Genomic DNA, 115,343 nt, shown 5'->3' with positions numbered 1-115,343 from the left:
ATGTGCATTATCAAGATGCTCATCCCCACTACCTCGCCCACCAAAATAATTCAGCAGATGTCCCTTACTATCATAATGCAGGATATACTGCTCTCCATAACCATCAGCAATGAAAATATCCCCATTGGGCGCTATAGTGGTTTCTGTAGGCACAAATTTCTCCGCCTGTGAATATAACTTACTATCCATCGGCGCATCGATTTTAAGCAGTATTTCGCCGCTTAAAGTGGTTTTATAAACCTGGTGCTTCACCGTATCTGTGATATACAAAAATTCAGTCCCGTTTTCATCATGAATGGTCAATCCATGTGCGCCGGGGAATGCATGTCCCCAGGAATTGAGTAACTGTCCTTTCGTATCGTAAATGAGAATATTATTTTTTGTTTCGTTCGTAAGTAAGAAGATGCGGCCTTTTTTATCCTGCACCATTTCATGACAGTCATTCACAGGATATTGCTGTGGATTACATTTACTCCAGGCGGTATCAAGGGTATACTGAACATGATTGTGGCCGTAAACCGGACCTTTATCCCTGGCCAGCAGACCATTGGTCAGCCAAAGGCCACCGAGCGATAAGGATGTATTGCGGATGAATTGTCTGCGCGAGGTATTCGTATTAACTGGTTGTTGCTTCATATTGTGTGGTTGTTGAAGGCGTTTGTTTTAACGATTCCAGGTAGGCACGCTTTACGGTGACAGCGGTTTTATGATCACCTGTATGACTCCATCCCGGAGGCATGAAGATGTAACGGACCTTGTTCAGGATGCCGGGGGCCTTCCATACATCCAGTGCCAGGTAATAGAATTCGCCGAAATAGACATCGAAGAAATTGCGGTTGTTCACATTGCGTGTTACCCCATATTGAACCGGTTCTTTAGGATCCTCGTGTTGATAGGTGCCAAAGACCCTGTCCCAGATGTTTAGCAGGTTGCAGAAGTTGGTATCCATGTATAATGGATTCTTTGCATGATGCACACGATGGTGAGAGGGAGTCAGGATCCATTTATTGAGGAAGCCTAATCTTCCATTTTTAAGCACATTTTCTCCGACGTGTATAAACCCGCCCCAAAAGCCATCGATAAACATAATGAAAAACAGGAGAGGAGGATTTACGCCCATCAGTATACATACTGTGGTGCGGATGATATCAGCATAAGCACCTTCCAGGAAGAAGTGTGCATAGCTGACAGAAAGGTTCATGGTCTGGGGCATGTGATGCGTGGCATGCAGGCACCAGAATAAGCGAACCCTGTGACCCCAGTAATGGTAAAGAAAGTGGCCGAATTCCCAGATGATATAGCCATAGATGAGCCAGTACCAGGTGAAGGTCGTTTTGAAGATGGCATATTTTTCAAATACGCCAATGCAAAACGCAATTGCGGCGATAGAAAGGAAACGGCCGATGACACGGTTAATAATGAAGATAAGAAAAGGCATGCGATAGTCCTCTATCTTGAACCTTTTATAAACGATGGCGCGTGTTATTTCGATCAATAACAGGAAGGGGAGAACCGGGGAAACGGCTCCTAAAATACCGTTTAAAGTCAGCAGAGACTGGTAGTTCCCTGTGTGGTACATGTCTAGCAGGGCATTGAGCCCCAGGAAGCCGATAAGTTCGTCGTACAATGTGTGGAAAAGTGACATACGTGGATATTGGATGGACGATTAAACTACAAAAATTTAAATTGTAGCGAAAGTGTTTTGAAGTTCCTGACAGAAATATGAAAAACTTCAAACATAGGATTGCGGACATACCGGCGAGTATGTATGGTAGGCGATGTGCTTAATTATTAACTTAGCATAAATCTATACCTACATGAACTGGATCATCAGTAAAACCAGGAAGATGAATTATCATACTAATCTCAGGGCTTTGATGCTGCCGGTTTGGGAGGATATAAAGAATTACCAGTGGGTAGTATCCGATTTAGAGTACATGTCATCTGATCCGGTTCCCATCAATTATGAGCAGGATTATTTTATTCTTTCACCGGAGGAGTTTAGCATTCTTGCGAATGCAGATCTCCAGATAATATGGGGGGTAATTTGCGGTATTCCCGCAGATGAAGAAATAGAAATTGATGAAGACAGACTGCCATATGTAGAAGGGAATGATTTGATCTGGGAAAATGGTAATATCCAGTTGGAGCAGGCTGTAATAGAAATTGTATGTTTTGATAGTAGTTATACTATTTTGAAATTTAAGAATGTGGGCTTATCTGAGAAATTTAAATCTATTTTTGAAGAGGCAATTGAATTAGAGAAATTTAAATAAGAAATGCAAAACAAAACAGCAGTTCTGCATACACAGAACTGCTATATTGTTATGTTTTAAATCGTAGTGTAAAGCTATCGGGAATTATTTCACCTCGATCGTTGGATCCCAGAAATAACAGCCATATAGCACCTGGTTTTCAGGATTGTTCGGATCCACTTCATAGAGTGCAAAAGAGATGGTAAAGGCCTCTGTACCTTTATTTTTTACCTTGGACTCAAATGAATAGAACGATACTGATGTATTTGTTCCCGGTACAGGATTCGGCTGTGAAGGCACAATTGCACCGCTTAAAGTTTCCTCATCTGAGCGGAAAGGATTAAACACATTAGGGTTCCCACTGTTAGGTGATATATCATAAATGATAACGGCATCATCTGAATTGTTGGAGATGGTAGTCCCCCAGAAAGCAACGTAGTCCTGTACATTTGCAGAGAAAATGATATTGGCCGGATCGTTTTGCCCGTTAGCCTGGCCTTTATAGTTTGCCTTAGGGCATAACAGGTTGATACCTTCATGGTGATCAAGACCACGGGCATCATTCAGACCTGAATTCGGACCATAGGTGGATTTAATCACATCCGTATCTACCACCATGATTAAATTAACGGTGTTAGCGACTGACCTTCTGGTTGTCCTTGAGCGAATGGGAGCTTGCGCTGTGTTTGACATAAAATTTGGTTTAATATTTTACCTACTCTGTTAAGGCTTTTCGGTATCCGCCATAGCGATTGATATATGTATGAGTAATACATACCAGTTAGTGCATACTACTGATCATCTTCAAAAGAGAGAAACTATGCCGCACAGCAGATAGCTGTGGGTAATATTAAATACCGTTATTTATGTGGGTGTTTTTCACTTTTTATGTGGTGCATTTTTCATTGTTTTTGCTTACTGAGCCTGCGAATGGTGGTTATTTGAGTACGTGAATTTTCACACTGTTAGATAACAGTACTTATTTGATTTTTGTTGGGGATAATTTAAAATATTTTACTACATAAATCTGCACCTATTGCTTACATAGATAGTTCCCCAGGGATTTCAATGCCTGCTTTTGCTGCTGCGTCCGAATGCATTTTTGCCTTATCAATATCTTTAAAGCCTTCTTCAAACAGGTATATCCCTGCCAGCTCTATATGTGCCATATCATAAGCAGCATCCAGCGCTGTTTCAAAGTACGCTATGGCCGCTTTTATATCTTTTGCAGTGCCTGATCCTTTCCGGTAAAGATTCCCCAGATGATAGGCCCCTAATCCTGACTTGTCCTGATTATAATAAGCGAGAGCGGTTTCAAAATCTCCTTTACCTTCATAGAGAAATCCGAGTCCGCTATAATCTGGTTCTCCCAACTTTTCTGCCTGTTGATAATGATATAGTGCCTGCTCCGGATCTGTATCGTACAGTAGAAATCCGAGGTTATTATGTGCCGCTGCCATGCCGTCCTCCGCTGCCTGCAGCAGGAGGTCTATAGCTTTTTCTATATCAGGATGAGTGCCTATGCCGTATTGGTAGCACAGACTTAATCCGAAGAGGGCATTTGTATTGCGGGCGGCAGCTCCCTGCTCATACCAGTAAAAAGCTTTTTGCTCATCTACATATCCATCTATCATGTAATAGATATGCGCCAGGTTATTCATCGCGTAACCATACCCTTTTTCCGCAGCAAGCGTGTAGTGATAGATGGCGGAGGGATAGTCCTGCCTGTTATAGGCATCTACACCTATATTATACAATTCTTCAACCGGGGTGTAGGCATCTGTTGTAGTTGCTTCATCAGCACTTTTTGCATATGCCAGCAGTTTCTGCCGCACTGTGTCATCGTAATAGAAAGAGGAGGCTTCGCTTTCAGCATCCTGTTGTACCAGGGCTTTATTGGCTCTTGAGATGCCATATTTATCGATGAGGTAGACTTTATCCCCTTTGATAGCCCAGGCAAATCCCTGTGGCGGCGCTTTATGCACTATGAGATCGAACTGCTCACCCTCTTCTGCAAGGCTGTAAAAGCCGTCTTTCTGTAGTATGAATACATCATCATGCAAGGGTTCAATCTTTTCATATTTGAAACCTATCAGCACAGTTGCATCTGCTGTCAGTACCCCCCAGCTTCCATTCTTTTGTGCGATGTAGAGACCATGGTGACCGGCCTTAATAAGATTCTCATATATTGGTTCGGCCACCACTTTGCCTGCAGTATTGAGGAGACCTAAATGGCCATTTCGCTGAACGATTGCCCGCCTGGAATAGACAAAATCGTAAGCCTCATCCCATTCCGGAGGCACTATTATTTCACCTGACCTGTGCACATAACCATATTTCTGTGCTTTCATTACTACCGCCAGATCCTGCTCACTGAATGCATAAAATTCATCAAACTGGGGCGACAGCAAGATGTTTCCTGCTGCATTTTTTAATCCCCATAATCCATTTTCGGAGTAAATTTCTTCCTGTTTTTCTTCTTCAAGGATATATCCCCAACCATAAGAAATGTCTTCGAAGTTCAGCAGCTCAGCAAATGAATGAAAAGCCATGCTGACATGCCTGAATTGCTTGTAAGAGAGGAGGCTAATGTCCATGTTATCCATGGCGCTGGTGATCATCGCATTGTTGTATGCAATGTCTGCCAGCCAGATAGCGGCTTGTTGGTCATGTGGTATTTCTTCACTGTTGAATACAGCCCGGGCATCCATGCAAAAGTAAGCATGGTCAAGGCTGTCCAGGTATTGGAAGAGTTTATTGCTGCATTCAGTAAAGCTACTTTTATTGTTGATGAGCGCAGCTGTTATGTCCAGGAACTTATAAAACCTTTTGAGGTTTTCGATGCCGCGTTTGGCATCGTAGTATAGCATATCGTTCTCAATAAACCCGCCACTTATTAACAGTGGTTGTAATAGTAACGGCATCTCATATCCCCATTCCATCATCAGTATTTCATTCCTGTTTATTCCTGATGGGGAGCTGGTATTACTTAAATATACGCTGTGCGACATGCTGCAAAGGTAGTGATTCTTTATGTGTGGGCTTTGATCTTAAGAGACCTAAGAGATCATAAAGATCAGGTCTTCATAATCATGTGCGCCAGCGAACACGGGGATATTGGCCCAGGGAGCTTTTCCTTTATTTTCTTTGACGGTTTGGATCGCGAGTTCATGCAACCGGAGGATCACGAGATATTCCTGGAGTTCGCATGCCTGGCGCAATTGATCATCGCGGTAACCTTCTGTCTGCATGAATTTCCTGTTGGTCTCCTGCAGTGGTTCAAAGCCTGTGATGGTGAGTTTCTTTTGGGCCTCGCCGCTGAAATTCTCCAGCCAGTCGGGATTGTCACGGTTGGCAAGTGTATCGTAAGCCAGTAAATGCAGGAACCATTGATCGTACTGGGTCGTAAAACTGTTCATTTCAAGGTAGAGGGCTTTGACATCCAGTTCTTCGTCTTCCGTCATAATGGTGTAGCAATAGTTGAAGTAAGCTGTCAGGGGGCCTTTAAGGTGCAGAAGGTTTTTGCCGATCACGTATTGGAAGTCGGAAGCTGGTAATTGACCGAGCATGGTTTCTGTTTCCCGGATCGCAGTTTCAATTTGTCCTGATTGGATAAGGTCCTGAATTTGTAGCATGGTGCAAAGAAAGTATATATATAGTTAATGGAGGATTTTTTCTTTGTGCTCAACAAATGAGTAAGAGCCTTGGTCCGGACTTTTCTTTAGGTGCACGGTGAAGACAGGGGGGAACCAGGCTGTCGGGATGATCGACCGCCAATCTCCACAGGTGTCCGGTGCCTAAGTTGACCGGAACGGCACCCGGTTTAGCCTGGTAGTGCAGGTCAAAGAAATGCTCGCTTAAGAAGGATTCAAAACCTTCATCCGGCCCATTGTACAGCGTTCTAAGTTCAGCACGTACTTCGGGGATGAGGATTTTTTGTATCCCTTGTGAATTGGGCAATATATCACTGGCATCGCCATAGTAGGTGCATAGAAATGTACTGGTTGGAATAGGAGAGCGATCTACATGGTAAGAGTAAACATCAGTTGGGAAAAAGGGGAAAGCCTCATCCCGGTCATAATAACTAATGATATTGAGGCTGGGGGAGGCACCATGAGCAGTCAATGCGGCCAGGTCCTGTAAAATAATTTCCCGGGCAAGTTGACCCTGTTCACTCAATTGAAGGGTACAAAGTTCGCCCGGTTCAATTTCTGTTATATTTCCGCTTAGCGCTACATTCTTAACAATCTCAGAAAAATCGCCTGTCAGTTTACGGGTCCAGCATATCGCATTCATGTTCCCCTGAAATGGCGTATTAACCAGGTCCTGAAAATTTGTGACACAGTGAACCTGGTTTTCGGCGTGAGATAAATCTATCATAGTAGGCGCTGTTCTTTGATAAAGATAGGAACAAATGGGGGAATGGTTAATGGTCTTGATGAGGTGGCAAGGATGCCCCCTTGACTAAAAAAGATTTTTTATTGTTGCTTTATTCTCTAATTTAGTAGTCACGACAACTAAATTAGAGATTATGACAAATCCAACACAACTCAGCTTTGTTTCGCTGCAAGTGACTGATCTTGAGGCATCGGGAAAATTTTATACCGAGATTTTAGGTTTTAAGCCGGTTTTGAAATCGCCACCTGATGCGATTGTATTTGAGCAAAAAAATGGTGCAGCCTTCGCTATCAGGAAGCCGATGATCGAACTATCCAAGGCAAATTTGCTGGGTTGGGGAGTGGCTGTATGGTTTGGGATAGGTAATCTGGATACCTTCCTGGAGAAAAATGGAGATAAGATTTCTATTGTAAAGGATATTCATCCGACACCGTTTGGGCGGATCCTGGTAGTAGCTGATCCTGATGGTTATGCAATTACCTTACAGGAAACCAGGGAAGATTAATGGCAACGGGATTTTGGGTGGTGGTCACATCGCGTGATCACGCCCTTGACGGGGCCAGGGAGGGGGTAGTACAGGTAAATCATGGCAAACTTGCCCCGTTAAAGAGAATGGCTGCAGGTGACAAGGTATTGTATTATGCCGGGAAAATGATTTATGGACAGCATGAATTGTGTCAGCGGTTTGTTGCACTTGCGGTGCTGGCTGACGATGGTATATTTCAATATGAAGTGACAGAAAAATTTAAGCCTTACCGGCGGAAAGCGGAATACAAGGATGTAAAGGAGGCCGAGATCAGGCCTTTAATAAACAGCCTTGAATTTATTAAAGACAAGGAAAAGTGGGGATATATTTTTAGAACAGGTTTTTTTGAAATCAACAAACACGATTTTGATTTGATAGAATCGCACATGCAATAAAAACATGGATACACAAAATCAGGTCTTCTCCTATATAGAACCGGAGGAAAATAGCGGGTACCTGCTATGGCAGGTTACGATGCAGTGGCAGCTGAGTATGAACAGGGCACTTGGGAAGATGGAACTTACGCTCACTCAATTTTCTTTGATGGCAGGTCTCTATTGGTTGGGTGAAAAAAAGGGGGCGGTTACGCAGCAGCAGTTGGCCGATTATGCTAATACTGATAAGATGATGACTTCGAAAGTATTGGCAGTATTGGAGAATAAGCAATTAATAGAACGAGTGAAAGATCCCGGGGATAGTCGTGCGAAACAGTTGAAAATGACGGACAAGGGGATAGAGGTACTGCGAGAGGCGTACCGGGTAGTGAAAGCGGTGGATGATGTGTTTTTTAAAGATGTGATGAAGGATAAGGTGGTATTTGATGGTTTATTGATGAGGTTAATAAAGTAGGTCGCTGCGGGATGTGCTAAGCTATGTGTCTGGTATGAAATGTGATTCAACAATTGCTCACAATTTTCATCTAGCTGAAAATTGCTATCTTTAAATAGCTGAATTAATTGTTACACAATAGCTTATGACGTATTTTAAAACCCTGGCCATAAGCCTGCTACTGGCTCTTACACTTTACTGCCGCGCCCAGGAACCAAGCGTTGGTCCGGCACCGGGTATTGATAGCACTGCGATTAATGAAGCCCTGATGGTGAAGGAAGAACAGCAGAAGAGAATAGATTCACTGGTCAAGGCACAGTTAATGCAACAACTTGCTACGGTGTCAGGCAACGCAGAACGCACGAAAGAACTGGAAGCGCAATTGCACAAAATAGCTGTGAATGACTCTTTGCGGAATATTGCGCAGTTAGAGAAACTGAAAGCGATGAAGAAAACAGCAGCCGGTTATCCGGTTACGCTGACACATGATACCTTATTTTACATTTACACACGTACAGGATCTTTCAATGCAAAAGACCGTGCTGTGGCAGTTTCTGCCAAGATAGACAAGTTATACAAAACGCCTTTTTTTGAACCTGACTCTCTTACCATTGTTGAAAATGAGGGTTATTATGATATTATCTATAATAGTACGGAGGTAATTCTGAGTGTAGGAAATCTGGACGGACTTTGGTTTGGCAAGAGTAATGCTGAATTGGCCGGGGAGTACCTGGGTATTATTAAGCAGACTATTGCAAAGGAAAGAGAGGTACATAGTGTGGTAAACCTGCTCAAAAGACTCGGACTGGTAGCAGTGATTATTACCCTGCTTGTAATAATAGTGTGGTTTGTAAACATCATCTTCAGGCGATTCACGCGATTTATTTCGGTTAACAAGGATAAGTATTTAAACTTTTTTCGTCTAAAAAAGACTAAAATAATCACTGCGAATCATCTTGAAACTTTACTGATAAGATTAAGTTTTTTCGCAAAGATCCTTGTCATTATCCTGCTTGTTTACCTGTCACTTCCTTTATTATTCAGCCTTTTTCCGGAGACTGAATCATGGACGAGTACCTTGCTCAGTTGGATTCTTGCCCCTTTGAAATCGACGCTGAAAGCGGTGATAGATTACCTGCCGAATTTATTCAAGGTAGTTGTGATTTATTTTGTTTTTAAATACCTGATAAAAGGGGTGAGGTATTTATTTTATGAAATAAAGCGGGAGAATATTCAGATCAGGGGTTTTCATGCTGAATGGGCGATACCGACTTTTAATATCCTGCGATTTATTCTTTATGCTTTTATGCTGGTGATTGTGTTTCCTTTTCTGCCGGGAAGCAGTTCGCCGGCATTCCAGGGAGTATCGGTTTTTCTTGGGGTACTGATTTCCCTGGGGTCATCCAGTGCGACGAACAATATTGTTGCGGGTTTGGTGATTACATACATGCGCCCATTTAAGGTTGGAGACCGGGTGAAGATTGGAGAAGTGGTGGGAGATGTAACAGAGAAGACGATGCTTGTGACACGGATAAAGACGATTAAGAACGAAGATATTACGGTGCCTAATTCTACTGTGTTGTCCAGTTCTACTATTAATTATTCAAGTCATACCAAAAGTGAAAACCAGGGTTTGATTATACATTATACGGTAACTATCGGTTATGATGTGCCATGGCAGCAGGTGTATGAATTGTTGATTGAAGCCGCATTAAAGACTGCTTATATTATTAAAGAACCCAAACCCTTTGTGCTGCAAACCAGCCTGGATGATTATTTTATTTCTTATCAGATCAATGCGTATACAAAGGAGGCCAACCGGCAGGCAGTGATTTATAGTAGTTTATTAGAAAATATCCAGGACGTGTTTAATCAGCATGGTATTGAGATTATGTCGCCCAGTTACCATGTGGTGAGGGATGGCGGGAAAGAGAAATCAGAATAATTACTTTTTAGTTTCATGCAGGAGCATCCAGGATGTACCGAATTTATCGCGTAGCATGGCGAAGCGGGAGGCGAAAAAAGTTTCTTCCATTTTCATAAAAATCTGTCCGCCATCTGAGAGCAATGCATAAGCCTGTTCTGCTGCCGCCGCAGTGTCGAACCGTAATGTAAGGTAAGCGCTGCGCATGGGTTCTGCGCCTGGAATATCGGCCCCCATCAGGGTTGTATTTCCTATTGCTATACGTGCATGCAGAATGGCGTTTTTCCAGTCTGCCGGCAACATGGAATTTTGATCCGGGGCTTGTGCATGTGTCATCATCATGGTGATTTTCCCGTTCAGGTGTTCTTCATAAAACCTGAAGGCCTCCTGGCAGTTGCCGGGGTAGTTCACATAGATATCGAGTTGGGTATTATTCATGTACAGGTGTTTATCTAAGAAGTACAAATATGCGATATTATGTGAGAGGAGAGAGGGGGTGGATGCGACAGTTTTAGGGTAAGATTACGCCAGGTATTTTGAACTGGAGCGTAAAAGAAGAAGTGGAGTTATAGCTCCACTTCTTCTTTTACCATTGCTTTCTTTCTTAGTTCTTCCTCTACTTCGGCAATCGCCATCACCGTCTTTACCACTGCATCCGGTGTTACCGAGATACTATCAATACCCTGTTCTACAAGAAATTTTGCAAATGCAGGATTGTCCGAAGGGCCCTGTCCGCAGATCCCTACTTTTACATTATGCTTTTTAGCCACCCTGATCAGGTGAGCAATCAACCTCGTCACAGCTGGATTGGTTTCATTGTAAATATTTGCTATCAGCGCGGAGTCCCTGTCTAAACCAAGTGTCAGCTGGGTCAGGTCATTTGAACCAATAGAAAATCCATCAATATGTTCAGCAAATTCATCTGCCATGAGGATATTGGAGGGGATCTCGGCCATGAGATAGACTTCAAGGCCATTATCGCCTCTTTCTAATCCAGCCTCCTTCATCGTAGACAGCACCTGGTGCAGTTCTTCGACGGTACGACAGAAGGGGATCATAACAACCACATTTCCTAATCCCATTTCTGTACGCACCTTTTTAATGGCTTTACATTCCAGCGCAAAGGCAGATTTATATTTTTCGGAGTAATAGCGTGAGGCTCCCCGCCAGCCAATCATTGGATTCTCTTCATGCGGCTCAAAATATTTACCTCCCAGCAGGTTGTAATATTCATTGCTCTTAAAGTCAGAAAACCGGACGATGGTTTTGGACGGGTAGAAAGCAGCGGCTATCTTGGCAATGCCATAGGCAAGTTTGGTAATAAAATATTGTTCCTCGTTGGGATAACCCGTAATCAGCTGCTGGATCTTTACACTGAGTGCTGCGTCTGCCAGTTCTTTATGATGAAGTAAAGCAAGCGGGTGTGCCTGGATATAATTGTTGATGATAAACTCCTCCCGTGCGAGTCCTACTCCGCTATTGGGCAGATAGGAAAACTGGAAGGCCATAGATGGAGACGCTACGTTGAGCATCAGTGGCGTTTTGATGGCAGGCAGGCTTTGCAGGTCAACAGCTTCTTCGCGGTAGCTCCATTTGCCGTCGTATACGACGCCTTCTTCCCCTTCGGCACAGCTCACCGTGATCAGCTGACCAGTATTGAGTTTTTCAGTAGCATCCCCACAACCTACAATAGCAGGTATCCCCATTTCGCGGGCGATAATGGCTGCATGGCAGGTACGTCCTCCTTTATTCGTAACGATGGCGGAAGCTATTTTCATGATAGGTTCCCAATCAGGATCTGTCATATCAGTCACCAACACATCACCCTTCATAAATTCTACACCTTCTGTAATGCGTTTGTCCAGCGAAAAAAGAATGTTCACTTTTCCTGCTGCAATTTTATCACCTACCGCGATGCCTTTCAGGATGCACTTATCTCCAGGTACAGGCTCCATTTTATAGGATACAATGCGGTGCCGGTCTTTATTTGAATGCACGGTTTCTGGTCTGGCCTGTACGATAAAGAGCTGGTTGGAAAGGCCATCCAGTGCCCATTCTACATCCATAGGGCACCATTTCCCTTTAAGGTTGGTATAATAGGTTTCTATTTTTACAACTGCTTCTGCCAGCTGGATGGCCTGTGTTTCCGGAAGGCAAAATTGTTGCTGTTTGTTTTTTTCAACGGGGATTATTTTGGTACGGTCATTACTGCCTTCTCCATACACCATCATCTTATTCTTGTTGCCGGGTTTCTTTTCGATAATGGCCATAGATGGTTTGAATACAATAAACTCATCGGGGGATACTGCGCCCTGAACGACCATTTCACCGAGGCCGTAAGAGCCGTTGATGACAACTACATTTTTAAATCCGGAGTCAGTATCCAGGGAAAAGGCTACACCGGAGGCACCGAGGTCGGAGCGCACCATTTTTTGTACACATACAGAAAGGCCTACCTGGAAGTGGTCATATCCAAAGGTTTCCCGGTAGCTGATGGCCCTGTCTGTGAATAAGGAAGCGAAGCAGTTGCGTACAGCGTCTATCAGTGCAGCAGGACCACGTACATTGAGGAATGTTTCCTGTTGGCCGGCAAAGGAGGCATCCGGAAGGTCTTCAGCAGTGGCAGATGAACGTACGGCAACGTCTGTTTCCTTCTGGTCATATTGCAGGGAGAGGGCTGTGTAGGCCTTGATGATCTCTGCGCTCATGTCATAGGGAAAGCGCTTGTTGCTAATGGCCTGTCGTATTTTCTGGCCGGCGCGGCGGAGGGTGACGAGGTCATTGAAATCGATTGATGCGATCTGTTGACGGATGAAAATTTCCAGGTCATTTTCCCGCAGGAAACGATAATATGCTTCAGTCGTGATGGCAAAGCCGTCGGGTATGTTCACCCCTAGTTTTGCGAGGTTACCGATCATTTCACCCATCGAGGCACATTTGCCACCTACGGTGGCGATGTCTTCCAGGCCTACATCGGAAAGAGGAAGTACAATTGGCGAAACCATAAAAGATTGTTTTGGGAAGATTATAAGTAACGTGGCATGTTTGCTTTGATGCAATAATAGAGTTTGTCGGGATTTATAACTACGAGGTTGATTATTAGACGAAAACAAAACCTTAATTTAGCCAAACGGGCATTTTTTTTTCGGAAATGGTCGTGGTTATTGATAGATTCCACTCAAAAATTCGATATGAGTTTTACCCCAGATAGCGTTGATATTAGTATTTTAGATATACTTCAGGAAGATGCCCGCTTAACGAACAAGGAAATTGCCGCCAGGTTGAATAAGTCTGTTACAACAGTCTTTGAACGTATCAAACGCCTGGAAGCGGAAGGGTATATTGAGCGGTATATTGCTGTGTTGAACAGGAATAAGTTGGGCAAACACCTGGTGGCGTATACCAGTGTGACATTGAAAGAGCAGTCGCATGATTGGTTGGTGGCGTTTGAGGAGAAGATCAATACTTTTCCCGAGGTGATGGAATGTTATAAGATGAATGGGCAATTTGACTATTTGATTAAAGTAGTCGTAACGGATATGGATGCTTATGAAGCTTTTAATTTAAATAAGCTGTCTAAGCTGGATAATATTTATAAGATTAGGAGTTTGTTTGTGCTGGCTGAGGCGAAGAAGGAGGTGGCCTTGAATTTGAGATTTAAATAGTTGGAAAGGGATTGATTTTCAAGGTTAATGGATGGGAGAAGTGAAATGATGGGTACACCATTTCATAGCCTGTGTAAATGAGGTTTTACCTTAATTGTAAACACCATCTACCAGGTTTTATACTTTACTTAATTTTAACAGGTAGCTACTCAATAATAAATTTGTAACCCCTGCCAGGGACATTAATAAATTTAATAGAGTGATCGTCGGTTAATTTCTTGCGTAATTTTGACACCAATACATCAACATTTCTACTGATGACCACCAGGCCTTTGTCTTCCCAAATCTCTTTCATCAGTTTTTCCCTTTCTACGACCTGGTTTATATTTTCTGCGAATATTTTTAGCGCGTTCGTTTCTTTTTCTGAAAGGGCAATACTTTTATCCTCTATTTTCAGCACATTATTATCTGTGTAGAATCTGAAGCTTCCTAATTGCAGGTAATCATTATCATCCGGGATTGATACTTGCTCCTCTTCTTTCCGGGACTTATTTTTTACATAAAATCCAGCAATACCCAAAGGAATAATTAATAGTAACAACCACAAATAATTAAACGTAGTTTTCTTAAAAAATTCAATTTCAATCGCATAACAACCAACCTCAAGTTTACGCCCCCGGCAGGGTGTTAAATTACCGGCCTGGCTATTTATTTCGAATGCAAAGACAGTTTCCTTTGGGATACAATTCTTTAAACTTACTATATAATTATTTGCCAGGCCGCTTTTTTGAAATGTTCGCTGCACTAAATTGATGAGTGTATCCGAGATAAACCCAAAATCATTTTGGAAGGAGATCTGGTAGGTATTTTCATCTATTTGCCTGACCGGCAGCACGCGGGACGAAGAATCTTTAGCTGAGAGCAAAAGCTGATGTCCTATATCCCGTAACACAACTTCTAAATGCTTCTTAGGAATTTCATCTTTTTTATTAAGAGAAGCAATAGCAGAAATTAAAATAAAAATGATTATGATGGACGATCCGAATAGAATAAATGGCTTCATGCGTGCAAAATACACTATTAGCCCCCTGTATTAATGGGCTTTACAAACGTTTTACGCACCTTTTACAACTTTTTACTGCAAAAATTCTTCGAGGTAGTTGAGTCCTGATAGCTTTGCTGTATTGTTTCACAAAATCATTTCCAGTCATGAAGATCGTCTATCATCTTGCTATCCTGCTCCTTTCCCAATGCCTCTTTTCCTGTAATCAGGTGTCTGAAATGGCACGGGCATCCATAACCGGGAATAGTCTCCAAAGTGCCAAAACAAATACTTCCGGAACTGCAAAAATCGTTTTTAAAACTACAGATGGCGGACAAACCTGGCAGGACATCAGCAAAGGGCTGCCTGAAAATTTGCAGGGAGAAAAGATCAGGGGAAATAGCTTCTTTGCAAATGATAAAGGGCTGTTTTTAAGGGTTGGAAACGGACTCTATCACAGTGTACCCAATGCTACAGCTCCTTTTTGGACCAAAGAGATTTCGCCTGACGAACATTCCAGCATGGCTTCCCCTAAGTCCGGGATATTTGGCTTCAATTATTGGGGGATAAATTTGAAAAAAACAAACGGAACGAGTGTATGGTCGCCAATATTCGAAAATTTCCAGGAGCCACGAATACGCAGCGCTTTTGAGACTACCGGAGGTACAATTTTCGTCGGCACCGACAGGGGCTTTTTTAAAACGGCTGACAATGGAGAGACCTGGAAACAGGTTCATACCGGATCCCTGGTAGGGAATATGGCAGAGGCGAATGGCGTACTGTTGGCGATCAGTATGAAAAGGATAATAAGATCCACCGATAATGGTGAAAGCTGGTCGGTGGTGAGCAATGAGGGCAGTGTAGCTTTCGATGTAAAAAAGATCAAGGGAGGATTCGCAGCTATCACTTCCGGTTCAGAGTCTGGTAACCGGGGACTAAGTACATCCTACGACGGCGGTAAAACCTGGCAGCCTATTGAACCCGGTCTTCAGAATAAAGGCCTGGTCGATTCAATATGGCGGACCTGGAATAATCGGCCTCGTGTAAAAGCCTCCATGACTCCAATTATCCAGGTGGGTGAAAACTTCTTTTGTACTCATCCCGATGGCATTTTCAGGTCATCAGACAAGGGGAAAACATGGAAATTATTACTTCCTTCTGTGGAGGATAAGGTCTTTAATTTATATGTTTCAGGCAATGTGATTTATGCCATACCCAGCAGGGGGGGATGTTGAAACCCAGGTTAACATTCATGGATTTTATGTCTGCCCCGGGGGCTTGCCATTGATATTTCGTATAGCTAAATTCTGGCAGTCCCCGGGATGCAGATAGAGAAAACAGTAATTGGAAATATTCCTTTTTAAGGACTTAAATATTTAGTCTTCCGAAAAGCTGCATGAATGAAAACTAAGGCTTCAAGTCCCAACGACTTAAAGCCTTAATTCCCTCTCTCATGGTTTCAATAATATTTTTCCTGCAGGACGCTCTTTTAGCAAGTACTGATGGGCTGCTTCAGCTTCATTAAGCCTGAATATTTTAGCGATTGGGGGAGCTATTTCCCCTTTGGCCAAAAGCGTGATCATCTCTTGTAAGGATGCACGTAGCCCCTTAGTTTTAGAAGTAGTAACGTAGAGTTTCACATGTTTTTTCTGAAAGCTTAATTTAAGCAGCAATAAGGGAAGCATCGCCTTGATTAGTTTCCAGAATGGCCAACCATTTCCATTAAGAGCAGAACCGATACCGAAAGAAACGAGTGTACCACCAGAACGAAGTACTTTAAATGATCCGAAGAGCTGAGACCCTCCAATAGGGTCTAAAACTGCGTCGATATTTGCCTTTTTTTCCCTGATGAATTCAACAAAATCGCTATGTTGGTAATCAATAGCAATGGCCCCTTCCTGCTTTACGGCATTCATTTTTTTAGCTGAAACGGTTCCGTAGGCTTCTATACCCAGATATTTGCAGAGCTGGAGTACTGCCAAGCCTATTCCTCCTCCGGCACCATGGATCAGTACACTATCACCTTTTTTGAGTTTTGCTGTATTTACCAGCAATTGGTAGGCCGTGGTATAATTCAAGACCGATGCAGCAGCATCTTCGGGTTTTACCGGGCTGGGGAGCAGGATCAGATCTTTCACTGGTAGTGTAATGTAAGTCGTATACCCCCCGGTCAATGTTAAGCATGCCACCCTATCCCCCTTTTTGAATTTCACAACACCTTCGCCGGTAGAGATAATGATTCCGACAATGTCGTACCCTGGGACCATGGGAAATTTACCAGGACTGATACCCTTTCTGAACAAAATATCGCCCAGGGCCACACCGCAATATTCAACGCTGATCAGTACCTCTCCGATATTAGGAGCTCGGATCTGTTCTTTTATAATACTTAATTCAGCGTATTCGCCTGGATGTGTTATGGCCACTTGATAATTAACCTGATCACTGATAATATTGGTTGGTGCTGACATAGGGTATATTCTTTATTTTACTCTGTTAAAGGATACAGTTTTTCCTAAAAGCGATATTCCAATATATCCACGTACAAGCATCACGTCCGGGTTCTTCAGTTTAATGGTACAACTGTAGGTTTTACCACTTTTAATGTCATAGATCCTGCCATCAGACCATTCATCTTTATCAAACCTGAAATGCTCAAGTATCGTCAGGTCCTTGAGAAAGCGATCACGTAAATTGACATTGGCATTATTGATGTCTTTTCTTGAAGTCTTACCATCAGCTTCATACATATCTTTCGACCAGACCATCTTGCCGAAGAATGCTCCGTTCTGTTTGTAAACTCTGATCTTCGATTCCCCGGTTTCCATAGTCCAGGTACCAACTATTTCATCACCAGTCCTGGTTTGTCCTGAAGCAATGTTCCATAATAAGCCTAGAAACAGCAGTGCGCCTAAAAAGATTCTTGTTTTCATATTTTATCGTTCGTCCAAAAGTAAATACATTTGGTAATCATAGGTTACCAGTAAACTAAAGGTTACCGGTAACTTTTAGTTTACCAGTATAGTTGAATATGGAAAAATGTTTCAAAAAGTTTGATGAGAAAACAGTAGAAAAGCTGATCCAAACAGTTGGTGATGCACTCTTTGTTCTTGGTGGAAAGTGGACGCTTAGGATAATTATAGCTTTGTATAATGGCAATAAGCGATTTAGTGAGCTCCGTCGGGCAGTCAATGGGATTTCCGCTAGAGTGTTATCTAACGAATTGAAGGATTTGGAAGTGAATGGATTTCTTAAGCGGGTTATCGACAGCGAAGGCTTTTCAGTTACAGTGTCCTATGAATTGACCGAGTACAGTTTTAGCCTGGAGGAGGTTGTTTTAGCCCTAAGTAGTTGGGGAGAAAAGCATCTGGAGACGATAAAAAAATCACTGTAAAGGCAAATTTAAGTCCTGTATAAGAGCAGAAGATACATACTATCCCAGGGGAGTTTCCCCTTTAAATTTGGCAAGAAGGAATTTTCTAAATTCTTTGCATAGGTTTTCCGTAATGTCATCTGGTGAAATGAAATTACGTCCTAAAAATTCTTTGAATTGCTTAAAACTGTTTTTGTAAAGCCTGTTAGCATCGGTCCTGTTTTTATCTACATATTACGCGTAGTGTTCCAGTAAATTCCCCTTAAACTTATGTGGTGGAATATAGGCAGTTCCTATAGATTGCTGTACTATTATTGTCTGGCTTTTCTTAATATCCATTAATTCCAATGCTTGCTTGGTGCCAGGTAGTTTTACTTCAATCGTGCGCTTACAGTTGAAAATATCTTCCGGTTTCTTTTATATTACAGATAGAGGGGCATGATTATAAATGATTATTTTATTCCTAATTATTTCATCCGTCCACTAGTAAATTATTCTTATATTCACATATTGAAGATAAAAACTCTTTACCATTAAATGCCCCTTTACCCTAATTACATATCCAGAATATCCTTTTATTAATCACCTATAATCATTGTTAACCATGAGAAAATTCTATCTGGTATTGCTACTTGCATTACTACCAGCATGCTTATCTGCGCAGGTTATTACCCGTTTCATCAGTGCAGACCAGGTTTCATCCCGGGTACCTGAAAATCCTAATGCGCGAATTGCCGGGTTTTCCCTTAATACCCGTATTAATGTTGATTCGCTGCTCAAAGAAGATGCCTATGATCAGCAACATGATCTGCCTTTCCGTTTTGGTGTTGGGTATGATGTGGACCTCGGTTTAAAGAATGGCAGCTGGACAGACGTTGAAGGAGGCAAAGTATGGCAGCTCCGAATCTCCTCTGTGGGTGCGCATAGCCTGAACTTGCAGTTTAACAATTTCCAGCTGGCAGAAGGTGCGGAGCTTACTATTTACAACGCAGAAAAGACTATGCTGATGGGGCCAATTACTGCTGCACAGAATAACAGTTCCCATTTATTCAATACAGATCTTGTGCAGGGATCTGCTATTGTACTTGAACTCTTCGAACCTGCTGCAGTAGCTGGTCGCAGCCAGCTGCACATTAAAAAAGTAATACACGGTTATAAGCCGGTATACAAAGAGTATGCGGGATATGGTCAATCCTTACCGTGTGAGATTAATGTGAACTGTACGCAAGGAGATGCCTGGAGAACAGAGTCCAATGCTGTGGCAATGATGCTCCTGGAGAATGGTGATCGCTGGTGTTCCGGCTCCATGATCAATAATACCTGTAATGATTTCAGGCCATATTTTCTAAGTGCTTTTCATTGCACTGATGGCCGGAATGTAAGCGGTATGGTATTTCGTTTTAATTATAAAAGTCCTGGATGCACCAGCAGCGATGGCACCTCATTTATATCCTTTAATGGCGCAACGCTTCGGGCTGCCTGGCAGACATCTGATTTTGCACTTATGGAATTAAATACACGCCCGGCGCAGAACAGCGGAATTACTTATGCCGGCTGGTCCAGGAGTACCAATGCTCCTGCCAGTAGCACTGGTATTCATCATCCAAATGGAGATGTGATGAAGATTTCAATAGATAATGATGCGGCCACAGATTTTGCCTCGGATATTAGCTGGGTAGGTGGCACTGTTTCTCCTGCACATACACATTGGCAGGTGATGTATGATCAGGGTGGGATAGAAGGAGGTTCTTCAGGTTCTCCCTTGTTCAATCCCAATCACCAGATTGTCGGACAATTGCATGGTGGTAGAGGTAATTGCCCCGGAGATGCTATCTTTGACAGCTTTTATGGCCGCTTCGATATTTCCTGGATAGGTGGGGGCAGTATAGGCACCCGGCTAAGGGACTGGCTTGATCCTTCCAATACCGGTGCTCAGAACGTAAACACAATTATTACCCCTTCTATTACAGGGCCTGATTTTATTTGTTCCAATGGAAGCGGTGTATATCAGCTAACGGCATTACCAGCAGGCTCCAATGTAACCTGGTCTGCATCCACCACATTCGTTACCCTCACACCAGCAGGAAGTTCTGTTACTGTTACCGATAACGGCACTCATAATTATTTTACCCTTACAGCGACCATTACCAATCCCTGTGGCACATCGTATGCTGCAACAAAGCAGTTTTTTATCGGTGAGCCTGTTGTACAGGGAAGTTTTACTGTAAATGGCACTACACATGTGCTGACTCCCGCCGGCCGTCTTGATCTGAGCTATCCAAATGTGGCCTGCTACGGCTACCAGACGAGCACCAACATGAACATCCAGGGGGCCGGCACTGTAACATGGACAAACGCGGGTATGTCTTCACCTGTTTCATGGTCCCAGGTAGGTAATAACCTCCGCTTTACATTTTCCGAACCGGATCAATGGGCAATTTTCCGTGTTACTGTAACCAATAATTGTGGGACTACGAGCTATACATACCGATTTAAATCTGAAAGCTGCGGTGGGGTACCGCCGGTTAATCCAATTATCCAGCCAAATCCTGCGGCAGAGAATATTCTGATCAGTATTCCGCAAACGAAATATGCAGAAGATGTAAATGCCAGAACTGCTAATCCGGTGAAGAACGGGAATATTACAGAAGTCCGGGTATATGATATGACAGGTAAACTGAGATTAAGACAACGGTTTACCGGCAATAGCAAAAAAGAGCAGATGAATGTTGGCTTATTAAATAACGGTAACTATATCATTGAAGTCTTTATAGATGGACGGAAGAAATCAACTGAAAAACTGTTCATTTACAAATAAATGCTCTTGTGGGTACAATATTTTATCCCGGAAATAAAAAAGGGCATGAGTAAATGAAGCTCCGGATAATCGCTTAAACAAAATTTTCTCCATAAGGCCAAATAAAATGGGCTGTCTCGAAGTTTGAGACAGCCCATTTCCTTCCTTATTCACCTCCGGCGATCTCAGTATCGATGCATACAACAATTCTCCCTGCACCACCGGCCTGCATACACAAGCTCCCGGCAGGATGTATAAGCTCCAATAATTTTCCTTCCTGGCTAAAACGACTGAAGCAATTCCTGGTCTGGTCAGTTTTCAGCAGGAGCATCTTCCATTCAGGTGTTCTTCATAAAATTGGAGGCCTGTTCGCAATTGCCGCGGCAGTCGCGTGGATATTGAGTGCTGCGTTTTTATCTTTACAAAGATGCGATACGATGAGTTGAAAGCGAGGTATGCGAGCACTTGACACGCTACTGCCCCCTAATTTTCCGTTTATGATTTCTGCCCCAACGGATCATCGCATCAATCACTTCCTTCAGCGTTTCCGCATAGGGTGTTGAAGAATACTCTACTGTAACAGGTTTCGTATTACATACCTGCCTTTTTACCAATTGGTTTATTTCCAGTTCCTGCAGTTCTTTGGTTAGGATCCTGGGTGAAATCCCTGACTCTCTCGACAATTCTCCAAACCGCCTGGTACCGCCGTTTACTAAAATTGAAAGGATGACTAATTTCCATTTGCCATTTACCACGTATAAAGTGTCTTGTATAGCAGCATGGACATTCTCACATCCATCATCCTGTTGATCCTTCATATACTTCTCTTTATGTAACTACTTACATTTATGTAACTGGTTACAAATGTATACTATAAATCGCCAAACTTTGTCCTTCAATCAAAAATTATGGATTTATGAAAAAATTAAAAGACAAAGTAGTGATCATGCAATCTAAGTATGTTGCCAGGCTGGTCACTTAGCTGGCAGTCTTTTTTCAACTACGGGGATACAATTTTTATAATCACAAAACAATTAGAATTGGCAACAAATACAAGAAAAATTTTCGTTTGGATATTAAGTGGATTGATTGGCTTGATGCTTTGTGCTTCGGCTATCGACAAAATTATACAAAGCAATCATGCCCTGCAAATGGGGGCATCATTTGGGCTTTCTGGTGCGACCTATTCATTGATGGGAATCATTGAGATCTTATCTGTTATCCTTTTCCTGATTCCCAGAACAGGAATCCTGGGTACATTGCTGTTATCTTCTTATTTAGGGGGTGCTATTGCCACCCATTTACAGCATCAGCAGAATATCGTATTTCCGATGGCAATTGAAGCACTCGTGTGGATTACAGCGGTAGTCCGCTTCCCGGAATTGCTCCTGCGGATAAGGGGGAAAGGAAACCAGGAATAAAAGCCCGTTATCAATGAATTTGGATCTCTTCTTTTGAATGTATGGTTGAAGATTAAGAAAAATTAATCTGGTCTTCATGTAGCCCTCATCCTCTCAGGTCAACTTTACATTCAAAAGTAAGAGTTATGCCTAAACATCATCTGGAAAAAGATTTACAACAAGTAACCGGAAATCCCGAATCGTTCATCAGGCTGCTGATAAAAGATAAAGAAGACCGGGAATTTTCTTTGCACGAGCTTACAACAGGCGGTCCTGCACACAAACAATTATACAGCAATTTGCTGCTGCAACGCATGTACGCCTTGATTAAAGCTGTGGAAAATCATTCAGGAAATAAGTTTGCCGTCAGGAAAGGGAATGTATTGGTGGCTCATAAGGAGGATACTGAAGTGCCAATACCACTTGTGTTAGAAGAAGTCAGTGATGCTCAGAAAGAAGCGGTAACCGGGGTGTTGTCGCATGCTCCTGCCCACGAGATTATTGCATTTAATAGTTTATTACAGGGGATTGAATGGTGTATATCTTCTCTTGAAAGAAACCGCCTGTAATGAGCAATCATGTATTCACACTTAAAAGCTTACACGATGAAAACAAGAACACATTTCACAAAAGCATTTATGATGGTAGCATGTTGCTTGTGCTGCGGAACGATGCTTTATGCACAAGAGCCGGCTACAGCACCAGCTGCAATACCAGGTGTGGCACCTGCTGTGACGACACCTCCACCGCCTATTCCCGGGGGAACTGGATTGCAGGCGCCTCCACCAGCACCAGGCATGCTTCCACCACCACCTCCCGGGGGACCTGGCTTACAAGCACCTCCGCCACCTCCATCAGCACCCGCCATACTTCCCCCTCCGCCTCCAGGGCAGTTGCAGGAAGTACAAACATATACAGGTACCATTGTTAGTCTTGCAGCAAACGATGAATTTATATATGACGGGTATTACCTGGCAGATCATGCCGACACGCTCCTCGTGAAGTTTCCGCCACACCTGGGTGCCACACTCAAAGAAGGCCTGAAATCCGGCGCAAAGGCAACGGTTACAGGAACTATGAACCTTGCTCCTACAGGACAAAAAGAAATCAGCATGTTGTCTGTTTCAACAGGCGGAAAAACTTTCTCTGATACCGGTGTATCGTCGGTAGCACCTGCACAGGAAACATTTATTTCCGGAAGTGGAAAGATCACGAGCCTGCAGCTTAACAGGGAAAATATGTTAGCCGGCTTACTTATCGACAACAATACCGTATTGCGAATCCCGCCATTATCTGCCATGCAGTTAGCCAGCTCATTACAGGTTGGATCAGCGGTCGCATTCACGGGTATGAAGAGAGCCCTCAATGCAGGAGAGGCTTTGCAGGGAAATTATACACTTGTACATTGTCAGACTATAACCGTGAATGGCCACCAGTATCTGGCACAGTAATAGTTGTGAAAGTAGATCCTGAAACGGGGAATGATTCATCTTTGACATCCCCGTTTTCAGGATAATACGGCATCAACTTCTGCATCTGCTTGTAAATAGGAATACGGGTCTAACTTCATCGCTTTATGGTACTATTGGTAAATAGCCAGCAGGCAGAGGTCGCCTAAATCGCCTGAATTTCTTTATAGCAGATTTGCAGGCGGGCGTAGGTCCGTTCCTGGGAATTTTCTTAATAGAACGGGGATGGCAGACATCTATGAACGGCACAGTAATGACAATAGGCGGCATCGCAGGTATAATGATAACGACTCCTGCCGGTGCACCGGTGGATGCTACAAACAAGAAAAGATTGTTTGTGCTGCTACCTGGTATATGTACCTTCTTAGCAGCTGCAATCATTTTGTACTCCCGGCAGTTGTGGGTAGTGGCAGCTTACGGGGCCATGCTACCTCTTTATGTTTGGGCAGCTGCATCTAAAAAGCCGGAGACCCTTCCATGTTTGTAGCTATGACGGTCGCCTTTGCGCAGCTGATCATGGTGTTTACCTCGATGATAGCTAGTGCAGCTTTAAGCCCGTCATTGGGTAAATGGCTAGTACATTTCATAGGCTATAATAGTACCTTTCTGCTGCTGGGTAGTTTTGCGATCGCCTCAATTATATTGTGGACTTCCGGGTATAAGTTTCTACAGGAATCTTCTCAGCCTGCGTGTTGTGTAGTGTGTGGCGGAAAATATAAAATCCACAACTTCGTTATCCTTATACCTGTTTAAACTATCAGCATGAATTTTTTTCGGAGACATATTATATTCATTACAATAGCCCTGTCACTGGTAGGAATCCTGGTGTTCTTCATGCTTCAGAAAAACGATCTTCAGCACGAAGTACCCGCTTCGGCAATTCCTGCTCCGCTTACCCAGCGCATGAGCGGGATGGTGACCAGGTACGGGAGCAACGGGCATGGCGATATTGACAAAATGCTGATGAAAGGGAAGGCAGGACAACTGTGGATCCATTTTCCTCCGCATGCGGCGAGATTTGTTTTACAGGCGACAGACCGGCAGGTAGCTGTTACAATTGAATACACAGCAGATATACATGGAAAAGGTGAAACGAATAATGAATTAAGGACAATCACGGTTCGGCGTAATCATTTAGTGGACCTGAGAAGTATTCCTCCTCCACCACCGAGCCGGGGCGATGAAGTGACTGTGAGCGGCAACAAGTTTTACATCAGAAAAGATGAGGAAGGAAGGATGATAGGATTTGTACTTGCAGGTACCTTAGTAGTATTACCCCCGCATATAGCTGAGAATCTCATGCCAATGATCCTGACTGCTCAGGAGCTAACTGTAAAAGGTCAGCAGCGAAGCGATGAGGATGGTTTCGTAAATGTTTATGGCAAGGTATTACGGCCATCGTCCATCACCGTAGATCATCAAACTTATCTGGTACAATAAATAGTGAACTATGAAAATTCTGATAGTGGAGGATGAACGGAAATTAGCCGGCTATATGGAAAAAGGCTTAAAGCAGGCAGGATACCTGACAACTGTCTGTCATGATGGTGCTGCTGCACTTGAGCAGGCAGCCATTGAAGAGTTTGACCTGATTTTGCTGGACCTGATGCTGCCTTCAACGAATGGATTTGAAGTACTGAAAAACCTGCGTGCATTCAATATAAATGTACCGGTCATCATTGTCAGCGCACTGAGTGATACCCGGCAGATTGTAGAAGGACTGGATCTTGGAGCTGTCGATTATATCAAGAAGCCCTTCGACTGGGAGGAGTTGCTGGCAAGGATCAGAACTGTACAGCGCATTGCAGGAAATACAAAAAATTCCACGCTAATGATTGATGACCTGTGCATCGATTTTGCTGCCCGTAAAGTGCTACGCGGAGATAAAGAAATCAACCTTACCACCAAAGAATATTTATTGCTGGAATGCCTGGCAAAGAATGCCAACCGGGTACTAAGCAAAAATCAATTGCTGGAGAATGCATGGGAAATGAACTTTGACCCGGAGAGTAATATTATCGAAGTATATATGCATCAACTGAGGAAGAAGATTGATAAGGATTTTGATAATCCTATCATAAAAACAGTGGTAGGTGCTGGTTATATGTTAAAAGGCGATAAGAAAAGCATGTGAAGAAACATTCACCATATCCGTTTTATACAAGCATCAGGTTCCGGTTTGGATTACTGTTCAACTGTTTATTGATCCTGTTTTTGTCAGCGATCATTTTTCTCATGTACGGGAAAGTAAAACTAGCGTTTGAGAATAATTTCATCCTTCGTTTATCAACAGGGGCTACAAGCCTGTTACAAAAAACAAGTGTTAACCCGGTTACCCTGGCATTGCCCCAGGCGGATGAAAGGTTCCTGCTCACATACGATAATACTATCCGGACAGATACGCTTTTTAATAACCTTCCATCCGGGAGGGATTTTATGACAGATAGTATTCAAAAAAATAGCAAAGACTGGCGGATCAGGAAAAGTAAAAAACTGGAAACGGGTGGCACGCTTACCATCGTCTATGCATTGCCGGCCGGTAACTATAATACATCTATACAGCAGTTGCAGTCCTTACTGCTTATTTATATTCCGTCTGCAATTATCATTTCAATTATAACAGGGTATTTTTTATCAGGATTCTTTTTACTTCCACTTAAAAAAATAATAAAAAAGGCTAATCATACAGATCTGACGGCAAGTATCCAACTGCTGGAAGAGCCTATTTTTAAAGACGAGCTGCATGAACTGACAGTGGCTTTAAACAGGATGTTGGAAAGGATCGATCACCAGTCTCAATTACAAAATGCTTTTTTTGCCGCAGCATCGCATGAATTGCGAACGCCTTTGAGCAATATGCTGACCGAATTACAGACGACAGCCGCGGCGGAAAGCTCAGCGCAGCTCATTAAAAACCAGGTAGAAGAGGTGCAGCGCCTGAAAAAGCTGGTAGATAATTTTTTATTGATGAGCAGGTTGAAGGCGAAAAATGTTCCGGTGAATAAAACCAGGATTTCCATTGCAGAGTTATGTATGGAGATAATGGAACGCATGCAGAATGAGGCGTATGAACACAAACTCCGGTTTATGTTACATGTATCTCCAACTGATGAAGAGCTATTTGTATCAGCTGATAAGGATCATTTGAGTATCATATTAGGCAACCTGTTTAGTAATTGTATAAAGTATAGTGTAGCGGACACTGTAATCCGTGTTGATCTATTAAAGCAGGATGGAATCGTATTGACTATACAGAATGAAACGGAGCTGGTAATCAGCGATGTTAAATCTTTGCAGGAGCAGTTTACACGTGTTGAAAATTATAAAGAAGGGTTTGGATTGGGATTATGGATTGCTACGCGCCTGGGCGAAATTAATGATATACGGCTTGCACTAAACTACCATGACAGTGTGTTTCGAGCTGTTTTACATATGTGAAAGCGGCTTTAATTGGTAGGTAAGAAAGCCGGAACCCTACCTCCGGCTTTCCCACAAATACAAATATTATTACTTGAATAACAATTGAGCGAACTGATAAAGGTTATTGCGCCATACTGGCCAGGTATGGCCACCGGGGTATTCACTGTAACTATACTTAATCTTCATTTCGTCAAACCTGGCCAGCATATTCTGGCAATTTTTGTAAGCAATATCTTCTTTCCCGCCCATAGCGATCCAGAACTGTTTCAGGTTACTGTTTATTTTACCGGCTGATTGCTGCATAAATTTGTATTGTTTTTCTGCAGCCGTTTGTGTACCGCCAAACCAACCAGAGCTGAACACACCCAAATACGCAAATTGATCAGTATTGTTAATACCTGCATAGAGTGTTTGTAAACCACCCATGGAAAGACCCGCCAACGCCCGTTGTTGTGCAGTTTCTATTGTACGGTAATTATTTTGAATAAATGGAATGACCATCTTCATGAGTTCATTTTCAAATGTCTGTAATGCCTGCTCACCAAAGGTACCTGAAGATACATTGCCGTCCATCATCACTACCAGCATAGGTGTAGCCTGATGGGCTGCAATAAGGTTATCCATGATCAGGTCCGTTTTTCCCTGTGTGCTCCAACCTCTTTCGTCTTCGCCACCACCATGCAAGAGGTAGAGTACAGGGTATCGTTGCTGAATGGCGCTGTCATAACCCGGAGGTGTGTATACCAAACAACGGCGCCAGGAATTGGTGACGGCTGAGAAATAGCGTTTAATACGCACATCGCCATGAGGTACATCTTTAATGGCATAAAAAGCACCATCTGCAAATGGAATTTCAATGCCGGCGGCCATACGTCCCATTCCATAAAAAGTTTCGCTGGCCGGATCAGCTACAGCTACACCGTCAATCAACAGGGAATAATAATGAAATCCTTCGCCGAGGGAGTCTGTTGTACCGGTCCAATATCCTGCAGTATCCTTTGAAAGGTCATATTTTTTTCCAAGGTCGACCTGTACCTTTTGTGCCTGGGGGGCTTTCAGACGGAAGACGACACGGTTGTCAGGCAATACCTGTGGATAGCTGGCCTGGCGTACATTCGTCGCCGCAGGTGTGCCAAGCACGGTATATTGACTGAATGAAGAAGGTTCGAGGTCCTTAAACAGCAACTGTGAAAACATGTATAGGTCATTTTTCCAGACTTTGAAATCATGTTTACCAGGTTCTAAATAATAGATATGTGGAATCTTATGTTCATACAGGTATTCATGTGTTCGTTTACTGAAACCGATCAGGTTATCACTGTCACCGCAGGAAATCCAGAGTAATTTAAGCTGTCTTTTTGTATTTTCAGGGTCAGGCACCAATACCTCAGGACTCCGGGTATTAGGTGCGGAGGAAAAACCGCCCACCCAGGCAAACTTATCAGGATTACCTAAGCCGAAGTTAAGTGACTGGCCTCCTCCCATAGATAAGCCTGCAATGGCACGGTGTTCCCTGTCAGCTAACACAGGGTAGTGCTTTTCAATAAAAGGAATAAGATCTTTGATCAGGTCCTGCTCAAAAGTAGCGAATGCCTGAACTTTATCAGGTGCCATGATATTGCCGGTTGCGCGGTCATCTTTCATCGCTCTTCCATTTGGCATAACAACGATCATGGGCGCTGTTTTTCCTTCAGCATAGAGGTTATCGAGGATAATTTGAGGAGTACCACCGTTGAGCCATTCCTTCTCATCGCCGCCAATGCCATGCAGGAGATACAGTACAGGATATTTATTTTTCTTGGCATAGCCAGGAGGCGTATATACCAGGGCGCTGCGGATGGTGCCCACAGTTGTAGATGGATAGTGGATGGTGTCTATCCTTCCATGTATAATGTTGCTGCGTAAGGAATCAAATCCTTCAGGGGCATGGTTAATTATCGCTTGTGTATAACCGTTTAGATGGGCTATACAAAATAGGGCAATCGCCAGGATCCGACTTTTCATGGTTAATATTTATTTAGTAGTAAAAACGTGGTATGCTTTTTTGGTATAAACATGTAAGGTATATGATTGAAATGGGGTACATCAAAGGGTTTTGTTAGATTAACAATGTCCATTTCATTTATTTAATTTAAATATAAATTGATTATTAGCATGCAGATCATTAAAAGAATTAAATCTGATTATCGGTCTATTTTGAAAGCAAAAATCTACAGGTTATTAACCAAGAGTTTATGGATATATTTGATTTGTATGTTTGTGATTGCGTCGGTATTACCTTTGCCCGCTGTTAACTTCCTGGTTTCGGGACTAATTTATTTCATTTCTTTTTTAGTCCTGGTAATTATTCCTGCTTATCATTTTAGTACTGTTCGCCTTGTTAAGACTTTGCAGTTTGATGCAGATGCAGAATTTAGTGAAACAGGTATTGTATTGAGGCATAGGAATAAGGATGTGGTGGAGACGAAAGGCTGGGAGTGGATTTCAAGGATTATAATTACGGGGGGATCAGTGGTGTTGGAGACGAGGCAGTATCCTGGGTTTATGATTTTTTTGAGTAAGGAGAGGCTGAAAGGGGAGGAGCTAAGTTTTTTTAGGAGGATGGGTGAGCGGGTGCGGCGAAAATCCTCCTAAAATAAGAAAAGGCCGGAGAAAGCCTCCGGCCTTTTCGCCAGGTGCCCGAAGCTGGATCGCTCGCGGACTGAATATTAATTATTTATAGAAATTGCGTGTCAAATAGACAAAATGATTTGAGCCCTTCGCTATTTAAAAATGTTCAATTCCTCATTATAAACAGGACTTTGTATGCCCAAAAAATTTAAAACACTGTGAAATACATAGTCTTGTGACAATGGACTGTCTGGCTTCAGTTGTTTTAAACTGTTATCGGATGTCCAAACTATAAAAGGGATGTCATATTGTTGTTTCGGTGCCAGGCTTAAAGGCAAACCATGCATGTAGAGATTTTTTTCCCCTAAAGATTCCCCATGGTCGGAAACAAAAATCATGGCACTTCTATATTCCTTTAATTGTTTTAAATCTTCAATTACATTGGATAAAATATAGTCGGTATAACAAATCGTATTGTCATAAGCGTTGACCAGTTCTGTATTAGAACATTTTGCTAATTCAACGCTATTACAGACTGGCTTAAAAGTTTCGAACTGAGGCGGATATTTTTTGCTATACTCAGGTCCATGACTAGTACTTGTGTGCAAAACTATCAATACCTTGCTTTTTGTACTTGCTGCTATTTGCTCTTTCAGATTATTCAAAAGAACTTCATCGTAATCACATCCATCTCCTTTACAATCTTTCATCAGCGCCTCTTTGTTCAGGTAATTTTTTATATGAACGGGTGGTTCTCCCCAGTTTGTGGTTCTCCAGACAACCTCTACGCCATTTCTATATAAATAATTGGGCAGAATCTCATACAAATCCCCGGTATTTTTATGTTCTAAAATACACTTTACACCTGCAGTAGTGTAGGTGGCGCAAGAGGTAGCATTAAAATGAAATACATCAGGGGTTTTTGAAAGTAATGGATTTGTATTTTTACTGTACCCGTATAAAGAAAAATTTTCACTTCTGGCGGATTCTCCAATCACTAAGACAACAACTGATTTCCGGTTATCTTTTATGGTAGCATCTGGCAATAATATTTCTTTTTCATTTTCCTGGTGTTTATGTACAAAAAACAGGGAAAGATTAACTGTGTAACTCCATGGCATAGCAAGCCCACCTAATACTTTTGAATTTTTATCAACCCACAGCCAATTGGGGGAATTGGCAAATACTACAGTTAACATAAATAATAAAGTAGCTAAAGCAATGACTGAAAATCGCTTGAATGTTACATTTACTATTTTGGCTTTAATGATAAGAATGGCAGGAATAACACCCAGCAGAATTATATAGAGTAGTAATTTTATGGAAAAAAAACCAGATGCCTCACCATAATTGGTATTGAGCACATTACCCATCATTTCTGCATCTATTATAACGCCGTAAGTATTAATAAAGTAAACTGCAATTGCGCTGGCAATAAAGAAAAATGCCAGGATAACTTTGCCTACAAAGCGTAATAGAAATAATATCAAAAAAAAGGCGAATGCATTTGCAACCACCATTAGGATCACAAAACAAATAATAATGGAGATGCCGTTAATACTTTTACAATCAACATTATTAAAAATAAATTTGAAAAAAGGATAATGAAAGAATAAAAAGTTAAGACAACTAATTAATAGAGAAAAGTGAACAATTTTTATATTATCTTTTAATAACCGCATAAGCCATTTTATAAAACGGAACAATTAATAAAATTAATATAAAATATAATATTGTCAAATTTTTGTTGATTATTTGCTGGTTAATGACGCAAAACAAGCCAGTTTTAATGAATTAAAAATCAGATAGTACTTTTTATTGTTAATCCAGGCCCAGATCTAGGAAATGTTAGGGAGCGGGTTGACTGATGCAGGAAATTGCCTCTCTAAGCTGAAAAACTCCAATGACCGTTTCTATGTCAATCTTAAAAATGAGGAACAGTCCTCAGCACTAAACGATGCTAGAAATTCAAAGCTTATGACTACAAAATGGGCCGAACTATTTATCTTGAAAAATTCGCTTTATTAATGAGAGCAGCGACGAAAAGATTCGGAATCCAGCATAACCACGCAACGGTCAGATAAGAAGAGGCAGGATCTTTTGTAATTTGAATTAACAGCGGATACCACAACCGGAGTGTAACAGCCGCAAATGTACAAGCAAAACTGTATGTCATCAATTGTTGATGGTTGATTACTTTACCCTTTCTAATTTGTATAACTGCTATAACGGTAGTAAGGAACCAGGTCAATCCTAAACAAATAAATCCTATCGCTGAGATTGAATTACCATTAGCGTAAAAACCTATATAGATGCCGCATAAAGAGCTAATGGTTACACATACCACATACACCTTTCCTATTATTTTATGTAGATTCAGGTACTTACTCCGGAATTTATCACCAAACTGCCGCCACCCAATAAAGAGCGAAATTCCTCCAAAAGTAATATGTGCAAAAAAAGCAGTTTTATAAACTATATGTCCTAATATTTCAGGGGATTTAGAATGTAGAAAAGTGTTTTTATGATCTACAAAGACATAAATAAGTGGATAAGCGCCAATAAGAATCGCAAGAATACAAATAATAACAAAAAGCCAAATTTTCATAGTAATGGATTGGGAGCTTTGTAAATGTGAATTAAAAAATGGGTAATCTCTCCGGGAAAAAAAGTTGCCTACTTATTACTAAGAACCATATTGCAAGCACATAATTTGCCCAGGCTTTTTATAATTTCAAAATATCAAAATGGAATAAAAGCAAGCAATGAAAATTTTGGCTTAACAAAATAAGGAGAGAATAAAATCCTATTTTAAAAGTAGGACTAAGATATATTTATTTATTACAAATCTGAAACTTCAGCTGCGATATTTTTAAGTATCAATCAAGTATAGTGATTTTTAGATTGCGGAAATAGCCCTCTGTCCCAACGTCAACAAATAAACCCACAGCTCCGGTCGCATCTGCACCCAGTTTTAGGTCATTCACAATTAAAACAGGTTGATTATTATTGTTCAAAAAGAGCTTTGCCTGAGTTCCATGAATAATAATTTTCAACTTAATCCATTCATTTAAGCCCATATCAGCATATGCTTCATACTTTTCAGGATTTTCTTTTCTTAAACGATCAAATTTATAATCTGGAAAGGAAAAGTATTGAATTGAGTGATTGCGCCTTACCTGATCGTCTGCTCTGCCATTGGTTGGACGTATATAAATAGATTCAAACTTAGAATTCGTATCATCAATCCTGAATGCCAGTCCAATAAATCCCCGGTCCGTTGGAGAAGCTGTAGCAAGGAGTTTACTTAAAACATCTACTTCAATAATACCATTTTTGAAATTAGTATTTTTTATTCGAACAAATGTAGCCTCGTCCGCTTCCTTAATAAGAGAATCTTTTACAACCTGAACAACATTTTCACCTTGAATTTTATTGAATTGCATAGAAACCTTATTCGGTATAAGGTTATCTTTTCCCAATTTTATTTTTTGACCGTAAACAAATTTTGCAGCTAAAAGGCTTAGGCAAATAATAAGGTTTAGTTTTTTCATATGAATTCATTTAGAGGCTCGGAGCTATTTAGCATTCTTTTTAGACCCTGTATTTTTGCACCTTCATCCAATATTATGTCGTAGCCGGTCCAAGGATTAACATATGGTCGTTTTGCTTTTCCCCCAGGCATGTTCCTAACGAAGAATAAAAGATTAAGAACTGTGGTTTTATCATATGCCCTTTTCCTGTGAAATTAGGAACACCCATATCCTTTAAAAAGGTCATTTTGCCTTTAAACTTGTCATTTTATATTTCTCTTTCGGTATTGCCGGGGAGTTGTATTAGTATGTTTTTTGAAGAAGCGGTTAAAATTGGACGGATCTGAAAATCCAAATTCGTAGCAAATCTCTTTTGCGGTTTTATTTTGATATAGTTGTTTCTTTATTTCTGAAATCAGCTTTTGATGGATCATTTGCTGCGCTGATAATCCACTGAACTGCCTGCAGATTTTATTAAAGAATCCCGGGCTTACATTAAGCATTTTAGTATAAGCTTCAACAGTCTGGTTCTCTAAATATTTCTGTTCCAATAAAGATCGGAATCTATAGAAATCCGGATGAACATAGGTATCCCTCTGAATATTATATTCCCCGGCATAATAGCGATTGAGAATGATAAGCAGCTGATATAGAATAGCTCTAATCAAATGATTGCTGTCATTCTGGATCTGCTCGACCTCCCGTTCTATATCATGTAAGAGTTCGAGGCATTTTCCAAATGATGTTTTGCCTATCTGCATTCCCGCAGGATGTGAATACTGATGGAAGTATTGTAACCGGTAGAGAAATAATTCATCCGAAAAAAAAAGATGGAGGAAATCTATTGAAAAAAATAAGGCATAGCCTTTTACCTGCGTCTTAATTTCCCAGCGACGAAGTTGTCCTGGACTGGTGAAAATAATGGTTCGAGGATTTATTGATATTTTATTTTCGTCCAATACAAATGTTCCCGTTCCCGCTGTTATGAAAATAATTTCGTAAAAACTAAGTTGGTGTAATGTATTGTCTAGCACATAATTTTTAAGGGTTTCAATCCGTCCAATATCTAATAGTAGTTCTGGCCCATATTTATCAGGCACGAAATGATATGTAGTAATTTTCGGAATTAACGTCATTTATTTACAATTTCTTGTTAGTATATTGAATTGCATAAAAATACAAATTTTCGTTAACCATCGTGCAAGCATGCATCATTTGCTTTACTTGTATTACAGGCGGCAGTTTATACGTCTATGCATTTAGGAGATTGAATTTTTCCGACCTTAAATCCTTCAATTTTCGTATAATACATTCCTTAAGTTTTAGTTTTTTTATGAAAAATTTATTATTGCTTTTGATATGTTTTACTTTTCTGTTGTTGTTATCCTGCAGCTCATCGCGTCATTTTGAGGATAGATTTATTTCAAAAGGATGTAACATTGACTCTGTCAGGAAGCAAAGTGAGATAGCTTTTAAAAAGCTGGATAAGAAACGTAAAACGCCGGCAGGTTTATATAAAACACAGGTATATGAAAACGATACATCCATCTTTGTATTACGTTTACTTTCAGATGGAAATATCAGAAACGGAGGAGGAATGATTTTTGAGATTTCGAAGAGAACATGTACAATCGTGGATAGCCAATTGTTTCAATAGTTTAGAGCTAAATAAAAGGGGCATGTCAGAGGTTTTGAAGCGTTCTCTTTATTATTTTATTCACTTTTTCAGTACAATTAGGAAAGGGAGGGAAATAGATCGCTTAGAAGAATTCCAGGAGTTTTGTTTTTGCCAATTCCACCAGGGAAAAGTGTGAGAAGTACGACAATTTCTGCTTGTCATGCTGCTTGTCAATTGCTTGTTAATAATAGTGGTAGAATGCGTTAAAACCTGTGATTTATTGACAATCATAAACTAAAAATGGCTCTGCAATCATTGATTACAGAGCCATTACGTGCCCAGTAATGGTATGTGTTCGAACCAAATGCTTCAAATTATTACTAAACATCAGTAATTAATTACTGTTCTAAATTGAGTACTGCAGGTAATGGTATTACCCTTTTATTTGATGAATTTATTGCGGTGATCCCCTGATGTCGCTTAGGAAAATAGAGGGAACCAGAAAATGATTTGCTTCAGGTCTGGGTTCATTGTGAAGCTGATATTTGTGTAACGGGTCTCTTCCCGAGTTTTTACCTCTTTAAACTCTTCATCTTCGTAGTAATCCTCTTCTCCTTCTGATTCATGATCATAGTACTTAAAAATAGCGTTGTATTCTAGTTTAACTAACCCGCTTTTGCCCTCATATTCGGCCCTGGGAACAGTAAAATCCTTCACGGGGGTTACAATCTCATGTTTATGATAACTGGTAAGTTTTTCACATATCTTATCAAAATATTTGTCATCATAAAGAACGAGGACCAGGAATTCGCCAAGATCTAATTCATTTTTTTTGACCATTTCAAATGCATCAACTTCATAATTGGAAATGATTTTTTTAAGATCGTATTTCTGCATATGGACTTTTTTGATAAATATTTGGTAAATATCTGTAACGGGTTATATATTGATATGGTATATAGATTGGGGCTGTTCCGTATTATAGGAGATATGTATATCCGATTATATCGATGCTGCATTTGCGAAATTTAAAGACCAGTCATTTTGCCAATAACAACAGTCTTTTGTTTGTTTCTCTGATACTACATAATTTTTCATCCCATTTTTCTCCAGATACGAGACCAAGCCATTGGATATATTCAGCTTTTTCCGGGTGATTTTTTGTTTTTAATATCTTCACCATTTCGTAATAACCAGACAGTCCACCGACATCTTCCGGCGGACATGCTCCTCCTCCATCGAGGCAATACGGGCCATTCATATCTTTTGCTTCTATTCCCTCCAGGAGAATCTTATGGTTCCATTCATCCCCAAAATCATAGACATAACAATAAGTCTGTCCTTCTTTCTTGAATATCCGACTTACTTTTGTTTTTCTTGCATCAATAGTAGTTATTTCCGGATCGATATCATCTCCCGGGAGACCATAACATATCTTATCCATCAATCCTGTCTGGGAAAACTGAAAAAGATGGTTATTCTCCCAGCCAAATGCAGCCTGTATAGTCATGTGCAATTGGTAGAAGGTATAATCAGCCGGTACAACAATCTGTCTCCAAACTAACGGATCACTTTCTAGTAGTGTTATATGAAATTTATATATCAATTTAAACCAGTTTATCCTTTTTTCTTGAATAGTTATTTTGTAATCCGATTTACCGCAAAAGCGTATCAAGCTATTTGTAAAATAACTTACAAAATGTGCCTGCTATTTTCTGTGGCAATAGGAATACCCATAAAATTACCCATAAATATCCAAATAGGTAAATATAGTGAAGGAGATATGTGTAATCAGTTGTTAGAGGTTTTTGGAGGTTGATCGAAATTTATTTAATCAGATCTATCATCAAATGATATAAAAACAGGAAAGCTGTAGATAATAGCTCCGAACATCGCCAATTAAGTGCCCTGAACTGGAGCGTTTTTAAACCCAATATCATTTATTATTAATAAATTAATCATTTCAAATTCAGTGTTTGATAATTTTACTGAGTTTAACATCGGATTAACTTACCGGAGTCATCAGAGGATTAATTTTACAGGATTCATCCAATTGTTGACTATTTATGAATAAGGAATACCAAGCGTGGCTTTCACAAATTAAATACAAAGTTCAGCAGTCCCAATTAAGAGCTGCCCAAAATTTCAACATTGTTCTGATTGAACTTTACTGGGAGTTAGGGCGTGAAATCGTAGCATGACAGAAAGATTTCAAGTGGGGCGATAACTTTCTTCAACAGCTTCCGATTGACTTAAAATTGAGTTTCCCGCAAATAAATGGGTTTTCCCGTCGGAATTTATATACGATAAGGCAGTGGTATCTATTTTTTTCACAACAATTTGAATTTGTGCCACAGCCTGTGGCACAATTACCTTGGTCATACCAAAGACTATTGATTTCCAAAGTTAAAGATATTGATATTGCCATTATTTATGCAAATGCCAGCCATAAAAACGGATGGTCCCGTGATACTCTGGAGGTTAATATTAATAGAAGTTACCATTTAAGATTAGGTAACGCGGACCATAATTTTGAAGTAACACTGCCTAAACCACAATCCGATCTTGCAGTGGAAAGTATGAAGGATCCGTATCATTTTGACTTTCTGGGGTTGGAAGATGATGCTCAAGAACGTGAAATCGAGCAAGCTTTGACCCAAAAAATAACAGATTTTATGTTGGAACTGGGGAAAGGGTTTGCATTTGTTGGCCGTCAGTACAAATTAGAAATAAATGAAGCTGATTATTTTCTGGATTTGCTCTTTTATCATTTGCATCTTAGGTGTTATGTAGTAATTGAATTGAAAGCTGGGAAATTTAAGCCGGAATATGCCGGTAAATTGAATTTTTACCTATCGGCTGTAGATAGCCAATTGAAACACCCAACAGATAGTGCGTCAATTGGTATCATTTTATGTAGAATGAAAGACAAAATAGAGGTTGAATACGCCCTTCGTGACATGAATAAACCTATTGGAGTGAGTGCCTTTGAGTTGTCTGAAATAATTCCTGAAGGTCTAAAAATGCAGCTTCCTACTATTGAGGAAATGGAAAATAGTTTGATTGATTGATATCTATTTAGTCAGTTTTAGAACTCGAATATTTAAATGCGTGTGCTCTTGACTATTTACAAGTCTACGAATATTGGTTTTATTTGAAATTGAGTAGTTATCATCGATTTAATCTTTAACAGTTATTATATAATTATATGCATTGGTTAGATACCCATTGTCCATTTAAGACGTTTAATTCTATTTCTGCCATGTTTAACCAACTGCTGTGCTTCGGTGTGTGTATAAATTAAAATAATTACCAAATCAATATTAAATCCATTATAAATTGTTTTACATTGAGCGAACATAAAAAAATATTATATATGAAATTTTATTTGTTGTTAGCCTTTTGTAGCGTTTCTATTGCTGCATCAGCACAAACTAATACATTCCCTGCGAGTGGGTCTGTTGGCATTGGAACGACCTTTCCCCGCGCCTATCTAGATGTAGCGACGGCTAGTTTAAATACGTTGACAAGTGTATTGGGGCGTTTACCCGAGGGCAATAGCGATAGTTCTGGGTCTTATTTGGGAGTTCATACTTATGTTACGCAGCCCGGCCCTTGTAATTCATTTTCACTTGAGCATAAATTTTATGGCAGGTTGAATAGTTCGATTAACTTTTATCGTGGGGGAAGTTATACCGGTGGTTTTATTACGTTTACTACGAATAATGGGACGGAGAGAATGCGGTTGGATGATAATGGGAATTTGGGGATTGGGACTACGAATACCGGGAGTTATAAGTTAGCGGTGGAAGGGGTGATTGGAGCGAGAAAGATTAAGATTACGCAGGCGAGTTGGGCGGATTTTGTTTTTGATGAGGATTATGAGTTGCCTTCATTGGCGGAGACAGCGGGGTATATTAAGAAGTATAAGCATTTGCCAGGAGTGCCGGATGAGGCGGAGGTGAAGAAGGAAGGGGTTGATGTTGGGGAGATGAATAAGGTGTTGTTGCAGAAGGTGGAGGAGTTAACGTTATATTTAATAGAGATGAAGAGGGAGCAGGAAGAGCAGAGGAAGGTGGTGGAAGAACAAAGGAGGAGGATTGAGGAGTTAGAGAGGAAATGAATTTTATGAGGTAGGTCTTAATGGCCTACCTTTTTTGTGTGTGCCAGGCATGGTTATAAGCTCTAGGGTGCAAGTCACGGATGAGCTTTGCAGTTGATTTGCAACATAAAAATGGACACCTGGTTAAGCTGTGCGTTTAAAAATAAAATTTCCGAATTCTTCAGGTTTGAATAGCGCTTACTTTACCGGGCAAGGATACGGGGAGTTCGCCAATCACTACAATCGGAAAACAACTCAACAGACTAAGTTATTCTGGCAAACCGCCATATACTGGTTGGTACGTACGGTGGTGTGAGAGGACAGTGAGGGAATTAATTACCCCATCACTTCCTACTCGATTTCTGAGTGTAGTACCATAAAGACAGATCTACTAAAGAAGATAGAAGCGCTTGAAAGGAGGAAATCGAAGTTGCTATCAACTAAGGATAACTATCTGGAATATTTCCCATGGAGTAGAAATTATAAAAAACATAGCCACCTGCTGGATTATAGCTTCTCCAATCGGCAAAAAACAAATCATTGGTTCGATATTCCCGGGAAAAACTAATTTCCTCAGAAAACCAACTTGATCCAGAATGCGTTAAAACCTGTGAAATATTGACAAGCACTAACTAAAAATGGCTCTGCAATCATTGATTACAGAGCCATTTTGTGCCCAGAACTGGATTCGAACCAGCACACCCTTGCGAGCGCTGCGACCTGAACACAGTGCGTCTACCAATTTCGCCATCTGGGCAACTGATTCCGTGTTAAGGGATTGCAAAGGTAACCCCTTTTCCCATTATTCCAAATTTTTCTTAAAAAAATCTTCCAACTACCCCCTACGCCTACACAATTAAACCACATCCACCCCCCGCACGAAAACCCCAAAAAAAAGGCTGGCACTAATCAGCCCAGCCTTTCTCTTAAAAAACCTTTCCCGCCTACACAGCCACATTAAACTCCCTCAGCGTATCATTCAAACTCGTCTTCAAATCCGTAGACTCTTTACGCTGACCAATAATCAACGCACAAGGCACCTGGTATTCACCAGCAGGGAACTTCTTCGTATAAGTACCAGGAATCACCACACTACGTGCCGGTACACGACCCTTATACTCCACAGGCTCAGAACCACTCACATCGATAATCTTAGTAGATTTTGTCAATACCACATTCGCACCCAGTACCGCCTCTTTCTCTACTACCACCCCTTCTACTACTATACAACGACTACCCAGGAAACAACCATCTTCGATGATCACCGGACTAGCCTGCAGCGGTTCCAATACCCCACCAATACCAACACCACCACTCAGGTGCACATTCTTCCCAATCTGTGCGCAGGAACCCACCGTTGCCCAGGTATCCACCATGGTGCACTCGCCTACGTACGCACCAATGTTTACATAAGAAGGCATCAGGATCGCACCCTTACCGATGAAAGCACCATAACGTGCAATCGCATGAGGTACTACTCGTACACCCAGCTCTTTATAGTTGGATTTCAGCTTCATTTTATCATAGAACTCAAATGGTGCGAGGTCTATGGTTTCCATGGGTTGGATAGTGAAGTACATCAGGATCGCCTGCTTTACCCATTCATTGACTTTCCAGCCTTCTCCTGTGGGCTCTGCTACCCTGAGCTTTCCTTTATCTACAGCTTCAATAACAGCTTTGACTGCATCGCTGTAAGTAGATTCCTGTAGCAGGCTGCGGTTTCCCCAGGCAGCCTGGATGAGTTCTTGTAGCTCCATTTTATCGAAATTTTTCACAAACATAGTAAAAGAGGGGGGAATTTTATATTTCTTACCTTTACGACCCTTTAAACCACTCTATGAACATTGCTTTCGATGCCAAACGGGCTTTCCAGAATAACACAGGTCTTGGCAATTATAGCCGGACCCTGATCAGTTCTTTGGCTACCTATTACCCGGAGCACCATTACTACCTGTATGCGCCTAAACTAACAGGGATGTACAATCCCGCTGCTTTCAGCAATATGACTACCATCCTGCCGCAAAAGCCACTGCATCGCCTCCTGAAAGGCCTGTGGCGCAGCAAATATGTAGTAGGTGAACTGGCACAACAAGGCATCGGTCTTTATCATGGTTTGAGTCACGAAATTCCTTTTGGCATTCATAAGAGCGGGGTGAAAAGTGTGGTGACCATGCATGACCTGATCTTTGAACGCAACCCGGAACAATACAATCCCATTGATGTGCAGACCTATCGCAAAAAGGCAAAGTATGCCTGCCAATATGCAGATAAAGTGATTGCTATCAGTGAGCAAACTAAACAGGACCTGATTACGTATTATAACACACCGGCCGATAAAATTGCAGTAGCCTATCAAAGTTGCGATGAGTCATTTGGTGTGCAACACAGTGATACGGAAATTGCGCAGATGCTGGAGAAATATAACTTTCCAAAGGAGTATTTTTTGTATGTAGGATCCCTGATTGAACGCAAGAATTTGTTAGGCATTCTCCAGGCGATGGTACAGCTGAAAGGCAAAATAGATGTGCCGCTGCTGGTAGTAGGAGGGGGGAGTAGTTATAAAAAGAAGGTGATTGATTTTATTATCGCCCATGAGCTGCAAAATCGCGTCATCCTGGTAAATGATACAGTGAAATTCGCTTATGATGATTTACCACTTTTGTACCAGGGAGCGAAGGCATTGATCTATCCCTCTTTTTTTGAGGGATTTGGGATTCCAATCCTGGAAGCTTTGTGGAGCCGCACACCTGTAATTACTTCTTTTGGTTCCTGTTTTGGTGAAACCGCCGGAGAAGCCGCGTTGTATATTGACCCGGCAAACGCAGATACTATTGCAAATGCAATGGAAGATGTCGTGAATAACCCGGGGCTGACAAAGGAATTAAAAGCAAAGGGAATCATACAGGCAGAAAAGTTTACAAGAGATAAATGTGCCGCTGAGGTGATGAAGGTGTACCGGAATTTATAATAATAAGACGCGATATAAATTTATGACGACCGATTTCGAAAATGATGTAACGGCTTCACTGGCCGCCCTGAGAACCGGAGGATTGATCTTATATCCTACAGATACCATCTGGGGCATAGGTTGCGATGCTACCAACGAAGAAGCCGTTAAAAAAGTCTTCGCACTCAAACAACGCCCTGAAAAGAAAAGCCTGGTAATTTTGCTGGCTGATGTGAAAGACCTGCTTAAATATGTCGCCCACCCGGATCCGGCTATTGCTGACCTGATCGCCGGTTTTGACAGACCTACCACTGTTATATATGAAGGAGCCCTCGACCTGGCACCCAGCGTGATCAATGAAGATGGGACGGTGGCTATCAGGCTCGTGCAGGACCCTTTTTGCCGTCACCTGGTAAAACGCCTTCGGAAACCATTGGTATCTACTTCTGCCAACCTGAGCGGCCAGCCCTCACCTGCATTTTATGCAGATATTGATCCCGCTGTTAAAAATGGAGTAGATTACGTCGTGTCCTACCGGCAGGATGATCATACCCCCCGCCAGCCTTCACGGATTGTTAAGCTGCTGAAAGATGGAACTTTACAAATCATCAGGGACTAGTATTATATCTGGATAAGTAGTGCCAGGTCGCTGATAGACTGCACTTTACCCTACTACTCAAACCCTGATGACGATACTATGGACTATCGGCTAAAAAAAGCTACTTTTGCCGTTTTATTTAAATATGATCAGCAGAAAGCCTATTGACATACCCTGTACCCTACAGGAACGTAAAGTGTTGGAGCAGATAGCTTTAGCAGCCCATGAGCTGGGCGTGCCCTGCTATCTGATCGGAGGCTTCGTGCGTGATAAACTGCTGAACCGCCGTACTAAAGATATGGACATAGTGTGTGTAGGAGATGGCATCGCCCTGGCACACAAAGTGGCTACTTACTTTGAAAATTCTAAAGTAAGCTTCTTTAAAACCTATGGCACAGCACAGGTAAAGTGGAATGAATTTGAGATTGAATTTGTCGGTGCCCGAAAAGAAAGTTACAGACAGGAATCCCGTAATCCCGATGTGGAACCGGGTACCCTCCAGGACGACCAGCTACGCAGAGATTTTACCATCAATGCCCTGGCGATCAGCCTGAATGAAGAAGATTATGGCAGCCTGGTAGACCCTTTCAATGGCCTTGCGGACATGGACGCAAAGATCATCCGTACCCCCCTGGCCCCTGCCCGGACTTTCAGCGATGACCCGCTTCGGATGATGAGGGCCATCCGCTTTGCCTCCCAATTGCAGTTTACCATTGCTGACGATACCTTCCAGGCTATCAGGGAGCAGGCAGACCGCATTAAGATTATCTCGCAGGAGCGTATTACCGACGAACTGAATAAAATCATGTTGTCTACAACGCCTTCTGTTGGCCTGAACCTTTTGTACAAAAGCGGTATCCTGAAGATCATCTTCCCGCAACTGGTCGATCTGGCCGGAGTACAAACTGTAGATGGCAAGCGGCATAAAGAGAACTTTTCGCATACCTTGCAGGTAGTCGACAATATCTCCCGGAATACCAAAGACCTCTGGTTACGTTGGGCAGCCCTGCTGCACGATATTGGCAAACCCGCAACCAAGCGATATGAACAGGGCCATGGCTGGACCTTTCACGGGCATGAGATGGTTGGTGCCAAAATGGTGCCTCGCATCTTCTCGCGACTGAAACTGCCCACCCATGAACCCATGCGCTTTGTTAAGAAACTCGTAGAACTGCACCAGCGGCCTATCAGTCTGACGAAAGAAAATATCACTGATTCTGCTATACGCCGCCTGCTCTTCGAAGCAGGAGAAGATGTGGAAGCCCTGATGATGCTCTGTGAGGCGGATATTACCTCGAAAAACGTATCCAAGGTGCGGAGATATCTGGATGATTATGAGATGGTAAGACAGCGTATGAAAGAGATCGAGGAGAATGATCGCCTGCGTAACTGGCAACCACCCGTAACAGGGGAGATGATCATGGAAACCTTTAACCTCACTCCCTGCAGAACTGTCGGCGATCTGAAAAATGCTATCCGTGAAGCCATCCTGGATGGGGTCATACCCAATACCTACGATGCCGCTTATGCCTTTTTGCTGGAAAAAGCAAAAGAGATGGATTTGACACCAGTTAAATAAAAATGTTAATTTAGTAAAGTGCTGGTGTTTCTGATTTTTAAGGTTTGATGTTTGATATAGTAGATATTAACATTAAAACCGGAGGCGGAAGCACCCAATTATTCAATAAAATCCTTTATTGTCATGCCTGTTTTGAAATTCAGAGTTTATTGGGAAGAAGATGAAAGTGTGTACAGGGATATTTCCATTAAACCAGACCAGACATTTTTACAATTCCACCAAGTCATTTTGCAGTCATTCGAATTTGACAATAAACATAAAGCGACTTTTTTCCGTAGCAACGACAACTGGCAACGGGGAAGGGAGATCATTCTCGAAAAAGACAATGTAGTCCGCAAGGCAGAACCATTACTGATGGAGGAAACTGTCATCGGAGCTGCCGTGAAAACGCCTAATCAAAAGTTTATTTACCTCTATGATTTTGCGAAGAACTGGACATTCCTGGTTGAACTGATCGGGGTATCCAAAGATGAAAATTCAAGAGTGACCTATCCGCTTTGCGTGAGAAAAGAAGGATTGGCACCCAGCCAGTATGGTACTAAAGGACTGGTAGGTGATAAACTGGTGGAGATGGAAGAGAAGTACGATCTGAATAAAGAAGGCATGAGTGAAGATGGATTTGGAGAAGAAGGAGAGGAGGATGATAACAATGAAGGTGATGAAGAAGGAATGGATGATGGTGGCAATGAAGACATGTATTAAAATGAAGACATGTATTAAGATACATGAGCGATAAGAAAGTTATAGTAATAGCAGGTCCTACAGCTGCCGGTAAAACGGCGATGGCTGTGCAGGTGGCACAATATTTCAACACCGCGGTAATATCAGCAGATTCCAGGCAGTGCTATAAAGAAATTAGCATAGGCACGGCGAAGCCCGGTCCGGCTGAATTAGCGGCAGTCCCCCATTATTTTATCAATTCTCATAGCATTCGCGAAGAGGTGAATGCGGGTATCTTTGAGCGATTGGCATTACAATATGCAGAGGAAGTGTGGAGGAACAATGATGTTGTCGTATTATGCGGTGGCACGGGATTGTATATTAAAGCCTTCTGTGAAGGCATTGACGATATACCTGCGGCCCCGGCAGCACTCAGGCAACAGATCATTGCACAATATGAGCAGGAAGGGTTAAGCTGGCTGCAGGAGGCTGTCAAAGCCAAAGACCCCCGGTTTTATCATGTAGGCGAGACCCGGAATCCACAAAGATTAATGCGGGCTTTGGAAGTGATTGAAACTACCGGGAAATCCATCCTCGAGTTCAGGACAGGGAATAAAATCAACCGGGATTTTGAAATTATCAAGACGGGGATTGAACTGGAGAAACCGCAATTGCATGCTAATATTGAGACAAGAGTCAGGCAGATGATGAAGGATGGCCTGGTGGACGAAGTGAAATCAATGACAGCATTCAGGACTCACAATGCTTTGCAGACTGTAGGCTATACAGAAATCTTTGATTACCTGGATGGGAAAACAGATTTGAAGGAAGCGGCCGAACTGGTAGTAATTCATACCCGGCAATATGCGAAACGGCAGATGACCTGGTTCAGGAAAGATAAAGAGATCATGTGGTATGAGAAAGGAGAGGGCTTACTGGAAGATCTAAAAAAAAGGGTGGGACTATAGCCCCACCCTTTTTCTTTTTTATAATAATCTTTAGAATTTCCATCCAAAAGTGGCTAAGCCTGTATAAGAATGCTTTTCTATCTGGGCTGCTGCAGGGGTTACATAACCCATGTTATTAGCCAGCATAGTATATGGCTGTACATAATTGGTAGAAGAACCATAGATGAATGCAAGATCCACATAGAAACCATTGTTACGGTAGCCGATACCACCGGAGTAGTAAGAGCGTGCACCGTCCATGCTGCTCAGTTTATAAGGGCTGCCATAGTAGGAATAACCCAGGCGGAGCGCAATGGTATGCAGTTTCAACTCACCACCTACGCGGAAATTGGAAGCTGCCTGGTAGGTATCTTTAATACCATTGTTTCTATCCGTTTCAGTTTCACGGTCATAACCGTCGTGGTTTTTAAAGCGGAAGTGCATGGAAGCGTAGTCTACATATTCATAATCGAAGGAGATAAAACCTGTAGGCTTACGGGTGTCAGCAGATGGTGCAAACAGGTAAGTCGCACTCAGGATACCTTTCCATGGAGTCCGGATGGTGTATTTAGACTCATCGTCCAGTCCATCATAACGGCTATCGCGGGAAGAGAATGAATTGATACCATTGCTCTTCGTAGAAGTGGTCATATCGGTAGAATACTCATCTGTGAGCCACATCCAGGATGGTGAGTGTACGGTTGCACCCAGGCTTAAGGAACGAACAGGCCTGTAGATCACACCCAGTTTCGCGTTCACACCTGTACCATATGTTCTCAGGAATTCAGTTGTCGTGAAGTAGTTGAGGTCCGTAGCTACGGTATTGGTGTTTGTTTCTCTCCAGGTCAGGTCTCTCCTGTACTGGATGTTTGGAACACCTACCCCACCACCGATATAGAACTTATCATTATAGTTTGCACCGAATGTACCGGCAAATTCAGTATTACCGCCTCTTTCAAAGCTGGTGCTCTCCTGGCGAACTTTCACACTGTTGTCTACCCCTTCAGCTGCGGAATAGAATGTACCTGCAAAAGAACCGTCTGAATTTTTAACAGGATTGATCAGGTAAGTCTGGTAGGCAAGTGCGGAGGAATGTGCCAGGATGGTCTGATCAGGATCTCCTCCCAGCTGTGCATTAGGATTGGTAATGCCTGCTGCATCTGCCGCCAGGTAATAGTTTAAAGACAGGGAAGAGTTGCTGATTTCGCCTGTATAATAAGTACGCTGGTTAAAGTTGTACGTACGGTTGATCCCAATACCGCCACTGAAGTTCTGCCATTTGCTCCCCGGTTTCTTTCTTTTGCCACCCCAGATGAGGGTTGCGTTTGAGATATTCAGGTTAGTCCTGGAATCACTGGCAGATTCTTTCTGGTATGTTCCGGTGGAGGATATAGAAGGTACACCGATGGTAAAGGAGAAGTCACTGGTTCTGAAGAAACCTACAGTAGCAGGATTTATATACATAGAGGAGGCTTCCCCACCCAGGGCCCCCTGGGCTCCACCCACTGCTTGTGCACGGGCAGATCCGGAAGGAGCGCCGCTGCTGAAACGTAAAGCGTCGTCAATGTTCTGTGCCTGAAGTGAAATACAGGCTCCTGTCATAGCAATGGCTAACACCATTCTTTTCATCATATGGTAGAATTAAGGGTTAAAAAATACCCCGGCCTATTTGACCAGGGTAGATTTTTAAGAATATCAATGATCAAATCATTTGTAAAATTTAGTTACGGCCTCTGCCACCGCCTACGCGACCACCGCCGCCGCCACCACCAAAGGAACCACCACCACCGCCGCGGCTAGGGGTATAAGATGGAGCCGGTGTATAAGAACGCTGTGGCTGATAAGTAGGCTGAGACTGTTGAGGAGGTGAATATGACCTGGCTGGTGTATAACCACCACGTGAACCACCGCCATTATCCACTGTAGTACGCTCTCCGGAAGAAGGGGAGAAGGTACGTCTTGGCTGGTAAGAACCATTGTCGCTGCGGCTACCACCATTAGACATACGACCACCACTGTTGCCGGAACCGTTATCCACTACCCTGCTTGGACGGAAGTCTGTATTTCTGGTACGGCCACCTGTTGAGCCACTACCTACTAAACGGCCACCTGTTGATCCTGAGGAAAACGCGGTGTTACGTGTAGCACGTCTGTAGCCGGTATAGTAACCACCATGACCATAGTAACCGCCACCATAGTAGCCACCGTAATATGGATAACCATAACCGTAGCCGTAACCATAGTAAGGATAGTACCATGGATCGTAGAAACCGCCGTAATATGGGTAACCGAAGCCGAAGCCAAGGCTGAATGCAGAACCATAGTAAGGATAACCATACCCAAAGCCTAAGCTGAAGGAGCTACCATAGCCATAACCATAGTATGGATTGGCATACATGCTGGAATAAACACCAGGTGTGCCATAATAATCATAGAAACCGCCGGAATAGCTGCTGTTGAACAGACTTAAGCGACGTGCATAATCCCCCTGGTCATCATCGTAGTTAACGTATGTACCCCCATCTTCACTATCGGTATATGAAACGTTATCATCCCGGTTATTATTATTTGAAGAAGCATAAGTGGGTTTAACTCTCGGAGAATAATATACATCATCCGGTGTTTGTGTGGTTTTATATGCTGACGAACAGCTACTTAATATCATTAGCGTTAGTACAGCAAGGTAAGGAGCTGATTTCATTGTCGGAATTTTTAGCCTGAATTACACTATAAATTTACACTATTTAAACGTTCAAATGTCGGTAAACGTTACAAGATTACTCAACCGCTCATAATATTTTCCTAAACTATTTGCACGTTTCTGATTTTCATGTAGGTTTGTGACATTTTACCTTTTGGTAATATATTTAGTACAAATATTAAGCCAAAATATGTAATTAAATATAATGTTTTGGACAAGTTTGTGTAATAGCTTGTAATTCAGTAAAATAATCGACAATTATATAATCAGATTTTAAATGAGTAAAGAGATCACGGCCCGTTCCGACGACTATTCACAGTGGTATAATGATTTGATTCTAAAGGGCGGTTTAGCCGATTATTCTGCCGTAAGAGGATGCATGGTCATCAAGCCTTATGGTTTTGCGCTCTGGGAAGGCATGCGCGATGTACTGGACAGGAAATTCAAAGATACAGGGCATCAGAATGCTTACTTTCCCTTATTCATCCCCAAAAGCTTCCTGAGCAAGGAAGAAGATCATGTAGAGGGTTTTGCCAAGGAATGTGCAGTGGTCACTCACCACAGGCTCATGAAAAATCCTGATGGCCCCGGTGTAGTGGTAGATCCCGCTGCAAAGCTGGAAGAAGAGCTGATCGTACGCCCAACCTCCGAAACAATTATCTGGAATACATATAAAGACTGGATCAAGTCTTACCGCGACCTGCCATTGCTCATCAACCAGTGGGCAAACGTTGTGCGCTGGGAGATGCGTACCCGTTTGTTCCTGCGTACCGCAGAATTCCTTTGGCAGGAAGGGCATACCGCCCATGCAACTGCTGAAGAAGCGATTGCAGAAACTGTACAGATGCTGGAAGTATACGCTGACTTCGCAGAAAACTATATGGCGCTGCCTGTTGTAAGAGGGGTGAAATCTCCTGCTGAGCGTTTTGCCGGTGCCCTGGATACTTATTGTATCGAAGCACTGATGCAGGATGGTAAGGCATTGCAGGCAGGTACTTCTCACTTCCTTGGCCAGAATTTTGCTAAGGTATTTGACGTAACTTTCACCAACAAGGAAAATAAGCTGGAACATGTATGGGCCACTTCATGGGGGGTATCTACCCGCCTGATTGGTGCCCTGGTGATGGCACACAGTGATGACGATGGTCTGATCCTGCCTCCCCGCATTGCTCCGCTGCAGGTAGTCATCGTACCTATTTATAAAGGTGCAGAGCAGAAAGAAAAGATCGATGCGAAAGTAAATGAGATCATGAATGATCTGAAAGCGCAGGGTATCCGTGTAAAATACGATGATGCAGATAACAACCGTCCTGGCTGGAAGTTTGCAGAGTATGAAATGAAAGGAGTGCCTGTACGTATCGCTATCGGTGCAAGAGACCTGGAAAACAATGTAGCAGAAGTAGCGCGCCGCGACTCCAAAGAGAAATCCAGTCAGTCACTCGATGGCCTGGGTGCTTACATCGGCACATTGCTGGAAGAAATCCAGACGCAGATGTACAATAAGGCGAAAGCCTATCGTGATGAGCACATCACACCTGCCAACACGATGGAAGAATTTGAAAAACTGCTGGACGAAAAAGGTGGTTTCATCTCCGCACACTGGGATGGCACTACTGAAACAGAAGAAAAGATCAAAGAGCGTACAAAGGCTACCATTCGTTGTATTCCTTTGAACAATCCTCAGGAAGCCGGTACCTGCATCCTGACTGGTAAACCTTCTACACAGCGTGTATTATTCGCGAGAGCTTATTAATTGATGAGTTGATAAGGCCGGATTACGACCTGTTAACTCCTCTGCTCAGAGATATTCCGGGAGCAGGGCTGATCCGCCAGATCAGTCCTGCTTCCCTTAGGTTACATAATCCATAAAATCTGACCTTATTCATGCCTGCAGTCCGCTACATATTATGTTGGATACTGTTGACTGTGTGCTTGTGCGAACTCGCATCGGCACAGGGCCTCATGATCCGCAACTATAATGTAAAAGACGGTCTGGCCAATGCTACTGTGTATACCGCCGTGCAGGATAAGGAAGGTTTTATCTGGTTCGCCACCCCCACAGGTGTCAGTAAATTCGACGGAAAACGCTTCCGTAACTATGCCAAGAAAGATGGCCTGACAGATAATGATGTCGTACGGCTGTCAGCCGATTCCAAAGGGAGAGTGTGGTTCTCTACCCTGAATGGATTACCCTCCTTTTACTTCAATTACGAGATTCACTCGGGTGCCAATGATTCCTCGCTGCGGATCGATTCTCACGGACAGTATATGCAGTACATGTTCGAAGATTATGCAGGCTTTATATGGTTCCTCAATACAGACAGCAGGATTATCCGCTACAGCGGCATGAGAACAGAATATAAGCAGGGCCGCACCGATCTTTTCTACTTCCTGCGCAATGATACCATCTTCAAGCCCCTCCAGAATTATTTCAACCTCGGTACCCTGAAAGATATCAATAACCCTGCAATAAAGATTTTCCTTTCTTCCCCATACCCGGCAGATGATGATGTGTTCATTGGCAGAATCAGAAAGAACCCGATCGTCATTCTCAAAAATGCAATTTATACCTACAACAATAAAGAAGCTACCTGTTTCTTCAATGGTCCCGACTGGGGCATCAACGATGAAATCAGTAATGTATGCCTGGATAACGATAACCTGTGGATCGGTACCCCGCGTGCACTGTACTACCTGAAAGACTTTTTCAAAGGAGCACGCCACATTACCAAGCTGCTCGACAATCACTACATCACCTCTATATTGAAAGACAGGGATGGCAACATCTGGATCACTACCTTCGGTGACGGCGTGTATAATATCCCTTACAAAAATTTTTACTTTAATTATCTCGATAATACAAACGGACTATTTTCCCACTCCATCTTCAGCATCTGCAAAGACCGTAAAACCGGTATCCTGCTGGTAGGCCAGAATGCAGGCGTGCTCAATACAATTGACAGCAACAACAATATCCGGCGCTTCAACCTGGATACTACCAGTGGCCGCAACAGTATCCTCAGCATTTTACCTTATAAGGACAATGAAATCCTGATCGGTGCAGACAATGGACTCTTTACCTTCAACACCCTGCAGCAGCGGGTGTCTGTACTCCGGCCTATCAAGAATATGAAGGACATGGACGTAGGACCCGATGGAAGCATCAGGGCAGTGTCCAAAGACCAGGTGATAGGTGAGAACTATTCAGTAGAGGTACCCGATGTGCAGATTACTTCTGTCGCCAGCGTCAGTGACTCCTCTTATTATGTGGGTACAGGTTCCGGCTTGTTCTATGGCAAAGACGGATCTGCCAAAGTGGTGATTCCGGGTACAGAGGTGGAACTGCACCAACCTGTCAAAGACCTGAAGTATATAGATGGCTACCTCTGGATCGGTACGGCTGACCAGGGCCTGTATGTGCTGAAAAACAACCGGGTAGTAAAGCATATTGGCTCGGCAGATAAGCTGGTGAGCGACATCTGCCAGCAACTATATTATGATGGCGTAGGCAGATTGTATGTATCGACCAACAAGGGAGTATCTGTCATTGACGTACATACCCAGACCCTGATCAGGAACATCACCAGCAATGATGGCCTGATGAGCGACGATACCCGGGGAGTCTATTACCAGCACGGGGTCTTGTACATCGCTACATCCAACGGCCTCAGTTATTTCAACGACAAGAATATGCCCGTAGATACCGTGCCACCTCCGGTATACTTAAGTCATATCAGGTACGGCGACAGTACCTTCCTGCCCGCTAAAAAGATTACCCTATTGTACCAGCGCAAAGCTTCATTCGAAGTGGAATTTGGGGCAATTGCCTATGATTTGCCCGATCTGGTAGAGTATCAATACAATTTTTCCAGCGATACAAGCAGTGGATGGATCACGACCATGTCCAATATCGTACCTTTCCCAGACCTGCAGCCGGATACTTACGAATTGCAGATCAGGGCCAGGAAGTATAAGAGTGAATGGAGCCAGCCGGTAGCCATTACGGTGACCATACTACCGCGCTGGTACCAGGAATGGTGGGCAAGGGGAATCGTGATATTGCTGGCATTGTTGCTGGTGGCGTTTATACTCCGTTATATCTTCCTGCGGTTCAAAGACGGGGAGAAACGGAAAACAGAATACAACAGGAGAATCGCTGAACTGGAAGCCAAAGCCCTGACCAACCAGATGAATCCACACTTTATATTCAACTCCCTGAACAGCGTACAGCACCTGATCATGGAGAAAGAAGAAAAGCAGGCGCTCAATTTCCTCGCGGATTTTGCCACCCTGATGCGGCAGATGCTCAATAATTCCAGGAAGTCTTATATCTCCCTTGACGAAGAAATTGCCTTCCTTACCCGTTATATTGAGTTGGAGAAGATTAGATTTGCAAATGTATTTACCTACAACTTTGCGTTGCAGGATGCATTGAAGGATTATACGATCTACATACCCCCTATGATTATCCAGCCGATCGTGGAGAACGCGATCAAGCATGGCCTGGCTCCAAAGAACGGCAGCGGGCACCTGGAGGTGAAACTGATGCTGAAGGGAGACATGTTATACTGCTCCGTAGATGATGATGGAATTGGTTGGGACAGGGCCAATGAATTGAAGAGCGGACGCCTCGTAAAGCACGAATCTACAGCGCTGAGCGTGATCCGGGAGCGGTTGCAGATTATAAAATCTTTTAATGGAAATGTTGGAAAGTTAGAAATTATTGATAAATTTAAGTCAGGTTTCGGCAATAAAGAGGGTACGCTCGTTGAAATTCTGATTCCCATTGTTAAGATGTTATGAGTAATATAAAAGCTGCGATCGTAGACGATGAAGTCCGCAACATCCATATTTTGCGAAATATTCTTGAAAATTACTGTAAGGATGTTACGGTAGTCGGGGAGGCGCAGAACATTCATGACGCGGCGGAAATGCTCAAAAATACCCAGATCGATGTATTGTTTCTGGATATTGAAATGCCGCCACATAATGGATTCCAGTTATTGGAAATGTTCCCTGTGCTGAACTTCGAAGTCATCTTCATCACTGCGTTTCAGGAATATGCTTTACAGGCAATCAAGTTTGCCGCATTAGACTATCTGCTCAAGCCTATCAAGGTGAGTGAGGTAGAAGACGCATTGGAAAAAGTGAAGAAGAGCAAGAAGGGAAGACTGAATGAACTGGCATCTATCCTGAAAGACTATGTAAAGAACAATGACAACGCCTTCTCTAAAATTGTGATCCCGGTGAATGATGGGTATAACGTGATAGACCTGAAAGATATCATTTATTGTGAGGCGTTTGATAGTTATACGAAGATTCAGTTGATCAATAATGTCTCGCACCTGATCTCCAAGTCACTGAAAGAGTATGAGGAGATGCTGAGTGATAAAGGGTTTTACAGGGTGCACAAGTCATTCCTGATTAATATCCATCACATTGTAAAGATTATAAAAGGATTGGGAACGGCAGTCGTCATGAGTGATCAGAAGAATATACCAATCAGCTCCAGGAAGAAAGATGAGTTCTTCGCACAATTAAAAGGAGTCATAAACTTATAATAGAAAATGCCCGGCGAATAGCCGGGCATTTTTGTTTTAAAAGAATAAATAATAAAGCCCCGGTCTCTCAACCAGGGCTCTTCTTTTCCTTAACTTATAAACCTATATGAAAAACGCTCATTAAAAATCAGTACCATTCGTCAAATCAATATTGTAATAGTACACACCATTCAGCTCAGGATATACACCTTCCAACTGCACCTTCTTCTGTTTTTCAAGAATGCTTCTCAGTTGTTCTACTGAAGTTACCGCCTGATCACCTGCTTTCATAATAATAAAAGAAGGCTTCATGTTCGTTTGTTTCTTCAGTATACCACTGCTGATGTTGTCTACATAGATACCGCCACGTATACCGATCTTCGCTGCATCACCTTTTTCCAGTGTCACCAGATCCGCGCCCAGCGCATCGATCACGGTTGCTTTTACTATATTGGTATTACCATCTATGTTCTTCAGCACTGCATTGGCCGTACGTGCTTTATCATTACGGAGGTAGCTGATACTGATCTTATCACCTGGTTTATACCTGGCAATCTGCTCAGTCATCTGTGGAATAGAGGGTGTATTGATACCGTTGATACCTGTGATCACGTCTCCTTTCTGAATGCCTGCATCAGCTGCCGCACCACTGGCTACTACATCAGTCACCACCACACCATTCACATCCCTTCTTACCCCATAATCTTTCCATTTCTCCTCGGGAATGCTGTTAGGATCCTGGTATCTGATCCCCAGGTAAGCACGCTGTACGTTACCATACTTCATGATATCATTCACCACTTTCTTCACCAGGTTCACCGGTATGGCGTAGGAGTAACCTGCATATGCACCGGTAGGAGAGGCGATGGCGGAGTTAATACCAATCAGTTCACCTGCGGTATTGATCAGTGCACCACCACTGTTACCCTGGTTTACAGCAGCATCCGTCTGAATGAAGGACTCGATAGCATTTCTCTTAGCTTGTTTATTGATACCGATAGAACGGGCCTTCGCACTCACGATACCCGCTGTCACAGTGGTTTCCAGGTTTAATGGATAACCGATGGCAAGTACCCACTGACCAATCTCAACGTCATCAGAGTTGCCATACAGGAGGTAAGGCAGGTTCTTCGCGTCTACTTTTATCACTGCGAGGTCGGTATTAGGATCGGTACCGATCACTTTTGCCTTGTAAGTCTTGTAGTCGTTGAGCGTAACGGTAATTTCGTCCGCGTCATCTACTACGTGGTTGTTGGTCACGATATAACCATCGTCAGAAATGAGTACACCGGAGCCGGAAGCCATCTGGCCCGGCACATAATATTTACGTCCGCCACCGCCACCCTGGAATTCATCGCCGAAGAAATCATCGCCGAAGAGGTCTTCGAGCACACTTCTTCTTCTTTGCAGGTTGTTTGATACCTGGCGGGGATTAATTTTAGTCTTAATGTGCACGACTCCTGGAACAGCCAGTTTGGCTGCCTGGGAAAAGTCAGTAGGTGGTGTAATGTTTCTGTTTTCCGTACCAGGCATGTAGCTGGTATAGTTTACTGGAATGTTGTCTGATCCATTTTGATAGGGACCTGCCTGCCGGGGCTGAAATTTGCTGTAAACAAATACGCTGGCAAAGGCAGTGGCCGCGCTGATTAGAACAGTTGCCGCAATTTGCCGGAATTTCATATTCTTTTGTGTTTAGGTTTTTTGAAAGTAAAAATATTGATATAAGGAATATAACAATTTTAGTGCCTCTGATACAAATTTAAGGGGGCAGGTGGTTCATTCAGCCAGTGCTATTATTACTTTAACAGATTATTATATGAAAGGTTAATGTCATCTTAAAGGAATGGGTGACAAAGTAACGGAGGTACTGACATAATAACGATGGAACCAGACAAAATGTTATTTTAAATAAAAAAGGACAGCCTTTCCGGCCGCCCCTTTCTTATAACTTACTCAGGTATGGATCCTATCACCCATCATGAAATAGATCATGGATCTGAATAACCCATCAGGATCCTATTACCACATCATTCGTTCATCTTATCACCCATCACGAATGCATTTTACAACTTACTGAGGAACTCCAGGGTATCCACCCCATCCGCATAGTCCGTCAGCGATGGTTGCTGTGCCGTCCCAAACGGGGTAAACCCTTTCCCAACCAGGCATTGCAGATCTTCATTCGCCTGCAACTCCGCCGCCAGCGCTTCCTTATCGGTATAATACCCATAGTTCAGCACACTCAGCGGCGAGAACAGTGGCGCTGCTTCCTGCAATAACACGCTCTCGTTTGTCATGAACGGACTATTGTTCAGCAGGATCAAAGCCAGGTTGTAGTCATAATTATTCTTATACTTATGATGATCGGCAAGATAACTATACTTGCGCAGGGCATCCAGCAGCGGCGCAAAATCATAGCCCTGGGGTACATATACCTTGGTTACATTGCGGCAACCCAGCCCAAAGTAAATGCTGATATCATCAGCCAGGCCTTCCAGTTCCGCCGGTGTCTCTTCCCCGGTCAGGATCGCTACGGAAGTCCGGTTCCGGCGAATGATGTGCGGGTACTGCGCAAAGTAATACTGGAAATACCGGGAAGAGTTGTTACTGCCTGTAGCAATATAGGCATCACAATTCTTCAGCATATCCTGCACCGTAGTCTGCTCAGCCCATTCGGGATGCCATTCTTTCATCTTATCCAGCACATGCTGCATAAGAATCACATCTTTCGATGACAGTTTGAGGCGAACATGATGGCCGCTCACGAAACCGCAGAGCCAGTCATGAAAGCCAACGAGGGGAATGTTACCTGCGGTAACAATGCCCACTGTCCGGGCAGGTTTGCCATTGTTCAATTCCGGGTAGGCATTGATCCAGCTGTTGAGGCGGGCGGCATCCAGGAAATTGTCAGCAATCTGGCGAAGAGCCAGGTTAATAAATTCCGGAGTAAACCATCCATTCGCCTGAAAAGCCCTTTCCTTAACTGTTTCCAGCGCCGGATCATCGCTTGTCAGGTATTGACCTAAACGTACCAGGGCCGCTACTTTTTCTGTACTGCTCATGAATCTGTATAAATAATTAACTTTTTAAAGCGAGATATTCTATTTTTGTCTGCAAAATTAATGGCTTACTTCTTAAACAAAAAGTTTATAACATGGCAATCAAAATAACAGATGAATGTATTAATTGTGGAGCTTGTGAACCTGAGTGCCCGAATAACGCTATCTATGAAGGTGGTGTTGAGTGGGCAATGGCTGATGGCACTACAATTAAGGGTTCTTATGTGCTGATGGATGGATCTTCTATCGATGCCGACCAGCGCAACGCTCCTTTGGCTGTTGACAGTTATTATATTGTTCCAAATAAATGTACTGAGTGTCAAGGCTTTCACGAAGAGCCACAGTGTGCGGCAGTTTGTCCGGTAGACTGTTGTGTACCAGACGAAATGTACCAGGAGTCTGAAGAAGAACTGCTGGCAAAGAAAGAAAAATTACATATTTAATCAGGAAGCATAAGGAATTATCGGTAACTGGTCGCCAGACCCAAATCCCTGGCACGCATACCGAACCTAAAAGGGGAGAAGAGGTAGAAATTGCCTTTTCTCCCCTTCTTTTTGGGGTAAAAAAAGATTACATACCCTTTTTTCTATTAACTTTATCCGCTTATTATTAATTATCATATGAAAAAGAATATCGCCCTTGTTGCCGGCGGATACTCAGGAGAATACGTTATCTCCGTACAAAGTGCCGTAACAATTGAGAAAAACCTGGATAGCAGCAAATACAATGTGTATAAAATAGTTATTACAAAAGATGGCTGGAATTATACCGGGGCTGAGGGGCAGGCGATAGCGGTGGATAAGAATGATTTCTCATTGACTATCAAGGGAGAAAAGGTAACTTTCGATGCTGTTTTCATCGGCATCCACGGTACACCAGGTGAAGATGGCCGCCTGCAGGGATATTTTGAAATGCTGGGTATTCCATTTACCAGCTGTGGGATGGTTACCTCCGCCCTCACTTTCAATAAAAGCTATTGCAATAAAGTCGTAGCTGCACTGAATGTAGTGAACGTTTCCAAATCCGTGCATATCTTCAGTAACCAGCCATACGATACCAAACAGATCCTGGCGCAGCTGAAACTGCCCGTATTTGTAAAGCCTGCAGAAGGTGGTAGCAGCATCGGTATGTCTAAAGTGAATACAGCCGAAGAACTGCAACCCGCTATTGACAAGGCATTCAAAGAAGATGTGCAGATCCTGATCGAAGAGTTTATCAAAGGCCGGGAAATCACCTGTGGTTTATATAAAGCGAATGGCGAACTCACTGTGTTGCCACTGACAGAAATCGTAAGCAGCAAGGAATTCTTTGACTACGAGGCCAAATATACCCCTGGTATCACCAAAGAAATCACCCCTGCACCAGCTCCCGATGCCGTTTGTGAGCTGATCCGGAATACCGCCAAAGAACTGTATAACAAGCTGAATTGCAGAGGTATCGTGCGTGCAGACTTCATCTACGATGAGGCAAATAACCGCCTGTTCTTCCTGGAAGTGAACACCATGCCGGGCCAGAGCGATAATAGTCTCGTTCCTCAGCAGGTAAGAGCTGCAGGCAAAACCCTGCAGGAGTTTTACGGCACATTAATTGAAGAGTGCCTGAGGAAATAACAAAGCGGTATAAGATTACGCTATCTTTAAGTTAAAATATAATCTGTGTTCAATCAAATTACAAAACGCTCCTTTGGGTTTAACCTGGCCGTAGTGGTAGGGTTGTTCCTGGTACTGGGGCTGATTTTCTTCATGCTCCTGGGGGTAATTACAAAGCATGGGGACACATTGACCGTGCCTGACGTACATCGCAAGAGTGTGAAAGACGCTACCAAACTGCTGGAAGACGCAGGGTTTAACGTAGATGTAAGAGACTCCATTTTTATCGATAGCCTGCCTGCCCTGGCTGTATGGGAACAAACGCCGGCAAAAGGCGCGATTGTAAAAGTGGGAAGAACCATTTATCTCACAATCAATAAGGTAGTACCACCAATGGTGGAAATGCCGGACCTGGTTGGTCTTACCTTCCGTAGTGCTGAAATGACCCTGCATAGCCGCAGGCTGAATGTAGGAGATACAATTTATAAACCTGACTTTGCTACCAACACCGTATTGCAGCAGCTGCTGGGCGGTAAACTGGTCAAAGCAGGCAGACAGGTTCCCGAAGGTAGCAGCATCACACTGGTACTGAGTAGCGGAACCGGTAGCATAGAGAACCCGGTTCCCGACCTGATCGGGATGACTTTCCAGGAAGCCAAGGTCACCCTCAGCGGCAGAAACCTGAACCTGGGTACCGTCATGGTAGATCCTGCTATAACAGATACGGCCAATGCATTTGTGGTCAAACAGGATCCGGCACCTAAAAACAGTCTGCAGGAATTGAGTATGGTGAGAGCAGGTGAACTGGTGAGCATCTGGTTGTCACCCAACCCGCCGGTAAAAAGCGGTGGCGATACAACTTCCGAAAATTAATAAGTATACCCCATAATCGTTTAACTTATAAAATTTACAGCAATGGAAAATATTACTGCTGAAGAACTGAAAAAACGTATAGACAGTGGTGAAACCTTGCATATCGTCGATGTGAGAGAGCCACATGAGCACGCAGAGTTTAACATCGGTGGCATCCTCTTGCCACTGGGTGATATCAGAGCAATGCAGGTGGATGAGCTGGAAGATTTGAAAGACGAAGAGGTAATTGTGTATTGCAGAAGCGGTGGCAGAAGCGGCCAGGCAGCTATGATCCTGGAGACAATGGGCTTTCAGAATGTCAAGAATCTGACCGGTGGAATGTTAAACTGGGAAGAGAAGTTCGGGAGATAAGAAATTAAATATAAGGCTGACCATCCGGTCAGCCTTATATTTTAAATGCATGTATTATTGTTCAAAGAAGGCACAGCTACCGCCCACCCAGGTATCTGATTTATCCTTCGTGACCCCGATCATTTTGCTCTTACTGATCCTCGCCAGGTTGTGCACCAGTTCAGGACGGGGTGCCCCATCCTTCCATAGGTACATCATCCTGATCTCACAATAAGCCGGCCCCTCAGGCGTTGCTATGGCAGGTGCATATTGCACCTTACGCTGCAGGATCCAGTTCTCAGGATCTGTAATCCCCTTTATATCTTCCTGCGTTACATCTATCACCACCCCCTGACCTGCAAAAGAAAACAGCGGTTTCAGCACATAATTTTCAAGGTCCGCCGGCAACTCCCTGGCATTCAGGAACCAGCTCTCCGGTGCAAACTCACTTTTTATAAATGGCAGAATAAACTTACTGATCCTGTAAAACCAGTTCGGATGCGTGATCCACTCCACATCGAAGTCCTGGAACAGGGATACATGTGCCGGTAAATAAGCCGATTGCTTTTGCAGATCATCAAAGATCACGCGATTGTATATACGCTTTATTAAAGTATCCTTGTAGTATAACTGCTTGCCCCTCTGCTCCAGGTCTGTAATGCAAACCACAGGAATGCCCAGCACTTTTTCCGTATAGTAAAAATCAATGCGGGTCTTTTGCTCATGCGGCTTTACTTCCAGCAATACGACTTCTTCCGGCTGATAAGGCCCTACAATGATCTCTTTTAATAATGATAAATAGCTATTGTCATTATAGCCATTGAAATAGTTATTGACAGTATCCGGAATCTGGAAATGATGTTTAAACTCCCGCGCCATCAGCTCCTGGAAGGCGTACAGGGAAGGGAATCCCTGCAGCTCTATGAGTTGTGGTTGTAATTCACCTGCCGCATTCTTACACACCGCAAAATCAATGATTACAAAATGTGCATGCTCATTTTCTCCCGGTACTTTCATACATGGCGGGAATGACGCTTCGCTATTGGCTTTGAAGTCAGCCTGCGTAATGATATCTATGATCGCTTCACTGGTTTCAACCAATTGCTTTGTCAGGGCAGCAGGCACAAACACAGGTGTTTCCGCTACTTTGAAAGCAGGTGCTTCTCCGGCGGCAGCCGCCATTGATTGAATAAATGCCGCGTATTTTTCAGCCGTGAAATGTTCGTTGTAGTATTTGCGTAAAGAAGGAATCATGGTTTGAAGGATAAGGCGTTGTCCAGAAATGCAGGAATAAAAGTATCATACGTAAGCATGATCTTATCAGGATCAGAAAGCTGTTCCAGCATGCTATAATATTTTTCAGCACCATAGTTGGTAAGCACCTGGTCTTTCTTTTCTTTTTGTAGCAGGTACATGCGCATACCGGTGGCATCTGCTTCCGGGTGGAATTGTGTGCCAATCATGTGAGGACTGAAACGAATGGCCATGGTCGCTCTTTCCAGCGGTACATGTGGGCGTTCTTTTTCAATCGCCAGCACTGTGGCGCCGATAGCAGCCATGCGCTCATGGTTTAGCCCGATCACCTGCCAGTTGCGGCTGTCCACGATATAGAAAGGATCCGGAAGATTTTCAAAGACCTTTTCTGTTAATACCGTTGGATGTACGGGGAAGACCCCAAAAGCCGGGGACCTTCGTCTGCACACATTACCCAGTTGCAGGTAGCGACACATTAATTGAAATGAATGACAGATCAGGAGCACAGGTTTGGCAGCCGCCATCAGCGCTTCCATCGTCTCAAAATAACGGCGTTCCCATTCCGTCCCTTCGCTCTCCAGCGGGGAGCCGGGACCACCAGTAGAGATATAAATATCGTAAGAAAGATCAGGTACCCGGACAGCTATGCGCACTTCATACTCATCACATTGCAATGCCAGCGAATTACGCACAGCATATGCTGCGAGTATTTCCCTGATACAGCGCATCCCTTCGTTCGGGACTCCTTCATACATGTCCAGTATAGCTACCTTCATGTGTTAGCAGTCTTTGAGGAATTGGTGAATAATGAAGTCTGTCACACTGTGGAGATTCTTGTTTTCTTTAAATACGGCCAGCTGTTTATCAGCCCCGGTACCGTTTTGTAAAATCTCTTTTGTATACTCGATATAAGAGCGGCTACCCAGTTCATCCACCACATCGTCTACAAATTCCAGCAGCTCAAAGATGAGGGAACGGGTATTCACCTCCGCCTCCTTACCAAAGTCGATCAGGTTGCCATCTATGCCATAGCGGGAAGCTCTCCATTTATTTTCATTGACCAGTGCGCGGTTGTAAATAATGAAGTTCAGGTTCTGCATACGCAGTTTATAAATCTTGGCGCAAAGTGCCTGGAAGATGGCGGCAATAGTACAGGTTTCCTGCAGGGTGAGCGGTACATCACAGATCCTGAATTCTACTGTATCGTAGAATGGGTGTACCCGCAGGTCCCACCATACCTTGCGTGCATTGTCAATACACTTGGTCTTGACCAGGAGTTGGATATAGCGGTCGTATTCTTCGATACTTGCAAAGTAATCGGGAATACCGGTGCGGGGAAACTTATCAAATACCTTCGTGCGGTATGATTTAAAGCCCGTATTCCGGCCTTCCCAGAAAGGTGAATTAGTACTAAGGGCAAAAACATGCGGCAGGAAATAACGCACAGAATTAGCGATATGCAGGGCCATTTCCCTGTTTTCCATCCCTACGTGCACATGCAGCCCAAAGATCAGGTTAGAGCGTGCGGCATCCTGCATTTCATTTACGATTTCGAAATAGCGGGGATGATCCGTAATGAGCTGGGCTTCCCATTTGGAAAAGGGATGGGTACCGGCAGCTCCGATACTATAGCCCAGGTCACCGGCTATCTGTGCCACGGTTTTGCGAAGGTGAGCTACATCTGCACGGGCCTCGTCGATATTGCCACAGATGTGGGTACCGACTTCAACCACGGCCTGATGAAATTCAGCTTTTACTTTTTCCGGGATAACTTTGTGGGCCTGTTCTACAATTTTCTGTTCATGGGAGCATAACTCGAGCGTGCGAGGGTCCATGACCATGTATTCTTCTTCAATGCCGAGTGTGAAATTCCGGAGCATAGCTGGTAATTAGGGAGGCAAGATAAGAAGAATATGGAAAATGGCCTGCGGCAGCAAGGGAAGTGTAGGTAGGGCAAACAAAAAGGCCTGCATACCGGCTGAGGGGAGAAGCTGGTAATGCAGGCCGGTTGTATTACAACAAACAACCTTATTCTTTGGTCTTTGCTTTTTTAGCTGTCGTCTTTTATTACGACAACCGCCTTATTCTTTTGCCTTTGCTTTTTTAACAGTCGTCTTTTTGGCAGCAGGCTCTTTCTTTGCCGCTGCTTTTGGCTTGGCTTCTTTTTCAGCCGGTGTGGCCGACTTCTTCGCCGCTGTCTTCTTCGCACCTGGAACGATCGCTGTCTGGCTGCCCGGCACCGCATGCGTCATAAACGCACCCCAGGTCAGGTTATCCGTTCCCGGCAACTGTCTTAAGGCTCTCTCAATCGCATAATTAGCCGCTGTTTCTACCACCCACTCAAAATTCTCCGCACCAATCGTATCCTTGTCCGCCTCCGGAGCCGGGTTCCAGAAATCAATCACATAAGGAATACCGCTCCGCACAGCAATTTCCACCGTATTGAAATCATATCCCAGGTAACGGTTCAGGTTAGCCACCTGTTCTATAATCACCCCTTCCAGGTCATCGTCTCCCTGTTGCTTGTCCAGGTAGCGCTGATAAGGGGCCTCATACGGATCGTAGGGGATGACCCTTACATACTTGCCGCCGATGCAATAACAACGGTAATAAGAATCGTATTCAATTTCTTCCTGCAGCATCATCACCAGCTGGCCGGTATGCGCATGTTGTGCAAAGAATTCCTCAGGACTATTTACTTTGTAGACATGTTTCCAACCTCCGCCATTGTAAGGTTTCATATATGCCGGGAAGCCAATGTGCGCGAAAATGCTTTCCCAGTCAAAAGGGTATACGAGGTTCCGGAAAGACTGATCTGTCGTATTCACAGGCAGATCACGGGAGGGGATTAAAGCTGTTTTAGGAACATTGACACCCGTACGTGCAGCCAGTTCGTTGTTCACAAATTTATCGTCCGCGCTCCACCAGAATGGGTTATTGATCACCGCGGTTCCTTCCAGGGCAGCCTGTTTGAGCCAGGTGCGGTAAAAGGGAACATCCTGCGAAATGCGGTCCAGGATCACAGCATATTCATTGGGAATACCCTGAATTACTTTGTCGATGGATACAAATTCAGCACTGATGTTTTGAACGTTTTTAGCGTTTACACGGTCAATAAATGCCTGGGGGAAACTGTTTTCCTGACCATAGAGAAGGCCTATTTTTTTCATCCTAAAAAAGGTTTTACGTTGAGTGTATCAATGATTCCGTTTGCAGTAGAAGCGGTTGAGGATCAATATTCGCGCCAATGGATTCGCCTGCTTATTTTAATAAGAGAAATGTAATACGGTAATCTCTCCTTTCAACCCTATTCATAAAGGGATATCTCTGTTTCCAATCTTATTAATTAAGATTATCTCTCCTTCCAACCCTATTAATAAAGGGCATCTCCCTTCCCAACCCTATTTAATCAGCGATATATAATACGGCAACATCTCATTCCATACAGGCCAGTCATGTTTCTGATTCGGTCTGATATCCAGCCAGTGGCTGATCCCTTTGTGAGCAAGGATCCCTGACATCCGTTCATTCTGTTCACGGCTTATATCTTCGTCAGCTACACCTAGTATAATCCCCATACGCCAGAGGGCTTCATGCGGATTATCGCGCATATAATCCATCGGATTATGAAAATAAACATTGTCATCATAATGCCCATCCAGGCGGCCGGTGATATCAAATATACCGCTGAGACTAAAGAGGTAAGAAACCAGCCCGGGGTACCGGAAGGCAAAGTTGGCTGCATGGTAACCCCCAAAACTACAGCCGGCTACGGCTACGCGGCGTACACCTGTTTCATGCATCACCCTTTCCAGCACCTCGTGGCGCAGCATGTTGTCGTAACTGATATGGTTGAGGGTGCGTTGGGCAGGGGAGACCTGTGTATTGTACCAGCTCCGGGCATCTATACTATCAGGGCAATAGACCCTGATGAGCTGCTGGTCAATGAACCATTGTAATGCATGAATCAGGCCTCTTTCCTTATGTTCATAATGGCGGCCCATAGAAGTAGGGAAGAGGATGAGGGGATAGCCTTCCTCTCCGAACACCAGCATCTCGAATTCACGCCCGAGATGTGGAGACTTCCATTTGTAATGTTGTTCCTGCATCCCTATAAATATAATAAAAAAAACGCTTCGGCTTACACAGCCGAAGCGTTTCCTTGTATCTGTGGATATCCAGATTAGAAGTTGTAGCGAACGCTCAACTGACCTCTCCAGCGTGACAGGTAGTCACTCACTGTGTATGGTCTCAGAATACCATTGATGTTGTTCATCTTTGTCTTATCAAAGTTGAACGTTGGTGTCTGCGTCTGAGATACGATGTTGAACAGGGACAGAGACTGGTTGCTCAGGTAGTAAGACCAACCCCAGTTACGGTTCAGCAGGTTAGCAACGTTCAGCACGTCGAAACCAACTTCCAGTCTGTGTGTATTTTTCAGGATGAAGTCCTGTGCGATTTTCAGGTCGAAGTGACTTTCCCATGGCATTCTTGCACCGTTACGTACTGTGCTCTTACCCAGGTTATCCTGCAGGTATTTGTTATGAGAAGCAAAATCCTTGAAGTCAGCCAGCTGCTGATCAGGAGTTACTACAGTACCGTTTGACAGTGTCAGGTTAGTGAACTGACTGGCATCTGTAGGCAGGTAAGCTAAGCTCGCAGAACCAGTTTTACCGGAAGCATCATCACCTGTCAGGTTGTAGTTATACAGGAATGAATAACGCTGACCAGTGTACCCCTGGTAAACCAGGCCGATGGTAGTAGACATGTGGTTCTTGGCATAACGGAAAGTCTTGCTTCCATAAGCAACCACACGGTGACCTGGATCGTAGTTAGCACGCGCGATATCTACATTATTCAGACCATTCTGGTTGTAAGCAAAACGCCAGTTAGAATAAGCAGTAGAAGAAGTACCGTCGTTTACAGAGGTAGATTTACCATAAGTATACGCGACGCTACCAGCCCATCCGTGATCCAGCGGTTTCTGAATCTGGAAAGTGAAGTTATATGCATAACCCTTGCTGGTGTTAGTCAGGTAGATCACATCAGTATAAGATGTGTTGGCACGTTTGAAATTGTACCATGGACGTGTTTCGTTACCTACAGCAACAGTACCGGCCTGGTCACCTACATTGAGGTTTTTGTAAGCAATGTTATTGATAGTCTTTGTATACAAACCTTCAATAGTACCAATCAGACCCCACCATGGCAGTTTCTGGTCGATAGCCAGGTTACCACGCAGTACCTGTGGATATTTGAAGTTCTTGTCAGTTACGTCAACCTCAGTTGGAGCTGCTGCAGTAGTTGGGATATAAGCACCCAGGTGTGTATCATTAGGATTGTAGTTGAAACGCACTGAAGCATCAGGAGTTCCAGAGAATTTAGTGAATGCTACCCCTGTGTTGGAGTAAGCGTTAGAGATCCATACCAGTGGTACACGACCAGTGAACAGACCAACACCACCTCTCAGCTGGGTCGTACCATCGCCATTAACATCGTAGTTGAAGGCAACTCTGGGTGCGAACAGCAGTTTGGATTTAGGAACCACATTATTCTGAACGCTGTATTTAGCAGCCAGGTCAGAAGCGTTGAACCCGGTATTTGCATCAGGTTTGTTGAAGAAAACAGGCAGATCGATACGAACACCATAAGTCAGTCTGAACCTGTCATTGATATCCCATACATCCTGGCCATATAAGCTGAACTGACCTGCATGGATCTTACCTGGAGCTACGTCATCACCACCTTTAGCGGAATAGCTGATACCATATGATGATGGAGCAGCAGAGTTAGCCAGGAAAGAGCTCAGGCTCTTGTAAGTATAGTAACCATAGTAGTACTGCAGGAACACGTTGTTCGTGTTGAAGAACTGGTTGTCAGTACCAAAGGTCAGGGTGTGTTTCTTCTTCTGGAGAGTCAGGTTGTCCACGATAGTGAAGTTGTCCTGACCCAGTGAGTTACGCGCAGAAGAGTAATCGGAACCTACGTTGTAGTTCAGACCACCTTCCTGGATATAAATAGAAGGGAAAGCAGCAGTATTACGTCTGTCGCGGATGCGGTTGTAAGTAACACGCAGTACGTTAGAAGTAGTTGCATTAAAGTTACTGTTCAGTTCAGCTACAGAAGAGTTAGTTGTGCTGAGCATGTAGTAACCGCTGTTACCAAAAGTCATAGTAGTGGTGCTACGGGAAATCACGTAGTTGCTACCATCTACATAGCTATGACGCAGGGTCAGCTTGTGCTTGTCACTGATGTTCCAGTCGATACGTGCGAAAACAGAAGTCGCATAACCTTTGGAACTGATATCAGTGTAACTTCCCGGATCGAAACCGTAAGTGCTGTTCACATAGTTACGGATAGAATCCAGTCTTGCTGTGCTGAATTTGGAACCGGAACCAGCATCCGCAGGGTTGTAACCCAGTGGAGTTTTGTAATCGTTCCTTTCAGCGTTTACAAAGAAGAAAGCTTTATTTTTCACGAGTGGCCCACCTAAGCTGGCACCCCATGTAGTATTATTATAATTAGGATATTTTGCCTCGCTCTGTACATGCTTACCTACAAAACCCTGATTCTGGTTCAGGAAATAAGCAGAACCATGGAACTGGTTAGTACCCGATTTAGTAACAGCATTGATACCACCACCAGTGAAGTTACTCTGGGTAACATCGTATGGCGACAATACAACCTGTACTTCCTGTACAGATTCCAGTGGCACAGCGTTTACGTTTGCCTGACCACCGTTTGTACCTGTAGCAGTCAGACCGAATACGTCATTTGCACTCGCACCATCTACAGTGAATTGGTTGAATTTGTTGCTCTGACCTGCGAAAGAGATCCCCAGCGGACTACCATTCGAGCTGCTGTAAGTAGCTACCGCCTGCGGAGTCAGACGGGCAAAATCCTGGATGCTACGGCCTACAGTTGGCAACTCAGTCAGCTGGCGCTGGCTGATGTTGGTCTGTGTGCCAGTACGGTTTGAGCTGATGATGCTGCTTCTCTGACCGGTAATAGTTACTTCGTTCAGCGATTTGCTGCCATCTTCCAGTTTTACGTTTTGGGTCAATGCAGTACCCAGGCTCAGATACAGGTCCCTGAAGTTTTGTTCCTGGTAACCTACATAGGTAATTGTGATGGTGTAAGGTCCACCTACTTTCATATTAGGGATTGTGTAACGACCTCCCTCCTGTGTTGTGGTACCGTAAACTGTTCCCGTTGGAACGTGAACGGCTTTAACTGTGGCCCCAATCAGCCCTTCCCCCTTTGCATCCTTCACCAGACCGGTAACAGCACTTGTTGTTACCTGAGCGAAAGAGTAGCAAACGCTAAGCAAGACAATGAATGTTAACAGTAGTTTTTTACATCCCATATTTGAGCAGTTTGATTTTATTTAGAGCGCAAAGGTTAAAAAAAAATACGTAGTAATTTTAACTTCAAATTAACAAATTGTTAAGCCATATTAAAAAGATGAGTAGATCGCTAGGTTAATTCGAAACTATATGGGAAAACAGCCTTTAAATCGAGTTTGTTCAACTAATAGGGGTAGAAATTCTAATATTTCGAATAATAAAATGTTCAAATACTTAAATCTCTGCCAGGCAAGGACTGTTTTTATATTAGGTTTAGCTCAAATGTTTATATGTTTATTTTTTATATGTGATGCCGGCTTGCAGGGAATGAATGGATGGCAGTGTGTTTGAACCCCAAATGAAGAATTAGTGCTTTACAACACCTTAACAAGGTGATTTTTTGTCCTGTCAAAAGGGCGTAAAATCCGGGATTAGTCCAACGATTCCTGCGTCTTTTTACCCTAACTTTGCTAATCAATATAACAACAGTGATATGTTAGATACAATAGAATCAGCCATAGAAGATATAAAGAAGGGTAAACTGGTCATAGTAGTAGACGACGAGGATAGGGAGAATGAGGGCGATTTCATCACAGCTGCGAGAAATGTCACCCCGGAGATTATCAACTTTATGAGCCGTCACGGCCGTGGATTAATATGTGCACCCCTGATTGAGGAAAGATGCGAAGAGCTCGGACTCGAAATGATGGTGCGCGATAATACCGCTTTACACCAAACACCATTTACTGTCTCTGTAGATTTACTGGGCCATGGTTGTACCACCGGCATCTCTGCACACGACAGGGCAAAAACTGTACAAGCCTTAATCGATCCCAATATCCACCCCGAAGAATTAGGTAAGCCTGGCCATATCTTCCCCCTGAAAGCAAAAAAAGGGGGCGTATTGCGCCGTACAGGGCATACCGAAGCTACTATCGATCTCGCCCGCCTGGCTGGATTTGAACCCGCCGGTGTGCTGGTTGAAATCATGAACGAAGATGGCTCTATGGCCAGACTGCCCGAACTGAAAGAAATTGCTATTAAGTTTGACCTGAAACTGATCTCTATCAAAGATCTGATCGAGTACAGACTGGCAAAAGAATCCCTGATCGAAGAGCAGGTAAGAGTGCAAATGCCTACTGAATATGGTGATTTTGAACTGATTGCGTTTAAGCAACTGAATTCAGGCGAAACCCATATGGCACTGAAAAAAGGTACCTGGGAAAAAGGTGAACCAGTACTGGTAAGAATCCACTCCTCCTGCGTAACAGGTGATATCCTGCATAGCCTCAGATGCGATTGCGGACCACAGTTACACAAAGCCATGCAAATGGTGGAAGCAGAAGGGAAAGGCCTTATATTATATATGAACCAGGAAGGCAGAGGTATCGGCCTGCTCAATAAACTGAAAGCTTATAAACTACAGGAAGAGGGGAGAGATACCGTCGAAGCAAACCTGGAATTAGGTTTCCAGATGGATGAAAGAGATTATGGCGTAGGGGCCCAGATCCTGAGACACCTGGACATTACCAAGATGAGGTTGATTTCCAATAATCCCAAGAAGAGGGCAGGGATGAAAGGTTATGGATTGGAAGTGGTGGAAAACGTGCCGATTGAAATTCATCCAAATCCACATAATGAAGTGTACCTCAGAACAAAGAGAGATAAAATGGGTCATGAGATCCTGAAAGGATAAGCAACTAAAAGGCCCTGGCTAATAACCAGGGCCTTTAGTTTTAATGCTATGTTTTAGTATTAAGCAATATTTTATTTTTAATGCAATGTATCCGTCGCCGGCTTCACAATCGAAGAATCCTTCTCCTCCTGCCTGATCAGCTCAGCCCTCCTGGCACTATCTATCATCCTTCTCCTCGCCCGCTCATTAAACAGCTCCGTGAACTTATTATACTCACGTACATAAGAAATACCCAAACCCGCCTTATTCCTGTTCACCAAATTATAAACATCATAATCCGATTTACTAAATGCATTGATACGCAGCCTGCCCTCCGGTGTCAGCAAATACTCCGCCCTGAAGTCACCCGCCAGGCGGTTCGTATTGGCCGAAGTTGAAGCCTTCCCCCAGTCATAATCACCCCCCACATACAACCTTACCCTATTATTATAGAAGTTACTCGTTATACCCGCACTCACCTGGTTCCTATCCATCGCTGTATTATCCTGGTTACCAATATTATAAGCTCTATAGTTCACATTCACCCCAATACCACTGTTCTTAAGCAGGGCCCCCGTAATATTATTCAAAATCGCCTGCGCCTGCGCACTCAATGCCTGCCCCACACTATTCTTACCCGTTATCGCTACATTCGCACCCGCCGCATTCGGATCCTCCGGCAGGAACTGGTTAAACAGCAGCAAACCCGCCATCTGTTGCAATGCCTTATTCTGGTCCTGGTTAATCTCTTTCAGTTTTGCCGCCACTCCACTCTCATAAGCCAGTGAACCTACCTCCGGCAAATTGATCTCATAAGAAATATCCGGCTTCATCAGTTCCCCTCTCAGGTTAATAAGGATGTCCACTCTCTCCGTACGCGTAGCCAGTTTATCAGTGGCTGTCGATGCCGTACCTACCAGGTTGTACAAACTCACCTTCGGCAGGGAATATTTCGCATGAATATCCACCTTCGCTGCCTGCGGATCCCCGTTCCAGGTAATGGAACTGCTCTTGTCTATATCAAACTTCCAGCTGGTCAGTCTTTGTAATGTGAAGTTGTAACTACCCAGGTTAATCTCATAGTTCCCAAACATGGTAAAGTCGCCATCCAGGTTCACATTGATCTGAAGATTACCGGTACCATTCGCAGAAATCATATCCCCCGAAGCCGCATCCATAATCACATCAATCTGTGCATCAGGAGTTGCGGAAATATCCAGTTTTACATTCAGCTTCACATTGTCCTTTTTCTTTTTCTTCTCCTCCTTCATTTCCGTACCATAGGTCTTGAAGGTAATGTAGTCCGACTTCCCGATATCCTTACTGTCCGACAGCGGCAGGTAAAAGTGTGTACCCCTGTCCGGCCTTGCCTGCACCTTCAGGAGCATATCTTCCATCGGCCCCTGGAAGTATACCTTACCATCCGCAATCACATCCCCGTAAAAGAGATCACTATCCGCCGGCCCCGTACCCAGGAACACAAAGTTCCTCGCTGTCACATCAAAGTCGAAGTTCAGCTTATTGAAATGGTCGTGGGAAATGTAGCCACTACCAGTTGCCTTACTTCCATTCTTATCGATAATGGAGAAGTTGCCAAATTCAATGAGGTTATCGTCTATATTGATATTCAGTTTTGGAATGGTATAATTCGTACCCAGGTACAGCACCCTTACTTTTGCACTATCCACTTTCAGGTTCCCCTTTACTGATGGCAGATCCGTAGTGCCGCCTACATTGATGGAGCCGCTCACCTGTCCTTTCAGGTCTGTTACATAGTCTTTTACAAACCTGTCTATCAGTACAAGGTCCACGCCCTTCAGGTTAATGACACCATCCAGGTTTTTATTTTCCCTGGTCAGTCCTACGCTGCCTTTTGCATCCAGGTTCTTGCCTGCATTGTCACTATGTACCTCAAAAGTCGCCTGCCCGGTGCCCTGGCTATAACCGCCTACAAAAGATACAAGGCCGATAGAGTCATTATCCAGTCGCAGTTCTTTTGTCGTAATGTCTGCATCCACATCCAGGTTCCGCATAGGGTCCATGATCAGGATCTTCCCATCGGCCATACCCTCTATACGCATGGGTGTCAGCTGTGCAGGAATCACATCCGCAAGGTTCAGGTTTTTGAGGGTGATCATAAACGTAGACTCATCCGGGTTGTATTCATTTGTTTCTACAGTTACACTCTGTTCGTTGCGCGTCACCTTCAGGTTATGTACTGTAAGGAAGTCCTTACTCCAGTAGATTTCATTGCCCGGAGTCACATTCCACTGCCTCTCATTCACGGTAAAGGCGCTGTTCAGGAAACTGACCTTCACGCCATCCTGCACGGTGACCACCCTGGCATAGAAACCATCCAGTGAGGAGGTATCCTGTGCCTGCAGGTCCACCTTCAGGTAAGAAGTATCCCTGCCTGAGCTGGCCAGGATGAGCGGATTCTGCAGGATCACCTTATCCCCGCTGCTCACCCTGCCTATACTTGTACTGATGTCAATCTTGTTAAATGTACCGGAACTCTTCAGTTGCAGGTCGTTCACTGTATAGCCCCCGTATCCTGCCTGTGGCACAAATACATTCAGGGCCAGGTTACCATTCACCGTATTCAGGGAGCCGTCTATTTTAGACTGGTCAAAGCCTGTCACTTTATCCGTGAAGCCCCTGATCAGCTTATCCACTTCCCCCATCTGGAAGGCGAAAGAAAAGTCCTGTTTGATCTCCTTGGTAGGTGCAGTGGGAAAATAGCTGGGATAATACTTATTGAGCAAAAGCTTGAAGGCATCCGGCAGGTCCATAAAACTGTAGTTCCCTTTCACAAACCCGCTGATCTCACTACCCTTTATCGCCAGCACCTTGGTGTTATTCTCAAAATGGGTGGATACATTCAGGGAGTCAAATTCCAGTCTGTGCAGCTTACGGTAGAGCGATACGTCGTATACGCGGGCAGAACCATCGAAGTTATCGATATTACTACCGGCAAAGTTCAGGTCCATTTTTGCCTGGAAAGTGAGCGAATCATCCGTCAGGCGCATCGCCTTCAGGTTACTGTGGCGGATATCGGAGTCAAAGCGGAACACAGGTACAGGGGTATTGAAGTCAATCGTACCGGCAAAGTCCATGTCCAGGTTCGGATCCGCCACCGTGAGGGAACCATTGAAGAACTTCCGGTTCATCTCACCCTTCGTCCTGATATTGGTATAGCTGTAATCGTAGAGCGTGATCTTTTGTACATCTGCATCTACTGTCGCATTCAGTGTTTTAAAGTTGAAACCGGCTCCGTTTACCTTGGCACTCAGCGATACGGTAGAGAGCTGCGGCACATCCAGCAGGGTACCTACGTTGAAATCATTTGTCGTCAGACTACCGGAATATACCGGCACATCCTTACTGGTCTTAAAGTTTAAGTCAGAGTTCAGGTTGCCCAGGTTGGTCTGGAACTTACCATAGGCCACGAAGTCATTAATAAACCCTGTGAAACTTCCCTGGAACAGGATGTTCGTCAGCCTGTCTATCCGTAATGGATCCACATCGCGCAGGGAAGGAGCAATGCTCAGGATCTCGCTGCCATTCGTGGTGAGTTCATCCGCACGGAAATCTATGAAGGTTTCATCGATATCCGGCAATCCGCGCATTTCCACCCCACCTTTCAGATGGGTACCACTATTATCGGAGAGCTCTATATTGTTGGCTTTCAAGTTAGAAACCGGTCCGCGGGCATCACCAGAGAGGGTGACCACCTTTTTCCAGTCGGCCAGTTCCGGCGCAAAGAAAGCAATATCGTCAGAAGATAATTTACTGTTTACAATATGTGCACGCATGAATACCAGGTTGATATAATCGTTCATATCACTGATATCGGCATATTGCATGGTATAGTAATCCCGGAGATGGCTGTTGTTCGTGAGGAGGTCCATGTGGGAGAACTCCATTTCCACGGGCGACATCTTGAACCGGGCACTGAGTTTCTTCACTTCAAACCCGCTGCGCTCTTTCGTACTGAAGGTCAGGTCGCCCAGGATACTGTCTTTTACCAAAGTCGTATTGGTCAGCTGCAGGTTTATTTTCTGGAAGCGGATGTGATTGGGGGCAAAGTAACCGGCTGTTACAGCAGTGGTATCATCCGGGTCGTCTACACCAAAGAGGCCGTCTTTGATCGAGACTTCCTTCACCAGCAGTTTCCAGTTGGCACTATTCCAGCGAAGTGCAGGAATGGCACTGGTGTCTGCCAGCTCTTCCTTTTCCGCTTTCGGGCGTTTGTGACGGAGTGGGGATGACTTATAACTGGATATGATAAACGAAGGCTTATCCAGCTTCAGTTCCTGTATGTCAATATTGTGCTGCTGCAGGTCGAGATTCTTGGCATCCAGGTAAATCTGCTTCGCTGATACATAGTAGTCTTCACCCACCCACTGGTCTATCTGGTTAATCCTCACATGGGTAAGGTCTACTTTACGAAGATCCAGCGATACGCCGCCTGAAGGCTTCTTAGTTTTCGAAGTATCCGGCGCACTGCTGAATGCATCGACGATGAAAGAATAGTTCCAGAGAGAATCTTTGCGGGTACGTACCAGGTTGATGGTGGCATTATCGAGGCCGATGTACTTGAGTACAGGCTTATCCTGGAAGAAAAACCAATCGGTGATCTTAACCTGGGCAGTTCCTGCATACAGCAGGGTGTCTTTATTCCTGTCTTCCACATAGAGCCCTTCGAGACGAAGGCTATTGAAGAGACGGATATCAACATGCCTGAGGTCTACTCTCGTTTTCAGCTGATGCGAGAGGCGGGTGATAGCTTGCTGAACAAGGAAATTCTGCACTGCAGGGATGTTGACAAGGATACCCAGAAGGATAGCCAAACCCAGTATACTCAGGAGAACAATCGTGATTATTTTACGTACCTTTTTCAGCGCAGCAATGTTTAAGCGGCAAATTTAATTGAATAAGTTGACAATACCGGGCTCCTGGAGCGATCGGGTTAGCAATTTTTCTCAGGCTAAGTTAATACAGTTGTTAAAGTTTTGAGATGGGAAAATGAAGGCATTTGTATAAGCTTCCTTCGACTGTTGTTCGACTGTTGTTCGATGCTTCTTCGACGCTTCTTCGATGCTTCTTCGACGCTTGTTCGACGCTTGTTCGACTAATGAATTACCGGGCATTGATTTTCAAACCCTTATAATAATCGCTCCCCATTGCCCTGCTGTCGGGCAGCCTTACTCCATCACAGGCTCTACCTTATACCCCTCCTTCCTCAGCAAAGCAATAATCCCATCCTTACCCCCCAGGTGGCCTGCACCACAGGCAAAGAAAGCAGGTGTCTGCTGTATTTGTTTGGAGATCACCGGGATCCAGTTGCGATTACGGTTATCCAGCATCAGCGTTTTATAGCGGACAATATCTTCTTCCTGTGTAATCAGCTCAAACAGCTGGTTGATATCTGCTGCATAATAAGCCGATAATAATTGCTGGTAGTCCTGCCTGGAAGTGGCCAGTGCCTTCACCGTCTTCACCAGGCTCGCAGCTTCTTCTTTGTCAGGGATACTGTCAAAGATCGCGATTTGATCTTCCGCTTTTTCCAGGCCGTGAATAGTCAGACCATGTTCTTTTGCAAGCAGCATCAGCATGCTTTCGCAGGAGACAGGGTTCGCACAGGTCACTGTTTTCTCCATAAGCATAGACATGATGACCATCGGCTTCATCCTGTCCAGTGTCTGCAACTCTACACCGACAGAATCACGGAAGTAATCGCTGAGCACTGTATAATCTTCAGGGGCTAACAGTGATTTAAAGGAGTAATCAGGCGGCATGATCATCTCACCTGCAATGCGGTTCATAGCCTCCGTATCATCCAGGTTAAACTCCATGTAGAAGGCCTTTGTTTCCTTCATCGCTTTTATAATCGCCACAGAAAAAGGCAGATCCTCACTGCAGATCATATGGATCGTACCAAAGAGGTAGGAAGGTTTCGACAGCCCATGTCCCGATATTTTCCAGAGCAAAGAGGAAGCATCTTTTTTTGGGGCATCTTTTGGGGCCAGTGGCATGAAAGTAGTCAGCAATCCAAGTAAAGTCGTCAACATAATCAGGCAGTTTTGAAAGCTTGTTTTAATTGCTGGTACAATGTTTCCAGCTGAGGTGTTTGATGCAGTGCAGTAATGATAATGCGGTTAATAGGCGGACTATCCGGATTAGGATAGCCAAAAGAGGAGATGATCGTACCCTTCCTTTCCAGCTCTTTTTCTATCCCTGCATTCAATACGAAGATAGGTAGCTGAAAGGGATTATGAAGTTGATGCATGCCTTGTGTGAATGCAAGAAATTCACCAATGCGGTGCTGCATGGTTTTGCGCTGCTGCCGGAACAAAGCTTTGCTTTGCAGGAATGCCCAGGCACTCGCCGGCATCAATGAAGTACCTGCTGTAAAGGCAGGCGTTTTTTTAAGCGCGATGATATCTTCCAGTCGTCCCGAGACCACCCCGCCCTGGATGCTGAATGCCTTGGCCAGTGAGGCCGTAAGCAGGTAGCGTAGCGGCGGATGCTGCGGTAATGAATGTACAATTCCTCCACCATCTGCACTCAATACCCCAAAGCCATGAGAGTCGTCGATCACCACCATCACTTCCTTATTGATTTCACTGAGCCAGTTAAAATCATTGACGGTACTGGTCAGTGGATTTACACTGTCCGTCACGATCACAAAGGTATTGTCAGGCCAGGCATTTACTTTCTCAATAGTTTGAGATGTCCACGCTGACCAGCTCAGCTCAGGTAAAATCGCTTTGCCTAAGCGCAGCGAGGGATGCGTGGTAGGAGAGTAGCATAGTTCCCCCTTTGTCGCTGCATATTGAACAGCACCCTGCGAGGCAAGGTAGCCGGAGGAAAAGGAAGCTGCTGCCTCCTGTCTGAGCATCTCAGCCAGGGTGTCGTCCAGCTCCTCGTATAGATCCAGGCGTAAGTTGGCAATGCGGGAAGACACAAATACGGTTCCGTAGAGGTCGATGCCGTTACGGAGTGCTTCTTTGTAGTGGGGATGTGCATGCAGGCCCAGGTAGGAGAAGCCGGAGAAGAAAAGATATTCCTTTCCGCTGACATGGGTAACATTGTCAGGCGTCGTATTCGTGTGCAAATGCATTTATTCAGCCTTTGTTTTCAGAATAAAATAATAATCACCGGATTTCACTTTCATATCGAAATGCTTATCATCGAGGGTGATTACACTTACCAGGTTCTCATAGGTGCGGTCCCCGTTGTTGGCAGTGATGGAAATAACTTTACCACCGCTCAGCATCTTGTACATGCCTGAATCGGGCTTATTATCAATAGTCGCGATGAAGAGATGATTGTCGAGGAACTGGTAGAATACGTTGGTATAGTATCCTTTCTTCAGCTCAGCTGCCTGGTTGATCTGCGTGATATCGTAACCGGAGCCGGGAGGCACAACTACATCGTAGACTCTCCATTTTTTGTGCAGGAGCTGATCGTCGCCAGCGCCGCAGGAACAGAGAAACAGCAATATGCCCAGGGTGAAAAATCTGATCACGGGTTGTAATTTTTTGGGAACAAGTTACGTGAAATTGCGTTACTGGCAGCCGCCGGTAACGCAATTAAGTTATTTCATCATGCTATCATTAAAAGCCTGTGAACCCCCTTTCGGGATGCTCAGGCTCAGCCACTTTTCACCTTTCATGATCTTACCGAGATACACAATCTGGCCTACGTGATACGGTACATGCATCAGTTGCCTGTTGATCGCATCTACCACTACATGCGGCTCACTCCTGATCATGACCTTCTTCTCCAGGTCATCTGGTGTCAGACTCCCAATCGAATCCAGGATCACCTTCCAGCCATCATTCCACAATTGTATGATCTCCTCCTTCGACGCTACGCCATTCACAAACTCCTCATCCCTGTTTCGCCATTCCTTTTCACCATCCGATGTCAGGAAATCCGTCCAACGGGAACGCATATTCCCACTCAGGTGTTTTACAATCAGGTAGATGCTGTTCGGCTCACCTTCCGGTTGCCACAGTAGTTGCTCATCGCTTAACCGGGCAATGGTCTTGTCACCCAGTGATTTGTAGTAGGACAGTCTTTCCATGGCGCTGTCCAGGTAAATCTTTCCAAGCATAGTAGTAAGTATTAATAACCGGCAGCACTGTCATCACCGCGCTTATCGCCTACCGCGTTCAGCTGGCCATTTACATTTTTGATGACTTCAGTACGGCCTATTTGTCCTATTGGGGTCACCTTATACCCCATTTTTTCCAGCCCTGCCAGCGGTGCTTTCTCAAAGTCATTTTCTACCAATACCTCATCCGGCAGCCACTGATGATGGAACTTTGGCGCGTCTACCGCCTCTTTTGGCGAAAGATCAAATTCCAGCAGGTTCATGAGTGTCTGAAAGACAGAAGTGATGATGGTAGAGCCACCAGGGGTGCCCGTTACAATGTAGGGGATTTGATTTTTCAAAACAATAGTCGGGGTCATAGAACTCAACATTCTTTTACCAGGCTGAATGGCATTTGCCTCATTGCCCACCAGGCCATACATATTTGGTACACCTGGTTTTACACTGAAATCATCCATCTCATTGTTCAGCAGGAAACCGGCACTACCTACTACTACCTTGGAACCATAACCACCATTCAGCGTGGTCGTTACCGATACTGCATTGCCTTCCGCATCCATGACAGACAGGTGGGTGGTTTCATCGCTTTCATGAATATCGCCGGCCTTTACTACCTTGCTGGAACCCGCTTTGGTAGAATCGAAATCATTCATACGTGACCTGATGTAAGACGCATCTGTCAGTTGTTTTACAGGCACCTTCACATAATCAGGATCACCGAGGAACTGTGCCCTGTCAGCATAAGCACGTCTTTCTGCTTCTATCATCAGCTGCATGGATTTCACTGAATGGAACCCCCATGCCGATAATGGATAAGGTGCTACCATACCCATGAGCTGCTGCAAAGCTACACCACCGCTGCTTGGCAGTGGCATCGTTACAATCTGGTATTGCTTGTATTTAAATACAACAGGCGTTCTGTCTACTGCACGATATAATTTCAGATCCTGTAGTGTGATCAGTCCATTCGCTCTTTCCATTTCATCCACGATCAGCTGTGCGGTTTCGCCTTCATAGAAACCCTCACGGCCCTTGTCGCGAATCCGCTTAAGTGTATTCGCCAGGTCTTCCTGGATCAGGATGTCACCTTCTTTCCAGGGAGTATCACGCATAAATGCGTTGTCTTCTGTATTGAACTTTTTAAACTGTGCCTGTGTCGAGTTGAGACTCCGTGCTTCAGCAGCCGTAATCGCAAATCCTTTTTCCGCCAGCCGGATCGCCGGCGCAATCAATTTCTTCATAGGTAATTTGGCATAAGGAAGGGAGGCATATAGCCCTGCAACAGTACCCGGTACACCACAGGCAAGGTGACCATCTATACTGAGGTTTTGGATCGGGTTACCGGCAGAATCCAGGTACATGTCCCTGGAAGCCTTGGCCGGCGCAGCTTCCCGGTAGTCGATCGTAACGTTTTTGCCATCTTTGAGGTGGGCTACCATAAACCCGCCGCCACCCAGATTACCGGCAGCAGGGTATACAACCGCCAGCGCCAGCTGCGTAGCAATCGCAGCGTCTATGGCATTACCTCCCTGTTTCATGACCTCTATTCCCGCCAGGCTGGCAAGGGGATGAGCCGAGACTACTGCACCTTGAGAAGCATTTACTTCTTTTTCAATTTTGTAGTGGATTGCGTCGTCCTGCGCAAAAACATTGAGGCAGGAGCATAACGTAACTGTGAGTAGTACTGTGCGCATCTGAAACGTGTTTTATTCTTTTGTATCTATTTAGTATTTTGGTTAACAGCCTATAGTCTATCACCATATTCGCCACCTTCAAACAACAAATCTAAATATAAAACCCAAAATCTACGTCGTATGATTCACCCAGTTAACCATTTTAAGAGCTTATTGCTCTTTTTTTCTCTATTCATTCTATCGGCACAAATCACCTATTCCCAAACAGCCGGCATTATCTCAGGTATTGTCAAAGATGTCCATGGCAATGTACTGGCAGGTGCCACCGTACAAATTGAACGGACTAACAAAGGTGGGTACACCAATGCCCAGGGTAGATTTTCGCTCGAGACTATTCCCGGCAATTACACCGTGCTGGTGAGTTATGTAGGATTCGTGACACAACATCAACCCGTAACCGTAAAAGCCGGGGAAGCAGCTGTACTGAATATTTCACTGGTAGCCAGTACAACGATGAATGAACTGGTGGTACTGGGTTCCCGAAGCCTGCCCCGTAGTCAGACAGAAACACCGGTGCCTGTCGATGTCATAGACATCAGGCGGATAGCAGAAAATTCCCCGCAGGTAAGCGTGAACCAGATCCTGAATTATGTAGCACCTTCCTTTAGCTCAGGCGTGCAGACAGTGGCCGATGGTACGGATCATATAGATCCTGCATCACTGCGGGGATTAGGACCAGACCAGGTATTGGTACTGGTAAATGGAAAGAGACGATATACCACCGCACTCGTCAATGTAAACGGTACCTTTGGCCGTGGTGCTGTGGGCACGGATATGAATGCCATTCCTACTTCGGCCATCGACCGTATTGAAATCCTGAGAGATGGCGCTGCCGCGCAATATGGCTCCGATGCCATCGCCGGTGTCATCAACATTATCCTGAAGAGCAGCGTAAATCAATTAGGCATCAGCGTTACCAGCGGAGGAAATGTCACTTCACAGGCAGATCATCATTTAGACGGGCAGACTGTGCAAACCGGTGTTAATTATGGTATCCCCATTGGTAGCAAAGGAGGTTATATCAACTTCGGTGGTTCCTACGATTTCAGGAATTATACCAACCGCTCAGGCCCATGGTCAGGCACGATTTACAAAGCATATCCCGGTGGTGCAGATAAGACAGATAGTTTCCTGGTCGCCAATCACATTACCCGCAACGATATCCGGATGCGGGTAGGACAATCAAAACTGCGCAGTGCACAGCTTTTCGTCAATGCAAATATTCCACTGGAAAATAATGGAGAAATCTATTTCTTCGGCGGCATCGGCTACAGGGCCGGCAATGCTGCAGGCATCTACCGCTTGCCCAACGATAGCCGCAATGTGATAGATATCTATCCGCTTGGTTTCCTGCCTGAGATCAACAGCGATATTTACGATCGCTCCTTTGGTGCAGGTATCAGGGGAAACCTGGGCGAATGGAAAGTAGATTTTAGCAATACCTATGGCAGAAATGAATTTGATTTCTCTGTACAAAATTCTCTGAATGCCTCACTGGTCAATGCATCTCCTACCAGGTTCACCTGCGGTGGCCCTATCTTCGCGCAGAATACCACCAACCTTGATTTCTCCCGGAGAATAGACCTTTTCGATATCGCCTTTGGTGCAGAACATCGTTTTGAAAAATACCAGCTGGTAGCTGGTGCAGAAAACTCGTATACAGACTATGGCCGTGCTGCTAAAATCGGTGTAGATGCCAATGGCAATGATATTCTCATTCCTGATCCGCAAGGCCCCATCAATACATTGTTCGGCCCCGATGGTTCTGCAAGACCCGGTGGTGCACAGGTATTCCCGGGTTTCAGACCGGAGAATGCCATTACTGCCACCCGATCGGCGATTGCTGCCTATCTCGATGTGGAAGCAAATCTCAGCCGCGCATTCTTATTAGGTGCAGCTATTCGTTTTGAAAACTACAATGATTTCGGCAGCACAACCAATGGTAAACTGACTGCCCGCTATAAGCTCAGTGACAAGACAGCCCTCCGTGGATCAGCCAGCACCGGTTTCAGAGCACCTTCCCTCCACCAGCAATATTATTCTTCTACCAGTACCTTGTTTGTAGACGGTCAGCCATATGAAGTAGGCACCTTTACAAATGATAGCCGCCCCGCACAACTGCTGGGTATTCCCAAACTGAAGCCGGAGAAATCAAAAAGCCTGAGCGCAGGGTTCACAACTATAGCAGGCAAATTCAGTTTTACGCTGGATGGATATTATACCCGCATCAATGACAGGATCGTATACACCGATCAGTTTTCCGGCAACAATGCAGATACTGCTTCAGCAGTTGATAAGGAAATCTACCAGTTGCTCTCCCTCGCCAATGCCAACAGGGCGGCCTTCTTTGCAAACGCTATCAATTCAGAAACCAGGGGAGTAGACCTCGTAGCTACTTACAGCACAAGACTGGGCAAAGGTAATTTTCGTGCAGACCTTTCCGGTACCTATAGTTATACACAACAGGTGGGCGATATCCATTCCTCTCCCAAACTGAAAGGCAAGGAGAATATCTATTTCAGCAGAACCAGCCGTATTTACCTCGAAAGAAGTGTGCCCCGGGAAAAAGTAAATCTCTCCCTCTCATATACCCTCAATAAACTGAACCTCTTTGTAAGAAACGTGTACTTCGGCAATGTGGAAGAAGCGACCAATGACCCGGCATTTTACCAGACCTATGGTGGCAAGGTAATCACTGATATGGCAATAGGGTACAGGTTATGCAAAGAGGTCAGGGTCAGCATCGGTTCCAACAATGTACTGGATGTCTACCCCGACCTGGTGAAAAATCCTGCTAATACCAACAGTAACCAGTTCAGGTATAGCCGCCGTACTACCCAGTTTGGGTACAATGGCAGGTTCCTGTTCGCCAGGCTGGAATTAAACTTATAAAATCCTGCCAGGTCTCTTTTAGGCCCCCGGGTTAGTTGCCCTAAGCGACTGACCCGGGCCCTGAAGGATATCCCCCCTTTTGTGTTATTTGAAATAACCATTTTTTATATATGTTTGTAAGGGACAACATAACCTATGACAACAGCTTTGAAATGCACGGGCACTTTATTGCTGTTTATAATAGCAGTGCACTGTAACAACCAGCGACCCGATAATGCGACCTTGAAACAGATCATGAGGGATGAAGATGGCATCGTATACAAACGCGTATTTACCTTATCAATGGACCCCAACAGGGAACGGGTGGAGATTTACTTCAAATCCGGTGGCCTGAAGGAACGCTATTTCCGTAAAGCTGGCAGGCTGGATGGCCCGCGACAACTCTTTTACCTTTCCGGCATGCTCTCCGAATCGGGCAACTGGCGGAATGATTGTCGTATAGGGGAGTTCCGTTATTACCGGGAAGACGGGCAGCTGGACTGCGTACAGTATTACGGTTTGTTAGGCGACGGTAGCAGGTGATGCTGATATTTCTTATCTTCATGTAGTAATTCTACAACAGATGAAATACCGCTTACTGGCACTGGTTTTCGCAGTTATTGCCACAACTTTTTCCCTTTCCGCTCAAACACTGCCTTCGCCGGATCAGTTTCTTGGATACCCACTTGGCACACAGTTTACACCACACTACAAGGTGTTGGATTATTTCAGGGCAGTAGCAGCCGTTACGCCCAATATGCAGCTTGAACAATATGGCACTACCTACGAAGGAAGGCCGCTGATGATGGCGACTATCACTTCGCCTGCCAACTTTGCCAGGCTGGACCAGATCAGGGAGCATAACCTGCAGCTGGTCAACGGCGACGAAAAAGCAGCCGGCAATGATCCCGTGATAGTATGGCTTAGTTACAACGTACACGGGAACGAAGCTGTGTCTACAGAAGCAGCGATGAAGACCCTGTACACCCTGGCAAACAAGAGCAATACACAGCAGCAGCAATGGCTGGAAAAAACCATAGTGATCATCGATCCATGCCTGAACCCCGATGGCCGTGAGCGTTATGTGAATTACTATAACCAGGTACATACACTCATTCCTGACCCGGTATTATCCGGCAGGGAACATAAAGAACCCTGGCCAGGTGGCAGGGCAAACCACTATTACTTTGACCTGAACCGTGACTGGGCCTGGCAAACGCAAACTGAATCCCAGGCCAGGGTCGCACAATATAACCGCTGGATGCCACAGGTCCATGTGGACTTCCACGAGCAGAGCATCGATGCACCTTATTACTTTGCACCTGCTGCCGAACCCCTTCATGACATCATCAAACCCTGGCAAAGGAAAATGCTTACCATGATCGGTAAGAACAATGCAAAGTATTTTGATAAGGAAGGCTGGCTCTACTTTACCAAAGAAACATTCGATATGTTTTATCCAAGTTATGGAGATACCTATCCTACTTATAACGGTGCTATCGGCATGACCTACGAGCAGGGTGGGGGCGGCCGCGCAGGCATCATGGCCCTCAGGCAGGATGGTGATACCCTTACACTTACACAGCGCATCGCTCATCACTATACCACCGGTATGTCTACCATAGAAGTAGCTGCCGCACAGGGTGCCCAGTTGCTGAAAGATTTCACTGATTACTTCTACGAAGCCAGTCATAATCCGGATGGTCCTTATAAAACTTATGTGATTAAGTCTGGCGGCAACGCTGAAAAATTAGCCGCTTTATCCGGCTTATTGAAAAAGAACCAGATCCGGTTCGGTTACGGTGCTAATGGTGCAAAAGCCACTGGATTCAACTATTTCAATGGTAAGACAGAAAGCTTTTCCATTGAAAAAGAAGATATGGTGATCAATGCCATGCAACCCCGTTCAAACCTCCTGAAAGTATTGTTCGAACCGGATAGCCGGCTCACAGATTCTGTGACCTACGATATTACAGCATGGGCATTGCCTTATGCATACGGACTACAGTCTTATGCCCTGAAAGAGCCCCTGAACGCAGAGCGCGATACCTTACTGATTCCGGTAGCTACTCCTGTCAATTCAGAGCGTAGCTATGCCTACCTCGCCAAATGGAACAGTATAAGAGATGTCCGTTTCCTGGCTGCATTGTTAAAAAGAAAGATCAGGGTACGCTTTGCAGAAGGACCATTCACAGCAGGTGGTAAGTCTTATTCCCCCGGCACACTGATCATCACCAGGGCAGGCAATGAAGCAGCAGGAGAGGGCTTCGATGTCATGGTGACCGGGTTAGCGAAAACGGTAGGTGTAACCCTGGATGTGGCAAGTACAGGTTTCGTGGATAAGGGCGTTGATTTTGGCTCTGAAAAAGTGCATTATATCAAACCAATGAAAGTAGTATTGGTCACAGGTAACGGTATTTCCTCACTGGCTGCCGGGGAGATCTGGTATTACTTTGAACAGCAGATCGGGTATCCGCTCACTATCGTGGATGAAAATAACCTGGAGCAGGTGAACTGGAAAGATGTAGATGTACTGATCATGCCTGATGGTAATTATAAATTCCTCTCAGATAAAGACAATGCAGGTAAGCTGAAAGACTGGTTGAGCAATGGAGGAAAACTGATCGCCCTGCAGGATGCATTGTTCCAGGTAGCGCAGCAGGATTGGGGCATTAAAGTGAAGAAAGAAGGGATGCCCGGCCTGGATGAAAAGAAGGATACATATGCACTCCTGAAGAGCTATGCTAACAGGGAAAGAGATGGCATCAGGCAGGCTATTCCCGGCGCTATTTACAAGGTACAGTTGGATAATACCCATCCCCTGGCATTTGGCTTTTCAGATACCTATTATACCCTGAAGCAGGATGATAGGATTTATGAATTCATGGATGGCGATGGATGGAATGTAGGTGTGCTGAAGAAGGATAATTACCTGAGTGGATTTGTAGGCACGGAAACACGTAAGCGCCTGAAAGACGGATTGTTGTTTGGTGTGAAAGAAATAGGCCGTGGTAAGGTCGTGATGCTGGCAGACGATCCCCTGTTCCGCAGTTTCTGGGAAAACGGGAAATTACTGTTTGGCAATGCCTTGTTTATGGTGTTTTAAAATGCAGGATTTTTAAAACCGCTTAATATTACACCCGAGCACCTGAGTAGAACTGACCTTCGGTGTTTTCTTCGCCAGCAGGTCATTAATGGCATTATTCAGGTGCCGGTTTTTTACGGCATCCGCATTCCCCGGACTGTCATCAATCGCCCCTTTATACATCAATGTACCACTCTGGTTAAAGAGATAGCATTCCGGTGTATGTGTAGCCTGAAATGCCTCTGCAAATGCCGCAGCAGGATCTGCTACATAGTACCAGGTATATTGTTGTGCACCGGCATATGCCTTCATCGATTCCAGGTTGGCATTCGCATTTGAATTAATGAGCACCACGCCTATCTGGTTCGCCTGTGCATAACGGCATATTTCCACCGTTCTGGCCTTATTTCTTTCAATGTAAGGGCAGTCATTGCCCGAAAACATCACTAACAGGCCATTGCTTTGTTTGGCTTTGTTCAGTGTGATTTCTTTTCCGGAAATGTCTTTTAATGCCTGATCAGCCTTGGGTATAGGAGCTCCAATCTCCAATGGGAGTTCTGCCATCCGCATAGCGGTAAGGGCAAGACATAGCGCTAGGTAGTGAGACTTTATCATAAATATAGGTTTACGGGGGTAACAGCCGGGCTAAAGTTAATAATTATGTGTTAAATAAATTTAATCTATTGTATAAGCGGAAATTAGCCTGCACAGCCAGAAAAGGATGCTTTTTCTTGAAAAAAATCTAAGCGTGCTTCAATTCCTTTAAATACTTAATACTCGCATTTAGCTCAAAACCAATCAATAACGTTAAGGAATTCAGGTAAACCGCAATCATCAGTATTAACAGTGTACCAACAGACCCGTAAATCTTATTGTAGTTACTAAAGTTATTAACAAACACTGAAAAACCAAGCGTGACTAAAATCATTAAAATCGTGGCCAGTGTACTCCCTGCTGTAATGAATTTCCATCGCTTATTGGTAGCCGGTACAAACTTGTATAATACGGACAAAATAGAGTAGAACAGGAAGATGATCAATACCCACCGCGTGGTTTCCGCCAGGGAAATGAGGGTCTTATTCTTTATGCCAAGGGTATCAAAGATATAGTGCAGCACAGTACCCTGTGCGATGATCAGGATCACGGTCACAATCAGCAAAAACACCAGGATGGCTGTCAGCTGTAAAGCCAGCAATCTTTTCTGCCACCACTTCCGCCTCCTGAATCCCGGTTGCTTCCTGTTGAAAGAACGGGCCACCCCCATCACGGCATTCGACGAGGCAAAGAAGCTCATGCCAAATGAAATCGACAGCAAACCATTGTGATGGGTATACAGGAAGTCATGGATCATGTCCCGCACTATGATATAGGTATTGTAGTTCGGGGTCACATCCTCCGCCAGCTCGTACAGGGTAGCCTCCACATTGTTCATGGGAATGTAAGGGACCAGTGTAAATAGGAAGATAAAGAAGGGCGGTATAGCCAGCAGGAAGTTGAAGGAAATGGCGGCCGCCCGCTCTCCGAGACTCTTATTCTTTATTTCCTTGAAGAAATAATGGATCACATCATACAGGGGCAACCCCTCAAATCCGGGCAATACAATATGCTTGCTCCTGGTAATGAGGAAACTGATAGGTTTGATTGCGAGTATGACAGACTCTATTCTTCTCATAGCTAACCAGGTACACCACTATATACCTCGTGCATTCAGGGCCGCCTGATATAAATGGGCATTTTTCATGTGTTCTGCGTAGGTAGCCGCAAATGCATGATAACCGGAAAAATCAGATTTAGCGCAAAAATACAGGTAATCTGTCTCCGGTGTATTGAGTACAGCGTCCAGTGTTTTTACAGATGGAGTGCAGATAGGTCCGGGTGGCAGACCTTCATACCTGTAGGTGTTATAGGGGGAATCGAATTGCAGATGTCCTTCCCTGATCCTGCGCAGGCCAAAGTCCTGCAGGGCAAATTTCACAGTCGGATCGGCCTGCAGTCGCATTCCTTTCCTGAACCTGTTCAAATATACACTGGAAATCAGTGGTTTTTCATCATTCTTATTGGATTCCTCTTCTACAATAGAAGCCAGGATGGTCACCTGGTCAATCGTGAGGTTCAGGTGTTGTGCCTTTTCTTTTCTTTCTGAAGTCCAGAAATCTTCTCGGCCTTTCTCAATCTTTTTAAATGCATTCTCGGCGGAGGTATTCCAGTAAAATTCGTAGGAGTTGGGCATAATGGCGCACATCACCGTATTGGTATCCAGCCCATATTGCCTGAGGTAAACATTATCATTGATCAGTGCCAGGAAGGTGGCAGAATCTGCCTCCAGGTTTGCACAGATTTTATGCACCAGGTCTTTCTTCGTTCTGAGCTTGGTGATGGTCAGGGTCACGGGTGTCTGACGGCCGGAGCGGAGAATTTTGACAATATCAAAATTGCTCATGCCCCTGGTTATTTTATACTTACCTGCCTTTACACGTTCCGGGTAGCCCAGTTCCCGCGCCACCCAGTCAAAGCTGTTGCGGCTGCGAATGATCTCCTGGTCCATCAGGCCATTGAGTACGTCGGTATAGGTACTGCCGGTGCGGACATAAAAGAACTTGTTATCGCCAAAGGAACGGGTATTGGGACCAAACAGGCGATATCCAAAATAAACGAGCGTACCGGCAGCCAGTGCAATCACGATCACGATAGCGCGACGGATCCAAAGGCGTTTTTGTGGCTGTTGCTTTGATTTGCTTCTCTTTGTCTTTGCCATAAAAGGATAGGTAACAAAAAACCTCGCTTGTGGCGAGGTTCTATAATAGCTTTGTAGTCCAGATTATTTAGCTGGCTGAGTATTAGGTAAAGTAGCCGGAGCAGGCTGCTGTTGTTGCATAGGTGCAGGAGCAGTTGCGTTACGCTCCATTACTGATTTGTCCTGTTGTACAGTGGTGCCTTTGCCAATAAACATGGAAGAGGTCATGCAAAGTACAGCAATGAGCGCAGCAAGGATCCAGGTTCCTTTTTCCAGTACATCGGTAGTCTGGCGAACACCCATTACCTGGTTACCAAAACCACCGAAAGAGCCGCTCAAACCGCCGCCTTTAGGGTTCTGAACCAGCACGAAAAAGCCTAACAGCACGCAGGCCAGGATGATTAATATACCGAAAATCAATAACATAATATATGTGTTAATTTTTGTCTGTTAGAATTTGTAATTCTTTGATCTTTTGCGCAAAATAAGCGCTTTTGCCGGGATTAAGCAAACTTAATTTCTGATAAATAAGGATCGCTGTATTGTACTGGCGTTGCTTCGCCCAGATCTCTGCCAGCGTCTCGGTTACCATATCATTATTAAGGGTGATGCTGTTCATCGCCATTTTTTCTACCGCCTCAGAAACCTCTGGATCTGCATCCTGGTAACTGATGTTGATCTGTTGGCGATACCAGTCTTTGCTGGCCTTATCGGCAAAGCTGCTTTTCATTTCTTTCAGCCAGGAAGTGAAACTCTTCATTTCCGCCTTCCCTTTTTCATTCAGTTCATCCGCTTTTTCAGGATCTTTCAGGCGCTTATAAGCAAAATAATCGTCTGTATAAAGCGGTTGAAATGTCAGGGTGGAACTATCTTCCAGTGCTGGCATATCCAGCGGGAAAATCTTGATTGGCTCTTCTACTTCTTCACCTTTGATGGCTACCGGAAGGTCGGACGCTACAATAATCGGTTCAGGTACCATCTCTTGCTCTTCTTCTTTTATTTGTTCTTGTATAACTTCTGGTTCCGGCTCTTCTGGCGTAACTGTCACATTATCAGGTGTAATGGTCAGCTCGTCGTCGGTAGTAAATGTAGTTATTTCTTCAGGCGCTTCCTCCACCGGGGCTTCATAAGCAGGTGCCTCATACGCTGTCGCTTCAGAACCCCTCGCCTCATAGGCGGGTGTTTCCTCTACCGGGGCTTCATAAGCAGGTGCCTCATACACCTCCGCCTCCGGCTCAGCTACTTCCGCCGATGCCTCATACACAGCCACCGGTGCCGCCACCACCTCATCAGTCGTGATAAAGCGGTAGAAATAATGCATATTATTGCTGAACTGCTGTGCCTTCTTTACTGCAGGCGCCAGCAGGTTCTTTTGTTCGCTATATTGCTTCCTGGCCAGTAATAACCTTGCCGCAGTAAAATACGGATATTGTGAAATAATCCGATCTATACTGTGTTCATCTACCTGCTTAATATCAGGCAGTTGGAAAATATGTTGAATGATCCTGTTTGCGGTCATATAGCTGCTAAAGTATGAAAAAAATTTAAATACGAAGGCTACATTTTACCAGTTTGCAAACGCCTTATTGAAAATATCATCTACAATCTGCGGCAGGATATTATTTTCTAACAGGCTGTTTTCCACTGCACTGGGCAATTGTGTGGCCGAGAAGTCAGCAGAACGGGTGAAGGCCTGGGTCCATCCTTTTTTATCACCCACCCGCTTTATAAAAGTGACATTAATGGTCACCGTCAAACGGGAAGTCGCCGCCTTGTCCACATTGGTTACCGCAGCATTGCTGAATGCATAACCAGTCACATTGCCCCTGAACTCATAGTCGGTATTGTCTTCGTTTACCTGTACCAGCCTGGTTTGTGAAGTTACTTTCGTTCTTAGTCTCTCAGTGACGTTCTGGCTCAGGGTCGGGTTATTGATCGGTGCCCTGTTTTCAATAAACCGTACATTCACTGATTTCGCCCCTGGATCAATACTGGCCCCGGTCACGGAGTATTTAACGGAACAGCCACCCATCAGCAGTAAAAGTCCGATGGTCATTATCCCCTGAAATAATCTGGTCATTGCCATACTTTATTCGTTAATGTTGTATTCCTTCAGTTTTCTATACAGCGTCCTCTCTGAAATGCCCAGATCCAGCGCAGCATCTTTTCTCTTGCCTTTATGTTTCTTAAGCGCTTTCACAATGAGCTCTTTCTCCTTGTCCGCAATAGATAGCGTCTCTTCTACCTCTTCGTGGTGATCTATCTTATTATTGTCCTGGATAATGATCGGTTGTTGCGGTGCCGCAATAGCAGTCGTAGCCACATTCGTATTCACCTCCGGCTGGGAGTGAAAACTATGCAGCACATGGCTGTCCTGGAAATTAGCAGGGGCGGCATGCGCCAGGTTGGGATTCTGCAGTACTTCGAAGAACATCTTTTTCAGTTCCGTCACATCCTTCTTCATGTCGAAAAACAACTTGTAGAGGATATCCCTTTCGTTCGAAAAATCGCCGTTAGCCTTTGGCTGTGGTGCCGCCAGCATAGGCAGGCGCGAGGTTTCAGGCTGTTCCGGCAGGAATCGTCTCAGTTCCTGGGCAGTGATCAGCTTATCATGTGCCAATACGGAGATCTGTTCCGCCATATTCTTCAGCTCACGCACATTACCTCTCCACTGGTAGTTCACCAGGATATTGCGGGCCTCGTCATCCAGCTGGATCGAGGTGGTCTTATACCTTTCAGCAAAGTCAAGGCAGAACTTGCGGAACAGCAGGGGAATGTCCTCCTTCCTGTCGCGTAGCGAGGGTACCCGGATAGGCACGGTATTGAGACGGTAGTACAGGTCTTCCCTGAACTTACCCTGTTGTGTATGATCCAGCAGATCCCGGTTGGTCGCCGTGATCACACGTACATCTGTTTTTTGAACTTTGGAAGAACCCACCCTGATAAACTCCCCTGTTTCCAGTACACGGAGCAGGCGGGCCTGTGTGCCTAAGGGCATTTCACCAATTTCATCGAGGAAAATGGTACCCCCGTTTACAGTTTCGAAATAGCCTTTGCGGCTATCGACAGCACCGGTAAAAGATCCTTTTTCATGTCCGAACAATTCGGAATCGATTGTTCCTTCGGGTATAGCACCGCAGTTGACAGCGATGAAAGGGTTATGTTTACGGGCACTTAATGAGTGGATGATATTGGAAAACACTTCTTTACCAACGCCGCTTTCCCCGACTATCAATACCGTCAGGTCTGTATTGGCCACCTGGGCGGCCACCTGCAGGGCGTAGTTGAGTACCGGTGAATTTCCTATAATGCCAAACCTGTTTTTAATGGACTGTATGTTATCCATATCCTTAGTTTTCGGGTCCGTATCAAAAGTAAAATTTCCGGTGTTTAATCCGGGTACCTGAGGGACAGAATTCTTGTTGATGTAATTCTCAATGCCCTTCAGGTTACTTTAGATACATCCCCGCTGTGATCCAATTTATTTTCTCTTATGCCATTCCTGTCGCGGTACCGATCAGGGTGCCGGAGGTACAGCTATCTACTTTCACCCAAACGTAGTCACATTTCTTGTAATTCTCTTTAGGAAAAACAATCACCTTATTATGTCCGGTTCTTCCAAACAGATGGTCTTCTGATCTTTTGGAAGTACCTTCTACCAATACCTTGAAAGTTTTGCCCACATCCTGCTGCATGCTGGCCAGTGATTGGCCCCTGTGCAATTCCACTACCTCCGCCAGTCTTCTCTTTTTCACGTCATCCGGCACATCGTCCTGGTAACGGCGGGCTGCCAGGGTACCCGGGCGCTCGGAGTAGAAGAACATGTAAGCGAGATCGTAGCGGGAATAAGCCATCACTTCCATGGTATCCTGGTGATCTTCTTCGGTTTCAGTGCAGAAGCCGGTGATGACATCGGTAGAGATGCCACAGTCAGGCAGTATTTCGCGGATGCGGTCTACCTTTTTCATGTACCACTCACGGGTATAAGTACGGTTCATGAGCTGCAAAATCCTGTTGCTGCCGCTTTGTACCGGCAGGTGGATATAATTACAGATGTTCTCATACTTCGCCATCACATGCAGTACCTCGTCCGTAATGTCTTTTGGATGACTGGTGCTGAAGCGTACCCGAAGGAGTGGGCTGATCTGTGCTACCTTTTCCATCAGGTTGGCAAAAGTCACGGTTTCAGCATCATTTACAGGGTTTACCCAGTAGTAGGAGTCTACGTTCTGGCCCAGGAGGGTTACTTCGCGATAACCTCTCTGGAAGAGGTCAGTGGCTTCCTGGAGAATAGAGCGGTAGTCACGGCTACGTTCGCGCCCGCGGGTAAACGGTACTACGCAGAACGAGCACATATTATTACAGCCACGCATGATGGATACAAAGGCAGTAACACCATTTGAATCCAGTCTTACAGGGCTGATGTCGTCATAAGTTTCCTCACGGCTCAGCAGTACGTTCACTGCTTTCTGGCCGGTTTCGGCTTCTTCAATCAGGGCAGGGAGGGTACGGTAGGCATCCGGTCCTACGACCATGTCTACCAGTTTTTCTTCTTCTAAGAGTTTGGCTTTCAGTCTTTCTGCCATACAACCAAGTACACCTACAAGGAGTTCCGGATTGCGCTGCTTTACCTTCTGAAACTCAGTGAGCCTTTTACGCACAGTCGTTTCCGCTTTTTCCCTGATGGAACAGGTATTGAGCAGTACCAGGCTGGCCTCTTCCACATTACGGGTAGGGCCAAAACCTTCTTCTTTCAGGATGGAAGCCACGATTTCACTATCGTTGAAGTTCATCTGGCAACCATAACTTTCTATGTAGAATTTCTTGGTATAAGTCTGAATATCTGCAGCCTCAGGAGCGTAAGCCTCGCCCTGCCGGTTTTCGTCATGCACTTTTGTTACCTGATCCAGCATTCTTTTCTTATCATTTTAGGAAAGCAAAACTAAGCAATAAAATCCGAAAATGACAGAATGGCATGGATGAGTAAGTATAAACTTCATGAGAGCCGCCGGGGTCTTGAGTTGAAGTTTTTTCATAATGTTTTTCCGGTGGGTTTCAATGGTATATATACTGAGGTGCAGGTGGTCAGCAATCTGCTGGTTGGTATGTTGCCGGCTAATGAGCTGGAGGATCTCTTTTTCCCGCCGGGTAAGGTTAAATTGCTGGAGGAAAGCGTTGTCGGTTTCAAAATTTTTCACCGGCAGGTGGGGGCGGAAGGGGAAACTGGTTTGTCCTGAGTTGACCAGGTGAATGGTATGAAACAGGTCCTCAGCATTGCAATCCTTGAGCAGGTAACCCCTGGCACCCGCCTGCATGGCTTCGGTGATCAGGTGGGCATCGTTGTACCCGCTTACAATAATTACTTTCACTTTGGGGTAGTGGTCCCTGATCAGGCGGCAGGCCTCCAGCCCGTTCATCACAGGCATATTAATGTCTATCAGCACCATGTCGGGGAGGCGTACAGGAAACAGGTCCAGGAGTTCCTGGCCATTGGTGGCTATATGGGTGACGCGGAGGGCCGGGTCTGTGCCCAGGAGATTACGGATTCCGGTGGTAAAAAGCCGGTGATCATCCGCCAGCATAATGTTAACAGGCATGTTCGCAGCTTACAGGTACATGAATGATAAAGGTAGTACCACACCTTCCGCTGTCTATATGAATTTTTCCATCCAGCAACCTGACCCGCGATTGCACACTGTTGAGCCCAATGCCCTGCTGCACAGCAGCAGGCAGCCCGATACCATTATCCTCTACCATAATTTCGAGGTAAGTAGGGCAGAAGAGGATCTGTACCGTGGCCTCCGATGCCTTTGCATGCCTGATAATGTTGTGCGTGAGTTCCATGACAATCCGGTAAATCAGTAATTCCTGCCTGGAGCTGAAATGTTGCTGATAGGCGTTGCAATAATAATGAAAGGCAATAGCACCCTGGGAATCGAGGGAAGAAAAGTACGATTGTAATATAGACGTAAAGGGAGTGGTTTCAAAATGTGGGGGAATGAGGTTGTGCGTAGCCCGCCGTACGTTTTGACTGGTCTGGTCTACCAGTTCCAGTAGCGAGGTGGCACGTTCTTCATCGTATACGGAGCTGTAGCTGAGACTTTGCAGGTTCATCCTGATAGCGGCCAGACTGCTGCCTATTTCATCATGTAGATCTGCGGCAATGCGGCGGCGTTCCGCCTCCTGGATGTCAAGTTCATGTTCCTGTTGTTCGTAAATGCGGTTGAGGAGAATGAATTCTTTCTTTTTGTAGCTTTCAATTTTATACAGCATGAATATGAGTACAGTAATAATACTCCACATGCCAATCAAAGGCAACATACCGGTAACATCCCCTGACTTATATTCAAAAAAATGCATGACCGCCTGCAGCGGTATTGAGGGGATAAAGTGCGTGAACAGATGAGTGCTCATAGTTACAGAGAATAAGGGGTCAGATCCTGTTAATTATGAGAGAAGTAGAAAAGTTTGTCCCAATTTTACTACAATTCTAAGGAAAAAAAGGGTTGTAACATTGGATTGGATAAAAATTATTTTTAGAACTTAAGCTATGTGGGATTGTTTATATTTATTGTAATAATCAATTAAGGAATAAATGATAATGCAACAAAGTCCTGTTCAGATGGAGAAAGGTACCTACGTGGGCCGGACGGTCCGGGAACATACCTTTAAACATATAATTACCACCGAGACCACTTATCCCGCGGGCTATACATCTGAATGGCATTATCATTCCAACCCGCATTTTTCACACATTCTTTGTGGAGGCAGTAAGGAGCTGGTAAAAGGGCAATCTGATCTCAATGTAGTCGGAGAGGGCTTGTATTATTATCCCGGTATTCCCCATCAGAATGTAGGGTACCAGGAAGGTACAAGAATTTTTAACCTCGAACTGGAAGCAGGATTTTTCAAACAATATGAGCTGGAAGTGCCGCCGCCCTCCCTGATGTTCGATGAGCAGGCCCAGTTGAATGCGAAGGGATTGATCAGGGCCATGAAAGAGCACTATCTGCATGATGAACAGAGCCAGATGGCAATAGAGCAGATTTGTATAAGCCTGATACAGCCGGATGAAAAGTTGTTCCCTGAATGGGTGCCGAAGATCAAAGCAGTGATGCAGGATTATTGGGATCAGCCTTTGTCATTGCCACAACTCGCAAAAGAATTGGGCTTGCACCCGGTTACGATTTCAAAATATTTTTCTAAGTATTTTAATTGCTCTGCAGGAGAGTACCTGCGGCGAATTAAAGTGGAGCGCGCAGTAGGGTTGATACGGAGCGGGCAGAACTCGTTAACAGAGGTAGCGTATCAATGTGGGTTTGCAGATCAGGCGCATTTTACGAAGATGTTTCAGCGGATAACGGGTATGCTGCCCCGGCAATATGAAAAATTATAAAATGAGCGCCGCAGGTTTATTCCTCTCATCCCCCTCTTTTAGGCTAATTTCATACAATTTTCTCCCAAATCTCTGCCCTACCTTTGCCTCATGACAATCAGAAAAATTCAATCTGCAGATAACCATACGCTCGGCACAGTGATCCAACAGGTCTTCAAAGAATTCGGTATCGATCGCCCCGGAACGGCTTACTACGACCCACAGTTATTCTCATTGTCCGAACTTTTTGACACCCCCGGTTCCTCCTACTGGGTAGCCGAAATCGACAACGAAATCGTCGGTGGTGGCGGCATCTTCCCAACCCAGGGACTGGCCCCTGATTGCGTAGAACTGGTCAAATTCTACCTGCTACCCAAAGCCAGAGGAAAAGGATTTGGTAAAGAACTACTCTTACATTGTATATCCGGTGCCAGGGAAATGGGCTACCACTCCATGTACCTGGAAACAATGCCAGAATTAACTACCGCCGTACCCCTGTATGAAAAAACCGGGTTCAGGCACTTAACAGCACCATTGGGAGATTCCGGCCACTTTGCATGCAGCATCTGGATGCAAAGGCCGCTTATCTAAAAACGCATTTTTATGAACGTAAAACGAATTGCATTATCCTTCCTGATGATGTTGCCCATCCTTTGCAGCTACGGTCAGGTAAAACAATTATTTGAAGACTACTACAAAGGATTACAACCCCTGTTCCATGAAGATGCTACCTATAACGGCGATCACCGTTTTGACGATCAGCTGGATATAGAAGGTGCGCCGCTCATTGAAAAGAGAAAGCAATTCTTCCTTTCTTACCAGCGCCGCTTACAGGCCATCGATCGCAATACCCTCAGCGAATCAGACAGGATCTCCTACGATGTACTTGCTTTTAACCTGCAGGATATGCTGGAAGGTATCCGGCTGCATACAGCCTATTTCCCCATGACACAGTTTTTCAGCACGGCTTTGAGCATGGGACAATATGGTTCCGGAAGCAGTGTACAGCCATTCAAAACCGTAGAGGATTATGAGAACTGGGCAAGGCGTATGTCTGCCTTTGAAGAATGGACAGATACCACAATTGCCAATTTCAATCATGGCATCGCCATCCAAATGGTTTTGCCCAAAGCCCTGGTGCGGAAAATGATACCCCAACTGGAAGCCCTGGCAGTAAGGGATCCGGCAAAAAGTATCTTTTACAGGCCACTACATCAGTTCCCAGCATCCTTTTCTGCAGCAGATAAAAAGCAGCTCACAGCCCGCTACGCAGCGGTGATCAACACCCAACTTCTGCCTTCCTACGATAAGCTGGTGGCTTACCTAAAAGATACTTACCTGGCTGCTGCCCAGGACCACGATGGCCTGAGCGCACTACCCAACGGCAAAGCACTCTATGAATACTATTTCAGGCGCTTTACAACGACCAGGGGCTTAACTCCTGAAGCACTCTACCAGACAGGCTTACAGGAAGTAGCCCGCATCACAGCCGAAATGGAGAAAGTGAAGACAAAGACCGGTTTCAATGGCACCTTAACCGAATTCTTCCTCTTTCTGAAAACTGACCCTCAATTCAGGCCATTCAAAACACCAGAAGAAGTATTGCAGGCATACAGGGACATTTATACTAAAATAAAACCACACATCAATGACCTGTTCAGTCATCAACCCGCTACCGCTTTCGAGATCAAAAGGGTAGAGGCATTCAGGGAAGCTTCCCAGGCCGGGGCCTCCTATGTACCAGGCAATCTGAAAGAAAACAGGCCCGGCATTTTCTATGTACCGGTGAGAGATGCTTCCCAGGTCAATGTTACATTCTATGGGCTGGAAGCAACCTTTATACACGAGGCAGTTCCCGGCCATCATTTCCAGATTTCCTTACAACAGGAAAATGACCAGATCCCCAGCTTCCGCAAACAACCGGGTTTCAGCGTATTTACAGAAGGCTATGCCCTGTATGTGGAGTCATTGGGCGAACAGCTGGGCTGCTATAGCGATCCTTATCAAAAGATGGGTGCCCTGAATAATGAATTACACCGCGCAATCAGACTCGTGACTGACATCGGTATTCACACCGGGAAGATGACAAGAGAGGAAGCCATTCAGTACATGCTTACCCACGAATCAATTAGTGAAGACATCGCCATCGCAGAAACAGAACGCTACATGGCGATGCCTGGACAAGCGCTCTCCTACAAAACAGGGGAACTGAAAATAAAAGCACTGCGTGCTAAATATGAAAAACAACTGGGTGATGAGTTTAACCAGAAAGCATTTCACGACGCACTGCTGGCCAATGGCGATATGCCACTCTATGTGCTGGAAGACTACCTGGACAACTGGGCAGCACAAGGAGGAAAATAGCCCATTCTATTCCTGATATAAAAAGGCCGGGTGTAAAAGCCCGGCTTTATTTTTTGTAGGTGTCTGGATTTTTGTAGGCATCCGCATTTTGATAAGCATCTGCATTTTTGTAGGCATCCGCATTTTTGTATTCATCCGCATTTGCAGGTATTGATCGCCTGCCAGTCCTCCTGATTCTTGAATATTATATATATTTTACATATCTTTAAACTGAAAATACTTATACCAATGAATTTAGGAGATAAAGGAGAAACGCTGATCAAGCATTATGAAAAGTGCCGCCTGTCGGCATACCAGGATAGCAAGGGTGTGTGGACGATCGGTTGGGGCAATACCCGCTATATCGATGACTCCCCTGTACTGAAAGGCGATGTACTGACGCAGGATGGTGCGGATGAATTATTCTTAGTAATTATAAAAGGCTTCGTAAACGATGTAAACAAACTGACCAAAGGCGTTGTGCTGAAACAAAATCAATTTGACGCATTAGTATCCTTCGCTTACAATGTAGGCAGCGATATGAACAACAATGGTATCGCAGAAGGGCTGGGCGACAGCACTTTACTGAAAATGGTAAAAGCCAATCCCAAAGATCCTAAAATCGCAGCTGAATTTTTGAAGTGGAATATGAGCGGTGGTAAAGTATTGGATGGACTGACCAGGAGACGGAAGTCCGAAGCAAATCTTTATACAAATAATACCCTGGAGTATTATGAAAAATAGCAAAAAGCGGGTGTATCAAAAGTAAAATTTCCCGGATTCAATCCGGTTCACTGACGAAGAGAATTGATGTTTTTATAATTCTCCATGCATTCAACTTACTTTTGATACCCCCACTTTTTTATGACAATGCCTGTACCACGGCATAACTGTCTTCCAGCAAATGATATTTTACTATACACCCGTTTTCGACAGTGATCCGGACAAAGAACAATGAATCACAAATTTTATCCGTTCTTAGCATACCTGTTTTGAAATCCCCTGCAATAACCGCCTTTTTTCCATCAATAAAAATATGGTCGATTTCCGCGGCAATAGGAATCGTCTCTTTCCAGAGCAGGCGAAAGAAATCGATAACCTCTGCTTTGGTTTTTCTGCGGCCCAGCCATGGAGCAACGGCCTGGTTACCGGGAATGTACCAGTCTACCTCATCTGCAAATAAGCTTTGCATCACATGTAGGTTGCGTGCAATGAGCGCCTGCAGGTAGTTATTGATTATATTGCGTGTTTCCATAACGCAAAATTGAGGCGGTGGGGTGACAACAGTATGTCAGCAGTTTTAAGAAATTATCACCATGAAAGTTTTTAACCCTCCTGAGTGTGTTGTATTTGGCATCCAGGCTCTTATTTATCATCCAGGCTCTTTATTTGTCATCCACCCTCTTTATTTATCATCCAGGCCCTTTATTTATTACTTAGCAATCTTCCCTTTATGCCAATGCGGTTCCACCAGCTTCACATCCCACAATACTGAATTAGCTGCTTTGCCAATAGTATAAGCCGTCCCGCTCTTCGTAAACGGACCATAGAAATAAGCTCCCCCTTCTTCATCAGCAGTAAAGTTGTAAGTATCCTCATAAACAGTGTTGCCGTCTGCCCTGTTAGTAAGTGTATAAGTCACTTCTCTTGCACCTTCTGCAAAATACACTAACACATAGTAGTCCGCATCATCCAGGTCATTGCTGAGCAGCAGGGATTCAAATCCTGTATTGTTGGTACTGCCTGATAAAAGGGTGTAATCAGTAACGGCATCGTCAGAGATCGTTACATTGTTTGCCAGGTAAAGATCCATGTCCACCAGCGTACCTGCATCCCAGGTCAGTTCAGATACCAGGCCGGATGAAGACTGGTCAGTGTCATTGTCAGTAATGGTAATAGTCGCCGTGGAATTAGTCAGCGAAGCATTGGTGCTGCTGAAAGATACATTGATGGTTTTATCACTTTCCACCACTTCATCATCAAAGATTTCGAAAGTTAAGGTAGCGGAAGTACTGCCTGCAGCAATAATTAAAGTCGTGTCTGTACTCAGCTGGTAGTCCCCGTTCAGGATAGCTGTACCTCCCAGTGTAGCCTTGATAGTTACATCAGTAGATTGGGTGGAAGGAAGGGTAACAGTGATACTTGCGGTGCCGGCTGATTCGCTGATTGTCTGCGAAGTGGCACTGAGAGAAGCTGTTGGCAGGGTCGCAGTGTCGTCTTTTTTACAGGAGATAGCGGACAGCATTACACATGCAATCGTAGCGGCGCATAATAGATTTCTTTGCATTACTTAGTGTTTTAAATTAGGGATTCGACAGTGAGCCACGACATGTATTTACAGCCGGATGCAGTCCGTCAGGGAACGGCTGCCTTTTGTATGAAATACAAAATGACCCACTACCGGGATTTTGGGATGTTAAACGGAGGGTAAATTTTTTTGTTGCTCCAACAATTTGAGTAATCGTTGGTTGCCATACATTTATCGATAGGCATGCTTATTCCGCATATGCAGCAAGATCCGCCAGTGCAGCAGCGACCTGGGCGTTCCATAATTTTTGTTTGTCCTGATTAAGCCCATGCTGCGTTTCATTGTCATATATGATTTGCCTTTCCTTATAGGCATCATAATACTTCAAAAAAGCATCTCTTGATATCGCTGCTACATTCTCTTTCGTCAGCGGTGCCTTTTTTAATTCTTTCCTCAGCAACCTGGCGTATACTTCGCAGAGGTCAAAATGCAACTGTTCATGCGCAAGCAGGGAGGGAGTTTGTTGTCCGGGGCGTACATTACTCCTTGTAGCGATAAATTCACTCGTTACGTCGACATGGGTACCACTTATCTTAATGCCGAAGCGGCAATTGGTCCTGGCGGCAATATGATCATCCTGGTCTCGTGAAGGGGTTCCTTTATAATCCGCCCAGCTCAGTTTATAGTTGGCACTCCATGGAATGGCATCCTCATTATGACCTGATTCTAAATGCTTCCCAGTGGAGCACGCCATTAAAAAAATAAATGAAATGTTAAATATGAGCGGCTTCATAATGTTTTTTTAAGAGCAAAGGCCCTGCCACATTGAATTTAGAAAATATGCGTACATGAGTTTGTTAAAAATCAGTTAAACAAATGATAATATTTGCGTATATTACGATACATTTTTAACCTAATTATCAACCTGCGACAATTTAAGAGTTCTATGAGTGAAAACAATGGAGGCCAACCAACCGTGTCTTTTTTTACAAATTGTTATGAAAACGACTGGGAAAGAGTATTGAAAGGGAATAGACTGGAACAAATGATTGATCGGTGTGAAGTAACATTTTATGAGAAAATACTTGTCATCAACAATGTAAAAGATCGCGCAACAGTTGAACAATATGCAATCAGTGCCGTAAACCGTGGGGTGATTGATGCCTATTATTTTGCTGAAGACCATATGGAGGCCATACTGGCTAAGTATAATATGACGAGGGAGAGCTTTAAGCTCGACTTCTTCGACGGATACTATTATAGTATAGGTCCCCTTACAGCCGCTTACTTCTGTAAGGGACAATACCTGCTGTACTTTACCTGCGACTGTATGATGCAGGAAGGTGCCGGCGGTGCATGGGTATGGGCGGCTATAGACGAGATGAAGCGCAACCGCTACATCTTTGTGGCCAACCCCATGTGGACTGACTTCACCTACGAGGCCGAACTGAAGATTATCAAGACCAGCAATCACTTCATTCACTCCACCGGCTTCAGCGACCAGTGCTTCCTGGTAGAAGCAGAGCGATTACAGGGTGATATCTATAATTTTTATAACTATGGTTCTGAAAAGTATCCCTACTATGCAGGGGAACTGTTCGAGAAGCGTATGTATAGCTATATGGCCTGCAATGGTCTGATCAGGATTACCCGCGACGATATCTTTTATGATCACATCAAGTTGCTGAACGAAGGACTTGAAGATGTGCAAAAGAGCAAAACGCTGAAAGTAATTTTAAAACGCAAAGCGGCGACCTGGAAAAGATGGTGCAGAAAAGCTTTGCTGAGAAGGGTACTTGGGCATACCAAGCAACTGGATTATTCTCACTTTGAAAGTGGATATAACAATGCAGTGATAGTGCCAATGGCCAATGTGCCACTCGCGCAATCAGGAAGCTGACGATATTAAAAAGGGGTTGTAGCAATACAGCCCTTTTTTTTACCTTTGTATTATGAGCGAGCAATTGGAGACTTTAAGTGATTTTTACCGGGAACGGTCCTACATACAATTCCCTTTCAGTACTACTGATATCGGAAAAGGAATCTCTCATTTCAATGTCAACGCACGCAAGTATTGCAATTTCAAAACCCCTTACAACAGGAGGGACTTTTATAAGATTACCCTGATCCTGGGGGTAGGCGAACTCAATTACAATGGTCATACCACCCTGGTAGACCGCCCTGCACTGCTCATTCCCTGTCCATCCGTACCCTACTCCTGGAACAGTATCTCTGCCGAACAGGATGGCTACTACTGCCTCTTCAACCAGGAATTCTTCAATGAACATTACCAGTTCGACATCTTCAAGCGCTCCCCCTTATTCAAGGCCTGGAGTGAACCGGTGATCTTCCTGGACGATAAACTGCTGGCATTGGTAAAGATCTACTTTGAGCAGATGCTGGAAATGGCCCATGGCGACTACACCTTTAAATATGAGGCAATCCGGAACCTGCTCTGCCTGTTGATGCACGCCCTGCTGGTCGATAAACCCGCAGCAAGCCTGTCCTCCGGCGAAGTGTCCGCTTCTTCCCGCCTGCTCCGGGGCTTCGATGAATTGCTGCACCAGCAGTTCCCTCTGGATTCCCCTGAAAACCCATTGACCATGCGCTCGGCGGCTGACTTTGCCAGGGCCCTGAACGTACATGTGAATCATTTGAATTATGTAATTAAGAGCACAACTGGCAATACGACCACATCTATTATTAAGTCCCGCATTCTCGAGGAAGCCAAGACATTATTGCTGAATACGCAATGGGATATCTCAGAAGTTGGCTACTGCCTTGGGTTTGAGGAGCCAGCGCATTTTAATAACTTCTTTAAGAAATCTACGGGAACCACTCCTTTACATTATAGACAGAGCACCAGAATCGCGCATATTTGATTTTTGCAATTATTGCTTTGATTCTTCCAACGGCAGATTTTATCAGCTGTTATAATTTTGTTGTCAAATTTAGGATATGTTACAAAGTGCATCGGCAGCCAGAAAGAGGTTTGCGACGGTATTAGCGTTCATTTGCATCCCTTTGTCGGGATTTATTACAGACATTTATTTGCCTTCATTTCCGGATATGTCAAAGGATCTGGGGGTATCAGCTGATAAGATCCAATTGACCCTGACCTGTTTTTTCATGAGTTATGGTTTTTCCCAGATGTTTGTCGGCAGCCTGCTGGATAGCCTGGGAAGGTACAAGCCGGCGGTGATTTCCTTGGGTGTATTGGTCTTGTCTTCTTTATTAATTGGTATTACCCACAGCATACCGCTGATCTGTTTCCTGCGTGTGGTACAGGGTATAGCCACCGCATTTGTGATCGTGGGCAAACGCGCATTTTTCGTGGACTTGTATGAAGGGGAGGAGCGTAAGCATTATTTGAGTTATCTCACCATTACCTGGTCCCTTGGGCCTATTGTAGCGCCTTTCTTAGGTGGGTTCTTACAGAAGTATCTGAACTGGGAGGCTAACTTCTATTTCCTGGCCATCTATGCGTGTATCATGTTTGTATTGGAACTGTGTTTCAGCGGGGAAACGCTGGTGCACAAGAAACCATTGGAGCTGAAGAAGATCCGCGATAACTATGCGCATATGCTCACCAACAGTACTTTCTTATTAGGTATCGTGATCCTGGGACTAAGTTATTCAGTCGTGATGGTGTTCAACATTGCAGGCCCTTTTGTAATCGAAAAAAGCTACCATTACAATTCAGTCGTGATTGGTTATTGTACCCTCATCCTGGGTTTCTCCTGGATGATAGGAGGGCTCGTGAGCAAGCGCCTGATTAATTTTGAATTCAACAGGAAACTGATGATAGCAGGGTTTACACAGTTGATACTTACGGCGATGTTGCTGGCAACAGGATTTGTAATGCATCAGTTGTGGTGGTTTGTTATGTTCGCATTTGTAATCCACATCTGTTCAGGATTCCTGTTCAACAATCTGTTTACACATAGTATGCTGGTGTTTCCGCAGCATGCAGGACTGGCTAGTGGCCTGATGGGCGGCATGGTGTACGTGGTAACCTCCTTCGCCAGCTATGTATTGTCAACAACGGGCAAAATGACGACCGCACCCGATATGTCCCTGCGTTATGTGGTCATGTCGGCAATCCTGACCTGTGCGGTGATAGCTGTCGTAAGAATGCGGACAGCAAAGACAGCTGCATTAGCCTGATTTTTTCCATCCTAAGTATTTGTTTTATAGATAGATACCCGCCAAATGACTGCCTACAGCCATTTGGCGGTTCAAATCAGTTTGTTAATACTTGAAAATAAATATTAATATTACACCCGGTTTAAGCTGTAAGCGGACAATATATTTTTAATCCCTATAACCCAAAAAACCTTATCCCTATGTTTTTTATTTATGGAACCAGGTATCTCGGCGGCGTAAAAAGCTATAATGGCCAGGAGATCCAAACCAAATTTGCACATTTTTGTTTCCTGCCACTCTTTCCTGTAGAAGGTGATTCCCTGTTAGTAACAGAATCTGGTTTCGGCACCCGCAAAGGCATCTACATGAAGTTGAACAATACCAGTGTACTGGCTGGTTATGGCCGTATGTGGATGATCGGACTTACGATTGGTAGTTTCGCCCTTGCATCAGGTTCAGGTATGGCTGCATGGCTTATTGTAGCATTGGCCTTTGCAGCATTTACAATCTACCTGATGATGTTTTATGGTAAGAATACACCGGAGGAAATAGAAGAAAGAGAATTGATTGGTAGTCTGACAGGCATTTATGCAAGAGCTGAATGGCTGTCAGATAACATCTGTGATACGATCTACTGCAGAATGCGTGATGCATATGCAACAGAGGGGCGTGACTGGAAGGCGGATCTGAAAAATGGGATTGTACCAAATCCTAAATTGATCTATGTGATGGCAATGTTGAATAACGCGTATATGCCAGGTGAAGAGAATTTTGAACTGAGGATGAAGGCTGCGGAGCTGTATGCAGCATCCTTGAATTAAAAATGGAGCGGGAAACGGGACTCGGACCCGCGACCTCGGGTTTGGGAAACCAGCGCTCTACCAACTGAGCTATTCCCGCTTATTTTAACAAGGGATCCAAATATAAGATATTTTATTATTCAGGAATAAAATGCAGGTATATCATTTTGAATTTAATGATGTCGACTGCAGGGCCTTGCCGAATGCCGGCGTATTTTGAAATGAAATTTAAATTGCAAACAACAAAGTCCCTTTTATAACTCAGTCGCTTTTATAAACCAGTCACTTTTATAAAAGCGACTCTATCTTCCTGACAATTTCATCTCTATGCACATAAAATGTCTTAGGGAAATCCAGGCAAGATGCATCATCCCATTTGCTATGTTCCTTAAAGAAATCTCTCAGTGCGATCAGATTCTCTTTATTCCTCGCATAAAACATCCTGTCTCCCACCGGAAACTGGTAATAAAAATCTGCATTCACCACCGTTAGTTTTGGATGGCTATATCCGCAATGTATACAGGAAGCTTTGCCAGTAATCTTTTTGGGTCGGAACATATACCCGGTGATCTCACAGTCAGCAGATAACACAGCTTTACGGGAACAGACAGGGCAGATGATGTCTACATCTATTGCAATCACATTCATAACAATAAAAATGGGCAGCTGGTGATGCTGCCCGTTTTTGTGAATTCATTACTGTACAAAGGAATTTATGCCTACCATACATGCATAAATGCTATGTGCTGTGCATAGCAATGCTACTTACCATGCATGCGCCATTCCATTTACTGTACGATCGCAAATGTAAATTCCATGGGCTGTGCATAGCAATGCTACCTGCCATGCATGCACCCTGCCATTTACTGTGCAATCGCAAATTTCTTTGCCAGCCAGCTATTCTTTAACGGCAACAGCCAGTTTTCTTCTAATTCTTTTAATGTCAGCACTGTATTGTTCAGGTAAATAGTATTTTCATCTATATACCCTTTTTCCAGCGCATATGGGATCTGCATCATGGGCAGCAACTGCAGTTTCTCTTTCAATACAAAGCCCAGCAAGAGGCGGTCGAAAAGATTCACAGAATATTGACGCTCCAGGCTCTTGATCACCCTGACAGAGCTATCGGTGCTGCAACCGCTTACATGCGTATCGGTTTCATCCGCAATCACCAGGATCACCTGTTCGAACAGCAGTTTGGCCCAACCTTTCACAGGCGCACCGTGTGCCTGCCAGTGAGCGGTGAACTGATCCAGTTGTTCTGCAATCTCAGCCTGCTCTTTTTCAGAAAACGGGCGATTGCTTTGATATATCCAAACCCGCGAGGCAGGGTTAAAGTCAGTCGGTAGTATTTGTCTGATATCCATATCGCAAAATTACGAAATTCCTGATTTCAATAACCTGACGAAAATCAGTTGCCCCTGCCAGCTCTCTGAAAGTAATAATACCCATGCAAAGCACGAATGAAATTACACCGATGGCTCCCGCCCGGAAATAAAAAAACGCTTTTATTTCCCTTTCCTAAGCGCGCCCGGCTACCTATCCTTCCAGGTCCATGGCAATCAGCTCTGCAATATCCAGCACCTTCACACTCTCTTCCTTCCCCTGTTCCTTCACCCCATCCGTCAGCATCGTCATACAAAAAGGACAATTTGCAGCAATCACAGCTGCTCCTGTCTCCACAGCCTCCCTGCCCCGCTCAAAATTGATCCTGGTATTCCCCTTCTCTTCCTCCTTAAACATTTGTGCACCGCCCGCGCCACAGCACAATCCATTACTCCTGCACCGCTTCATCTCCACCAGTTCCGCATCCAATACCTCCAGCACCTTTCGCGGGGCTTCATAGATCTCATTTGCCCGCCCTAAATAGCAGGAATCATGGTAAGTGATCTTCCGCCCCTTAAATGCACCTCCCTCTTTCATCCTGATCTTGCCTGCATCTATCAGTTGCTGTAAATATGTTGCATGGTGCAGCACCTCATAATTCCCCCCTAATTCCGGGTACTCATTCTTCAAAGTATTGAAGCAATGCGGGCAGGTGGTCACGATCTTCTTTACCTCGTAATTATTCAACACCATGATATTGTTCTGTGCCATCATCTGGAAAATAAACTCATTTCCCGCTCTCCTGGCCGGATCGCCTGTACAACTTTCCTCTTTTCCCAGTATCGCAAATTTGACCCCGATCCTGGTAAGGATCGTAGCAAATGCCTTTGTAATTTTCTGCGCCCTTTGATCAAAACTGCCCGCACAGCCCACCCAGAAAAGTATTTCCGGTGATTCTCCACTGGCGAAGTATTCTGCCATCGTTTTTATTTGCATGGAATTATCAGTTTATGCATTCATTTCAATCGCCCACTTATCCCTGTCATCAGGGCTAAACTTCCAGGGGGCCATATTATTTTCTATGTTACTGAACATCATATTCCACTCCTGCGGTGCACTGGATTCTTCCATCACCAGGTGGCGGCGCAGTTGTAATATGATGTGCAGGGGATTGATGCTCACAGGGCATTCCTGTACACAGGCATTGCAGCTGGTGCAGGCCCGCAGCTCTTCTTCAGAGATATAATCGCGGAGCAGGGTCTTTCCCTCCGTATTTCCCAGTTTCCCTATTTCTTCCGCACGGTCACGGGTATCCATCATGATCTTCCTGGGAGAGAGTTTCTTTCCCGTCAGGTTTGCCGGACAGGCAGCAGTGCAACGACCACATTCTGTACAACTATAAGCATCCAGGATATTCTTCCAGGTCAGATCGGGTACATCTTTGGCCCCAAACTTCGGCATGTCTGCCGGTGCAGGTTCCGCTGCTGCAAGTTCGGGCTGCAGCATGAGCGTTACCTCTTTTTGTACGGCAGGCATATTCTCCATTTTCCCCTTTGGCCGGAGATCGCTGAAGTAGGCATTCGGAAATGCCAGGATAATATGCAGGTGCTTTGAATAAGGGAGGTAATTCAAAAAAGCGAGGATGCCCAGGATGTGCAGCCACCAGCAGCTGCGTTCAATGGCTTCCAGGGCAAAGGGAGAAAACCCTTCAAAGGCACCCTTAAATGCCCCGGATACCCAGAATGGCCCCAGGTCCGGATGCAGTGCCTGGTCCGCCGTATTCATGGTGAGAAACAGCAGCATGAGTACAATTTCCGTGACCAGGATGTAATTGGCATCTGACTTAGGCCAGCCATCCAGTTCATGCATGGCAAGTCTGCGCACACGCACTACATTACGCCTGATAAGGAAAATGGCACAACCAACGATTACCAGTACCGCTAGTACCTCGAAACAGCCAATCAGGACCGGGTATACTGACCCTAAGACATCCCTGAATAAGCGGTGGGTACCAAGGATCCCATCGAGGATGATTTCGAGAATTTCCACATTGATAATCAGGAAACCGGCATACACGAAAAAGTGCAGGACGGCCACCAGTGGATTGCGGAACATTTTTTTCTGCCCAAAGGCAAGGAGAAGTACATTTTTCAAACGTAGATCGGGGTGATCATTCAACGATACATCTCTTCCAAGCAAAATATTAAGCCTGATCTGCCTGGCTTTGCGGTAAAAGAGGTACACAGCAATGGCGAAGGCAAATACAAACAGGATTTCCTGAATTATATGCATACATCAGATTTGACTGATATGCAATGTAACGAAAATATATCCTTCCTCCAATCCAACTCCAATACTATATAAACACTAAATCGATACTATCAGGTTACCAAAAGGTAAAGGTGAACTGGTAGTGACCTATTAGTATGGGAGATGCATTGGTCAGCCCTTAAAGCATTATCCCCAATATGCTACGATACCTGCGTAGAAGATTTGTTGAAAAAACCCTACTTTTATCCCTTCAATTAATTCTGACATGGAATCAAAGAATGTAATCCTCACCCAGGATGTGATCGATAAAAAAATCAAACGCATTGCCTACGAAATATATGAGCATAACAGTGAAGAGCCGGAAATCATCCTGGCAGGCATCTGGGACAGGGGAACGATTCTCGCTGAAAAAATTGCGGCTATCCTCAAAGAGATTTCTCCCATCCGGATAAAAATGATTGAGCTGAAACTGGATAAACAACACCCTGATACGGTGCAGATCTCCGAATCGTTGGATTTCAATGGGAAAGTAGTAATACTGGTAGATGATGTAGCCAATTCAGGCAGGACCATGCTCTATGCCCTGAAGCCATTGCTGGAGTTCTTACCGAGGAAGATTCAAACCGCGGTACTGGTAGATCGTAAGCATAAGTCTTTCCCGCTGTCAGTAGATTTTGTGGGCCATTCTTTGTCTACCACTTTACAGGAAATGGTGATGGTAGATGTAGTAGGAGAGGAGATTCAATCTGCTTATTTACAATAAGCCCGGGCATTATAAAAAAAGAGGGTGTATTGAAAAATACACCCTCTTTTTATTTTAAGGCAGTGTGGTAGTTTAAATTCATTTTTAACTACCAACAAGCTACCCTTTCCTGTATTTTATTTCAGTTTCATATCCTGGATGATCTGCTGGATCTTCGCATCCAGGGCCTGCGTAGCCGCTTCAAATCCTGCTGCGTTTTCCAGTGGCTGGTTTACGCTGAAGTAGAACTTGATCTTCGGTTCTGTACCGGATGGGCGTGCAGAGATCTTGCTGCCATCTTCCAGTACAAACTGCAGTACGTTTGACTTTGGCAGGGTGATAGGTGTCACCTCACCGGTCTTCAGGTTCTTCACCTGCTGCAGCTGGTAATCATAAGTCGTCACTACCGGCACCCCCGCAATGGTAGCAGGTGGGTTTTCGCGATAGCCCTTCATCATATCAGCAATTTCGTCGGCACCTTTCATACCTTTCTTGGTGATAGAGATCAGGCTCTCCTTATAATACCCGTATTTTACATAGATGTCGATCAGTTGCTGGTAGAGGCTACGACCATGGCCTGCAGCTACAGCGGCCATTTCACAGATGAGTGCTACGGAAGCAATGGCATCCTTGTCACGCACATTGTCGCCGATCATGTAGCCATAAGACTCCTCACCACCGCAAATGAACTGCTCTTTTCCTTCCTTGGCACGAATCAGCTCGGCGATCCATTTGAAACCAGTGAGTACATTATAACAGTTTACATTGTTTTTAGCAGCAAATACATCGATCAGATCGGAGGTTACCACGGTCTTACATACGTAATCTGTAGCACCCGCCAGCCCTTTCGCACGACGGCCTTCTATAATATAGTTGAAGAGCAGTACGGCAGTCTGGTTACCATTCAGCAGGATCCATTCCCCTTTCAGGTCCTTTACAGCAATACCTACACGGTCAGAATCCGGGTCTGTACCCAGCAGGATAGCTGCATCCAGTTCCTTTGCTTTCTTCAGGCCAATGCTCATGGCTTCAGATTCTTCCGGGTTAGGATACACCACGGTCGGGAAGTTCCCATTTGGTGTCGCCTGTTCTTCTACCACATGTACATTGGTAAATCCAAAGCGCTTCAGGGTTTCAGGCACCAGGGTGATACCAGTACCGTGAATCGGTGTATATACGATTTTTAGATCTTTCTGGGCAGCAATAGCTTCAGGCTGAATGCTCAGGCCTTTCAGCATCTGCAGGTAAGCTTCGTCGATCTCAGTGCTGATCGGGTGAATGTTCGCTTCCCCGCCGGACCATTTCACTTCGTCTACAGAGGCAATCTTTTCCACTTCACGGATCACGTTTTTGTCGTGAGGCGGGATCAGCTGGGCACCGTCGTTCCAGTAAGCTTTATAGCCGTTATATTCTTTAGGATTATGCGATGCTGTAAGTACGATACCACCTTTGCATTTGAGATGACGGATGGTGAACGAGAGCTCCGGGGTAGGGCGGAGACTTTCGAAAAGGTATACTTTGATACCATTTGCAGCCATAACGTTGGCAGCCACTTCAGCAAAGAAACGGCTGTTATTGCGACTGTCGTGTGCAATCGCGATACTGATTTCATCCGTGAAAGCCTGTTTCAGGTAGTTGGCAAAACCCTGCGTAGCCATACCTACCGTGTACTTGTTCATACGGTTGGTACCTACACCCATGATACCGCGGAGACCGCCCGTACCAAATTCAAGGTTACGGTAGAAGGCATCAGCCAGTTCATCGGGGTTTTCCTGCTGCAATTTTTTGATAGCGGATACCGTCTCCGCATCAAACTGGCCGTTCAGCCATTGTGATACCTTACTTTCAATTACATTATCCATAAAAAATATTGGGTTTGTCTGAAAATTGTGTCAGAAACAAGATTGTAAAATAAAGGATAAATCCTGAATTATGGGCCTACAATTTGGCCCCAGGTGGAGGGATATACAATTATTGCACCATATTCAACTGGTATGGGGATAAATAGAAATTCCTATTCATTGCTTAAAATTGGGGGTATTAATTACTTTTGCGTGCATGAGGCGGTACGAAGATTCCTATAAGCAAAAAGGATTACGCAAGCAACTGGTGGATAGTATCCTGCAAAAAGGCATAACAGATCAAAGTGTTTTAGCAGCTATCAACAACATTCCCCGGCATTATTTCCTGGATACGGCATTCGAAAGTATTGCGTATGAGGATAGGGCGTTCCCCATTGGGGAGGGGCAGACTATCTCCCAGCCTTATACCGTGGCTTACCAGACACAGTTGCTGGAAATCAAGCCATTCGAAAAGGTCCTGGAGATAGGTACCGGCAGTGCTTATCAGGCTTGTGTACTGGCGGAGCTGAAGGCGATGGTCTTCACCATTGAGCGCCAGAAGCGTCTCTTTGACCAGGTAAAACTGTTTCCTTTTAAGGCAAAGTACCCCAATCTCCGCTTCTTCTATGGTGATGGGTATGAAGGTCTTCCTACCTACGCGCCTTTCGACAAGGTCCTCGTGACCGCAGCAGCACCCATGATTCCTGAAAAGCTCCTGCAGCAAATGAAGGTCGGTGGTAAAATGGTGATCCCTGTCGGCGGACAGGAAGTACAGCGTATGCTGCGCATCACCAAGGTCAGTGAGGGCGATTATGAGCAGGAGATGTTTGACAATTTCTCCTTTGTTCCCATGCTGGCAGGAAAAAAAGCCTGATAACGGGGTATTATAACCTGCCGTTCTGTGGTCTTTTATCCTCAATTTCCGGTGTTTCTTCCTGGTCTTCCTGTTTCTTCTTCCTTTTGAATAAATTAGGATCCATCTTTCCAAAGCGGTAACGGATATTCAACCTGATAAAACGGGTCATCCTTTTACGGCTGTAGTCCTGGATAAAGGCTTCAGTTTCGTAATGGGAACTGAATTGCTGTGTATTCAATATATCTGAGATATTGAGGGAGATGGCCAGCGCATTGTTTTTCAGCAATTCTTTACGCACTCCCATGTCAATGCCGTTCATAGCCTTGAAGGTACCCTGTGGCTGTACGCGGGGTGAGCGGTAGTGCGCATTCATCTGGATATTAAAGCGGCCGGGCAGGCGGCAATTGGAATTGACATTAATCCCCCAGCTGAAATATTCATTGCTAATGGTAGCCCCTGTCAGTTTACTGTATTCCAGGTTTAGATTGCTCGATACGTTCCAGCCTTTGAGAATGTGGAGGTTGTAGGTAAAGTTAGCCCCCCAGTCTTTGTCCGTCGCCAGGTTCATGGGCCTGGTGGTAGTGACCCCGGTGGTGGTATCCAATACGCTGATGCGGTCAATGTCGTCATTGGCCTGGGAATAATAGACCCCCGTGTTCAGGAAATCTTTGGAACCGGGAAAATATCTTGAGTAGTTCATTTCGAACTTATGGGTCAGCGAAGGACGCAGGGCCGGGTTGCCGACACGGATATTCTGTGGGTCGGAGTTATTGACATAGGGGAGGAGCTGATCGAAATTTGGCCGGTCTATTCGGGTGGAATAGTTGAAAATCAGGCTTTGGTCCTGGTTATTTGGCAGGTTGTATTTCAGGAATACGCTTGGGAATACGTTGAAGAATTTGTTGTTGACAGAGGTATCCTTGGTGTAGGAGTAGCCATTGAGATAGGCTTGCTCCACCCTGGTGCCAACCATATAACCCAGGTTGCCTATGGCATTGGATACGTTCAGGTAAGCGCCGTAAATGTCTTCCTTGTAGTAGTAGGTATTGGAGAGCAGGCTGCTGGTTTCGTATTGCATGGAATCCCAGTCGTAGACCTTCGCGTTATAATCATTGTTGTTGTTGCGTAAGGTGGCCTTCGCCCCGGTTTCGAATTTACCCTTTTTGCCAAAAGGAGTGGTATAATCCGTCTGGATGTTCCAGAATTTGTTTTGTGAGCGCCCGGTATTGGCCTGCATGTCAGGGTTAGGGGCGGTATTGTAGTTAGTAAAGTAGTTGCTGTGGCTATTACCTTTGTTGTTGCTATAGCTTACATAAGCGGTCCATTCTTCATTCTGCCGGCTGGTAGTATGGCGGAAGTTGAAGCTGGTATTGTTATTTGGATTTTTATTACCGCTGGTATTGTGTCTTTCACCTGATTTTAAAGGATCCTTTGCCTGGTTCAGGTAATCGAGCAGGATATTGTCTTCGCTATTGCCCTGACTGCTGCTAAAGCCTTCGGAGAGGGTGAAGGTATTGTAGTCATCGAGGTAGTAGTCGAGTCCAATACGGCCGCCGTTCTGGTGATTGGAATTCTTATTATGGCTATCCTGGGTAAAGAACCAGGCACCGGCAGTATCAGCTGTGAGATTCTGCCGGTAGCTGTAACCCGAGCCGGTGGAGGATTCATAACGGCCATTGTAGTTGCCGAAGAAATTGAATTTCTTCAGTCGCAGACTGGCGTTGGCAGTACCATTTAATTGCCCCCGGGTGGCTACGCCTGCATTGAACATCACATTGTAGCCAATAGCTTTATCTTTTTTGAGTACGATATTGATAATGCCGCCGCCGCCATTGGCTTCGAATTTAGCGGAGGGGTTGTTGATGACTTCCACCCTGTCAATCGTTTCCGCCGGAATCATTTGCAGGGCTGTTTTAGCATCTCCGAAAGGAGAGGGCTTACCATCGACGTAGATGGTAACGCTTTTGCCACGGAGGGTAACGTTGTCGTCTATATCAACATCTACGCTGGGAATATTTTTCAGTATATCTGTACCCGTACCTCCTTCGGCAGTGACGAAAGCACCGGCATCGAAGACCTGGCGATCGATCTGCATAGAGAATGCGGGTTTTTCGGATTTCACTTCGACGGTGGCGAGCACTTTGCCGCTGGGCTTTAGTTTAAGGGTGCCGAGGGGCTTATTGGCAGAAATATTTTTGTAGAGGTTGTCGTATCCCATGAAGGAGATGCGGAGGATGTAGTTGCCCTGTTTGACAGTAGGGGGGAATGCGAAGCTACCATCGGGATGGGTGTACATGCCTGTGAGCACGGAAGAGTCGTTTTCCTGTAGGATGACTACGGAGGCATATTCCACGGGCTTGCCGGTGCTGGCATCTACGGCTTTGCCGGTGAGGGTGTTGGTTGATTGGGCTAGTACAGATCCATAACAGCTTGCCAGGAGGGCTGTTAGTACAATTAATACGGAATACCGCATGGTTGAATAGAAAGTTGAGACCGGGACAAATATATCGGGAGTGGAGGGGAATAGGGGGTGGAATGTGATGAAAGGTGAGGATTAGGGCTGTGAGGGAGAAAAAAGTTCTAAAAAATATTTGGAAGTTGGGAATTGTTTTACTTATCTTTGCAATCCCAATTCAAACGGTGGTTGTAGCTCAGTTGGTTAGAGCACCAGATTGTGGTTCTGGGGGTCGTGGGTTCGAACCCCATCATCCACCCAAGTTTTAGAAAAGGACTTCTTGAAAGAGAGGTCCTTTTTTGTTTTTGGGATAAATCTGTTGATTATATTTCTCCCTGTTAAGAATACGCTTTTACGGATCAAGTTGAATTCTTGGGGGGAATGCTAAAAATTTGTTGCTTTGCAACTCATTAAAGAAGCAACAAACTTGGAT

The 115,343-nt window shown here is 44.5% G+C and carries 100 protein-coding genes, 3 tRNA genes and 2 pseudogenes (1 of these 105 running past the window's edge); 47 read left to right on the top strand and 58 right to left on the bottom strand.

Going from position 1 to position 115,343, the window contains the following annotated elements:
- Both DXN04_RS31890 and DXN04_RS31885 read right to left on the bottom strand, forming a co-directional pair.
- Positions 1–636, bottom strand: partial view of an NHL repeat-containing protein gene (locus DXN04_RS31890; protein ID WP_116857484.1) — the 5' portion only. Its footprint begins 417 nt before the window's first position; 636 of the gene's 1,053 nt are visible here — the first part of the coding sequence; its start codon is at positions 634–636; the stop codon falls past the left edge of the window.
- Positions 617–1,645, bottom strand: coding sequence for a sterol desaturase family protein (locus DXN04_RS31885; RefSeq protein WP_116857483.1), 1,029 nt, complete (start codon positions 1,643–1,645; stop codon positions 617–619). The genes DXN04_RS31890 and DXN04_RS31885 overlap by 20 nt, the downstream gene beginning before the upstream one ends.
- A gap of 172 nt (positions 1,646–1,817) precedes the next feature.
- On the opposite strand from DXN04_RS31885, the gene DXN04_RS31880 reads away from it, so the two are divergent.
- Positions 1,818–2,276, top strand: coding sequence for a hypothetical protein (locus DXN04_RS31880; RefSeq protein WP_116857482.1), 459 nt, complete (start codon positions 1,818–1,820; stop codon positions 2,274–2,276).
- An 84-nt stretch (positions 2,277–2,360) separates the two neighbouring features.
- Here DXN04_RS31880 and DXN04_RS31875 read toward each other — a convergent pair whose 3' ends face one another.
- The 4 genes from DXN04_RS31875 to DXN04_RS31860 form a co-directional block, all read right to left on the bottom strand.
- Positions 2,361–2,948, bottom strand: coding sequence for an AidA/PixA family protein (locus DXN04_RS31875; protein WP_116857481.1), 588 nt, complete (start codon positions 2,946–2,948; stop codon positions 2,361–2,363).
- 347 nt (positions 2,949–3,295) lie between these two features.
- A complete protein-coding gene (locus tag DXN04_RS31870; protein WP_116857480.1) occupies positions 3,296–5,266 on the bottom strand; it encodes an SEL1-like repeat protein in 1,971 nt (656 codons plus the stop codon).
- Between the two features lie 48 nt (positions 5,267–5,314).
- Positions 5,315–5,890, bottom strand: coding sequence for a hypothetical protein (locus DXN04_RS31865; RefSeq protein WP_116857479.1), 576 nt, complete (start codon positions 5,888–5,890; stop codon positions 5,315–5,317).
- Positions 5,891–5,939: 49 nt separating this feature from the next.
- A complete protein-coding gene (locus DXN04_RS31860) occupies positions 5,940–6,551 on the bottom strand; it encodes a hypothetical protein (RefSeq protein WP_233525733.1) in 612 nt (203 codons plus the stop codon).
- A gap of 235 nt (positions 6,552–6,786) precedes the next feature.
- Between DXN04_RS31860 and DXN04_RS31855 the strand changes: the two genes are divergently transcribed.
- From DXN04_RS31855 to DXN04_RS31840, 4 genes are all read left to right on the top strand, one after another.
- Positions 6,787–7,158, top strand: coding sequence for a VOC family protein (locus DXN04_RS31855; RefSeq protein ID WP_116857477.1), 372 nt, complete (start codon positions 6,787–6,789; stop codon positions 7,156–7,158).
- Positions 7,158–7,574, top strand: a complete 417-nt coding sequence (locus DXN04_RS31850; protein WP_116857476.1) for an EVE domain-containing protein — start codon at positions 7,158–7,160, stop codon at positions 7,572–7,574. Before DXN04_RS31855 ends, DXN04_RS31850 begins: the two co-directional genes overlap by 1 nt.
- Positions 7,575–7,578: 4 nt before the next feature.
- Positions 7,579–8,028 carry a MarR family winged helix-turn-helix transcriptional regulator gene (locus tag DXN04_RS31845; RefSeq protein ID WP_116857475.1) on the top strand — a complete coding sequence of 150 codons (450 nt, stop codon included), beginning with the start codon at positions 7,579–7,581 and terminating at the stop codon, positions 8,026–8,028.
- A 124-nt stretch (positions 8,029–8,152) separates the two neighbouring features.
- Entirely contained in the window at positions 8,153–9,952 is a 1,800-nt protein-coding gene (locus tag DXN04_RS31840) for a mechanosensitive ion channel family protein (protein ID WP_116857474.1), read from the top strand.
- Here DXN04_RS31840 and DXN04_RS31835 read toward each other — a convergent pair whose 3' ends face one another.
- Together DXN04_RS31835 and ppsA are read right to left on the bottom strand one after the other, a co-directional pair.
- Positions 9,953–10,369 (bottom strand): VOC family protein, encoded by a 417-nt coding sequence (locus DXN04_RS31835; protein ID WP_116857473.1) that lies wholly within the window; start codon positions 10,367–10,369, stop codon positions 9,953–9,955. It lies immediately after the preceding gene.
- Between the two features lie 128 nt (positions 10,370–10,497).
- The gene (gene ppsA / locus DXN04_RS31830) at positions 10,498–12,936 is read right to left on the bottom strand and encodes a phosphoenolpyruvate synthase (RefSeq protein WP_116857472.1); all 2,439 of its coding nucleotides are present in this window, start codon (positions 12,934–12,936) and stop codon (positions 10,498–10,500) included.
- Between the two features lie 186 nt (positions 12,937–13,122).
- Here ppsA and DXN04_RS31825 point away from each other — a divergent pair, with 186 nt between their 5' ends.
- Positions 13,123–13,596, top strand: a complete 474-nt coding sequence (locus DXN04_RS31825) for an Lrp/AsnC family transcriptional regulator (RefSeq protein ID WP_116857471.1) — start codon at positions 13,123–13,125, stop codon at positions 13,594–13,596.
- A 145-nt stretch (positions 13,597–13,741) separates the two neighbouring features.
- Here the strand turns inward: DXN04_RS31825 and DXN04_RS31820 are convergent, their stop codons facing one another.
- A complete protein-coding gene (locus tag DXN04_RS31820; RefSeq protein ID WP_116857470.1) occupies positions 13,742–14,599 on the bottom strand; it encodes a helix-turn-helix domain-containing protein in 858 nt (285 codons plus the stop codon).
- A 146-nt stretch (positions 14,600–14,745) separates the two neighbouring features.
- On the opposite strand from DXN04_RS31820, the gene DXN04_RS31815 reads away from it, so the two are divergent.
- The gene (locus DXN04_RS31815) at positions 14,746–15,813 is read left to right on the top strand and encodes a WD40/YVTN/BNR-like repeat-containing protein (RefSeq protein ID WP_116857469.1); all 1,068 of its coding nucleotides are present in this window, start codon (positions 14,746–14,748) and stop codon (positions 15,811–15,813) included.
- A gap of 216 nt (positions 15,814–16,029) precedes the next feature.
- Here DXN04_RS31815 and DXN04_RS31810 read toward each other — a convergent pair whose 3' ends face one another.
- Together DXN04_RS31810 and DXN04_RS31805 are read right to left on the bottom strand one after the other, a co-directional pair.
- Complete coding sequence (locus DXN04_RS31810) at positions 16,030–17,049, bottom strand: zinc-binding dehydrogenase (RefSeq protein WP_116857468.1); 1,020 nt, start codon at positions 17,047–17,049, stop codon at positions 16,030–16,032.
- Positions 17,050–17,061: 12 nt separating this feature from the next.
- Positions 17,062–17,511, bottom strand: coding sequence for a DUF2147 domain-containing protein (locus DXN04_RS31805; protein WP_116857467.1), 450 nt, complete (start codon positions 17,509–17,511; stop codon positions 17,062–17,064).
- Between the two features lie 98 nt (positions 17,512–17,609).
- Here DXN04_RS31805 and DXN04_RS31800 point away from each other — a divergent pair, with 98 nt between their 5' ends.
- Complete coding sequence (locus tag DXN04_RS31800; RefSeq protein WP_116857466.1) at positions 17,610–17,972, top strand: winged helix-turn-helix transcriptional regulator; 363 nt, start codon at positions 17,610–17,612, stop codon at positions 17,970–17,972.
- 39 nt (positions 17,973–18,011) lie between these two features.
- On the opposite strand, the pseudogene DXN04_RS35950 reads toward DXN04_RS31800, so the two are convergent.
- A pseudogene (locus tag DXN04_RS35950) lies at positions 18,012–18,164 on the bottom strand (phage integrase SAM-like domain-containing protein); the annotation flags it as partial.
- 391 nt (positions 18,165–18,555) lie between these two features.
- On the opposite strand from DXN04_RS35950, the gene DXN04_RS31790 reads away from it, so the two are divergent.
- The gene (locus tag DXN04_RS31790; protein WP_116857465.1) at positions 18,556–20,769 is read left to right on the top strand and encodes a T9SS type A sorting domain-containing protein; all 2,214 of its coding nucleotides are present in this window, start codon (positions 18,556–18,558) and stop codon (positions 20,767–20,769) included.
- Positions 20,770–21,221: 452 nt separating this feature from the next.
- On the opposite strand, the gene DXN04_RS31785 is transcribed toward DXN04_RS31790, so the two are convergent.
- Positions 21,222–21,566 (bottom strand): winged helix-turn-helix transcriptional regulator, encoded by a 345-nt coding sequence (locus DXN04_RS31785; protein WP_116857464.1) that lies wholly within the window; start codon positions 21,564–21,566, stop codon positions 21,222–21,224.
- 222 nt (positions 21,567–21,788) lie between these two features.
- Here DXN04_RS31785 and DXN04_RS31780 point away from each other — a divergent pair, with 222 nt between their 5' ends.
- The 7 genes from DXN04_RS31780 to DXN04_RS31740 all read left to right on the top strand — a co-directional run bounded on the left by DXN04_RS31780 (position 21,789) and on the right by DXN04_RS31740 (position 27,055).
- Positions 21,789–22,169 (top strand): DoxX family protein, encoded by a 381-nt coding sequence (locus tag DXN04_RS31780; RefSeq protein ID WP_233525732.1) that lies wholly within the window; start codon positions 21,789–21,791, stop codon positions 22,167–22,169.
- Positions 22,170–22,294: 125 nt separating this feature from the next.
- Positions 22,295–22,717, top strand: coding sequence for a hypothetical protein (locus tag DXN04_RS31775; RefSeq protein ID WP_116857462.1), 423 nt, complete (start codon positions 22,295–22,297; stop codon positions 22,715–22,717).
- 36 nt (positions 22,718–22,753) lie between these two features.
- Entirely contained in the window at positions 22,754–23,599 is an 846-nt protein-coding gene (locus tag DXN04_RS31765; protein ID WP_158569263.1) for a hypothetical protein, read from the top strand.
- A gap of 256 nt (positions 23,600–23,855) precedes the next feature.
- On the top strand, positions 23,856–24,104 hold the full coding sequence (locus tag DXN04_RS31760; RefSeq protein WP_147320125.1) for a hypothetical protein: 249 nt from the start codon (positions 23,856–23,858) through the stop codon (positions 24,102–24,104).
- A 275-nt stretch (positions 24,105–24,379) separates the two neighbouring features.
- Positions 24,380–25,057, top strand: a complete 678-nt coding sequence (locus DXN04_RS31750) for a hypothetical protein (RefSeq protein ID WP_116857457.1) — start codon at positions 24,380–24,382, stop codon at positions 25,055–25,057.
- Between the two features lie 10 nt (positions 25,058–25,067).
- A complete protein-coding gene (locus tag DXN04_RS31745; RefSeq protein WP_116857456.1) occupies positions 25,068–25,751 on the top strand; it encodes a response regulator transcription factor in 684 nt (227 codons plus the stop codon).
- Positions 25,748–27,055 (top strand): sensor histidine kinase, encoded by a 1,308-nt coding sequence (locus tag DXN04_RS31740; protein WP_147320124.1) that lies wholly within the window; start codon positions 25,748–25,750, stop codon positions 27,053–27,055. The genes DXN04_RS31745 and DXN04_RS31740 overlap by 4 nt, the downstream gene beginning before the upstream one ends.
- A 69-nt stretch (positions 27,056–27,124) precedes the next feature.
- Here DXN04_RS31740 and DXN04_RS31735 read toward each other — a convergent pair whose 3' ends face one another.
- Positions 27,125–29,041, bottom strand: coding sequence for an alpha/beta hydrolase-fold protein (locus tag DXN04_RS31735; RefSeq protein ID WP_116857454.1), 1,917 nt, complete (start codon positions 29,039–29,041; stop codon positions 27,125–27,127).
- Positions 29,042–29,290: 249 nt separating this feature from the next.
- Between DXN04_RS31735 and DXN04_RS31730 the strand changes: the two genes are divergently transcribed.
- Complete coding sequence (locus DXN04_RS31730; protein ID WP_147320123.1) at positions 29,291–29,671, top strand: hypothetical protein; 381 nt, start codon at positions 29,291–29,293, stop codon at positions 29,669–29,671.
- A gap of 128 nt (positions 29,672–29,799) precedes the next feature.
- Here the strand turns inward: DXN04_RS31730 and eptA are convergent, their stop codons facing one another.
- The 6 genes from eptA to DXN04_RS31690 all read right to left on the bottom strand — a co-directional run bounded on the left by eptA (position 29,800) and on the right by DXN04_RS31690 (position 36,404).
- Entirely contained in the window at positions 29,800–31,329 is a 1,530-nt protein-coding gene (gene eptA / locus DXN04_RS31725; RefSeq protein WP_116857452.1) for a phosphoethanolamine--lipid A transferase EptA, read from the bottom strand.
- A 320-nt stretch (positions 31,330–31,649) separates the two neighbouring features.
- Entirely contained in the window at positions 31,650–32,255 is a 606-nt protein-coding gene (locus DXN04_RS31715) for a DUF2306 domain-containing protein (protein ID WP_116857450.1), read from the bottom strand.
- Positions 32,256–32,526: 271 nt separating this feature from the next.
- Positions 32,527–33,201 carry a family 16 glycoside hydrolase gene (locus DXN04_RS31710; RefSeq protein ID WP_199415183.1) on the bottom strand — a complete coding sequence of 225 codons (675 nt, stop codon included), beginning with the start codon at positions 33,199–33,201 and terminating at the stop codon, positions 32,527–32,529.
- Between the two features lie 242 nt (positions 33,202–33,443).
- Positions 33,444–34,316 (bottom strand): helix-turn-helix domain-containing protein, encoded by an 873-nt coding sequence (locus DXN04_RS31705; RefSeq protein ID WP_116857449.1) that lies wholly within the window; start codon positions 34,314–34,316, stop codon positions 33,444–33,446.
- 962 nt (positions 34,317–35,278) lie between these two features.
- A complete protein-coding gene (locus DXN04_RS31695) occupies positions 35,279–35,695 on the bottom strand; it encodes a hypothetical protein (protein WP_116857448.1) in 417 nt (138 codons plus the stop codon).
- Positions 35,696–35,837: 142 nt separating this feature from the next.
- Positions 35,838–36,404, bottom strand: coding sequence for a plasmid pRiA4b ORF-3 family protein (locus tag DXN04_RS31690; protein WP_233525735.1), 567 nt, complete (start codon positions 36,402–36,404; stop codon positions 35,838–35,840).
- A gap of 610 nt (positions 36,405–37,014) precedes the next feature.
- On the opposite strand from DXN04_RS31690, the pseudogene DXN04_RS35675 reads away from it, so the two are divergent.
- From DXN04_RS35675 to DXN04_RS34680, 3 genes and pseudogenes are all read left to right on the top strand, one after another.
- Positions 37,015–37,296 (top strand): annotated as a pseudogene (locus DXN04_RS35675) (DUF1016 N-terminal domain-containing protein); the annotation flags it as partial.
- 81 nt (positions 37,297–37,377) lie between these two features.
- Positions 37,378–37,869: a DUF1016 domain-containing protein gene (locus tag DXN04_RS35670; protein WP_262512548.1), complete on the top strand. Its 492-nt coding sequence runs from the start codon at positions 37,378–37,380 to the stop codon at positions 37,867–37,869.
- Between the two features lie 584 nt (positions 37,870–38,453).
- A complete protein-coding gene (locus tag DXN04_RS34680) occupies positions 38,454–38,921 on the top strand; it encodes a hypothetical protein (RefSeq protein ID WP_147320122.1) in 468 nt (155 codons plus the stop codon).
- A gap of 652 nt (positions 38,922–39,573) precedes the next feature.
- On the opposite strand, the gene DXN04_RS31670 is transcribed toward DXN04_RS34680, so the two are convergent.
- Positions 39,574–39,657: transfer RNA gene (locus DXN04_RS31670), tRNA-Leu, on the bottom strand.
- 187 nt (positions 39,658–39,844) lie between these two features.
- Complete coding sequence (locus tag DXN04_RS31665; protein WP_116857492.1) at positions 39,845–40,657, bottom strand: 2,3,4,5-tetrahydropyridine-2,6-dicarboxylate N-succinyltransferase; 813 nt, start codon at positions 40,655–40,657, stop codon at positions 39,845–39,847.
- Between the two features lie 80 nt (positions 40,658–40,737).
- Between DXN04_RS31665 and DXN04_RS31660 the strand changes: the two genes are divergently transcribed.
- The 5 genes from DXN04_RS31660 to miaA all read left to right on the top strand — a co-directional run bounded on the left by DXN04_RS31660 (position 40,738) and on the right by miaA (position 45,652).
- Positions 40,738–41,868, top strand: a complete 1,131-nt coding sequence (locus DXN04_RS31660; protein ID WP_116857445.1) for a glycosyltransferase family 4 protein — start codon at positions 40,738–40,740, stop codon at positions 41,866–41,868.
- A gap of 22 nt (positions 41,869–41,890) precedes the next feature.
- Positions 41,891–42,466 carry an L-threonylcarbamoyladenylate synthase gene (locus tag DXN04_RS31655; RefSeq protein ID WP_116857444.1) on the top strand — a complete coding sequence of 192 codons (576 nt, stop codon included), beginning with the start codon at positions 41,891–41,893 and terminating at the stop codon, positions 42,464–42,466.
- A 124-nt stretch (positions 42,467–42,590) separates the two neighbouring features.
- Positions 42,591–44,024 (top strand): CCA tRNA nucleotidyltransferase, encoded by a 1,434-nt coding sequence (locus DXN04_RS31650; RefSeq protein ID WP_116857443.1) that lies wholly within the window; start codon positions 42,591–42,593, stop codon positions 44,022–44,024.
- 123 nt (positions 44,025–44,147) lie between these two features.
- A complete protein-coding gene (locus DXN04_RS31645; protein WP_116857442.1) occupies positions 44,148–44,726 on the top strand; it encodes an IS1096 element passenger TnpR family protein in 579 nt (192 codons plus the stop codon).
- 23 nt (positions 44,727–44,749) lie between these two features.
- The gene (gene miaA, locus DXN04_RS31640; RefSeq protein ID WP_116857441.1) at positions 44,750–45,652 is read left to right on the top strand and encodes a tRNA (adenosine(37)-N6)-dimethylallyltransferase MiaA; all 903 of its coding nucleotides are present in this window, start codon (positions 44,750–44,752) and stop codon (positions 45,650–45,652) included.
- 30 nt (positions 45,653–45,682) lie between these two features.
- Here miaA and DXN04_RS31635 read toward each other — a convergent pair whose 3' ends face one another.
- Together DXN04_RS31635 and DXN04_RS34675 are read right to left on the bottom strand one after the other, a co-directional pair.
- On the bottom strand, positions 45,683–47,263 hold the full coding sequence (locus DXN04_RS31635) for an OmpP1/FadL family transporter (protein ID WP_116857440.1): 1,581 nt from the start codon (positions 47,261–47,263) through the stop codon (positions 45,683–45,685).
- Positions 47,264–47,351: 88 nt separating this feature from the next.
- A complete protein-coding gene (locus tag DXN04_RS34675) occupies positions 47,352–48,332 on the bottom strand; it encodes a hypothetical protein (RefSeq protein WP_147320121.1) in 981 nt (326 codons plus the stop codon).
- Between the two features lie 277 nt (positions 48,333–48,609).
- Between DXN04_RS34675 and proS the strand changes: the two genes are divergently transcribed.
- The 3 genes from proS (at position 48,610) to DXN04_RS31610 (ending at position 53,893) form a co-directional block, all read left to right on the top strand.
- Positions 48,610–50,085 (top strand): proline--tRNA ligase, encoded by a 1,476-nt coding sequence (gene proS, locus DXN04_RS31620; RefSeq protein ID WP_116857438.1) that lies wholly within the window; start codon positions 48,610–48,612, stop codon positions 50,083–50,085.
- A 179-nt stretch (positions 50,086–50,264) separates the two neighbouring features.
- On the top strand, positions 50,265–53,135 hold the full coding sequence (locus tag DXN04_RS31615) for a sensor histidine kinase (RefSeq protein ID WP_158569261.1): 2,871 nt from the start codon (positions 50,265–50,267) through the stop codon (positions 53,133–53,135).
- Entirely contained in the window at positions 53,132–53,893 is a 762-nt protein-coding gene (locus DXN04_RS31610; protein WP_072363242.1) for a LytR/AlgR family response regulator transcription factor, read from the top strand. The genes DXN04_RS31615 and DXN04_RS31610 overlap by 4 nt, the downstream gene beginning before the upstream one ends.
- A gap of 120 nt (positions 53,894–54,013) precedes the next feature.
- On the opposite strand, the gene DXN04_RS31605 is transcribed toward DXN04_RS31610, so the two are convergent.
- Together DXN04_RS31605 and DXN04_RS31600 are read right to left on the bottom strand one after the other, a co-directional pair.
- Entirely contained in the window at positions 54,014–55,552 is a 1,539-nt protein-coding gene (locus DXN04_RS31605; protein WP_116857436.1) for a trypsin-like peptidase domain-containing protein, read from the bottom strand.
- Positions 55,553–55,935: 383 nt separating this feature from the next.
- Positions 55,936–56,934 (bottom strand): acyl-CoA reductase, encoded by a 999-nt coding sequence (locus DXN04_RS31600; protein WP_116857435.1) that lies wholly within the window; start codon positions 56,932–56,934, stop codon positions 55,936–55,938.
- Positions 56,935–57,026: 92 nt separating this feature from the next.
- Between DXN04_RS31600 and DXN04_RS31595 the strand changes: the two genes are divergently transcribed.
- The 4 genes from DXN04_RS31595 (at position 57,027) to DXN04_RS31580 (ending at position 59,744) form a co-directional block, all read left to right on the top strand.
- Positions 57,027–57,374, top strand: coding sequence for a 4Fe-4S dicluster domain-containing protein (locus DXN04_RS31595; RefSeq protein WP_116857434.1), 348 nt, complete (start codon positions 57,027–57,029; stop codon positions 57,372–57,374).
- 177 nt (positions 57,375–57,551) lie between these two features.
- Positions 57,552–58,541 carry a D-alanine--D-alanine ligase gene (locus DXN04_RS31590; protein WP_116857433.1) on the top strand — a complete coding sequence of 330 codons (990 nt, stop codon included), beginning with the start codon at positions 57,552–57,554 and terminating at the stop codon, positions 58,539–58,541.
- A 45-nt stretch (positions 58,542–58,586) separates the two neighbouring features.
- Positions 58,587–59,393 carry a PASTA domain-containing protein gene (locus DXN04_RS31585; RefSeq protein WP_116857432.1) on the top strand — a complete coding sequence of 269 codons (807 nt, stop codon included), beginning with the start codon at positions 58,587–58,589 and terminating at the stop codon, positions 59,391–59,393.
- 42 nt (positions 59,394–59,435) lie between these two features.
- Complete coding sequence (locus DXN04_RS31580; protein ID WP_116857431.1) at positions 59,436–59,744, top strand: rhodanese-like domain-containing protein; 309 nt, start codon at positions 59,436–59,438, stop codon at positions 59,742–59,744.
- A 54-nt stretch (positions 59,745–59,798) separates the two neighbouring features.
- Here the strand turns inward: DXN04_RS31580 and DXN04_RS31575 are convergent, their stop codons facing one another.
- The 6 genes from DXN04_RS31575 to DXN04_RS31550 form a co-directional block, all read right to left on the bottom strand.
- Positions 59,799–60,977, bottom strand: coding sequence for a hypothetical protein (locus tag DXN04_RS31575; protein WP_116857430.1), 1,179 nt, complete (start codon positions 60,975–60,977; stop codon positions 59,799–59,801).
- Positions 60,974–61,753 carry a type 1 glutamine amidotransferase gene (locus tag DXN04_RS31570; RefSeq protein ID WP_116857429.1) on the bottom strand — a complete coding sequence of 260 codons (780 nt, stop codon included), beginning with the start codon at positions 61,751–61,753 and terminating at the stop codon, positions 60,974–60,976. Before DXN04_RS31570 ends, DXN04_RS31575 begins: the two co-directional genes overlap by 4 nt.
- 3 nt (positions 61,754–61,756) lie before the next feature.
- Positions 61,757–62,857: a carboxylate-amine ligase gene (locus DXN04_RS31565; protein WP_116857428.1), complete on the bottom strand. Its 1,101-nt coding sequence runs from the start codon at positions 62,855–62,857 to the stop codon at positions 61,757–61,759.
- Between the two features lie 201 nt (positions 62,858–63,058).
- Positions 63,059–64,147 (bottom strand): ATP-grasp domain-containing protein, encoded by a 1,089-nt coding sequence (locus DXN04_RS31560; RefSeq protein ID WP_116857427.1) that lies wholly within the window; start codon positions 64,145–64,147, stop codon positions 63,059–63,061.
- Between the two features lie 231 nt (positions 64,148–64,378).
- Complete coding sequence (locus DXN04_RS31555) at positions 64,379–65,086, bottom strand: alpha/beta hydrolase-fold protein (RefSeq protein WP_116857426.1); 708 nt, start codon at positions 65,084–65,086, stop codon at positions 64,379–64,381.
- Positions 65,087–65,160: 74 nt separating this feature from the next.
- The gene (locus DXN04_RS31550) at positions 65,161–68,343 is read right to left on the bottom strand and encodes a TonB-dependent receptor (protein WP_116857425.1); all 3,183 of its coding nucleotides are present in this window, start codon (positions 68,341–68,343) and stop codon (positions 65,161–65,163) included.
- A 473-nt stretch (positions 68,344–68,816) separates the two neighbouring features.
- Here DXN04_RS31550 and DXN04_RS31545 point away from each other — a divergent pair, with 473 nt between their 5' ends.
- Complete coding sequence (locus DXN04_RS31545; RefSeq protein ID WP_116857424.1) at positions 68,817–70,019, top strand: bifunctional 3,4-dihydroxy-2-butanone-4-phosphate synthase/GTP cyclohydrolase II; 1,203 nt, start codon at positions 68,817–68,819, stop codon at positions 70,017–70,019.
- Between the two features lie 77 nt (positions 70,020–70,096).
- Here the strand turns inward: DXN04_RS31545 and DXN04_RS31540 are convergent, their stop codons facing one another.
- From DXN04_RS31540 to ggt, 6 genes are all read right to left on the bottom strand, one after another.
- The gene (locus DXN04_RS31540; RefSeq protein ID WP_116857423.1) at positions 70,097–74,851 is read right to left on the bottom strand and encodes a translocation/assembly module TamB domain-containing protein; all 4,755 of its coding nucleotides are present in this window, start codon (positions 74,849–74,851) and stop codon (positions 70,097–70,099) included.
- Between the two features lie 354 nt (positions 74,852–75,205).
- Positions 75,206–76,072 (bottom strand): TraB/GumN family protein, encoded by an 867-nt coding sequence (locus DXN04_RS31535; protein ID WP_116857422.1) that lies wholly within the window; start codon positions 76,070–76,072, stop codon positions 75,206–75,208.
- 2 nt (positions 76,073–76,074) lie between these two features.
- Entirely contained in the window at positions 76,075–77,118 is a 1,044-nt protein-coding gene (locus tag DXN04_RS31530; protein WP_158569259.1) for an aminotransferase class I/II-fold pyridoxal phosphate-dependent enzyme, read from the bottom strand.
- A 6-nt stretch (positions 77,119–77,124) separates the two neighbouring features.
- Positions 77,125–77,532 carry a hypothetical protein gene (locus DXN04_RS31525; RefSeq protein WP_116857420.1) on the bottom strand — a complete coding sequence of 136 codons (408 nt, stop codon included), beginning with the start codon at positions 77,530–77,532 and terminating at the stop codon, positions 77,125–77,127.
- Positions 77,533–77,601: 69 nt separating this feature from the next.
- The gene (locus DXN04_RS31520) at positions 77,602–78,123 is read right to left on the bottom strand and encodes a DUF1572 family protein (protein ID WP_116857419.1); all 522 of its coding nucleotides are present in this window, start codon (positions 78,121–78,123) and stop codon (positions 77,602–77,604) included.
- 11 nt (positions 78,124–78,134) lie between these two features.
- Positions 78,135–79,817 carry a gamma-glutamyltransferase gene (gene ggt / locus DXN04_RS31515; RefSeq protein WP_116857418.1) on the bottom strand — a complete coding sequence of 561 codons (1,683 nt, stop codon included), beginning with the start codon at positions 79,815–79,817 and terminating at the stop codon, positions 78,135–78,137.
- Positions 79,818–79,937: 120 nt separating this feature from the next.
- Here ggt and DXN04_RS31510 point away from each other — a divergent pair, with 120 nt between their 5' ends.
- From DXN04_RS31510 to DXN04_RS31500, 3 genes are all read left to right on the top strand, one after another.
- Positions 79,938–82,709, top strand: coding sequence for a TonB-dependent receptor (locus DXN04_RS31510; protein WP_116857417.1), 2,772 nt, complete (start codon positions 79,938–79,940; stop codon positions 82,707–82,709).
- 135 nt (positions 82,710–82,844) lie between these two features.
- Entirely contained in the window at positions 82,845–83,231 is a 387-nt protein-coding gene (locus DXN04_RS31505; RefSeq protein ID WP_116857416.1) for a toxin-antitoxin system YwqK family antitoxin, read from the top strand.
- A 40-nt stretch (positions 83,232–83,271) separates the two neighbouring features.
- On the top strand, positions 83,272–85,794 hold the full coding sequence (locus DXN04_RS31500) for a M14 metallopeptidase family protein (RefSeq protein WP_116857415.1): 2,523 nt from the start codon (positions 83,272–83,274) through the stop codon (positions 85,792–85,794).
- A 12-nt stretch (positions 85,795–85,806) separates the two neighbouring features.
- Here DXN04_RS31500 and DXN04_RS31495 read toward each other — a convergent pair whose 3' ends face one another.
- The 10 genes from DXN04_RS31495 to DXN04_RS31450 all read right to left on the bottom strand — a co-directional run bounded on the left by DXN04_RS31495 (position 85,807) and on the right by DXN04_RS31450 (position 94,921).
- Positions 85,807–86,388 carry a redoxin domain-containing protein gene (locus DXN04_RS31495; RefSeq protein ID WP_233525730.1) on the bottom strand — a complete coding sequence of 194 codons (582 nt, stop codon included), beginning with the start codon at positions 86,386–86,388 and terminating at the stop codon, positions 85,807–85,809.
- A gap of 127 nt (positions 86,389–86,515) precedes the next feature.
- Complete coding sequence (locus tag DXN04_RS31490) at positions 86,516–87,445, bottom strand: YihY/virulence factor BrkB family protein (protein ID WP_116857413.1); 930 nt, start codon at positions 87,443–87,445, stop codon at positions 86,516–86,518.
- A gap of 18 nt (positions 87,446–87,463) precedes the next feature.
- Complete coding sequence (gene mltG / locus DXN04_RS31485; protein WP_116857412.1) at positions 87,464–88,528, bottom strand: endolytic transglycosylase MltG; 1,065 nt, start codon at positions 88,526–88,528, stop codon at positions 87,464–87,466.
- Between the two features lie 63 nt (positions 88,529–88,591).
- Positions 88,592–88,933 (bottom strand): preprotein translocase subunit SecG, encoded by a 342-nt coding sequence (gene secG / locus DXN04_RS31480; protein ID WP_116857411.1) that lies wholly within the window; start codon positions 88,931–88,933, stop codon positions 88,592–88,594.
- Between the two features lie 10 nt (positions 88,934–88,943).
- Entirely contained in the window at positions 88,944–90,026 is a 1,083-nt protein-coding gene (locus DXN04_RS31475) for a hypothetical protein (RefSeq protein ID WP_116857410.1), read from the bottom strand.
- 45 nt (positions 90,027–90,071) lie between these two features.
- Positions 90,072–90,587 carry an LPS assembly lipoprotein LptE gene (lptE, locus tag DXN04_RS31470; protein WP_158569257.1) on the bottom strand — a complete coding sequence of 172 codons (516 nt, stop codon included), beginning with the start codon at positions 90,585–90,587 and terminating at the stop codon, positions 90,072–90,074.
- A 9-nt stretch (positions 90,588–90,596) separates the two neighbouring features.
- A complete protein-coding gene (locus DXN04_RS31465; RefSeq protein ID WP_116857408.1) occupies positions 90,597–91,853 on the bottom strand; it encodes a sigma-54 interaction domain-containing protein in 1,257 nt (418 codons plus the stop codon).
- A gap of 145 nt (positions 91,854–91,998) precedes the next feature.
- Complete coding sequence (gene miaB, locus DXN04_RS31460) at positions 91,999–93,420, bottom strand: tRNA (N6-isopentenyl adenosine(37)-C2)-methylthiotransferase MiaB (protein ID WP_116857407.1); 1,422 nt, start codon at positions 93,418–93,420, stop codon at positions 91,999–92,001.
- Between the two features lie 15 nt (positions 93,421–93,435).
- Complete coding sequence (locus DXN04_RS31455; RefSeq protein ID WP_116857406.1) at positions 93,436–94,104, bottom strand: response regulator transcription factor; 669 nt, start codon at positions 94,102–94,104, stop codon at positions 93,436–93,438.
- A complete protein-coding gene (locus DXN04_RS31450) occupies positions 94,094–94,921 on the bottom strand; it encodes a sensor histidine kinase (RefSeq protein ID WP_116857405.1) in 828 nt (275 codons plus the stop codon). Before DXN04_RS31450 ends, DXN04_RS31455 begins: the two co-directional genes overlap by 11 nt.
- 181 nt (positions 94,922–95,102) lie before the next feature.
- Between DXN04_RS31450 and DXN04_RS31445 the strand changes: the two genes are divergently transcribed.
- The 4 genes from DXN04_RS31445 to DXN04_RS31430 all read left to right on the top strand — a co-directional run bounded on the left by DXN04_RS31445 (position 95,103) and on the right by DXN04_RS31430 (position 98,969).
- A complete protein-coding gene (locus DXN04_RS31445; RefSeq protein ID WP_116857404.1) occupies positions 95,103–95,903 on the top strand; it encodes a helix-turn-helix domain-containing protein in 801 nt (266 codons plus the stop codon).
- Between the two features lie 90 nt (positions 95,904–95,993).
- Positions 95,994–96,473 (top strand): GNAT family N-acetyltransferase, encoded by a 480-nt coding sequence (locus tag DXN04_RS31440; RefSeq protein WP_116857403.1) that lies wholly within the window; start codon positions 95,994–95,996, stop codon positions 96,471–96,473.
- A gap of 12 nt (positions 96,474–96,485) precedes the next feature.
- Entirely contained in the window at positions 96,486–98,246 is a 1,761-nt protein-coding gene (locus DXN04_RS31435; RefSeq protein WP_116857402.1) for a DUF885 domain-containing protein, read from the top strand.
- Positions 98,247–98,474: 228 nt separating this feature from the next.
- A complete protein-coding gene (locus tag DXN04_RS31430) occupies positions 98,475–98,969 on the top strand; it encodes a lysozyme (protein ID WP_116857401.1) in 495 nt (164 codons plus the stop codon).
- Between the two features lie 118 nt (positions 98,970–99,087).
- On the opposite strand, the gene DXN04_RS31425 is transcribed toward DXN04_RS31430, so the two are convergent.
- The 3 genes from DXN04_RS31425 to DXN04_RS31415 form a co-directional block, all read right to left on the bottom strand.
- On the bottom strand, positions 99,088–99,480 hold the full coding sequence (locus DXN04_RS31425) for a nuclear transport factor 2 family protein (RefSeq protein WP_116857400.1): 393 nt from the start codon (positions 99,478–99,480) through the stop codon (positions 99,088–99,090).
- A 177-nt stretch (positions 99,481–99,657) separates the two neighbouring features.
- Positions 99,658–100,512, bottom strand: a complete 855-nt coding sequence (locus tag DXN04_RS31420) for a Calx-beta domain-containing protein (RefSeq protein WP_116857399.1) — start codon at positions 100,510–100,512, stop codon at positions 99,658–99,660.
- A 208-nt stretch (positions 100,513–100,720) separates the two neighbouring features.
- Positions 100,721–101,227, bottom strand: coding sequence for a DUF922 domain-containing protein (locus DXN04_RS31415; protein ID WP_147320120.1), 507 nt, complete (start codon positions 101,225–101,227; stop codon positions 100,721–100,723).
- Between the two features lie 192 nt (positions 101,228–101,419).
- Between DXN04_RS31415 and DXN04_RS31410 the strand changes: the two genes are divergently transcribed.
- From DXN04_RS31410 to DXN04_RS31395, 4 genes are all read left to right on the top strand, one after another.
- Positions 101,420–102,373: a hypothetical protein gene (locus DXN04_RS31410; protein WP_116857397.1), complete on the top strand. Its 954-nt coding sequence runs from the start codon at positions 101,420–101,422 to the stop codon at positions 102,371–102,373.
- 52 nt (positions 102,374–102,425) lie between these two features.
- Positions 102,426–103,355 carry a helix-turn-helix domain-containing protein gene (locus tag DXN04_RS31405; protein WP_116857396.1) on the top strand — a complete coding sequence of 310 codons (930 nt, stop codon included), beginning with the start codon at positions 102,426–102,428 and terminating at the stop codon, positions 103,353–103,355.
- A 76-nt stretch (positions 103,356–103,431) separates the two neighbouring features.
- The gene (locus DXN04_RS31400) at positions 103,432–104,640 is read left to right on the top strand and encodes an MFS transporter (RefSeq protein WP_116857395.1); all 1,209 of its coding nucleotides are present in this window, start codon (positions 103,432–103,434) and stop codon (positions 104,638–104,640) included.
- A 179-nt stretch (positions 104,641–104,819) separates the two neighbouring features.
- Positions 104,820–105,440 carry a hypothetical protein gene (locus tag DXN04_RS31395; protein ID WP_116857394.1) on the top strand — a complete coding sequence of 207 codons (621 nt, stop codon included), beginning with the start codon at positions 104,820–104,822 and terminating at the stop codon, positions 105,438–105,440.
- A gap of 3 nt (positions 105,441–105,443) precedes the next feature.
- Here DXN04_RS31395 and DXN04_RS31390 read toward each other — a convergent pair.
- From DXN04_RS31390 to DXN04_RS31370, 5 genes are all read right to left on the bottom strand, one after another.
- Positions 105,444–105,519, bottom strand: a tRNA-Gly gene (locus DXN04_RS31390).
- Between the two features lie 188 nt (positions 105,520–105,707).
- Entirely contained in the window at positions 105,708–106,067 is a 360-nt protein-coding gene (locus tag DXN04_RS31385) for a hypothetical protein (protein ID WP_116857393.1), read from the bottom strand.
- A gap of 215 nt (positions 106,068–106,282) precedes the next feature.
- Positions 106,283–106,786 (bottom strand): hypothetical protein, encoded by a 504-nt coding sequence (locus DXN04_RS31380; RefSeq protein WP_116857392.1) that lies wholly within the window; start codon positions 106,784–106,786, stop codon positions 106,283–106,285.
- 172 nt (positions 106,787–106,958) lie between these two features.
- On the bottom strand, positions 106,959–107,741 hold the full coding sequence (locus DXN04_RS31375; RefSeq protein ID WP_116857391.1) for a (Fe-S)-binding protein: 783 nt from the start codon (positions 107,739–107,741) through the stop codon (positions 106,959–106,961).
- 12 nt (positions 107,742–107,753) lie between these two features.
- Complete coding sequence (locus tag DXN04_RS31370) at positions 107,754–109,037, bottom strand: (Fe-S)-binding protein (RefSeq protein WP_116857390.1); 1,284 nt, start codon at positions 109,035–109,037, stop codon at positions 107,754–107,756.
- 244 nt (positions 109,038–109,281) lie between these two features.
- On the opposite strand from DXN04_RS31370, the gene DXN04_RS31365 reads away from it, so the two are divergent.
- On the top strand, positions 109,282–109,779 hold the full coding sequence (locus DXN04_RS31365) for a phosphoribosyltransferase family protein (protein ID WP_116857389.1): 498 nt from the start codon (positions 109,282–109,284) through the stop codon (positions 109,777–109,779).
- A gap of 116 nt (positions 109,780–109,895) precedes the next feature.
- Here the strand turns inward: DXN04_RS31365 and DXN04_RS31360 are convergent, their stop codons facing one another.
- Entirely contained in the window at positions 109,896–111,620 is a 1,725-nt protein-coding gene (locus DXN04_RS31360) for a phospho-sugar mutase (RefSeq protein WP_116857388.1), read from the bottom strand.
- 196 nt (positions 111,621–111,816) lie between these two features.
- Here DXN04_RS31360 and DXN04_RS31355 point away from each other — a divergent pair, with 196 nt between their 5' ends.
- Positions 111,817–112,473, top strand: coding sequence for a protein-L-isoaspartate(D-aspartate) O-methyltransferase (locus tag DXN04_RS31355; protein WP_116857387.1), 657 nt, complete (start codon positions 111,817–111,819; stop codon positions 112,471–112,473).
- Between the two features lie 10 nt (positions 112,474–112,483).
- Here DXN04_RS31355 and DXN04_RS31350 read toward each other — a convergent pair whose 3' ends face one another.
- Positions 112,484–114,928, bottom strand: coding sequence for a TonB-dependent receptor domain-containing protein (locus DXN04_RS31350; RefSeq protein ID WP_116857386.1), 2,445 nt, complete (start codon positions 114,926–114,928; stop codon positions 112,484–112,486).
- A 167-nt stretch (positions 114,929–115,095) separates the two neighbouring features.
- Between DXN04_RS31350 and DXN04_RS31345 the strand changes: the two genes are divergently transcribed.
- Positions 115,096–115,169 (top strand) — tRNA-His (locus tag DXN04_RS31345).
- The last annotated feature ends 174 nt before the right edge of the window (positions 115,170–115,343 follow it).

It is taken from the genome of Chitinophaga silvisoli (genome assembly GCF_003412465.1).
In the GTDB taxonomy this organism is placed as follows: Bacteria; Bacteroidota; Bacteroidia; order Chitinophagales; family Chitinophagaceae; genus Chitinophaga; species Chitinophaga silvisoli.
The sequence above is the reverse complement of the archived record's forward strand: the minus strand, read 5'-3'. Positions and strand labels throughout refer to the sequence as shown.

What these genes read in the sequence shown, in the direction of transcription:
- DXN04_RS31855 (WP_116857477.1), top strand. Translation starts at nt 6,787, where the DNA reads ATGACAAATCCAACACAACTCAGCTTTGTTTCGCTGCAAGTGACTGAT.
- DXN04_RS31765 (WP_158569263.1), top strand. Translation starts at nt 22,754, where the DNA reads ATGAAAACAAGAACACATTTCACAAAAGCATTTATGATGGTAGCATGT.
- DXN04_RS31435 (WP_116857402.1), top strand. Translation starts at nt 96,486, where the DNA reads ATGAACGTAAAACGAATTGCATTATCCTTCCTGATGATGTTGCCCATC.
- DXN04_RS31610 (WP_072363242.1), top strand. Translation starts at nt 53,132, where the DNA reads ATGAGTAATATAAAAGCTGCGATCGTAGACGATGAAGTCCGCAACATC.
- DXN04_RS31370 (WP_116857390.1), bottom strand. Translation starts at nt 109,037, where the DNA reads ATGCATATAATTCAGGAAATCCTGTTTGTATTTGCCTTCGCCATTGCT.
- DXN04_RS31570 (WP_116857429.1), bottom strand. Translation starts at nt 61,753, where the DNA reads ATGAAGGTAGCTATACTGGACATGTATGAAGGAGTCCCGAACGAAGGG.
- DXN04_RS31580 (WP_116857431.1), top strand. Translation starts at nt 59,436, where the DNA reads ATGGAAAATATTACTGCTGAAGAACTGAAAAAACGTATAGACAGTGGT.
- DXN04_RS31880 (WP_116857482.1), top strand. Translation starts at nt 1,818, where the DNA reads ATGAACTGGATCATCAGTAAAACCAGGAAGATGAATTATCATACTAAT.
- DXN04_RS31450 (WP_116857405.1), bottom strand. Translation starts at nt 94,921, where the DNA reads ATGAGCACTCATCTGTTCACGCACTTTATCCCCTCAATACCGCTGCAG.
- DXN04_RS31835 (WP_116857473.1), bottom strand. Translation starts at nt 10,369, where the DNA reads ATGAATAATACCCAACTCGATATCTATGTGAACTACCCCGGCAACTGC.
- DXN04_RS31415 (WP_147320120.1), bottom strand. Translation starts at nt 101,227, where the DNA reads ATGGCGTGCTCCACTGGGAAGCATTTAGAATCAGGTCATAATGAGGAT.
- mltG (WP_116857412.1), bottom strand. Translation starts at nt 88,528, where the DNA reads ATGGCAAAGACAAAGAGAAGCAAATCAAAGCAACAGCCACAAAAACGC.
- DXN04_RS31375 (WP_116857391.1), bottom strand. Translation starts at nt 107,741, where the DNA reads ATGCAAATAAAAACGATGGCAGAATACTTCGCCAGTGGAGAATCACCG.
- DXN04_RS31785 (WP_116857464.1), bottom strand. Translation starts at nt 21,566, where the DNA reads ATGAAGGATCAACAGGATGATGGATGTGAGAATGTCCATGCTGCTATA.
- DXN04_RS31735 (WP_116857454.1), bottom strand. Translation starts at nt 29,041, where the DNA reads ATGAAAAGTCGGATCCTGGCGATTGCCCTATTTTGTATAGCCCATCTA.
- DXN04_RS31805 (WP_116857467.1), bottom strand. Translation starts at nt 17,511, where the DNA reads ATGAAAACAAGAATCTTTTTAGGCGCACTGCTGTTTCTAGGCTTATTA.
- DXN04_RS31510 (WP_116857417.1), top strand. Translation starts at nt 79,938, where the DNA reads ATGATTCACCCAGTTAACCATTTTAAGAGCTTATTGCTCTTTTTTTCT.
- DXN04_RS31665 (WP_116857492.1), bottom strand. Translation starts at nt 40,657, where the DNA reads ATGGAGCTACAAGAACTCATCCAGGCTGCCTGGGGAAACCGCAGCCTG.
- DXN04_RS31565 (WP_116857428.1), bottom strand. Translation starts at nt 62,857, where the DNA reads ATGCTCCGGAATTTCACACTCGGCATTGAAGAAGAATACATGGTCATG.
- DXN04_RS31385 (WP_116857393.1), bottom strand. Translation starts at nt 106,067, where the DNA reads ATGAATGTGATTGCAATAGATGTAGACATCATCTGCCCTGTCTGTTCC.
- DXN04_RS31405 (WP_116857396.1), top strand. Translation starts at nt 102,426, where the DNA reads ATGAGCGAGCAATTGGAGACTTTAAGTGATTTTTACCGGGAACGGTCC.
- miaB (WP_116857407.1), bottom strand. Translation starts at nt 93,420, where the DNA reads ATGCTGGATCAGGTAACAAAAGTGCATGACGAAAACCGGCAGGGCGAG.
- DXN04_RS31820 (WP_116857470.1), bottom strand. Translation starts at nt 14,599, where the DNA reads ATGAAGCCATTTATTCTATTCGGATCGTCCATCATAATCATTTTTATT.
- DXN04_RS31660 (WP_116857445.1), top strand. Translation starts at nt 40,738, where the DNA reads ATGAACATTGCTTTCGATGCCAAACGGGCTTTCCAGAATAACACAGGT.
- DXN04_RS31605 (WP_116857436.1), bottom strand. Translation starts at nt 55,552, where the DNA reads ATGAAATTCCGGCAAATTGCGGCAACTGTTCTAATCAGCGCGGCCACT.
- eptA (WP_116857452.1), bottom strand. Translation starts at nt 31,329, where the DNA reads ATGCGGTTATTAAAAGATAATATAAAAATTGTTCACTTTTCTCTATTA.
- DXN04_RS31825 (WP_116857471.1), top strand. Translation starts at nt 13,123, where the DNA reads ATGAGTTTTACCCCAGATAGCGTTGATATTAGTATTTTAGATATACTT.
- DXN04_RS31840 (WP_116857474.1), top strand. Translation starts at nt 8,153, where the DNA reads ATGACGTATTTTAAAACCCTGGCCATAAGCCTGCTACTGGCTCTTACA.
- DXN04_RS31410 (WP_116857397.1), top strand. Translation starts at nt 101,420, where the DNA reads ATGAGTGAAAACAATGGAGGCCAACCAACCGTGTCTTTTTTTACAAAT.
- DXN04_RS31490 (WP_116857413.1), bottom strand. Translation starts at nt 87,445, where the DNA reads ATGAGAAGAATAGAGTCTGTCATACTCGCAATCAAACCTATCAGTTTC.
- DXN04_RS31635 (WP_116857440.1), bottom strand. Translation starts at nt 47,263, where the DNA reads ATGATGAAAAGAATGGTGTTAGCCATTGCTATGACAGGAGCCTGTATT.
- DXN04_RS31545 (WP_116857424.1), top strand. Translation starts at nt 68,817, where the DNA reads ATGTTAGATACAATAGAATCAGCCATAGAAGATATAAAGAAGGGTAAA.
- miaA (WP_116857441.1), top strand. Translation starts at nt 44,750, where the DNA reads ATGAGCGATAAGAAAGTTATAGTAATAGCAGGTCCTACAGCTGCCGGT.
- DXN04_RS31850 (WP_116857476.1), top strand. Translation starts at nt 7,158, where the DNA reads ATGGCAACGGGATTTTGGGTGGTGGTCACATCGCGTGATCACGCCCTT.
- DXN04_RS35670 (WP_262512548.1), top strand. Translation starts at nt 37,378, where the DNA reads ATGAAGGATCCGTATCATTTTGACTTTCTGGGGTTGGAAGATGATGCT.
- DXN04_RS31745 (WP_116857456.1), top strand. Translation starts at nt 25,068, where the DNA reads ATGAAAATTCTGATAGTGGAGGATGAACGGAAATTAGCCGGCTATATG.
- DXN04_RS31695 (WP_116857448.1), bottom strand. Translation starts at nt 35,695, where the DNA reads ATGCAGAAATACGATCTTAAAAAAATCATTTCCAATTATGAAGTTGAT.
- DXN04_RS31355 (WP_116857387.1), top strand. Translation starts at nt 111,817, where the DNA reads ATGAGGCGGTACGAAGATTCCTATAAGCAAAAAGGATTACGCAAGCAA.
- DXN04_RS31600 (WP_116857435.1), bottom strand. Translation starts at nt 56,934, where the DNA reads ATGAGCAGTACAGAAAAAGTAGCGGCCCTGGTACGTTTAGGTCAATAC.
- DXN04_RS31595 (WP_116857434.1), top strand. Translation starts at nt 57,027, where the DNA reads ATGGCAATCAAAATAACAGATGAATGTATTAATTGTGGAGCTTGTGAA.
- DXN04_RS31445 (WP_116857404.1), top strand. Translation starts at nt 95,103, where the DNA reads ATGATAATGCAACAAAGTCCTGTTCAGATGGAGAAAGGTACCTACGTG.
- ggt (WP_116857418.1), bottom strand. Translation starts at nt 79,817, where the DNA reads ATGCGCACAGTACTACTCACAGTTACGTTATGCTCCTGCCTCAATGTT.
- DXN04_RS31505 (WP_116857416.1), top strand. Translation starts at nt 82,845, where the DNA reads ATGACAACAGCTTTGAAATGCACGGGCACTTTATTGCTGTTTATAATA.
- DXN04_RS31810 (WP_116857468.1), bottom strand. Translation starts at nt 17,049, where the DNA reads ATGTCAGCACCAACCAATATTATCAGTGATCAGGTTAATTATCAAGTG.
- DXN04_RS31870 (WP_116857480.1), bottom strand. Translation starts at nt 5,266, where the DNA reads ATGTCGCACAGCGTATATTTAAGTAATACCAGCTCCCCATCAGGAATA.
- DXN04_RS31715 (WP_116857450.1), bottom strand. Translation starts at nt 32,255, where the DNA reads ATGAAAATTTGGCTTTTTGTTATTATTTGTATTCTTGCGATTCTTATT.
- DXN04_RS31710 (WP_199415183.1), bottom strand. Translation starts at nt 33,201, where the DNA reads ATGAAAAAACTAAACCTTATTATTTGCCTAAGCCTTTTAGCTGCAAAA.
- DXN04_RS31760 (WP_147320125.1), top strand. Translation starts at nt 23,856, where the DNA reads ATGAACGGCACAGTAATGACAATAGGCGGCATCGCAGGTATAATGATA.
- DXN04_RS31845 (WP_116857475.1), top strand. Translation starts at nt 7,579, where the DNA reads ATGGATACACAAAATCAGGTCTTCTCCTATATAGAACCGGAGGAAAAT.
- DXN04_RS31750 (WP_116857457.1), top strand. Translation starts at nt 24,380, where the DNA reads ATGAATTTTTTTCGGAGACATATTATATTCATTACAATAGCCCTGTCA.
- DXN04_RS31440 (WP_116857403.1), top strand. Translation starts at nt 95,994, where the DNA reads ATGACAATCAGAAAAATTCAATCTGCAGATAACCATACGCTCGGCACA.
- DXN04_RS31380 (WP_116857392.1), bottom strand. Translation starts at nt 106,786, where the DNA reads ATGGATATCAGACAAATACTACCGACTGACTTTAACCCTGCCTCGCGG.
- DXN04_RS31560 (WP_116857427.1), bottom strand. Translation starts at nt 64,147, where the DNA reads ATGAAAAAAATAGGCCTTCTCTATGGTCAGGAAAACAGTTTCCCCCAG.
- DXN04_RS31500 (WP_116857415.1), top strand. Translation starts at nt 83,272, where the DNA reads ATGAAATACCGCTTACTGGCACTGGTTTTCGCAGTTATTGCCACAACT.
- DXN04_RS31775 (WP_116857462.1), top strand. Translation starts at nt 22,295, where the DNA reads ATGCCTAAACATCATCTGGAAAAAGATTTACAACAAGTAACCGGAAAT.
- DXN04_RS31705 (WP_116857449.1), bottom strand. Translation starts at nt 34,316, where the DNA reads ATGACGTTAATTCCGAAAATTACTACATATCATTTCGTGCCTGATAAA.
- DXN04_RS31430 (WP_116857401.1), top strand. Translation starts at nt 98,475, where the DNA reads ATGAATTTAGGAGATAAAGGAGAAACGCTGATCAAGCATTATGAAAAG.
- DXN04_RS31815 (WP_116857469.1), top strand. Translation starts at nt 14,746, where the DNA reads ATGAAGATCGTCTATCATCTTGCTATCCTGCTCCTTTCCCAATGCCTC.
- DXN04_RS31790 (WP_116857465.1), top strand. Translation starts at nt 18,556, where the DNA reads ATGAGAAAATTCTATCTGGTATTGCTACTTGCATTACTACCAGCATGC.
- DXN04_RS31730 (WP_147320123.1), top strand. Translation starts at nt 29,291, where the DNA reads ATGTTTGTGATTGCGTCGGTATTACCTTTGCCCGCTGTTAACTTCCTG.
- DXN04_RS31395 (WP_116857394.1), top strand. Translation starts at nt 104,820, where the DNA reads ATGTTTTTTATTTATGGAACCAGGTATCTCGGCGGCGTAAAAAGCTAT.
- DXN04_RS31645 (WP_116857442.1), top strand. Translation starts at nt 44,148, where the DNA reads ATGCCTGTTTTGAAATTCAGAGTTTATTGGGAAGAAGATGAAAGTGTG.
- DXN04_RS31400 (WP_116857395.1), top strand. Translation starts at nt 103,432, where the DNA reads ATGTTACAAAGTGCATCGGCAGCCAGAAAGAGGTTTGCGACGGTATTA.
- lptE (WP_158569257.1), bottom strand. Translation starts at nt 90,587, where the DNA reads ATGACCAGATTATTTCAGGGGATAATGACCATCGGACTTTTACTGCTG.
- DXN04_RS31365 (WP_116857389.1), top strand. Translation starts at nt 109,282, where the DNA reads ATGGAATCAAAGAATGTAATCCTCACCCAGGATGTGATCGATAAAAAA.
- DXN04_RS31425 (WP_116857400.1), bottom strand. Translation starts at nt 99,480, where the DNA reads ATGGAAACACGCAATATAATCAATAACTACCTGCAGGCGCTCATTGCA.
- DXN04_RS31475 (WP_116857410.1), bottom strand. Translation starts at nt 90,026, where the DNA reads ATGACCGCAAACAGGATCATTCAACATATTTTCCAACTGCCTGATATT.
- DXN04_RS31520 (WP_116857419.1), bottom strand. Translation starts at nt 78,123, where the DNA reads ATGCTTGGAAAGATTTACCTGGACAGCGCCATGGAAAGACTGTCCTAC.
- proS (WP_116857438.1), top strand. Translation starts at nt 48,610, where the DNA reads ATGAGTAAAGAGATCACGGCCCGTTCCGACGACTATTCACAGTGGTAT.
- DXN04_RS31420 (WP_116857399.1), bottom strand. Translation starts at nt 100,512, where the DNA reads ATGCAAAGAAATCTATTATGCGCCGCTACGATTGCATGTGTAATGCTG.
- DXN04_RS31650 (WP_116857443.1), top strand. Translation starts at nt 42,591, where the DNA reads ATGATCAGCAGAAAGCCTATTGACATACCCTGTACCCTACAGGAACGT.
- DXN04_RS31465 (WP_116857408.1), bottom strand. Translation starts at nt 91,853, where the DNA reads ATGGATAACATACAGTCCATTAAAAACAGGTTTGGCATTATAGGAAAT.
- DXN04_RS34675 (WP_147320121.1), bottom strand. Translation starts at nt 48,332, where the DNA reads ATGAAATCAGCTCCTTACCTTGCTGTACTAACGCTAATGATATTAAGT.
- DXN04_RS31860 (WP_233525733.1), bottom strand. Translation starts at nt 6,551, where the DNA reads ATGAATGCGATATGCTGGACCCGTAAACTGACAGGCGATTTTTCTGAG.
- DXN04_RS31555 (WP_116857426.1), bottom strand. Translation starts at nt 65,086, where the DNA reads ATGCAGGAACAACATTACAAATGGAAGTCTCCACATCTCGGGCGTGAA.
- DXN04_RS31885 (WP_116857483.1), bottom strand. Translation starts at nt 1,645, where the DNA reads ATGTCACTTTTCCACACATTGTACGACGAACTTATCGGCTTCCTGGGG.
- DXN04_RS31550 (WP_116857425.1), bottom strand. Translation starts at nt 68,343, where the DNA reads ATGGGATGTAAAAAACTACTGTTAACATTCATTGTCTTGCTTAGCGTT.
- DXN04_RS31455 (WP_116857406.1), bottom strand. Translation starts at nt 94,104, where the DNA reads ATGCCTGTTAACATTATGCTGGCGGATGATCACCGGCTTTTTACCACC.
- DXN04_RS31495 (WP_233525730.1), bottom strand. Translation starts at nt 86,388, where the DNA reads ATGATAAAGTCTCACTACCTAGCGCTATGTCTTGCCCTTACCGCTATG.
- DXN04_RS31535 (WP_116857422.1), bottom strand. Translation starts at nt 76,072, where the DNA reads ATGTTGACGACTTTACTTGGATTGCTGACTACTTTCATGCCACTGGCC.
- DXN04_RS31655 (WP_116857444.1), top strand. Translation starts at nt 41,891, where the DNA reads ATGACGACCGATTTCGAAAATGATGTAACGGCTTCACTGGCCGCCCTG.
- DXN04_RS31865 (WP_116857479.1), bottom strand. Translation starts at nt 5,890, where the DNA reads ATGCTACAAATTCAGGACCTTATCCAATCAGGACAAATTGAAACTGCG.
- ppsA (WP_116857472.1), bottom strand. Translation starts at nt 12,936, where the DNA reads ATGGTTTCGCCAATTGTACTTCCTCTTTCCGATGTAGGCCTGGAAGAC.
- DXN04_RS31350 (WP_116857386.1), bottom strand. Translation starts at nt 114,928, where the DNA reads ATGCGGTATTCCGTATTAATTGTACTAACAGCCCTCCTGGCAAGCTGT.
- DXN04_RS31590 (WP_116857433.1), top strand. Translation starts at nt 57,552, where the DNA reads ATGAAAAAGAATATCGCCCTTGTTGCCGGCGGATACTCAGGAGAATAC.
- DXN04_RS31800 (WP_116857466.1), top strand. Translation starts at nt 17,610, where the DNA reads ATGGAAAAATGTTTCAAAAAGTTTGATGAGAAAACAGTAGAAAAGCTG.
- secG (WP_116857411.1), bottom strand. Translation starts at nt 88,933, where the DNA reads ATGTTATTGATTTTCGGTATATTAATCATCCTGGCCTGCGTGCTGTTA.
- DXN04_RS31360 (WP_116857388.1), bottom strand. Translation starts at nt 111,620, where the DNA reads ATGGATAATGTAATTGAAAGTAAGGTATCACAATGGCTGAACGGCCAG.
- DXN04_RS31875 (WP_116857481.1), bottom strand. Translation starts at nt 2,948, where the DNA reads ATGTCAAACACAGCGCAAGCTCCCATTCGCTCAAGGACAACCAGAAGG.
- DXN04_RS31575 (WP_116857430.1), bottom strand. Translation starts at nt 60,977, where the DNA reads ATGATTCCTTCTTTACGCAAATACTACAACGAACATTTCACGGCTGAA.